Source organism: Bradyrhizobium sp. LA2.1 (assembly GCF_040547725.1).
Classification (GTDB): domain Bacteria; phylum Pseudomonadota; class Alphaproteobacteria; order Rhizobiales; family Xanthobacteraceae; genus Bradyrhizobium; species Bradyrhizobium barranii.
Map to the genome: position 1 here is coordinate 1 of NZ_JBEPQI010000004.1, position 106077 is coordinate 106077.

A 106077-nucleotide genomic window follows, 5' to 3' on the forward strand; every position below is an offset into this window, starting at 1 on the left:
CCGTGCGATCTTTCCGCGAAAGGCGGACTTCTCTTGCTTCAGGGATCATCCATATCTTGAATCACGACTCACGTTCCAAGAAAAGTGGGTACTAGGCCGCTCATTCCACACTCCAGGGATATCTGCCGAACGTTGCCTCCCTTGTGGATTGGGAATGGCTCCACCGCCTTGTCTCAGGACAAACTTCGGCTTACCAGCGTCTCAATGAACGGGCGCGAAGCCGAGGCTTGTTTTCGCTTCGGCGGACATCATGGATGGATCCCAGGCCGGCTCGAACGTCATGAGGACGTCAACCGTCTGAATCCCGGGCACCTGTGAGGCGCTGCGTGCGACACCCTCCTTCAGGAAGCCCGAGGCCGGGCAGCCCGGCGTGGTGGCGGTCATCGTGATACGCACGGCGCCATCAGCCACGGAAATATCATAGACGAAGCCGAGATCGACGATATTCGCGCCAAGCTCGGGATCGATGACGACACGCAAGGCATCCTTGATTCGTGCGACGAGATCGCAGCTCATGACGGCGCCCTCACGGTCAATTCGTAGGTCACGCCATCAGGCAGAAACCCGCCGAGCCAGTTGTAGCCTCTCTTCTCGAGTTGCGGAAAAAGGAACACCGGCTCGCGGCCGAGGAACGCCGTCAGCGTTTCACCGGGCCCGAGCTTCTCGGCCGCGGCCAAAATCTTCACCATCGGCTCCGGCGGATCGAGCTCCCTGGTGTCGAGCCGGACCTTCGATTCCTGCCACTTATCGCTGGCCTGCGCCGTCGGCGCGAGAACGGAAGGGGGCGTGTCCATCGGCGTGAACAAGATCTGCCACTCGCCGCTCCCGATTTCCGTCGTAGAATGTGCAAAGCCCTTGTTGGCCATCACGTCGAACAAGGGCACGGGCTTGAAGGGGGCGTACAGCCGGATGCCGTGACCCGGCTGCACGCTTTCCACCGCGGCCATGATCATGGAGAAGGGTTCCCCGCCGGCCCGCAGGATGGGACGGACATCGACTTCGAGGTACTCGGTCATCTCTGTTTCCCCTTTTGAGTTTCCCTAGCTTCCGGAATGCAAGAGTCGCGGCAGTTTGGCGCCCTGGGGCAATCGCACGCGCGTGGTTACATCGGCAAGCCTTCGCACGCGCAGGAGTTCCTGCACGATGCCCGCTGTCGCCACCATCATGCCAAACGCCGCGACGCGAAACGCGGAATATTCACCTGCGAGCAGCAGGGCGGTGGCGACCCAGACAGACACAAAATAGCCCACGAACCATTTCGCCGCTCGGGGCTCGACCACGAGGTCCTGAACGCGAGGGGTCGGCACGCGGCCCATCACGGGACCGTACGTTTCGAGCCAGGTCAGGAACGCCACGATCTTGTAGAGCTTGGCAAGGACGAGTCCGGACAACCAGCCGAACGCGATCAGGAAGACGAATGCACCCACATTGGCGACAATGGATTTGCTCGCGGCAAGCGCGAGTCCCAACACGACCGAAGCCGCGAGGCTGGCCAACGCATACACGGCCATGGAGGTGTTCAACTCAAGCGTTCGTCGCTTGCGCTTCCGATAGAGTTCGACGACATCCCGGCCGTACAGAGCAACGGTCGCCACGCCACAAACAGCAGTCAGCGCCAGCACCAGGTCAAGACCGGCCTGCATCACGATCGCGACGAGTCCTCCGGCAACCGCAAGACCAAGCGTCCCTGCGCCGGCGAGCATGGTCGCACGGCTTCGCCGGTCATCCACGTCCGACGACAACATGAACATCGCGAGCAGGCGATAGCTGACGCCCATCGCGGTCAGCGTGAGCCAACCGCCGAGGCCTGCGATCGCGTGCAGGGGAACGCCGGCCTGCAGGACGGCATCAAGGGGCGTGCCGCCATAGCCCGCCAGCGCCAGGGCAAAGCAAACGCCGAGCGCGGCCGTGGCACCAAGAGCAGCGAGACCGATGAGGACGAAACGTGCCGCGAAAGCCAGCGGCCGGGCGCGCCACATGGTCAGGACCAGGTTCGCGGCAAGCAGGCCGAAACCTGAGACCAGCAGGGTCGCGCCGACCGGAAGCAGCCACAACCAGGGCGGAAGCCGCCCGCCGAGCGTCAGAAAGCCCAGCACAAGCGCGGTCAGCCCGGCGGCGAGCAGGCTGAGTGCGGGCAGCGCTCCGGCTTCCGAGAAAAGTGCCTTGCCGACCAGGACCGGCACGAACTGCAGGAGCGCGCCGCAGATACACATGCTGAGCCAGCCGATCGCGACGATGTGGACGAGGACGAGGGTTTCGGGAGCCGCGATGTCGGCCGCCGGAAAGCCGAAACCGGCGACCATCAGGGCCTCGGCCGTGAACAACCAGGCGATCGCGACCGCGAAGTAGCTCATGGTCCATCTGGATACGCTGCTGCCGATCATCGCCTAGCCGGTTGCTCTCTGCCACACAGGTCCGCGCACTCCCGCCCCCCTCAACGTGAGGAACGGCGGCCGCCCATGGGTCTGTTCCTGGAATTCTTGCGCACCAGGATAAGGAAGGGGAAGGCAGAGTCTCTTTGTCCGGACGCAAACTTCAGCGAGGTGTCCGGCGTCACGTCTCGGTGACTGCTCGACGCGGCCTTTAGCTCCCCCAGCGCACAAATTGCGCTCAGGCAGAGACCGTCTGCGTACCGCTCGCGATCATTGCACGAGATACGAGAATCCGGGCGATCCATGGAGAAATCCATTGGAGAACGGGACTTTCGGATAGAGCGCGGCGAGGCGCCGGCTGCCGCCTTCGGCGTCCTCGCGGCCGTCCAGCACGTCCCGAAAGGTTTCGGCGACCGCGACCATGTCGCAATCTTGCGGCGACAGGCGCAGCGAGCCGACCTCGGCCTTACGCAGCGCGCCGATGTCGCCGAGAAGATTCATACACGTGAATGACAGGGTCTGGACGCCGTTGATGGTCAGGAAATCCTGCCGCTCCAGCGTCTTCACGGCGAGGCCATCCGCGTCCTTCTCGCAGACGAAGCGGCAATTGTCCTTGGCGAGCTTATGCACGCGCGCGTGGTAGCAGCGCGCGGAGATCGCAAGCGGCACACGGCCGAATGCGAAGACCTCGATCGCGGCGTTTGGAAGCGCGGCCGCGATCGCCGCAACCGAGGACAGCGGCAATTCCGGAGGCAGACAGATGCGCGCGGCCCCGCGCGCAGCGTGAAAGGCCGCGGCCGCCTCATTGTAGATGTTAACGAAGGGCCCGATCGCATGTGGGCGGCCGGCCAAGGCCTTGAGACACGTCAGATCGTTCACCTCGACCAGGTCGTCGTTCACTGCGGCGAGCTCCTCCGTCTCGCGCCGCTCGCGCCGCTGCGACACCAGGATCAGGGAGCCCAGGAGCACCTGTTTGCCGGCGCTTTTCAATCGCTCGATGACGGAAGGCAGATGGTCCGCGAAGAAGGGCGAGCGTTTCGAGCAGACGATCTCACCGACCGAGACGACGTCGACCGGCGCCTCGTCGGCCATCCGGAAATAGAAGTCGCGCCAGCGTTCCGGCGCCCAGTTATAGAGGATTGGGCCGAGGCCGAGTTGCATCGGAATCTTCCTTACATGCAGTCGAACTGGTCATCACCAAGTTATCGCCAGGTCTTGCGATAGGCTCCCAGCGTGCTCGCCTGGCCTTCAGTGAACGGTTTCAGGCTGGCAATGTCGGCCTCGCGCCCGCTCGCGAGCGCGTCGAGCACCGCGCGGAAATGGCGCACCACGCTTTCGACATAAGCGCGCCCGCGCTGCCGTCCCTCGATCTTGAGCGCGGTGACGCCGGCATCGCTCAAACCCTTGAGCAGGGTCGTGGCATCCAGGCTGACTGGATCTTCAAAGATGTAGCCGGTACCCTGCTCCGTCGAAAAGCGCCCCTTGCACAGCGTCGGATAGCCGGCCGGCTCGCTGGGTTCGAACCGGTTGATGGTGAAGCCGCCCAGCCGCGACGTCGTCCCCTGCAGCGTCTGCTCGTAGGCCACGTGGCTTGCGGGCGAGCAGACGCCCTGCATGTTCGGTGACTTGCCGGTGGCATAGGAGGACAGCGAGCAGCGTCCTTCCGCCATCACACAGAGGCCGCCAAACACGAAGACCTCGGTCTCGCAAGCCGCCTCGCGCGCGATCTCCGCGATCTCCGGCACGCTGAGGACGCGGGGCAGCACCACGCGGCGGGCGCCAAAGGTCTCGACATAGAAGGCGATGGCGTCCGGGTTTGCGGCTGCCGCCTGCACCGAGACATGCAGACGCTGGTTTGGATGGCGCCTCGCCGTGTAGTCCATCAGGCCGATGTCGGCGAGGATCAACGCATCGGCGTCGGCGCTCACCGCATCGTCCACAGCGCGCTGCCACAGCTCGACACTGGAAGCACGCGGAAAGGTGTTGATGGCAACCAGCACCTTCGCGTCGCTTCTATGCGCGAGCGCGATCCCCTTGCGCAGCTCGTCGCGACTGAAATTCAAGCCCGGAAAGTTACGCGCATTGGTTTCGTCGTTGAATCCGCAATAGACCGCATCAGCGCCGGCATCGATGGCCCTCTTCAACGCGGCCGGGGTACCGGCGGGGCAGATCAGCTCCATCATTTGAACGGCCTCCGCGATCCGCCGATCAGGCTGTCGCGCGCCGCCTCCAGCACGCGCTTTGCAGTGCCACCCAGAGGGCCGAGCAACGAGGACAGCTCCGCCGCGAGATCGAGCTGCGCGTCGTCGATCGCATTGCGCAACGCGAGCACCGCCTCGATATCGCCCTCGATCACGAGCTCGCGCGAGAACATCAGTGCGTCACCGTCGACCTTACCTTCGAGCAGAGCCAGCAGATTGGCGAGCGAGGCGCAGATGCGCGCATCCAGGTCGCGCGACAGGTCGCGCACCACCGTAAGCCGTGGCGGCGGCGCCTCGACGACGAAGGCGAACGGCAGGTCGGTTGGCCTGATGCCGAACCGCGCTCGCGAATGCTCGCCAAGCCGATCGAAGATCGCGGGATTGCGCCGCCAGATCCGCTGCAGGAAGCCTGAGAGGACGAGCTGCAGTGGTAGCAGCGGCAAAGGACGCATCGCGACAGCGACAAGCGGCGGGATGACCGGCAAAGGGCCGGACGGCGCAACGGACGGATCATTCATGGGACCACATCTGGACGGATTGCACGCGGATGTATTTGAGCCGGAACAATGAAGGCAAAGATCATCCCGGCTAGCTCTACCTATTCTTGAGGAGTTCGTTCACTTGCATCGTGACGTCCCGCGCTTTCGAGAATTGTCCGACTTCCTGCGCTTCATCGAGAGCAAGGGGCAGTTGCGACGTATTCGCGAGAGAGTCTCGGTGGTCCATGAGATCACCGAAATCCACCGCCGGGTGCTTGGCGAGCACGGGCATGCACTATTGTTCGAGCAGCCGATCAAGGCTGACGGCACGCCGTCCGAGATGCCGCTTCTCACCAACGTCTTCGGCTCGGTCGAACGCATCGCGTGGGGTATGGGAATTACGCCGGATCGCCTCGATGAGCTCGGCACGCTGATGGCCGAACTGCGCGCGCCGCGCCCGCCGCACGGACTGCGGGATGCCTGGGACAAGCTTCCGCTGGCGCGCGCTGCGCTCGCGACCCGGCCCCGCACGCGCGCAGCCGCGCCGGTCCACGACTGCGTCGCCATGGGCGGCGACATCGACCTCGGCAGGCTGCCGGTGCAGATCTGCTGGCCGGGCGAACCCGCGCCGCTGATCACCTGGCCGCTGGTCATCACGGTGCCACCGGAATCGGCAGCCGCCGATCAGGAAGAGAATGTCGGCGTCTACCGTATCCAGGTGCTCGGCCGCGACCGCGCCATTATCCGCTGGCTCGCTCACCGCGGCGGCGCACGCCATCTCCGCGAGTGGAAAGCACTCGGCCGCGACATGCCGGTGGCGGTCGTCATCGGCGCCGATCCCGCGACCATCCTCGCTTCCGTGCTGCCGCTGCCCGAGACGATCTCCGAGCTGCGCTTCGCCGGAATCCTGCGCGGCGAGCGGCCAGACCTGACGCCATGCCTGACCGTGCCTCTCGCGGTCCCGGCCGCAGCCGAGATCGTGATCGAGGGTTTTGTTTCGGCAACCGAAACGGCGCCCGAGGGCCCCTACGGCGATCACACCGGCTACTACAACTCGGTCGATGACTTTCCGGTCATGCGCGTCACCGCCGTGACCGGCCGGCGCCAACCGATCTATCTCTCGACCTTTACCGGCCGCCCGCCGGACGAGCCATCGCGGATCGGCGAGGCGCTGAACCGACTGTTCGTGCCGCTGATCCGGCAGCAATTTCCCGAAGTGGTCGACTGTTTTCTGCCGCCGGAGGCCTGCTCATATCGCATCGCGATTGCGGCGATCAAGAAGCGCTATCCCGGCCAGGCGCGACGGCTGATGCTCGGCCTGTGGTCGATGCTCCCGCAGTTCAGCTATACGAAGTTGCTGATCGTGGTCGACGACGATATCGACATTCGCGACTGGCGCGCGGTGATGTGGGCGGTCTCGACTCGCAGTGACAGCTCGCGCGACCTGGTGACGCTGACCGACACGCCGATCGACTATCTCGACTTTGCTTCTCCAAAATCCGGACTCGGTGGCAAGCTCGGCATCGATGCCACCACAAAAATCCCGCCGGAGACAGAACGGCTCTGGGGCGAACCGCTCGCGATGGATCCCGACGTGATCGCGCGGGTCGATGCAATGTGGTCGCGCCTCGGCCTCACGGACGTCGCACGGGAATTGGCATGAGCGAGCGGCTGGGCGTCATCGTCGGCATCAGCGGGGCCTCAGGCGCTGCAATCGGCGCACGCATTGTCGAACGGCTCGCGGAAGATCCGCGTTGCGCCCTCCACCTCGTGATCTCGCCGGCAGCGGAGCGCACGCTTGCCGAGGAGGTGCACGCCAACGCGCCGGCGCGTCTGCGCGGCCTGGCCTTTCGTTGCCATGCTCACCATGACATCGGTAGCTGCATCGCCAGCGGCTCGTTTCCGACTCGCGGGATGATCGTGGCCCCCTGCTCGATCCGTACGCTCTCCGCCATCGCCTGGGGGCAACTCGACAATCTGCTGGTACGCGCTGCCGACGTGCAGCTGAAGGAGCGGCGCCGCTTGGTGCTCCTGGCGCGTGAAAGCCCGCTGCATCTCGGCCATCTTCGCACGATGGCGCAGGTGACTGAAAGCGGTGCAATCGTCGCGCCACCGCTACCGGCGTTCTATCTCAAGCCGCGGTCTCTGGCTGAGGTGGTCGACCAGATCGCCTGCCGCGCCATCAATCTCTTGGACCTGCCCGGAGTGTCGGCGCCGGCGCAGGCATGGGCCGGCGAGACGGCCCGCGCATGACCGGCGCCGCTCCAGGGCCGCTCAGCTCAGCCGTCACCGCCCGCGCGGCCGGTACGCGCTGGGAGAAGGCCTCACACGCCCGCCTTCCGGCGGATGCTGCGCTGAAAGTTCCTATCGTGAAGAACGCGCCCCCATTGACGGCCAATCCTTCGCAGCGAGTCGAGCCGATCTCACCTCCGCGTGGCAATATCACTAGTCGATCTGTGCGGCTTGACGCTCGAGCGCCAGCGCCGCCTCGGATCGTCACTATCGAACGTACAAGATCGCAGGACATCGCAGTTTGACGCGTGAAATCCGCGGCCCTTGGAAGCGGGGGAGCGACTCGAACCCCCGACGCCATTTTTGTCTTCGCCGCAAATGGCCGCGACGACGGTAAGCCGAACAGAGATCTCGTTGGTGACAAGCATCATTAGCCCTTAAGGCTCGCTCGCTCACCACCCGCATCACTCCAAAGAGCGACCGCCCACGCTTGCTCACGAACGATTCTTCTTGATCTCCCGGCGCACACGTCGTGCACACGCGACCCTCTAACCAACTGAAAGAATTAAACTCTCGCTCCAATCCATCATTGGGAAGCTTAGGCGAGCTTCAGCCATGCAACAGCGACCAGGTCCAACCTCACTTCACCGCTTTTACTATCTCAACGAAATATGATCGTTAGCCTCTCCTGCGATTGCTCTTGCTTACTTCGAATCTAGAACCCTTCAGGTGCCCCACCATGCACCAAGCTTCTTCTACTTTCAGTGGAGCGATCACTGCGGGTCATGATTGAATGAACTACCAACTGCGCCTTCGCTTCCGCACCCACCGGCTTGGATGTCGAGAGTCCGATTTACTGAATCAGACATTAAGCGCGCTGTTAGAAGTGTCCTCGACAGTGGTGGCAAAGTCGCGCGCGTCGAGATTGGGCCTGACGGACGCATTTCTGTGTTGATACGGGAAGAAAGATCGATTCCAATAGATCCTGAGGACGATCCGGAGGTGTCCAGGAGTTGCTGTGATGAGGATGGGACGCTCGGCGCTGCCGCTGCCTCGCTACACGAGGCGCAAACGCCTTCAGAAAGGGAGCCTTGCGTATTTTTTCGACGTGCCAACGTGGGCACGCAAGAAAGGATGTCCAGTCAAGAACGAACCGCTTGGCACCGATTACGAGCTGGCCGTGCAGCGCGCCGAGAAAATCTTGCTGCCTGCGTTCGACAGCTGGCTGACGGGTGGCGATGATACGAATCCCGTGGGCATTGGAGTGGTGATCGGAACGCCGGACTGGATGTTTCACGAGTATCGTCGGACGTGGAAACAGAAGACTGCGAAGCGTTTGCAGCCTTTGAGTCCTGGTCAATGTCGCGTGCATGAAACCGGCATCAAGATGATCTGCGAATATCTGTTGCAGGACGGCAGGCGTCTAGGCACGCGGCGGGTGTCGAGCATCGACACCGCGTTTGCGGACAATCTGTTTGAGAAGCTGCTCTACAAAAACGTCGACGGCGAGCAAATAGAGCGCCGCACTACCGTAAACCACGCCATGAAAACCGCGCGCGGCGCGTGGAACACGATCTCAAGGGCGCACCCTCACATGTTTCCGCCGAGAAACCCGTTCGAGAAGATGGGCCTGCAATCGACATCGCGCGAAACGCCGCATGCGAACTTTGCCGAGCTGGCGGCGTTCCGCGCCACAGCCATCGAGATGGGCTATCCGTCGTTGGCAACCGGAGTTCTGATCGGCTGGGAATGGCTTCAGCGCAAGGCTCACATCTTCATCCGGTTCATGGCCGAACACTACCGTCCGGACAGCCGTCCAAACCACGTCTATGTCATCAACTACAAGACCAGCACGGGCTCATGGGAACCGCTGTTCGATAAGAAGGACAAGCCGCTCTATCCCCTGCTGATGGCTGAGCTGGATGCCATGAAGGCGCTGCGCCCCACGAGCGGTCTCATGCTTCGTCGTGACGGCAGTGGCCTGCCCTGGAGCGGCAAGGGCGAGATGCTGACTGAGGTCGAGCGCATTTCGAAGAAGATCATTCTGGCCGCGGGTTTGCGTCCTGAGCTGACCTTCACGTCGTTTGGCCGGCATGGCGGGACCACCGAGGCGAGCACGTCCGGCCTCACAGAAACGCAGCTGATGAAGAAGGGCCAATGGTCATCGACCAAAGCGATGGCGCACTACCTTCACCATGACGACGAGGCCAAGCAGGACGCACAGATGAAGCGCATCAAGCGGCGCAAGCAGGCGGCCAGAAAGTGAACATTTGTCGGAATGGATTCAGCCGTCTTGTCGGAATGGAAATCAAGAATTCCGATAAGTGATTGAAAAGACTGGAGCGGGTGAAGGGAATCGAACCCTCGTATTCAGCTTGGAAGGCTGCTGCTCTACCATTGAGCTACACCCGCATCACTGGCTCCCTAACACGACCGGGCGGCAGTCTCAACTGCTCCGGACCGGACTTTCCCGCCTTGCGGACAGGCTAGTTCCCGCCCCGGGGCGCCCCTTAACGGCGGCGGGATTTCGTCCTATATTCAGAGTCCCGAAACCAAACGAAAGGAGGTGATCCAGTGTCTTATCTCAAGCGCTGTCACCTCGCTGGGATCGCCCGCTAGGCTTTGACGAAAGGCCTGGCATCGGGGCGCTCTCAGCCCTGGACCAGCGAGCAAGAAATCGGGCGCGACGGGGTCTCTCCGCCGCGCCTTTTTCGTGGGTGGCGTCTGCATGGATGAGCTCCGCTCAGGCCGGCGGCTCGCCTGCAAGCACCTCGCGGATCTTCTGCGAAAGCTCCGATTTCCGGTACGGCTTCCTGAGCAGCGCCAGGCCGGGATCGAGATGTCCTTCGTGGACGATGGTGTCGTCGGTGTAGCCGGAGGTGTAGAGCACGCTCGCCCCCGGCCGGCGGAGCCGGACGGCTTCGGCCAATTCCCGTCCGTTCATGCCGCCGGGCATGATGATGTCCGTGAACAGGAGATCGAATTTGACGCCTTGGTCGACCAGCGCAAGCGCAGCTGCGCCGTCGCTAGCGGCGAGCGTGCGATAGCCGAGGGTGCCGAGCTGGGCGATGACATAGCCCTGCACCAGCGGATCGTCCTCGACCACGAGGATCGTCTCGTGCCCGCGTGCCGACGCGGGCGGCTGAACCGGCGCCGTCCTGGCCGGCGCCTCGCCCTTCGACCGCGGCAGGAACAGCCGCATCACCGTGCCGCGCCCCTCCTCGCTCTCGATGACGACGGTGCCGCCGGTCTGGCGGGCAAAGCCGTAGACCATACTCAACCCAAGCCCGGTGCCACGGCCGACGCCCTTGGTGGTGAAGAACGGCTCGAACACGCGCTCGCGGATGTCAACCGGGATACCGTGACCGGTGTCGGCCACCGCGATCATCACGAAGGCGCCGCGCATGACGTCGCCGTCGCCGGCACCGCTGGTGCCGTCGAGCTCGCGGTTCGCGGTCTCCAGCGTGAGCCGGCCGCCGCCCGGCATCGCGTCACGCGCATTGACGGCGAGATTGACGATCGCGGACGAGAGCTGCGACGGATCTGCCATGGCGGACCAGGCGTCGTCCGCGAGCCGGGTCACGATCTCGATATGCTCGCCGAGGATCGGCTTGAGCAGCTTCGCCGTTTCGACCACGAGTGCGTTGACGTCGATGTCGCAGGGCTCCAGCGGCTGGCGGCGCGCGAAGGTCAGCAGCTGCGAGGTGATCTCGGCGCCGCGCGCCGCCGCATCGTCGATCAGTTGTGCGATCGCGGCGAACTCGGGCTTGTCGGCAAGCCCTTCCTGGATGATCTCGATGGTGCCGGTGATGACCGTGAGCACGTTGTTGAAGTCGTGAGCGACGCCGCCGGTGAGCTGACCGATCGCGTCCATCTTCTGGGATTGGCGCAGCCGCTCCTCGGCCTCGTGCTGCGCCGTGAGGTCGGTGGCCGACCCGCGATAACCCATGAAGCGTCCGTCCGCGGCGAAGATCGGCTGGCCGTTGACGTTGAAATGATGCATGCGGCCGACCACGTCGCGCCCGCGATACTCGAACTTCCGGAACGGCTCGTGGCGGTCCAGCGTCGCCACGTGCGCGCGCCATTTCTCAGGCTCGGCGTCGCGGTCGGACGCGGCATCTGTGCGGTGCTTGCCGACCAGCGCCTTGTTGTCCATGCCGAAGGCGCCGGCCCGGTCGGATACGTAGGTGAACCGATGATCCGGTCCGGTCTCCCAGAACCAGTCGGACGCGGTCTCGGCATAGTCGCGGAAACGCTCTTCACTGGCACGCGCGTCCTCTTCGGCGCGCCGGCGGATATTCAGGTCGCGCTCGAGATTTGCGTTGGCCTCGCGCAGCTCGCCATAGGCGCGCCCGAGATTCGCGCACATCGCGTTGAAGGCGTCGATCACCTTGTCCAGCTCGTCGGGATCGCGGGGCGGCCGGCGCTCGAGGTGCAAAGGCGGCGGCGGCCGCGACAGGCTGTATTGGCCGACGAACTCGGCGATGGCGACCAGATGCCGCGTCACCAGCAGATGGAACATGTAGATGATGAACAGCGAGACGACAAAGGTCTTCGCGGCCTGGCTTGCCAGGATGACCAGGGCCCGGTTCAGCAATTGCTGATAGACCTCGGCCAGCGTCGCCTCGACATGGAGCACGCCGATCGGGCGTGACGTCCCCTGGACGCTGTAGTTCAGCGGATAGTCGCGTGTCACGGCTGAGCGGGTGCTCGGCTCGCCGACCGCGACACGGATCGGATTGGGACGATCGGCGACCTCGCGCACCTCAGCGGCACGGATGTCGGGCAGCCGCAGGATGCCGTCGAGCTGGAGCTTGAGCTGGTTCTGGTCGAGATTCCACAGGCTCTCGCCGAGGCTGCCGGTCGTGCTGCGGCCGATCTCGTCGAGCCGCGTCTCGATGACGCCGACCTCGCGGTCGTAGTCGAGGTAGAGTTGAAGGGCGGTCAGCATCAGCGTGACGATCGAGGAGAACAGCAGCACGGCGGCCAGCAGGCGCGGCCCGACGCCGCTGCGCGACCAGTTGAAGATCCGCGACAGCAGCGCTCCGATCATCCCTGGCGCGAATGCAGCGCCGATCCCGCTCAAATCCTGCTTCGCGGCCGCCGGGGGACCGGCGCGACTGCTGCGCTTGGAGTCCTCGTCGCCTGCGTTGGCCATGCACCACGTCCCCGGAATGGCGGCACCCTGCTCCGGACGGCGGGTCGCAGCCGCGAGCAATTCGACAGTTGAAATTCTCTCATCACGCGACCTGCGTGGCGATCCTGCCGGCCCATGGGCGGCTTGGCGGGGTCTTGTCTTGCGCCCAGCAGCAGGATTCTCGCGCAAACTATCACTTCGCGTACTGGAATGACATTGGCTAAAGTCCGCAGTCGCCTGCAAGACAAGCGAGCGGTGCGGCCGCCACGCGGGTGCCACCCAGGTGGATCGCGGCCATCCGAATCCAATGGTAGCCATGCAGGGCAAAGGAGACGCGTCATGTGGCGGATCATCGTCGCCTGCCTGTCATTGCTCGCCGCCGGTCCGTCGCACGCGCAGGAGCTGATCCGGCTGGCGCGGATCGCCGACATCCCCGATCAATATGTCGGCGGCGAGATGCTGCGGGCCGTCTACGCCAAGCTGAATATCAAGCTGGCGTTCGAGGACGTCCCCGGCAAGCGCGCGCTGGCGCTGTCGAGCGCCGGCGAGGTCGATGGCGAGATCCAGCGGATCGGAACACTCTCCAGCGACTACCCGACGCTGATTCAGGTCACGCCGGCGATCAACTACATCGAGCCGGCGGTCTTCGCGACGAAACTCCGTTTCGACGTCGCCGGCTGGAATTCGATCAGGGAGTACAGCATCGGAATCGTCCGCGGCGTCGGCTCCTCGGAGGCCGGGACGCGCGGCATGGCCCGCGTCACCGCGACCACCAGCCTCGAGAACATGATCAGGATGCTCGACGCCGACCGTTTCGAGGTGATGGTCACCGACCTCTTCAGCGGGCTCGTCGCGGTGAGGAAACTCAATCTGCAGGCCAGGATTGTCCCGCTCTCGCCACCGCTGGAGCGCATCCACATCTACCATTATTTGCACGAACGCCATCGCGATCTGGTGCCGAAGGTCGGCAAGGTGATCGCGCAGATGGAAGCGAGCGGCGAGCTGGCAACGCTGCGCGAGGCGCTGGTCAAACAGGTCCTGAGTGCGCCGTGACGGCGCCGGGTCAGCTCGCGCGAAGCCGCTCACGCAGGGCAACGGCGGCAATCAACACGCCGACGCACCAGGCCATGACCGCCCGATGAGGCTCGTCGCCGAGCACCACGGTGATGATGCTCGTCAGCAGGCACGGCGCGATTGCCTTTCGCGTCCGGCTCATCAGCGCAAGCAGGAACGGCGCCGCGATCGATATTTGCAGGAGGTCCATGTTGCAAGACAGTGTCGCCGAAGGCTTCAGAAGCCACACACATTGAGCGCGCGCGGGTGTTTTCCGCGGCGGCTTTCGACGATCCGCTCGCCGCCGTTCTCGGCCGAGCTGCCGTAATAGCGGTGGTGGCCGGACTGGTCGTGCAAATCCGCGGCTTCCGACTTTCCCGCCCGACGCGCGTCGCAGATGATCTTTATGGTCGACATGGCCGCCTCCGAAGTGTTCTTGGTGGCCATCAGTCGCCTCGGCTTTGGGCAGCGTTCACCTCCGAGGGCGGCAATCGGGTTTCAGGACGGTTTCGTCGCAACTTGCGCGACGCAATATGTTAGTCTCCGGGATTGTCGGTATCGACCGCGCTCATACATGCTTCGGACTGCGAGCTCAAAAACAAACGAGGTGATGATGCTTTACGCCATCCTGGCCTATCATGTGGAAGACGAGATTTTGTCCTGGACGCCCGAGCAGGACGCCGCGGTCGTGGCCAAAGTCATCGAGGTTCAGGCACCCTTGAGGGCAAGCGGACACCTTGGGCCGGCCGCTCGTCTGGATGAGACCCGAAAGGCGCACACCTTGCGCGGCCCCGGCGCGGGCATGGTGCTGGACGGCCCGTTTGCCGAGACCAAGGAGCAGCTTCTCGGCTTCCACCTCGTCGACTACGATACCGATGAGGAAGCGATCGCGGCGGCGCGGAAGCTGCGCGAGATCAACCCGTCGGCGGTCTACGAAATCCGTCCGGTCAAGCTTTACGTGCCGGCCGACGGGTTCGGCGCGACAAAGGGATGAGCCGCTCACGCCTCTGGTTCGGCCCGCCCGACGTAGAAGCGCTGGATCAGCAGCCCGCCAAAGGCGATGAACCACACGTAGGGCGCGACGTGCGGCGCGAAGGCCGCAACGATCGTGCCCGGAATGAACACCAGCAGCGGAAACATCGAGGCCATGATCTCGTGGCGCCAGCCGCCCAAAATCGTCCACCACAGCCAGGCATTGAGGCCGGCGATCGCGGTCAGATGCAGACCGTAGAGCACGGCCACCGCGCTGCTCATGCTGTAGTTGATGTAGAGGCCGTTGGTCACCGGCAGCAGCACGATTGACAACAGGAAGAACAGGTTGAGGATCACCATGCCGCGGCTGCCCACGGGCTGGCGCGCGAGCCGGCGGTGGTGGCTGATCCAGAACACGCCGGCGATGATGAAGCTGAGCGCGAGACCGGCGAGCTTGCCGGAATAGACATGGGCGAGATCGCTCCAGCTTGGGGCACTGGTGAACACCGCGGCCTTGGGCAGGTCGTAGGCGAGTAGCGTCATGGCGACACCAAAGATGGTGTTGCTGAGCGACTCCAGCCGCCGCATCTCGAACTGGTCGGGCTTGAGCTCGGTCATGCCGGTTGCGCGCTTCTCGGGCTGGAACTTCGGGCCGTGTTGTCCCTAGGTCTTAACATTGGTTCCGTCCAGCCGCATTGCGATTCGCGCCGGGATCGCCGACTCTCACCCTTTCACCGGGGCGATTCGTGGCGACATATCTGGACACGCTCAATGCGGAGCAGCGCCGCGCCGTGGAGCATGGCGTCGCCGACGGCGCGACCGTGGGCGCCCCCCTGCTCGTCATCGCCGGCGCGGGCTCCGGCAAGACCAATACGCTCGCCCATCGCGTCGCGCACCTGATCGTCGCAGGCGCCGATCCACGCCGCATCCTCCTGATGACGTTCTCCCGCCGCGCCGCGGCCGAGATGGCCGGCCGGGTTGAGCGCATCGCCCGAAAGGTGCTGGGCGAGAACAATGCCGCGATCATGCGCGACGCCCTCACCTGGGCCGGCACGTTCCATGGCATCGGCGCGCGCCTCCTGCGCGAATATGCCGAGCGGATCGGCGTCGATCCAGCCTTCACCATCCACGACCGCGAGGATTCCGCCGACCTGATGAATCTGGTCCGGCACGAGCGCGGCCTGTCGAAGACCGAGAGCCGCTTTCCCGCCAAGAGCACCTGCCTGTCGATCTACTCGCGCTGCGTCAATGCCGAGATGGAGATCGAAAAAGTGCTCGGCCAGCACTATCCCTGGTGCGCCGGCTGGGCCGCCGAGCTGAAGGGCCTGTTCGCGGCCTATGTCGAGGCCAAGCAGACCCAGCACGTGCTGGATTACGACGACCTCCTGCTCTACTGGTCGCAGATGATGAGCGATGCGCTGATCGCCGAAGAGATCGGCGGCCGCTTCGATCACGTGCTGGTCGACGAATATCAGGACACCAACCGGCTGCAATCCTCGATCCTGCTGGCGCTGAAGCTGGATGGACGCGGGCTAACCGTGGTCGGCGACGACGCGCAGTCGATCTATTCGTTCCGCGCCGCCACTGTTCGCAACATCCTGGATTTTCCGCAAAGCTTCTCCCCTCGCGCCGAGATGATCACGCTCGACCGCAACTATCGCTCGACGCAACCCGTGCTGGCGGCGGCCAACGGCGTCATCGGGCTTGCGCGCGAACGCTTCACCAAGAACCTGTGGACCGACCGCACCTCGTCGCAGAAGCCGCAGCTCGTCACCGTCCACGACGAGGCCGACCAGGCGCGCTACATCGTCGAGGAGGTGCTGGCCAACCGCGAGCAAGGCGCGCTGCTCAAGCACCAGGCAGTGCTGTTCCGGACGTCCTCGCATTCCGGTCCGCTGGAGATCGAGCTGACCCGCCGCAACATCCCCTTCGTCAAGTTCGGCGGACTGAAATTTCTCGATGCCGCGCATGTCAAGGACGTGCTGGCGCTGCTGCGCTTTGCCGAAAATCCGCGCGACCGCGTCGCCGGTTTCCGCATCCTGCACCTGTTGCCCGGCGTCGGCCCTGCCACCGCGCAGCGCGTGCTCGACCAGATGGCGGAGAGCACCGACCCGCTTGCCGCGCTCGGCCAGCTTGCGGTGCCGCCACGCACCGGCGCCGAGTGGACCGACTTCGTCCGCACGGTCGGAAATCTGCGTTACTCGGAATGGCCCGCCGATCTCGAGCGCGTGCGGCTCTGGTATGAGCCGCATCTCGATCGCATCCACGAGGATTCCGAGACGCGCCGCGCCGATCTCATGCAGCTCGAGCAGATCGCGAGCGGCTACGCTTCGCGCGAAAAATTCCTAACCGAGCTCACGCTCGACCCGCCGGATGCGACCAGCGACAAATCAGGTCCTCCGCTGCGCGACGAGGACTATCTGATCCTCTCCACCATCCATTCGGCCAAGGGCCAGGAATGGAAGTCGGTGTTCGTGCTCAACGTCGTCGACGGCTGCATGCCGTCGGATCTCGGCGCCGGCACCTCGGCCGAGCTCGAGGAGGAGCGCCGCCTGCTCTATGTCGCGATGACGCGCGCCAAGGACGATCTCCACCTCGTCGTGCCGCAGCGCTTCTTCGTGAACGGACAGGCCGCCAAGGGCGACCGCCACGTCTACGCCTCGCGCACCCGCTTCATCCCGGAATCCCTCGTCTATCTGTTCGAGCGCACCGCCTGGCCGAAGGCGGCTTCGGCTGCGGCCCGCGCGGCGGCGCAGGGCCCGAAGATCGATATCGGGGCGCGGATGCGGGGGATGTGGCGGTAGCGCAGGCTTGTTTAGACGTGTTTTCCTAACGCGAACCGGTATCCTCTTCGCTCGAAAACGCTTTAGGCGTTCAGCCGGTCGAACTGGACCTTGCCTGCCTTCATCACCATCGGGATGTGCTCGCCCTGGCCGAGCAGGCAGGCCACATCGCGCAGCGGGTTGCCGTCGACCACGAGCAGGTCCGCAATAGCGTCGGGCGCGATCCGACCGAGCTTGCCCTCCATGCCGAGCACTTCGGCGCCGATCAAAGTCGCGCTGGCGATGACGGAGCGCGCTCCCAGAATTTCGGCGCGAATGCGGAATTCGTCGCTCTGGAGGCGTTGAGAAGCTCCAAGCAGATCGCTGCCAAATCCCATCTTTACCCCGGCGTCGCGATAGATCGCGAGCGAACGCAGACCGGCGTCGCGGACATCGGCGATCTTGGCCACGCTCTCGGGCGGCAGGCCGTATTGGGCGCCCTCGTTGGCCAAGGCCTCGTAAGTGACGAGGGTCGGCACCACATAGGCGCCCTTTTCGGCCATCAGGCGCGCGGTCGGAGGATCGACCAGATTGCCATGCTCGATGGTGCGCACGCCGCAGCGAACCGCGCGTTCGATGGCGGCAGCGGTGTAGGCGTGGGCGAGCACGTAGGTCTGGCGCCCGCGCGCCTCCTCGACGATGGCGCGGATCTCGTCCTCGGAGTAGCCGAAGGCGCCGACCGGATCGGTCGGTGAAGCGACGCCGCCGGACGCCATGATCTTGATCTGGTCGGCGCCCATCTGGAGCTCCTCGCGTGCCGCCCTGCGCACGCCATCGACACCGTCGGCAACGCGCGCCAGCGCGCCGACCCGCACGCAGCAGGGACATGGCGCGTCGCTCGCGAGGTAATCCGAGCGGGCCCGCATGTCGCCATGGCCGCCGGTCTGGCTGAGCGCGCGGCCGGAGACGAACAGCCGTGGGCCGTCGGTCAGGCCGGTCTCGATCGCCTGCTTCAGCGCATGGCCGGCGCCGCCGGCGTCGCGGACGCTGGTAAAGCCACGCCGCAGCATGCCGCGTAGCAGCAGCGTCGAGCGCAGCGTCACCAGCACGTTCGGCATGTGCACCTGCTGCGCCAGGTTGAGCTCAACGGCGATGGCATGCACATGCAGGTCGATCAGGCCGGGCATCAGCGTCCTGCCCTTGAGATCGATGGTGCGATCGGCGGTGGCCTGGATCGGCCGGTCCGAGACCTCCTTGATCAGGCTGTCTTCGACCAGCACATCATGGCCTGCCAGCAATTCCGCCTGGAGCGGATCGAGCAGCGCGGCGTTCTTGAAGAGGATGCTGGACATCGCGGAATCCTGTCAGAAGTCGGCCGGCGCAAGCAGCGCCGGCAAGGTGAGCTGGGCAAAGGGAAGGCACGCGGCGATATCGTCCTCGCCATACCAGCCCGCCTCGTGAAGCAGATTGAGCGAGCCGAGCGTACGGCCGCGCCAGCGCACGGGCATGTTGAGCACGCTCGCGCAGCCGAGCGAGGCGATCAACTCGTGGTCGGAGAACACCTTGCGCAGATCGTCCCGCGTTCGGCCGATATAGGCCTCGCCGCGGTCGAGCACGGCCTCGGTCCACGGGCCCGGCGCGAGGCGCTTGCGTCCGCCGGTCGGATACGGACCGGGAAGATTGGAATAGACCCGCGCCGCTTCGCCGCTGTCCCCGTCGTAGGTCAGGATCGTGAACAGCTTGTGCCCGATCGCCGACTTCACGGCTTCGTCGAGTGCCGCGAATAGTGCATCCGGCTGATCCGCCCTGCTCTGCGCCGCCGCGACGGCGCAGAGCCAGGGATCAGCGGTAACTTTCGTCCGCGTCATGCAACTTCACCCGCCGCGATCTCTTCCAGCGAGCGGCCGCGCGTCGGCACGCCCATCAGCACGACGGTGACTGCCCCGAGCAGCAGCACAGTGGTGGTGACCCCGAATACGCCGGCGAAGCCGAAATTCGGATAGAGATAGCCGACCAGGATCGGCGAGACGATCGCGCCGATGCGACCGATTGCGGAGGCGAGCCCGGCACCCGTGGTCCTGACCGGCGTCGGGAATACTTCGGCGGTATAGGCATAGACGCCCGCATAGGTGCCGTTCATGAACAGGGACAGGAAGATCCCCGCCGCCATGATCTGCTGGTCGCTTTGCGCGAAGGCGAGCCCGAGTGCGCTGGCGCCGCCGAACACCATGTAGGACGCGATCGTCGCCTGCCGGCCGATGCGCTCGTTGAAATACGCGGCGCTGAAATAGCCGGGGATCTGCGCACAATAGATCGCGATCGAATAGGCGAAGCTCTTGGTGATGCTCATCCCGTTCTGGACGAGCAGGCCGGGGATCCAGACGAAGAAGGAATAATAGCTGAAGGTGATCGCCAGCCACATGATCCAGGTCATGATGGTGATGCGCGCCTGGCGGCCGGCGAGCAGCGCCGCGAAATTGGCAAGCAGCGTTCCGGTGGCTCCCGCGGGCGCCGTCGCTTCGACGACGGGCTGCGGCAGGACATGGCCCGCGCGCGCAAAGCCTGCCTCGATCCCGTCGAGGACGGCTTCGGCTTCCTTCTCCCGTCCCCGGCTTTCGAGCCAGCGCGGCGATTCCGGCAGCGCCCGGCGCCACCACAGCAGCATGACGACCGGCACCGCTGTGATCACCAGCACGATGCGCCAGCCGTTCTCGTAGGCGGGAACGATGAAGTAGCCGAGCAAGGCTGCGGCGACGAAGCCGAAGGAGAAGAAGCCGGCGAGTGCGCCGGTAAAGCTGCCGCGATAACGCCGCGCGACGAACTCCGCGAGATAGGGCGCGATGATCGCGCTCTCCGCGCCGGTCCCCATGCCGGCGACAACGCGGGCAGCAAAGAAGGACGGCCAGGTATCGACCATCGCGCTCACGATCGATGCTGCGCAGTAAAGCGCCAGCGCCGACATCATCACCGCGCGGCGCCCGATCAGGTCACCGAGCGTACCGGCGAACAACGCGCCGAACAGGAAGCCGATATAGGTGCTGCTGCCGAGCACGCCGATCTGGACGCTCGACAGATTCCACGCCGTGCGCAGCACCGGCAGGATGAAGGCCAGCACGGCAGCGTCCATCGCGTCGAATGCGTAGCCGAGCCCGCCCATCAACAGCAGATGCGTGTGGAAACGCGCGAATGGAAGGCGCTCGACGCGCGCCGAGATCATCGACATGAAAGTCCCCCTCTGTCTGGCGGCCCGGCACTCCGCTCATCCCTTGGAGGAACCATAGACAAAGAGATATTATCGTCATAATTTATAATTATGATCTAGTACATCACTGTGGTGAATGTTCTGTCGTTCCGATCGCTCGACCTCAACCTGTTGAAAGTCTTCGAGGCCCTGATGACCGAAGGCAGCGTCACGCGCGCCGCAAATGCGCTTCTGATGACGCAGCCGGCGGTCAGCAACGCGCTCGCGCGCCTGCGCGACGCGCTCGGCGATCCCCTGTTCGTCAGGTCCGGCACCGGCATCCGCCCGACCCAGCGCGCCGTGGTGCTGTGGGAGCCGATCGGCGAGGCGCTGGAACGCGTTCGCGGCGCGCTCGACGAGCAGGTGTTCGATCCGCGCCGCGCGCAGACCGAGTTCAGCCTGTCCATGTCGGACTACGTCGCCTCGCTGGTGATGCCGAACCTGCTGAACCATTTCGGCAGGTTCGCGCCCAAGGCGCGCGTCCATACCGTACCCAACACCATTCTGGAGATCGCCGACCAGCTCGAGGACAACAGGGTCGATTGCGTGCTGAGCGTCTATGTCAACGAGGCGCAACAGCCGGCCGCCATTCGCTCGCGCTCGCTGTGGACCGTCGACTACGCTTGCTTCATGCGGCGCGGCCATCCGCTCGCCGCGATGAAGCGGCTGAGCACGCGCAGCTTCCTCAATGCGGGGCACGTGGACGTGAGCCTCGCCGGCAAGACCTTGCCGTCCTACGATCTTTTCCTCGCCTCGCGCGGGCTGTCGCGCAACCTGGTCGCGACCGTCAATCATTACAGCGCCGCCTACGAGGTCGTGCGCCAGTCCGACCTGATCGCCGTGCTGCCGAGCGATCTGCGCTCGCAATCCCGGCACGCGCCGTTCCTGCACGCCATGCCGATTCCGCTCAAGGCGCCACCGCGCATCGTCAGCCTGTTCTGGCACCAGCGCAACGACACCGTACCGGCGCAACGCTGGCTGCGCGAGACCCTGGTCGAGACGTTCGCCAAGTCCGACTGAGCCGGCGGGGCGATGAAAAACCGGAAACTCAGCCTTTCCCGGAGCAGCATTGTCGAAGCGGCCTCCGCGCCCTAGCTGCACAGCAAACAATTTCCCACATGCGGGCGCCGCTCGCGCCCCCACAGAGACCTGATCGATGACCGCACCGCTCGAATTCGGACTGGATACCTTTGGCGACGTCACCAAGGACGGCACAGGCAAGACGCTCGCGCACGCGCAGGTGATCCGCAACGTCGTCGACGAAGCCGTGCTGGCCGACGAGCTCGGCCTCGACTTCATCGGCCTCGGCGAGCACCACCGTGCCGATTTTGCGATCTCCTCGCCCGAGACCGTGCTGGCCGCGATCGCGTCGCGCACCAGGCGCATCCATCTCGGCTCGGCCGTGACGGTGCTGAGCTCGGACGATCCGATCCGCGTGTTCCAGCGCTTTGCCACGCTCGATGCGCTCTCCAACGGCCGGGCCGAGGTCATCCTCGGCCGCGGCTCCTTCACCGAGTCCTTTCCGCTGTTCGGCTTCGACCTGCGCGCTTACGAGGCGCTGTTCGAGGAGAAGCTCGACCTGTTCACGGCACTCTTGTCGCAGCAGCCGGTGACCTGGGAAGGCAAGCTGCGTCCGCCGCTGAAAGATCAACTGGTCTATCCGCCGGTCGAGAGCGGCCGGCTTAAGACCTGGATCGGCGTCGGCGGCAGCCCGCAATCGGTGGTGCGCGCCGCGCATTACGACCTGCCCCTGATGCTCGCGATCATCGGCGGCGATCCCGCGCGCTTTGCGCCTTACGTCGATCTCTATCACCGCGCCTTCAAGGAGTTCGGCCGCCCCGCACAGCCGATCGGCGTGCACTCGCCCGGTTACGTCGCCGAGACGGACGAACAGGCGCGCGAAGAGCTGTGGCCCGACTACAAGGCGATGCGCGACCGGATCGGCAAGGAGCGCGGCTGGCCGCCGATGGGCCGCGACGAGTTCGTCAATGAGGCCGAGCACGGCTCGCTCTATGTCGGCTCGCCGGAAACCGTCGCGCGCAAGATCGCCAAGACCGCAAAGGCGCTTGGCATTTCGCGCTTCCAGCTGAAGTATTCGGCGGGGCCTTTGCCGCACGAGAAGCTGATGAAGAGCATCGAGCTTTACGGGGGGAAAGTGGTGCCGCTGGTCAGGGAGATGATGGGGTGAGGCGATAGTCCGTTTTCACTTTCGCTCACCAGAATCTCTTCTTTGCGAAGGCGTGGCCCGAACCCGACTTCAAATAACGTTCGAAGGCTCTCGCCTTCTCGATATCTGAGAAGGCCACATAGGTAACCAGCCTCCAAGGCATGTATTTGGAGGTCTGCGGAGACTTGCCCGCGTTATGATCCGCTAGCCGCTTTTTGAGGTTCGCCGTCAGGCCAATATAGCGCTGACCGCCGAAAGCGTCGCTCTCCAGAAGATAGACATAGTGCATGGGGCCGCCCTCCTTCGCTAAGGCTTCGGAGGGCATCCTGCTTCGCGCAGTTGAAGGCTGTAAATCCTGCGAAGCGCGTCAGCGCGAAGCAGGATGGTGGGGGAGGCAGGACTCGAACCTGCGAAGCCATGAGGCGGCTGATTTACAGTCAGCTCCCTTTGCCACTCGGGACACTCCCCCGCTCGACGGCAGCACAATCGGGCCGGACCTTGCCGGCGACCGAAGACGGCCATGGAACGTGAAGGCCGCGACAGCCCGGATGGGGGCGCGACCGGGCGCGTTTATGGGCGATGCGGTGGGGCAAAGTCAACCGAGGCGAACAGCTAAAATCGCCCCCGAAGCCACCCAAATTGCCATATTCCGGGACCCGTGACACAAGCGAGCCCATGAAGGATCGAAAATTTACCCCAAGGGGCCCCCGCGGCGGGGCTAAGCCCTTCAACAGGCCCGGAAAATCAGCCGGCCGGCCGGCTTGGCGCGACCGCGATTCGCAGTCCGACGGACCGGTCATCCTCTATGGCTGGCACACCGTGACCATGGCGCTGGCCAACCCTCAGCGGCAGATCCGCAAGCTGACGCTGACCGAGAACGCCGCAAAGCGGCTTGCGGACGAGAACATCGCGACCCGCGTCACGCCCGAGATCGTCCGGCCCCAGGAGATCGACCGCCTGCTGTCGCCCGACGCCGTGCACCAGGGCCTGCTGGCCGAGGCCGACGCCCTGCCCTCGCCCGACATCGAGACCCTAGACCAGGAAGGCATGGTGCTGGTGCTCGACCAGATCACCGATCCGCACAATGTCGGCGCCATCCTGCGCTCCGCAGCAGCGTTCGCGGTGAAGGCGATCGTCACCACGGCGCGCCACAGCCCCGAAGCAACCGGCGTGCTGGCCAAGGCCGCCTCCGGCGCTCTCGAGCTGGTGCCAATGGTGACCGTGCAGAACCTCGCCCGAGCGCTGACCGCGTTGAATGAACGCGGCTTCCAGACCGTTGGGCTGGACAGCGAAGGCAGCGAGGACCTCTCGAACGTCACGCTGCGCGAGCCGCTCGCGCTGGTGCTTGGTGCCGAAGGCAAGGGCCTGCGGCAATTGACCCGCGAGACATGCAGCGTCGTGGCGCGGCTCGACATGCCCGGCGAGATCAAGAGCCTCAACGTCTCCAACGCCGCCGTGCTCTCGCTCTATGTCGGCGCGAGCCGCCTCGGGCTGATGAAGCGCTAGAGCGTTTTCGAGCGACGTGGATACCGGTTCGCGTCAAGAAAACGCGTCAAACTAAGAATCCAAAAAACAAAACGCCCGTCCGCATCACGCGGGCGGGCGTTTCTCAATTCAACCGATCAAACGATCAGTAATAGCGGCGCAGCACGCGGTGGCCGCCGTAATAGTACGGCGCGGCGCGACGGGCGTAGCCGTAGCGGGGACCGTAGCCGTAATGCACGCGCGGCAGATAGCCGTAGCGCGGGCCATAGCCGTAGCGATACGGACGGTAGTACGGGCGCTGATAGGGATAGGCGGCCGGGGCTTCGACCGCGGCGGCACGATAGCCATAGCCGTTGCCGTAGCCATAACCACGGCCGTAGCCGTAGTTGGCGGGCGCGACGACTGCGTCCTCACGATAGGTCGGGTACGGCGCGAATGCGCCCGGTCCGGTGTAGGTCGGCCCCTGGTTGACGTAGTAATACTGCGTGGCCGGCTCGGCGAGGTGCTCAAAGCCCCATCCGCCATAACCCGGGCCATAGCCCCAGCTACCGCAACCCGTGTTGCAGCCGCTATAGACCGGCGCAACCGGTGCGCACGTGCTGAAGCCGCAAGCCGCGGCGGGCGCGGTGGCGACGAACATCACGGCAGCCGCCGCAACCAGTCCCGAAATCATCTGACGCATTACTCTCTCCTGTTGATTTTCGTATCTTGGATTTTTTCTTGAATTTTTGACGTTTCTTAAGTTGGCGGCCTTCCGGGCGCCTGTGCATGCGGCCGCGGCCGAGGACGCCGCGGACGGTCGTTGATCTCAGGCGCAAAGATCACCGGCGGCGGATTGACGGGCACGTCCATCTGCGGCGGCAGCGGCGCCGATTGCACACCCCAGCTCTGGTGATAGCTCTCGGCGGGCCTGGGCAATTTGCGGTTCGCGGGCGGCTCGACCTCGAGCCGGCCGTAGCCGGGCCGCAAGCCCATGGTCGGATAATAATGGCCGACGTCCTCGGGCTGCCGCTCGGCGATGTAGCGCCCGCCATAGATGGTCGGCTGCACCTGGACGTTCTTGCCGAGACCCCAGACACCCTCGACCACGCTGTAGGACGCGTCGATGTTGTCGATGATGATGGGCACGCCCGGGCGGCCAGGAACGACGATATCGAAGCCGCCGCCGGCAAACGCCGTCGCGGGCAATCCGATCAGAAAGGCGGCGAGCGCGAGAGCGCGCATGGAAGGATCCCGGTTTATCCGACGCTCAACCTATCCGATCGCCACGCGGAGAGGGTTAAGGCCCGCTCACCAATTTCCGGTAAGCCTAACGTGCAAGGGTCGATAGCGGCTCAAATGCCGCAAGCTGCGCTAGCGAAGCGTTAACGGGACACAAACCCGCCGCACATGCTGGATCGCACGAAGTTGCGTGACACAAACCGCACATCCTCCGCGGGCTCACGTCGATGTGACCCCACGTGCGAGAATCCGCGGAACGACTGCCGGATGGCGCGCTTAGCACAGGTCTCAACAACATGGAGCAAATGCCATGACGAGCCTGAAGCTTCTTGGCTTGGCCGCGATCGTCGCGTCCACGCTGGCAACACCGGCCTTCGCGCAAACCACAGTCGACAATTCGGGCCGCTGTACGGGGCTCTTCCAGGATCCCAATTGCCAGAATCTCGCCCCCGGCAATCCCACCACCGATCGCGCCTATCGGCGCCGGCACATGGCCCGCGGCCACCTGAATCCGGATGACGAAACTCGATCGGGCTTCTGGCCGGTCGACACCGCAGGCGCCGTTGCTGGTGCCGCCGTCGGCACCGCAGCAGCCGTTGCATCCGCGCCGTTCCGCGGCTGGGACAATTCCTACGCCTATGACACTTCCGGTGGATATGCCGGCGGCCGTAGCGAAATGGGCTGGTACGGCAATTGGGATACTTACGCAGCCCGCAACGGCATCGTTTGCCGGCCCGGGACCTGGTACAAGGGAGCGGACGGCCTCCAGCACATCTGCCAGTAACACGGCACAAGTCGGGTGAAGAGGATCAGGCGGCCCCCTACGGGCCGCCTGTTTCATAGCGGCGAAACGCACCTCTGGAAGCATGGAATGCCGAAAAGTTCACTTCGCGGATATGAGGTGACACATGAAACGACTGCCCGGCACCGCCGCCATCGGCAGCGCCGCTATCATCGGGTCGTGGAACGGCGACAAGGCTGCGATGGCCAAGTGGTGCGCTGGCGCTCCCAATACGCTGCGCATGATCGAAGAGGGTATGAAGCCATGAAGTTTGCCCTCACCTCCGTCACCCTTCGCGCTCTGCCCTGCAATGCGCAGGCGCAGACGATGGAGGAAAACGGTCGCTAATGCTTTAGCGCGGCGCGTTCGCTATCATCTTAGCGACCCTTTCCCTTCATGATCTCGTCTATCATCATGAGCGTATCTTTATACGCTTGATCCATCACCGGGCGGCAAGTGCCCTCGAACTGATCACGCAACACTTTGATGTTGTCGCACTTGCGCGACATCTCGTTTGTCATCTTGTCGTTGGCGACCGTAGCCAAGGCTCCAACCGCTTCTTTGGAAACGCCAGCCTGCGCACCTATGCGAATGCTGCGACCGTGCAACACGCCTGCTGCAGTCTTGAGTTTGCCGAGCAAAGGGTCGCTTGGGTCTTTTTGCTCACGACAGACGGCATCAATAGTCGCGTAATTCGCGCAGCTGATTGCATCGTCTAGAGGCGCCGCGCGAGCGTCGGCGGCTGCGAGCACCGCGGCGATGGCGAGAAAGCGTTTCATGTCTCGTCCTCACTCCAAAGGGACGTATTTGGTTCCGAGACCGCGCAAGGCTTTGACAGCTTTGGAGCACCATTCGTTGTGTCAGCTTTAGTCTTCCAAGAATCGGTTGACGGTTGCGTCGACGATCATCCGCTCTTTTGGTCTGACATCCTTCGCCCGTACGTCCTTGAAACGGGGCAGTCTGGTTTCACAAAGCGATTTCCGGCTCTACACATTTTCTGCCAGGCGGCGGTGCGGACAAGAGCGCAAGCCAGTCAGACTAGACCTACACCCCGACTGCGGCTATATCGACGCAAACGCTGCCCGACCGTGCACCCCAACGTGCCGAGCGGACAAGTTTCTTCTCGTTAACTGCTTATAATTGTTTGGTTTTGCCGGCTTAGCTCAGCGGTAGAGCAGCGGTTTTGTAAACCGAAGGTCGGGGGTTCAATCCCCTCAGCCGGCACCAGCGCTTAGCTTGTTTTATTTCGATGTCCCTCAACCGGGCGCGGCGCTTGTACCCTTAGTTGTTTTCATTCTCGGGGCTGGCTTTGCTCTAACCTAATTTTTTTGACCGGCGTCGATAGACTTTGGACAGGGCCGCCCCACAAAGGCGGCCCTTTCTTCTGCGGGCTTCACACCCCATCTGCAGCCTATGCGTACTGCGTTCGAATTCTGCCTGACGACTTAGGATACAGCATCTCATATCGACGCAACGTTGATGACATCCAACGTCCCGCGAAAGACCATGTCACCCGCCACATAAAGGATGACGGCTAGACCGACGTAAGCAATCCATCGATAAGTTTGCAGAAGGCGCGCAATGAACGAAGCGGCCACGCCCATCATCGCGATGGACAGCCCCAGGCCGAAAATCAAGATCATCGGATGCTCGCGTGCTGCCCCAGCCACGGCCAGAACGTTGTCGAGAGACATGGAAACGTCGGCCACGACAATCTGCCAACTCGCTTGAACGAGTGTTTTGCGAGCTTTGCCGCCTGCAATTGCTCCAGCGGCGTCCATCGCACCTGTTGGCCCTGTGGAGGATGTGCGCAACTCTCGCCACATTTTCCAGCATACCCACAACAACAGGATCCCGCCGGCGAGCAAGAGGCCGACGATCTGGAGGATTTGCGTCGCCAACCCGGCGAGTAAGACGCGCAGTATCGTCGCGGCAACAATACCGATCAAAATCGCCTTGCCTCGTTGCGCCTCAGGAAGTCCGGCTGAAGCAAGACCGATGACGATGGCGTTATCGCCAGCGAGCACCAGATCGATCAGAACGATCTGCAAGAATACGCTAAGGACATCTGTATCGTAATAATCAGGCACAGGTCATGTCCCCGCCGCAGGGGAATGGGCAGCTGCAAGCGAGATCGCATACGTCTATCGGATCGGTTGACCGATACCTGCCACCAAGAAACGGGGGTCCTAACGCCGCCGGTTATCAGGGGCTAGCGCTATCGCCTAGAGCCGCGTCCGAATGTAGTCTGACCGGTTGCTCGAAAAGAAGTGCCACTTGATCTGGTTCGCCAAGAATCGCTGCGGCACAACCCAACATGGTCAATGCCCCGGCAACATCCCATAGCGTTACATTTTCTAATGTCGCATTTCCCGACTTTGCCCAAGCCAAGACCGCAGTGATCATCGCGTCTGAGAAAAATAGAATACTGAGCGCTGGTAAGACGAGCTGGGAATCCAGCAGGAGTATCATCAAGAATGCAGGAGCTGCGACCAGTATGCTCAACACCGCGCATGTGCAAAATGCCTGCCGCCAAGAAGCATTCCTGTTTGTCCAACTTGCACGAGAAAGGATCATTTGATCCTCCTGCATAGGAGCATTTTTGAACGCCCCTCACCTGCTGAACTACTCTGGTCTAGCCGATCGTTTTCCGACGTCTCCCCATCAATGTTTTGTCCTATGCCGCTGACTCTCAATTAGCGTAAGAATGCCAGCGGTCACCACGGCAATAACGACGACGGCTGCCAGCGCCTCGACAGAGGCCAAGGTCCCGTACCACTTGTTCCAAAGCTCAATCATGTGCTGGCCTCTCGCGAGAGCGCACCCACGATCGACAGGATCTGCTCTCCAAGAAGAACGAACTGGGCGATCAAAAAAGCAATGCTACTCATCGTCGCGCGGTTTTTCACCGCGCGGCAAGGTGACTTATGTGGCAAGCCTAAGCTGAGCTTCATTGCGGAACCGGAACTAAGAACCTAGCGTTCCCACAGCTCAATATCAGCGCGCGGATAGCCACGAACCACAGCCCCACGAGCGCGAGCACGGCGCCGATGACCTAGCTCCGCATGAGTCCCTCCCTATTTGCAGTAACTATGCGCGAGCGCGATCAACAGCCGGCCATGGCCGCGGCTTCGCGCAAGCTTCTCGGCCGCAGCCTCATTGCCGCCAGCCTCGGCCAGCAGGACCCGCGCGCCGGCACAGAACGCCGGCAGATCCGCGCACTGGAAGCCGGCGCCCATGGCGACGTAACGCGCGCCGCCGAAACAGGCGTATGGATCGAGATCGGCGGCATGCGCCGGCGCGGCCGACAATGCGACCCCGAAGGCGGCCGCGAGCGTGAGCCGCTTCAACCGAGCACCACAAACAGCAGTGCCGCAGTGAACGGGAACGCACACCACATGCACAGCGCTGTGGTCAGGCTTCGTAGATCGCCTTGAAGGTCGGGGGTTCAATCCCCTCAGCCGGCACCAGCGCTTGAGGCGGAAACCTCAGCTTGCATTCTTCGGCGCACTGCTTTGCTGAAAGTGCTCCGCACCATTGATTTCGACCCAGCCATGTTTCGACTGCTCGAAAACCGATTTTAGCGGAGCCGGGAAATTCGGGTCCGCCATCGCGCCGACGGCGACGCCGATCATCCCTGGCAGATTGTCCGCCTTCCAATAGACCGTCGAACCGCAATGGGTGCAAAAATAGCTGCGGACCTTGCCGCCGCTCGCGGCCTTGCGAACGTATTCGCTTGGGGTCCCCGAGCTCGTGACGGCCTCAGCCGCGTAGAAGGCACCGACGCCGAAGGGCGCACCGGTTCGGCGCTGGCAGTCCATGCAGTGACAAGCAACGACCGCGCGGGATGGCCCCGCGAGCGACAATGCAACGGCGCCACAACTGCATCGGGCATCGATCATCGCGCCTCCGAACGTCGCGCTCACTCCGTCCCCACCTCGAACGCCAGCAGCACGTTGCCGGCGACGCCGCTCCATTGGCCGTAGCCGGAATTGGTGTAGAGCATGCCGCCGGCGATGACCGGTCCGGGACCGTCGATCGCGCCGCCATGGGCGGGGACGCCGTTGACGGCCTTGTAATCCTGCGCGGTATCGAACTCCCAGAGCAGCTTGCCGTCGCTGGCATAGGCCCGCAGGAAGCCGCTGACGCCGCCGGAGAACACGACGCCGGGGATCAGGCTCACCGCCGCCGAAAGCGCGGGGCTGCATTGGAGACGATCGCCACAGGCGACAGGAGGCACCTCCATCACGACTGTCCCGCTGGCGAGATCGAGGCCGAACAGGCCGCCGCCTTGCGTGGAGTCGAGACGTCTGGTGCCGTCACGCAGGAAACGCACGTCGGAGTTAGCGACATAGATGCGATCCTGATCGGCGGCCGAGCCCCATTCGCTGCCGCCAAGCGCACCGCCCTTCCCGATCCGCGTCTGCCACAGGATCTTGCCGCCGTCGTCGGGATCGAGCCCGTGCACGACGCCGGATTTCTGTGCGATGGCAAGAACGCGCCTGCCGTCGCGCAGGGTTACCAGGATCGGCGACTGGCCGAAATCGTGGTCGGGTCCGTGATCCTCGGGACAATTGGTCTTGTCCACGCCGTAGCATGCCACGACATAAGCGTCCTTCGGCGTGGCCTGCTGGCTCCAGAGCAGCTTTCCCGTCGCAAGATCGAAGGCGAGAATCGCGTCACTCGTCGCGGATGGCGGATTCGAATAGGAATTGCTGGTCGCGACATAGATCGCGCCGCGCTTCACATCGATCGTCGGCGCCGACCAGATCGCGGCACCGGACGGGCCGAACAGCTGCACGCCCTTCGCGTTCTTGTCGGTCGGATGCGGCACTTCGGGGATCGTATAGGCTTGCCAGACCGGCTTGCCGGTCGCGGCCTCCAGCGCCACCACGCTGCCGCGGAAGGTGCAGCATTCGTAAGAGGCTTGCGAGCCGGCGGCCTCCTCAAGCGAGGACACCGGCACGTAGAGAACGCCGGAATGCAGCACCGGCGCGCCGGTAATGCGCGCGGCCGGATGCTCCTCGACCTTCGTCTTCCAGATCAGCGCACCCGTCAGCGCGTTCACGGCATAGGCGTTGGCACGCAAATCGCCGAAGAAGATCGCGAACTGATCGGAGCCGGGAAGCGGCGCGACCGTGATCGCGGCGCGCACCGCCGCATCGATCGCGAACGTCCACAGCGTGCAGCCGGTTCGCGCGTCGAGCGCATGTACCTTGCGGTCGGTGCCGCCGATGAACAGCAGGCCGCCCATGATCGTCGGCGGCGCAAAGGACACCGAGGCGCCGGGAAACGCGTAGGCCCATTTCAGCCGCAGGCGCGGCACCTGCGCCGCGGTCAGCCCCGCCATGTCGGCCGGCTGGAAGCGGCTGTTGTTGAGATCGACGCCCCACCCGTTCCAGCGTGGACCGTCGAGCGGTTGCGGAAAGCCGCTGATCTGCTGCGTGCAGCGGCCCTGCGCGTCGGATGCGCTGTTGATTGCGGCCTTGCCGGTGACGAAAGCAGCAATCGCGCGACGCTCGTCGTCGCTACGCTCCTTCGCCATCGCGGCCATGCTGCCGGAGGTCAGCGTCCCCAGCACGTGATCGAACGACATCGCCTGCATGGCGCCGCGCGCGGGCGCGCGGTTCTGGGCATCGCCGGCATCGTGACATTGCGCGCAGTGGGTGGCGTAGAGCGCGGCGCCGTCCTGCTGCGCCAGTGCCGGCGTGGAGCACCAGATCAACAGAGCCGCTACGGCAAAACTCGGCCTCATGGCGTTCTCCGGCATCGTCGACACGCGACCCAAAGATCGCGTCACACAACCTGAAGTGTATCGCCAGTGCGGTCACGGACGCAATGGAGTTCCGCCTGCGTCCGTCACATCGCTGTGGCCGTGCGGATACGATCGGGCAGTTCATCCAGACGCCATAGGGCAAGGCTCTTGTCGCGCCAGCCGCCGCCGCCCTCCTCGCAACGCTCGTTGATCAGCGCGCGCGGCGCGGGCCAGTTGAATGGTGCCTTCTCCATGTTCAGCGCGCGCCAATCGCCATCCGCGCAATCGCGATTTGCATCCCATTCGGGAAATGTCGTGACCAGCAGGAAGCCCGCGCCGCTCTGGGCAAAGCGGGCAACGGCGCGGGCGATGTTGTCGAAGCTCAAATGAACCAGGCAGTCCCGGCACAGGATGACATCCGCGCGCGGCAGCGCGTCGCGCGTGACGTCGGCAACGAGAAACCGGCCAGACCAATCGCCGCCGGCCACACGCCGGCGATTGGTCTCGATCAGCGACGGCACGATGTCGATGCCGGTGTAGTCGAGGTCGAGCTTGATGCGGCCGATCCAGCCGGCATCGCCGCAGGGCGCATCGAGCAGCGAGCTCGCGCCGAGCCGTTGCAGCAGGGGAGGAAGCTCCTCCCGGATCGCAGCGGTCGCCGGGTCCTCCGAGCCGAGGCCCGAGACGGATGTGGCCGCGCCCCACAGGTTGGTCTGCTCGATCCGCTCGAACCGCGCGGCGAGATCGAGGCCGTCAAAGTTCTCGCGGTCCGCAACGAAGCGCTCATGGGCGAGCACGGGTGGACGATTGGTGATCATCGGGCGGGACTCGCGTCAAGATTCCGTCGCAAGCACACTATACAGCCGACGCGTCGCCTCCGAAATCTCCCTGGCGCGAGTTCGCTGATGATTACCCGACGAACGGCCATGACCGGCATCGCCGCGCTGCTGACGTCTATCCCTGCACACGGTGCACCAGGCGAACAGTTCAGCGTCACCTCCGGCAATGACAGCCTGCCCGTATCGCGTTACGCGGCGACGGTGGCCGGGAAGCGCCCTGCCGTGATCGTGCTGCACGGGTCCCGCGGCATCGAGCTTAGGCTCCGCGCCTACGAGCGATATGCCGATGCGCTGTCCGCCAAGGGCATCGACGTCTATTTTCTCCGCTATATGACACCGGCCGATACGGCCGCGCTGACGCCGAAGTCCAGCACGCATGAGAGCCGCGATGCCTATGACACGACGCGGTTCGACGATTGGGCCAACACGGTCTCCGCCACCGTGACGGCCATCCTGGGCCGGTCCGACAGTTCCGGGCGCATCGGCCTGCTCGGCTTCTCGCTGGGCGGCTACGTCGCCGCCGACACCGCCGCGCGGGACACGCGTATCACCGCGCTCGCGGTGCTCTATGGCGGCATGCCCGACGCTATGGCCGCCAAGGTCAAGCACCTGCCGCCCCTGATCGCATTGCATGGCGAGGCGGACAGGAACGTGCCGGTCGCGAAGGGACGGCAACTGGTCGAGCTCGGCAAGTCGGTCGGCGCCGAGGCCGAATTCGTGCCCTATCCAGGCAAAGCCCACGGCTTTGATTTCTCCGACACCGACCCGATGACATCCGATGCGATCGATCGCGTCACACGGTTCTTCCAGCCAAGGCTCGCCGCCTGATCGAGGCGGGTCACGAAGATGGCTCCTGACCGCAGATTGGACCGAAGTTCAACATGAGGTAGCATGCAGGCCGCATGCGCTCGACTACCAGCAAAGAGAAGGCCAAAATCGTTGCCGGCGCCGTGACGGCCGTCGTCATGACGGCCATGCTGTTGGTGTTCGCGCTCGGCCTCTTGCTTCCGCATTAGGCGCGGTGAGCGCGGCGGACGAGTGCCGCCGCACACACTTACGCCGCGCGCACGGTCCGCAAGAATTTTCCGACTTCGTCCTTCAGCCGGTTGCTGTCGGTCGCCAGCATCTTGGCGGTCGAAAGCACCTGCGAGGACGCCGAGCCGGTCTCGGCCGCGCCGCGCTGCACGTCGGTGATGTTGGTGGAGACCTGCTGGGTGCCGTGAGCGGCCTGCTGTACGTTGCGCGAGATCTCCTGGGTCGCGGCGCCCTGCTCCTCGACGGCCGCGGCAATGGTGGACGACACCTCCGACAGCCGCTCGATCGTCGCGGAGATGTCGCGGATCGCGTTGACGGATTCCTGGGTCGCGGTCTGGATGCCGGAAATCTGCTGGCTGATCTCGCCGGTCGCCTTCGCGGTCTGCTCGGCCAGCGTCTTCACCTCGGAGGCGACGACCGCGAAGCCGCGGCCAGCCTCGCCGGCACGTGCCGCCTCGATCGTGGCGTTCAGCGCGAGCAGGTTGGTCTGGCCGGCAATGGTGTTGATCAGCTCGACGACATCGCCGATCCGCGTCGCCGCGATCGAGAGCTCGCTGACCCGCTCGGTCGTGGTGCGCGCCTGGGTGACGGCCTCGCCCGCCATCCGCGCGGATTCCTGCACCTGCCGGCTGATCTCGTTGACCGAGGACGACAGCTCCTCCGTGGCGGTCGCGACCGACTGCACGTTGCCGGTGGCTTCACCCGAAGCGACCGCGACCACCGAGGTCAGCTCCTGCGCGCGCTGCGCGGTGGTGGCTAGCGTCGAGGACGACGCTTCGAGCTCGGTGGACGCCGAGCCCACCGTCTCGATGATCTCGCCGACCGCGCGTTCGAAGCCGTCGGCCAGGTTGACCATGTCACGGCGGCGCTGCTCGGCAGCCTGCTTCTCGATCTCGAGCTGCGCAGCCTTGAGACGTTCGACCTCGAGCGCGTTGGTCTTGAAGACTTCGACGGTCCTGGCCATGTCGCCGATCTCGTCGCTCCGGTCCTTCTCGGGCACCTCGGTCTTGAGATCGTTGCGGGCGAGACCCTCCATGGCGAGCTTGAGCCGGGCGATCGGCCGGGACATCGCATTGAGGCCGATGAACAGCGCGATCGCGATGCCGACGATCAGGCCGCCGGCGCTGACTCCGATCACGGTCCAGGTCGCGGACCTGGCGTCGCGGTTGATGGCTTCCTTGCGATTGCTGACCGCCTGTGCGGACTCGGTCACGAACTGGACGATGCGTGCGAGGCCCGCGTCCAGCACCGGATCGCACTCCTTGTGCGCACGTTCGGCGGCCTTGGCATTCTCCTCCACGCTGCTTGCCTGCGCGCCGGCCTGCAGTACCGGATCGCAGCTGACGAACGCGGCCTTCAGCTGGTCCCCGATGCTCTTGACCTGGCTGGCGCGCGACGGGTCGTCCTGCACGGCCGCATCGAGGTACTGACTGATTTCGGTGCGGTTCTGGTTCGCGATCTTGAGACGGCCAGCGTTGCCCGCCTCCGTCGCCTCGGTGAAGACCGCATAGAGCGCGGCATGATAGGTCTCGGCGCGGCGCTGGGCCCGCGTCAGGTTGAGCGCCGAGGATTGCGCGGCGGAGAGTTCGGCAAATCCGTCGACGGTCGCCGAAAGTTCACGCGCGGCGAAGCCGGCGACGGCAAGCATCGCGCATCCCATCACCGCCACGATCAGTGCGACCTTCCACACGATTTTCAGATTGTTCAAAAAGCTCATAACAGCCGCCCCAATGCTTCTGCCGACGCATAATCCCAGCAACGGGCATTGGAACCGGCGGACGTTAAGATTTGATGCCAAATCCCCCGAGTAGTCTTACGGAAAAATAACTATTCGGGGGGTCGACGTAAGCCTCGTGTAAGCTTCTGCCTGTTTTGGGGGCGTGATCCGGACATGACCGGCCGGAACCTGTCGACGGCGTCAGTCGTTGTCGGCCCATGCGGATCAAGGAAGAAAACCGAAACATGTTTCTGCTGGCGACGGTGACGCTGTGCTGTGTCGCGGTGGCCGGCACCGTTGCGCTGTTCGAGCTGGCACCAGGGCCGGCTCCAGCAACGCAGGTCGCCGAACGCGCGGCGATCGATGTTACGGCTCCGACGCCAGTCCGGGTGGTGGGAGCGCCGTTCGAGCCCAACATCAACCCGCGCGAGCGATAGCGCTCACGTCGGCGATGCCTCCGTGCCCGCCTCGGGCCGGCCTTGGGCTCGCGCCAACTCCTCCACGAACGCGATCACCTCCGCCCGCTTGTCGGGCGGAAGCGCCAAGAACGCACGGACGAGCCTCAGGCCCTGCGCTTCGTCCGACTGGTCCAAATTGACGTCCATTCCCCACTGTCAGGCGGGCGGGAAAAATATGCAATCCCCAGCCGAACACCTCCTTGATTCGGCCGGCCAGCTTTGCTGGAATAGCTCCAACAGAGGTGGACCATGAAGTGGATCAGCGAGCGCGACGCACTGATCGCGCAGACAATGGCCTTCGTCCAATCGGTGACCGGCAAGAAGGGTGACTTCCATCCGCCGGAGAGACCGACGGCTGCACCGGACGTGCCGGTGGAGACCGTCACCGTCGAGACCGTGGCGGTCGAGACATTGGCGGTCGAGATCAAGCCGCCGCCAGTCCCGCTCGCCCCGCCCGTCATGATCCCGCCAGCACGGACAAGCGGCGATTTCCGCTCCGAGATGCAGGCCCGCATCGCCAATTTCCGCAAGCATCAGGAGCGATTCGAGCGGGAGCGGGAGGAGTATTGCGCGGCGACCCTGACCAGGCTCCGCGCGGCCATTCGCGACCCCTCCCTCCGTCCGCCAGCCGAAAACTAAGGCCGACGGTCGATCAGACACCTACAGCCAGGACCAAACCAACCAGAGATTGGCCGCACAGGCGCTGAGCAATCCCAGCGTCAGTGGCAGCAGCATGTGCCCGCAGCAGGTCTTGAGGTCGGTCGTCATGGCCGAAAACATCTGCTGATTCCAGCAAATGAGTCCCAGGGATTCTTTTTTTTGGGATTCAGGACTCGTTAAAGACTCAGGGCCCGGCGCTTCGATCACGCCCCCGTGATCGCCCCGGAACCCCTTGCCCCGTGAAGCCGTTAACGCGCTTTCCGGGAGCGGGAAGAATGCCCTACGCCCTGTTCTGCAACGACGCCCAAATCAGCAAGGCCTATCCCAGCGAGGCCGACGTCTGGCAGCTCGCGCAGCAAAGCGGCCTCGTCGTGGATGTCAGCACCGACGACCAGCGCCACGGGCCGCGCCGGGTCCTGGACAATGATTACGAGATCAAGCCCTGCCGGGCCGCCCAGGGCGAGGACCCCGCCAGGAACAAGGCCGAGGCCGAACAGCAGTCGAGGATGGAGCTTGCGCTGAATTCCTGAGGTTAGACCCAGGGTATCTCAGGAAGGGATCTCTCAGGGGGTCGCGGTCGCCAGCGAGGCCTGCTCGCCCGCCAGCACCACGCAGGCCTTGCGACGGTGCAGCCCGCGGATCGCGCCCGTTACCTTCAGCACCTTACCGGATGGGCAGGAAGCGTCCTTGACGAAGGCCACCTCATAGGGTGCCAGCATCAGAGGCTCGGATTTGAGGATTGTCTGTGCAGCGCACGGCAGGGAGATGAAGCACGAGAGCACTACTGCCGACACAAAGATACGCATGTCCGTCGTCCCACCAGCCCGGTAATTCTCATATAACGCCTTCCGGAGCGCGAGTTCCGTAGGCGGCAAAAATTATTTTTGCTTTACGCCAGTCCCATGACGCGCGTGAGAACGCGCGCCCCAGACCATTTGCTTGCAAATGACGCGCCAGATGGTTCACGCAAAGCAAACAACAGGCAGGCAAACGGGCCTGGCAAACGAAAGGCCGGCGTGAGCCGGCCCTTGTCAGGTCGTGGTCGCTGTTGAGCGTCAGTAGCGCGAGGCTGCCGGCCCGCCCCAGCCGAAGCGGTAGTTCACACCGACCTTGACGGTATGCTCGTCCTCCCGGCCCCGGACGCCGACGACGTCGGCCGGACCGGAGGTGAAGGTCGTGCTGCCAAAGTTGTAATACTGGTACTCGGCCTTGGCCGACCAGCTCGGTGCGAACATGTATTCGAGGCCGGCACCGACAGTATAGCCGTCCTTGTTGTTGCCAGTGGCGGTGAAGGGCTGCGCCACGCCGGCGACATTGACGCCGAGGCCGCCATTACGCCAGGCGTAACCGCCCTTGGCATAGACCAGCGCCGGTCCCCAGGTGTAGCCGATGCGGCCGGTCACCGACCCGAGCTGGTCGGTGTTGGACGTCACCTGCGTCCCCAGCGGGAACGTGACACCGTTGTTGTTGGTCGGCAGCCAGGAATATTGGGCTTCGATACCCACCACCCAATTGGGCGCGAACTGGTAGTCGAAGCCGCCCTGCACGCCGCCCAGGAAACGGGCGTCGCTCGACTGGAAGCTGCTGTCACCGGCGAACGCGCCGCCGACATGGCCGCCGATGTAGAAACCGGTCCAGTTGTAGATCACCTGCGGCGGCGTATAGGCGGGCGCCTTGGTATAGGTGCGCGGCTGCATGTCGGCCGCGGCGGCCGGTGCAACCAGCGCCAGCAGAGCAACGGCGCCCAGCAGAATCGTCTTCATGATCATCCCCGTTCTTTCAAATTCGACACTCAGGAAACAACGTGGCGTGAATTAGGTTGCTTCGCGGCGATGCCGGAACGTTGATCGTCTGTCACTGTGACGGGGTGGCAACAACGCGATTTTGTTCCGTCACACCTGCTTGCCCCGACTGTTTTCGTCGTCTGCGCAAGGCGGGCTGTAACGATCTGTCGCAAGGCAAACCAGCCCCGTTCAAAGCTCGCCAAATTGTGATCCAGCGGCTCCGGCGGCCCCTGTCCTAGCACCTGCCGATGAAGGCCGGCTTTGCGCTACCGCGCCATCTTTTCCAGTTCCGGAAAGGGTGCGTAAACCGCACCGGCGCAGAGCTCGCCGGCGCGATCGACGATGCGGTCGCCCCGCCCGTTGACGAAGACGGCGGCCCGTTCGCGCATGCCCTTGTAGCTGCCGTCGGTCTCGCGTGGCGTGAAGTGCAGGCAGGCGACGTAGAACTGCCGTCCGCCGATCTCGCGCAGCACCGGATCGGCCATGGTGGCCTCGCGCACGCCGACGGGATTGTTGAGGTAAGCGCGCATCAAGGCCAGCGTGTCACTGCGAAAATTGTCGGGAAACGGCTGCGGCCCTCCCGCCTGGGTCCCCTCCATCAGGGATGGACGATCACCGTCGCTGCCGAAACATGCCGCGAGCGCCAGCGGCAAGACCAGAACCAACGCCAAGATCACCGCACGCTTCGCCAATCGCCCCACAGGCCACGCTCTCCGCTCGATCAGACTCGGAGGATGTTCTAGCTCCAAGGTTGCACGAAGGGAATTCGGTCCTGCTCGTATGCTGCGCAAATAACGCACCGCCCCGCCGCCGGCGCCTGCGCTTTCGCGCTGACGCCGAGACGACGGGCCGGGCCTGAATTCCGCACGCGGCGGCGGGCAATGCCAGGGATGCCGCCGCGCCGGATCAGTCGTTAGCTGCGCTTGTCGATGGCCGCCGGCTTGGTCACGTCAGGCTGCGCCTTCAGCGACTTCTTGGCCGACAGATGCTTGTTGTGGTGGCGATGCGTGCGCACGGCCTTGTGCTCGTCGGGCGTGACCGCGGCATTGGCGTTCATCGCCTTCGACTTGGTATCCACCTTGGCGTCCGCCTTGACGTCCGCGGCCTTGGTGTCGGCCTTGACGCCGGCCTCGGGTTTCACGGCGGTGGTCGACACCTTGGTCTGGCTCTGGTCCGCCTTGATCACCGGCGCGGTCGTGGTGGTCTTGCCGGCTTCAGCTGCGAAGGCCGGGGCTGCGATTACGGAAGCGGCGAGCAAGGCTGCGGAAATGGTCTTCAACATGGTTGGTCTCCTCTTGGAAGGATCTTGAGGCGGCGCCCTCTCGCCTACTCTTCGATCGTGGGTGGGAGCCTAGGCGGCGCGCGCTGAACCCAGTCTGAAGTCCCTTGCAGGCTTCTGTTCATCTCGATGACAAGTTTGTCATCTGCGGAGGGGCGAATAGATCGTGCGAAGCGGGAATGTTTTTGCCCGCTGGGTGTTCCGGTCTTTGGGCAATCGTGTAGGATCGCCACGTTCCATACGGGAGAAGATAGATGCGCAAACTTTCCATGCTTCTGGTACCGGGGCTTGTCTCGATGGCGTTGGCCGCCGGACCGATGCTGACCAGCGCCTACGCCGCGGGCAGCGACGAGCCCTCGCCGCCGCCGAAGTCGGACAGCTCGGCCAAGAAGGGGAAGAAGAAGAGCTCCTCCATCAGCGATCCCAAATTCCTCGCGGCCTATCGCACCGCCTACACCACGATCTACGACGGTCACGACTACACGAGCGCGATCGGCCAGCTGAAGTCGCTCGAGCGCGACGACGTCGCCGACGTCGCCAATTTGATCGGCTACTCCTATCGCAAGCTCGGCGACTACCAGTCGTCCAAGGTCTATTACGAGATCGCGCTGAAGGACGATCCGAACCACGTCCGCACCTGGCAGTATTACGGCCTCTGGCAGCTCGAGCAGGGCAACCGCGAACAGGCGCAGTACCACCTGAACAAGATCGCCTCGCTCGCCGGCACCGACAGCTCCGAGTATCGCTCGCTCGCCGCGGCGCTCGACAAGCCGACCGGCGCGACGCTCGTCTACTGAGACATCGCGTCTTTGAACTGAGCGAACGGGCACAACCTCGGGGTTGTGCCCGTTCTGCTTTCTCGGTTAGCCTCTCGCATCAAGTCCTCCCCTCGCAAATTGGTGCGCAATGGACACGTGGCTGCGATCCGCGATCGACTACATCGGCTCCTGGATCGAATTCCAACAGACGACATTCCAACAGCCCGGCGTCATCGTCGCATTTGCCCATCGCGGCGAAATCGTCGCCGAGCACGCCTTTGGTCTTGCCAATCTCGACACCGGCGAAAAACTCACCCCGCGCCACCGCTGCCGCATCGCCTCGCACTCGAAGAGCTTTACCTCCGCCGGCATCATGAAGCTGCGCGACCAGCGCAAGCTCCGGCTCGACGACACGGTCGGCCAACATGTCGGCGGCCTGCATCCGCGCGTCACCGAGACGACGATTGCGCAGGTGCTCTCGCACAGCGCGGGGCTGACGCGCGATGGCGCCGATTCCGGGCAGTTCATCGACAACCGTCCCTATCTCAACGCCAGGGAGTTGCTCGCGGAATTGAAGCTGCCGACCGCGATCGAGCCGGGGACACGCTTCAAATACTCCAACCACGGCTTTGGCCTGCTCGGCCTCGTCATTGAAGCCGTGACGAAGGAGCCCTACTCCGCCTGGATCAAGCGCGAGATCATCGAGCCCGCGGGCCTGCGCGAGACTGAGCCGGATGCGCCGCTTCCCAAGGGCGCATCATTCGCGCGCGGCCACACGCGAAAAGTGCCCTTGGGCGAGCGTTGCGTGATCCCCGGTGACAATCCGACGCACGCGATGGCGTCCGCCACGGGCTTCGCCGCCACCGCCGGCGATACGGCCCGCTTCTTCGCGCAGCTTGCGCCCAACGCCAGGAAGAGCGTGCTCTCAGTCGCAAGCCGCCGCGAAATGACCCGGCATCACTGGCGCATCCCGCAGAGTTTCGAGGCCTATTACGGCCTTGGCATCAACGCCGGCAAAACCGACGGCTGGGACTGGTTCGGCCATGGCGGCCATTTTCAGGGTTACATCTCCCGGACCTGCTCCATCCCCGCTTGCGAGCTCGCGATCAGCATCCTCAGCAACTCCATCGACGGCGCGGCGCCGTTCTGGATGGACGGCGCGATGCAGATCCTGCGCGTGTTCAGGACTCGCGGCGCACCAGACCGCCGCGTGCGCGACTGGACCGGCCGCTGGTGGACGATCTGGGGCGCAACCGATCTCGTCCCCGCGGGCAACCGCGTGCTGGTCGCCAATCCGCAGTTCATCAATCCGTTCATGGATGCCGCCGAGATCGAGGTCACCGGCCGCGACACCGGCAAGCTCGCCTGGGCTGCCGGCTATTCCAGCCACGGCGAGCCGGTGCGCCGCGTCCGCGACAAGCGCGGCAAGGTCAGCGACATCTGGATCGCCGGCGCCAATATCAAGCCGGAGCGTGTCGTGGCGCGCGAGATCGCGCGGAGATATCCGCCGCGCAAGCGGCGGCCTACTCTCGGATAAGAGCCTCGACCTCGCTCCGAAACGCCTGCCGCGAGCCGTCGCGCGAATAGAACATGTGGCCGCCGGGATAGACGACGAACTTGACCCGCTGCGTGGCGAACGCCGGAAGCTGGTCGAGCACCCGCTTCGATCCGAAATAGGGCGTGGCGAGATCGAACAGGCCGTGCGCGACCAGCACGTTCAGCTTTCCGTCGGTGGCGAGGATCTGGCGCAGCTCCGACACCGACTGGGGCGGGTTGATGCCGCGGCCGAAATCCCAATTGCCCTCGACGGCGCCGTTGAGGACTTCATAGGAGCCATCCGGCCGCCAGTTGAGCTTGCGCGTGAGAACATCGACGGCCGCACTCGTCAGCGGCGCCTGGAGCGCATCGCCCGAGGGATCGCCGAACCGGGAGCTGCTCGAATCCGGATAGGGATCATAGCCTCGCACCGAGGCGTCATAGCGCCCCGTGACCTTGCCGTTCTTGCGGTCGAACTCGCGGCGGAATTCACCGACGTCGAAACGGCCGGCGAGCCGGCGGCTCACGGCCTGGTCGATCCCGGTGAGCTCAGCAACCTTGTCGGCAAGGCGATTGGTGGCCTCCTTGTCCGCCTCGCCCTTGACGAGGTCGGCCAGGAACTCGCCCCGCGCGTAAGCCTCGACGTCGGCGAGATCGGCGCGCTTGACCGCTCCCTTGGCTTCGCGCGCCACCGCGACATAGCTCGGCAGCGTCGCGACATATTGCAGGAGGCTGGTGCCGGTGAACTCGCGGAAGTCCAGGAGCGGCGACACCAGGATCAATCCCCTGACGCCGACGCCATGCTGGAGCTGCAACTGGCGCACGACCTTCGGCCCGCGAATGCCGCCATAGCTTTCGCCGCCGACATATTTCGGCGAGGTCAGCCGGTCGTGCTTCTCCAGCCAGCGGCGGATCACGAGCGCGATCGAATTGACGTCGCCGTCGACGGAGTAGAAGGACTTGCGCGCGTCCTCGCCGCTGGCAACGAAACGGCTGTAGCCGGTGCTGACGGGATCGATGAAGACGAGATCGGTGAAGTCGAGCCACGTCTCCGCGTTCGGCTTCACCTCGGGTGAGGCGGACGGCGACAGGGCTTCGCCATCGAGCGGCAGCCGCCACGGACCCGCAGCGCCGAACTGGAGCCATGCCGAGGACGCGCCGGGACCGCCGTTGAACAGGAACGTCACGGGGCGCGTCGCGCGGTCGGCACCATCGAGCTCATAGGACGTATAGGCGATGTCGGCGAGCGGCTCACCCTTGCCGTCGAACACGCGGATCGAGCCGGCAGTCGCGGTGAAGTCGAGTGCACGGCCCGGCAGATCGAGCGTCTGCTTCGTGGTCGAATCCGACGGAAGGCGATGCGGCTCGGCGGCGGACGATGAACCCTGTGAGGCGCCTGGCGTGTTGCCGCCGCGCCCACCCTTCTGTCCCGCTGGGGCGGCCGTCTCGGCGCGCGGCTGCGGCGGATCGTCCGCGCGGGCAAATCCCGCGAGCGCGAAAGTCGACACCGCCAGTACCAGGGTCGCGCGGCGGAGCGCCGGCAAACGCATGACCATGATCGTTCTCCTTGTCGGCTGCGAGAGCCGGCGAGCATCGCAAGGCTAGCGAGAAATTGCGACGGTTTGGGGGATAGCCGGCCCGGCGGCGCCTGAAGAAGCCGGGCGAGCACAAATCGACCCGGATTTGCCCTGAATCGGGATGGACGCTGTTTGCCTTGAACAGCGGTCCTTCTCGACAATGCAGGCCCAGGTCGTATAGACGAGCCCGGCGGAACTTTCTCCAGCCAGCGGCCCTGCCCGGAAGCCATGACCAAGCCAGCGCGATACAACCGGATCGCCTTTGTCGCGAGCCCAAGCAGCGAGGCGCAAACCGCCTTCGGCCAGCTCACTCGGGACTATGGCAATTGCGACCCGAAAGACGCCGATGTCGTGGTCGCGCTTGGCGGCGACGGACTGATGCTCCAGACGCTGCACCAGAACATGCACTCGGGAAAGCCGATCTATGGCATGCACCGCGGCACCGTTGGCTTCCTGATGAACGAGTACTCGACGGTCGACCTTCGCGACCGTCTCGAGGCGGCGCAGGAATCCGAGATCAACCCGCTCCTGATGCGCGCCACCGACGTCAACGACCGCGTTCACCTGCATCACGCCATCAACGAGGTCGCCCTGTTCCGGCAGACCTTCCAGGCCGCGCGCCTCCGGATCCTGATCGACGAGCGCGAGCGCATGGCTGAGCTGATTGCCGACGGCATCATGGTGGCGACGCCCGCCGGCTCCACCGCCTACAATCTGTCCGCGCAGGGACCGATCCTGCCGATCAACGCCGCGCTGCTGGCGCTGACGCCGATCAGCGCCTTCCGCCCGCGCCGCTGGCGCGGCGCGCTCCTGCCCAATACGGCTTACGTCGTGATCGAGGTGCTGGAGGGCGACAAGCGGCCGGTGGCGGCGGTAGCCGACCATGACGAGGTGCGCGATGTCCGCCGCGTCGAGGTGCTGTCCGACAAGACCATCTCGATGCGCATGCTGTTCGATCCCGGCCATAGCCTGGAAGAGCGCATCCTGCGCGAGCAGTTCGGCTATTGAGCGCCGGCGCGGATCACTGGCCGCAAGACTGAATCGATTCCAGGCCGCCCGCCATGGCGGGATCACCGAGCAGATCGAAATCCCTGACGACGGGAACGAAGCTCTTCGTCTCCGACGTCATCAGATAGATCGTGACAGGCAGCGATCCCTGCGGCGCCGCGTTCGCGCGACAGAATTCCCTGGCTGCCACGCCGAGCCCCATCGACCCGCGTTTGCCTTGCCTCCCCTGCTCGACCATCGACGCACGTAGCGCTTCGAAGCGTGCAGCATCGCCCGGCGACAAGCGATAGGCGTAGGTCGAGGAGCCCAGCGGCGGCGCAGGCAGGCCGGCGCGATCTCGCGCGTCGCTCATCTCCATCATGGCGAAGCTCGTCTTGGTCTCGGCCTCGCCGGCCACTTTGGTGACGACGTCGAGCTTGACGCCGCCCGAACGTGGCCGCAGCGCATCAGGCAACTGCACGGCGACGCGCAGCATCGACAGGTCCGTCGTCCTGGCATCGATGCGGGTAAGCGGCGGGATCGATGTCAGCGGCACCGAGCTGCAACCGGCAAGCATCAGCGCAGCCGCGCTCGCAAGAACACGCGCCAGGCGGTTCATCGCAGGCATCTCCAATCTGGACTTGAAGGATTGGCTAGGCCGATTTCCGGCCGGCCCCGCGCGGCTCCAGCGCGTCATCCGCGCTGTCGGGGACATATTCCAGGATATCGCCGGGCTGGCAGTCGAGCACGGCGCAGATCCGCTCGAGCGTGTCGAAGCGGATGCCGCGCACCTTGCCCGACTTCAGCAGGGAGACGTTCGCCTCCGTGAGCTCGATGCGCGCGGCAAGCTCACGCGACCTGATCTTGCGCCTGGCGAGCATGACGTCGAGGTTGACGATGATCGGCATGGTCAGATGATCTCGCTGTTCTCGTGCCACATGCGAACGGCATCGGCCATCACGGTTGCGAAGGCGACGAGCGCAAGGCCGCTCAGCACCGACAGCACATGCGACTGCTCGATGCCGAACATGGCCACGAGCTGGGCCGGCTGGTTGGCCCGCGTCAGGTTGATCGTGGTGAGCATCTGCACCAGCGGCGACATCAACGCGTTGGCGATCAGCGCGAGGCCCATCCGGCGGATGCGCCAGGCGTTGTCGGTCACGAAGACCTCGCCGCGCGCGAAGCGGGAGAACAACATCGAGAGCTGCAACAAGGCGTAGAGAACAGGCGCAAGTCCGATCAGGCTGATCAGGGCGCCGGCGAGGCGCGTACTGAAATTGAGCGTGAAGGGCCGCGCCCCCAGCGGGGACTGGGTCGCGATCCAGTGCCGGAGCATCTCGTCGCTCGACCAGAGCAGCGGCACCGCAAGCACAGCGCCGGCGACGCACAGAAGCGCGCCGACGGCCACGATCCGTCCGATGCGCCGCAACCGCGGCTCGACCGGCGCAGGAAAAGGAAACGCGACGACGCTCATCGGACTAGCTCCCATTCAATTGTATATTTTTATTGTTTTACAATAAAAAATGGCAGAATTACGATATTAAAACCCTTCCCTCGTCACGTACTCCGCGAAATGCCGGCAGCAACCCTTCCTTAACCCCCGCCGCGATATGGTTAACGAAAGTTGACCGCTCCGGCCCAGGCGTCATGTTCCGCATCGATTTCAACAAGCTGCGCTTCCTCGTCTGCGACGACAATCCGCACATGCGCCGTATCCTGCGGACGCTGCTGCACTCCTTCGGCGCGCGCGAGGTTTACGAGGCCGAGGACGGCGCCACCGCGCTGGAAATGTACAGCCATTACGTGCCCGACATCGTCATCACCGACTGGGCGATGCCGATCTTCGACGGGCTCGAGCTCGCGCAGATGATCCGGCAGCCGGAATCCAAGGGCAATCCTTACGCGCCGATCATCATGCTGACCGGTCATTCCGAGAAGCGCCGCGTCACGGTCGCGCGCGATGCCGGCGTCACCGAATTCCTGGCCAAGCCGATCTCCGCCAAGGGCCTCTACCAGCGTATCCTCAACGTCGTCGCCAATCCCCGGCCCTTCATCAAGACCAAGACCTATTTCGGTCCGGACCGGCGCCGCAACACCAACTCCGCCTATATGGGCCCCGAGCGCCGCGTCGGCGAAAAGCACGAGGTGCTCCAGCAACCCTCGCTGCTCGACAAGGCTCGTTCCTCCATCTAGCGCAACGTCTCACACGATCGGGGCAGACATCATGGCGAAGAACGGCGCAAAGGACATCGAGGTCACGGCCTTCGCCACGCACCAAGTGATCACGCAGCCCAATCCGCTGCGCAAGGTTCTGCGCCGTGTCGAAGAAAAGGACCTGGACGATCCGGTCGCCCGCGCCGAGCAGGCGCTGGCGGGCCTCTCCAGTGAGTTCAAGGATTGGATGGCGACCGAGGTCAATCGTCTGTCGGCCGCTTACGTCGCTATCCGCCATGAGGGCTTCACCAAGGAGCGACGTGACGAGCTGTTCCGCGCCGCGCACGACATCAAGGGCGACGCTGCGACGTTCGGCTATCCGGCGGCGGCGGGAGTTGCGGAGAGCCTGTGCCGCGTCATCGAGCACGCGCCCGATCTCGGCAAGGTGCCGGCCGAGCTGTTCACGCACCACATCAACGCCATCCTCGCCATCGTGCATGAAAACACCAAGCTCGACAGCATCAGCGTCTCCGCCGAGCTCAGCCGCCGCCTGCGCAAGGTCGCCGACGACTATCTCGCCCACGCCAACCGCGACCGCCCCGAGCATCTCGAGGTGATTTTGGCACCGAGCATCGTGCCGGCGGAGTAGCGCCCCGGCGCTCTCCTCGCGTCATTACGAGCGCAAGTGTCGTAGGGTGGGCAAAGCGACTCGTCCGCCGTAGCTCGAAGAGCGAAGGCGGAAGCGTGCCCACCAACCAATATAAGCTGTGCGGATAAATGGTGGGCACGGCGCTACGCGCCTTTGCCCACCCTACGGCGTCTCGCTACGCCGCGATCAGATCGTCATACACGGGATCGAACGCGTCATCCGCGACGAGCTCGTCGCAGAACAGCCTTGCCTCTTCGCGCGCGGATTCCGTGGCGAAGCGGCGGAGCAGGACCATCAGCGGTTCGGTGGCGCCGCGGTCGGTCTCGCAGTGGGTGAGCACGCGCTCGACCATGCGCCGGCGCAGCCGCACCGCGCCGTCATCGGTATCGACAAAACCTTGCTCGTGGCAGGCATCGAGCGCGACCTGGAACGCCGCGAAGGTCGCCTCGGGAAGTCCGGCGCGGCGGAGCAGCGCGTGCAGGCTGTTGCCCCCACGGTCGTGCAGCAGCGCGCAGACGCGTGCCAGCGGCAGGTCGGCGAGTTCGGCGAGTGCCGCGTCGAACAGATCGAGATTGCTCGACAGCAGCGCGCGCAGGATGAGACCGGCGGTGAGCTGGCCCGTGACGCGCAGATGATGCACCAGGCCCTGCATGTCCTCGCCGCGCGACCGCGCCGCGATGTTCATGGTGGAGCGATCGCGCGCCTCGACCGTGATGCGCTCGGCGCGGTCGGCACTCAACCAGTTCCGCGCGATGACGAATTGCGCAAGGGTATCGGAGAGCTTGGCCACCAGCGCGGCGCGCGTTGCGGCCGGCAGATCCTCAAGCACCAGCATCGCCTCGCGGATCGCGGCGAGATGGCCGTGGCGCTCGACGATGCGATTCCAGGAGAACGGCGCGAGCTCGGCGTGGGGATTTTCGATCAGCTCGAGGGCTGCCGCTGCACAGCCGACTTCGGCAATGGCGGCGCAGACCGACACCGGCAACGCGATGCGGCGCGCGATCGCGCACTGCACCTCGTCATTGCCGGTCGCGACGATGTCGACGAGATCGGCGTCGATCAGCAGCGGGGAATGTTCGAGCACCGGCAGCGCGACGGTCGGCTGGTCCGCCGATAGCGCCCGCACGATCGATGCCGGCGCATCCGTGCTGCGCGCAAAGGCCTCGGCCATCGCCTGCCGCACCAGCGGCGAGGGATCGTCGAGCAGCATCAGGAGCGCGCCTTCGGCCGCGATACGGTCGTCATGGGAAAGGTCTGAGATCAGCCAGGCCCGGGCCAATGCCCGCGTCGCCTCGGCCCGCTCGCCGGCGGGCGCCGTCCTGATCCAATTGATGAACTGCCGAACAATCATGCTGCTTCCGGCTTACACAACAAACGAAAACGGTGACGGCTTGTCACCTGCAACACAAAATAAACCACGACGCTTAACAAAGCGTTCACCATAACTGGCTGGTTTTATTGACGTTTTGTTAAGGGAACAAAGCCGCCTGCCACGCGTCCGGGACACGAGAGCGGGTTATTCGCGCGACGATCAGCTCGAGAACGTACCGCTGCGATCGCTGAATAGATCGAGCGGTTGCGGCGGGCGCACGTCAGGCGTCGCCGATGCGATCGAAGCAAGCGAGGCGTTGTTGCCCCACAATTTCTGCACCGTGGTCGAAACCGGCTGCGTGGTATCGCCGGGCTGATAGATCGAGCGGAATGCGGGTGTGATCGGCGTGTTGTCCGCAGCCGTTGACGACGACGTCGCACTCACCGGCGTAACGCCGCGCGCCTCCGGAAAGGTCTGCAGATAAGCTGCGTTGTCGATGACAGGCGCGGTGGGTTGCACGCCGTTGGCACTTGCGACCTGCGTCGTGGATGGCGAGTCGCCATACATCGCCATTGCGCTGCGGGTCGTCTTCGAATTCGCCGCGCTGGCGTAGCGCGAGTCGAGCACCGAATAGACCTCGGAGACGCTGCGGGCGCGGCCGTCCCTGGCGTAGAAGATCGAGCGGTTGGCGGAGGCTGCGTTGGGAAACAGCCGCGCGCCGACCGCTTGCGGATTGTCCTCGGCATTGGCGATCAGCTTTGCGGCGCCGCCGACACCCATGAAATGCGCCATGTAGAGTTCGCTGTCGCTCGGCCTGCGGCCGAGCAGGCCGGTCAGCTTGAAACTGTTCGACTGCGTCAGCGCCGCGGCCATACTTGATGCGGCGTCCGGATCGTCGCGCAGCTTCATGATCGACCGCTTCATGGCGGGATCATCGACCGCGTAGCCGCCCGACGACGTCCTGGTGATGGCGTCGGAATAATTGCCATAGCCGAGCTGGGTGCCCGCCTCCTTCACCGTACCGAGCCAGGTCTGGTCGATGAACTGGTAGAGCCCGTGCGCGGACGACGTGGTGGCGCCCGCCGTCGGATCGAAATCCGATTCCATCTTGGCGGTGGTCAGCATGTACTGGAAGCTGACGCCCGTCCGGTTGGAGACCTGCTTGATCGCGCCGGCGACGCGTGCCCGCGACGGATCGAGACCCGTCGTCTGAGAGGCACTGGAATTGTCGACCGACATGATGGAGTGCCCGCCCCGTGCGGCGTTGAGCGACGCCGGCAATTCGGCGCCTGTCGTATCACCGTGGGACAGGTATGGTTAATGCGGGGTTAATCTGGCCCCTCCCCGTTATTGCGGCCCGAATTCGGGGTGACGGCCGGCTATTTCTTGTAGACGGCGTCCGGATCGAACAACCTGTCCGCATCAATGAAGACCAGCTTGGCGCCGCCGCCTTCGGCCTCGACCTTGCGGTAAAAGCAGGACCGGCGGCCGGTGTGGCAGGCCGCGCCGATCTGTTCGACACGGATCCAGACCGCGTCCTGGTCGCAATCGGTGCGGATCTCGACCACGCGCTGGGTCTGACCCGACGTCTCACCTTTTCGCCACAAGGCATTGCGCGATCGGCTGAAGTACCAGGCCTCGCCGGTCGCAATCGTCTTGCGCAGCGCCTCGTCGTTCATGTGCGCGACCATGAGCACGTCACCGGTGGCAACGTCGGTCGCCACGCAGGTCACGAGGCCGGCGGCGTCGAACCTGGGCAGGAAGGCGAGGCCTTCCTCGATCTCATGGGAGTGAGCGGACACGGGCGTCCTCGCTTGGAGCATGACGCGGACATAGACCTTCGCGAGGTCAGCGCGTCGTGCCTCGCACCAGGGACAGGAAACGGGCTTGCTCCGCCGGATTGTCGCGGAACATGCCAGTGAAGCGGCTGGTGAAGGTCGAGGCACCATGCTTGGCAACGCCGCGCACCGACATGCAGGTATGCTCGGCTTCGATCAGCACGGCCACGCCGCGGGGCTTGAGGATCTCGTCGATGGCCGCCGCGATCTGCGCCGTCATGTGCTCTTGGGTCTGGAGCCTGCGGGCGAAGATGTCGGTCAGGCGCGCAAGCTTCGACAGGCCGACGACGCGTTCCACCGGCGTATAGGCGATGTGCGCCTTGCCGTAGAACGGCATCATGTGATGCTCGCACTGCGAGGTGAATTCGATGTCGCGCACCAGCACGAAGTCGTCATAGCCGGCCGTCTCGCCGAAGGTGCGGTCGAGCACCTCGGCCGGGCACTGGTGGTAGCCCTGATAGAGCTCGTCAAAGGCCTCGACCACACGGCGTGGCGTGTCGAGCAAACCTTCGCGCGCGGTGTTCTCGCCGATATAGGCGAGCAGCGTCTTCACCGCCGCTTCCGCCTCTGCGCGCGCGGGGCGCGGCTGGTCGGCGCGGACGGCGGCCGCGAGGAATTCGGCAGGGTCGAGCTCAGCCGGGCGGCTCTCGGGCTGGCGGTCGGAGGGCTTGCCCGGGCGGATGGATTTGATCGTAGCGTCCATGTCTACTCCGTTCGACGGCCTAACGGCCGGAGTGTCACCGGCAGACGGGGCGGCAAGCCGCCGGACGCCTGAAGAGAACAGTTTTGACGAAAAAGGCCCTTGGGTCATCACGCTGGCAGCGCAGGTCTGGACTGTTTTTCCGCCAGTTCCGCCCCTATATAGGACCGTGGACGGCGCCCGCCAAGGCCGATCCGGTGCGGAAGTGTTGGACTCCATCACATGCTGAACGACATCTACAACAAGCGGATCATCGAACTGGCCGGGAATATTCCACGCCTCGGACGGCTGCCGGACCCCGACGCCACCGCCACCGCCCACTCCAAATTGTGCGGCTCGACCGTGAAGATCGACCTCAAGATGGAGGGCGACAAGGTCACCGACTTCGCCCATGACGTGAAGGCCTGTGCCCTCGGGCAAGCCTCTTCATCCATCATGGCAAGTCGCGTCGTCGGCTCGACCGCGAGCGAACTCCGCGAGTTACGCGAAACCGTTCGCAAGATGCTCAAGGAGAACGGCGCGCCTCCTGAAGGCAAATGGGAAGAGATCAAATTCCTCGAGCCGGTCCGCGACTACAAGGCGCGACACGCCTCGACCCTCCTGACCTTCGATGCCGTGGTCGATGCCATCGGACAGATCGAGGCGAAAGCCAAGCAGCCGGCCGCGGCGCAGGGCTGATTTGGCCGAGGTCATTCCGGCGCGCGCGCCGGCATGACGATCAGGGAAATCCTACTTCTGCGAGCCCGCGCTTTGCGCCGCACCGGTCGGCACCACGGCTTCCGCCGTCTTGGTCGACTTGACGGGCTGCGGTTCCGCTTCCGCGCCGAACCTCGCCTGGGTCTTCGGTGCAAGTTCCGCCACCGCGGGCGCAGCGACGTCCACGTGCGGCAGCACGTCGGCCACCAGATTGGTGGTGACGAGATTGGTGAGCTTCAGTTCGCCAGTATCCAGTTCGTGCAGATCTTCCCACGGCGGCACGCTGAGCGCGAGCGAGAGCAGGTCGCCGGCGCCGCCCATATCGAACGTGTATTTGGCGAGCCGGCCGATGTCGCGCTCCACGATCATCAAGTCCTGCGCGCTGTAGCTCGCCGCCTTGGCATCGTCGGCACGATCGCCCATCCAGATCTGGTGGACCCGGACGTGAGCTGCTTCCGGCACGTAGCGCTTCTTGCCGGCCAGCAGCAGGAACACGCACATGGATTCGCAATAGGCTTCGGGCGCAACCGCCGGACGGGCCGACTGCCCGCTGCGGTTCTGAATGCTGATGCCGACGGTGGTCGAAAGTCCGAGATTGCGGAAGCGCCGGCCGAGCGTGATCGCGTCGTTGACGGAACCGCCGCTGGAGTCGAGCACCACGGTCGCGCCGCCAAGTTGGCGCCCGCGCGAAAACTCCTCGAAATCCCTCGGCGTATCGGCGGTGATGATGCCGACCGCGCTGACCCAGCCGCGGCAGTTCGGGTCGCAGGCGACCCAGTTGAACTTCATCGGCAGCTTGCGCTCTTCAAGGGCGGCACCGGCATGAGCCGTTGTGCCGGTCGTGGCCACAGCTCCGAAGAGCGCGGCGCCAAGTGCGGCTGCCCCAAGCAACAACCAGCCGCGACGGTCGAGGGAGTTCAGAAGTCTCAATCTGGTTCCTTCCCCAAGCCCCAAAGGTTCCCCAACAGTCCTCGGTAGCGCCCTCTGAGTCCATCATACGGGCGTATGTTTCTACACACGGTCGTCATAAAAATGGTATCCGGGGGAATACAGATCGTCCACAGGTACTTGCTGCACTGCTCCCAAAAAGCACGGGAAATATGGCGCAGAAACAACAACTTGCGGTTCCCTGCGCCGGAACCGCGCAATACCTCGCTCACGATCGCAGCACAGCGCCCATGAAGCATTCAACCTGCGAGCACTGTTCCACTCCCATCGAGGGTGCGCTCCGGCTCCCGCGCCGATTCGGCCGCGCACTGATCTGGCTCTACCGCCACACGCTCTCGCCGCTGGTCGGCTACAATTGCCGGCACCTGCCGACCTGCTCCGTCTATGGCGACGAGGCGATCGAACGGTTCGGGCTCTGGGCCGGCGGCTGGATGACGCTCGCGCGACTGCTTCGCTGCAATCCTTTCGGCACATCGGGAATCGACAACGTGCCCCTCACCGCACCGCAAGCGGCGCGCTGGTATCTGCCCTGGCGCTATGGCAGGTGGCGCGGCGTCAACGCGTCCTGAATATCACCAGGAACGCCGCGGCGCTTCGCGCATCGCTGCCTTGAATGGAACCGGAACTTCCCCCTCGCGTTGTTGTGATGCTCCCACGGGAGGAAACAAGAATGCGCTGGAAAATCAGCCCTCACTTTCACTTCAGGCTTGGTCCACATCCTGGTTCCAGAGGGCATCACGACCCAAGAACCCTCGACATGATTGCCATCATTGCGCTGCTGGCGCTCGTCGTCGGCTCCGGCTGGTATCTGGCAACGAGCATTGCCACGGCGCCGAGCACCACGGCCTTCATCGTGCCGAGCCAGAGCGTGCACTGGTAGGCTGGACGTTAGAGATCGAGCACCAGCCGATCTGGACCGGGTTTGGCGACATATCATCAGATGGCGTTCGCGTTCGTACGGCTGGTTGTCATCGCCCTGAGCCGGTGGCACCCGCCTCAACAGGCAACCTAACGAAACCAGAAAAACCGGCCGGGCGCTGGTGGGATCGACTCGGGCGGACGCAGCCGCTTCGGACGCGGCGGCTTTGGCGACGGCTCGGCGGACGAGGTGGTCTCCGCAGCCGGCGCCGTCTCGCTTCCCGGCACCCTCACCGACAGCAGCAAGTTCGATTCATGCGTCCGCCAGCGATAGCCGACGCCGAAATCGATCGGCTGGGCGCGCGTGAACAGTTCGGCGTAGCGCTCCTGGTAGCGGCCGGGGAATTCGTCGATCGGTCCGAGATAGCGGCCGAACGGGAAGAACCGCCACTGTTGCGCATTGTAGTTCGCAAGCGGAATGCCGGAATCGTCCTGGATGATGGTCGCGCTGTTGGCCAGCAGCCAGTTGCGAGCGACGGAGAAGTCGCCCTTGTGCAGGAGATAGGACGCGCTCTTGAGCAGGCTGTTGCCGGGCCCGAGCGTCTCGCAGAATTTCAGAAATCCCGTGTTGCGCGCGCTGGCATTGGAGAGATCGGTCGAGAAATAGTACAGCGTGCGCGCCTCGCCGTCGCTTCCGGCAAAGGTGATGCGGACACCGCGCGTCGCGTTCCGTCCCGGATTGTCGCCTCCCGTATGCACCCCGCCCTTGTCGTCGAGCGCGATCATCTCGACATTGCGGATGGTCTTGCCGGAGCGCGCGAGGAAGACATAGAGGATCGGCAACGTGCCGTTGACCTGGTTGGCGTGCAGGTCGACCTTCATGTGCTTGGTGATGAAGAAGGAGAAGCTCAGGATCGAGCCGAGCGAACGCTCGACATTGTAGAGCGCGGCACCGACCGAGCCGCGCGGCAGCCGCGTCAGGTCAGGCACCGCGCCGACCGGCTCCAGCGCGCCGAGCACGTAGGTGCTGGCCTTGGAGTAGAACGCATCGGCGTAGAGGAAGTCGGGGCCGCTGAACAAGTAGAACATGGTCGGCCGGGGCGCGGCCAGATTGACGTCGGCCCAATTGCGGATCTTCGAGAGCTGCCGCTGCTCGAGCTGGGCGAAGGCGCCGTCGAAGAATTTTGCGTGGCGCTGCCAGCCCGGGTCTTTGGTGAGCGGCACCAGCGGCGAGTCCGGCGAAGGCTGCATGCCCGCGAGAAAGCGCGCGGTATCATCGAAGGTGACGTCGGCGGCACGTGCAGACGAGACGGCCGCGGCCAGCAGGGCAAGAGCGACGGCCGCAATTCTCATGGGTCGAAACATGTCTATTCGCGATGTGATGACGTACCAGCGGCGACCGGCCGCCTGCGGAAAACAGCATAGATCAACAGGCCCGAGAGCATGAGCAGCATCCCCGCCAGCGACTGCACCGGCCGCTCGGTCAACAGGTAGTACATCATGAACGCGGTCACGAGCAGGAAAACGAGCGGCGTGAACGGGTATCCCCAGGCGCGATAGGGCCGCGGCAGGTCGGGATCGGTGATGCGCAGCTTGACGACGCCGGCGACCGTGAAGAACGAGCAGAACAACAGCGCGAACTGGATGAAGTCGAGCACCGCCTCGAAGCTGCGCGTGAACAGCAGCAGATTGGCGACGGCAAGCTGAAACAGGATGGCATAGGCCGGCGCGCCGCTCACCGATCGCTTCGAGAACACGCGCAGGGCCGGAATGTCCTCGCCCATCGTCATCATCACGCGCGGGCCGATCCACATCATCGCGCTGATCGAGGAGATCAGGCCGACGCAGATCATCGCACCGACGATCCGGCCGCCGAGGTTGCCGAAGATCGCACTGCCGGCGACGCTGGCAACATCGAGCTGGCCGGCCAGCGCACCGACCGGCGTCGAGTAGAGAAACACCGCGTTCAGCGCGACGTACAGGACCAGCACGATCAGCGTGCCCGCGAGCAGCGCGCGCGGCAGATCGCGCTGCGGCATGTTCATCTCGCCGGTGATGTAGGTCGCGGCATTCCAGCCCGAGAACGAGTACATCACGAAGACGAGCCCGATCGCGAAGGGCGCGCTGACGATATGCGCGAGATCACCCGGCTGTGGCGTGAAGACAATCGGCTGCGGCGTGCCGATCACGAAGCCGGCGAGCAGGAAGGCGACGATCAGCACGACCTTGAGGATGGTCGAGATCAGCTGGAAGGTCGAGGAGTGCCTGACGCCGGTCAATTGCACGATCGAGACCAGCCACACCACGCCGATGGCAAGCGGGATCGGCGGCAGATCGGGGACGACCGATTTCGCGTATTCGCCGAACGCCATCGCCGCAAGCGCGACGGGCGCTGCGAAGCCAACTGTCGCCGAGACCCAGCCGGCGAGAAAGCCGAAGGCGGGATGATAGGCGCGGCCGAGGAAATTGTACTCACCGCTCGAGCGCGGAAACATGGCGCCGAGCTCGCTGTAGGAGAACACCCCGCACAGCGCGACGATGCCGCCGATGGTCCATAGCAACAGGATCGAGAAGCCGGACGGGATGTCCTTGACCTGGAAGCCGAGGCTGGTGAAGACGCCGACCCCGATCATGTCGGCAACGACGATGGCGGTTGCGACCAGAACGGAGACCCCCGGCCCGCTCCCCGTCAGCCGGCCAGTCCAGGGCGCGGGTCCCGCATCTGATGCCGTCATCGGGGTCCTCAACCTCAGGCGGCACGTGTCGTGGAGAGCATCGTGCAGTCTGGTCCAGTCAATTCAAGCAGGGTTAACAAGGGTTAAATGAGGCGAATGGAATCGGTATTGCGGCACCTTTTGTGCACGATCCTGGGCAACAAAGCCCCGCAAACACCTGAGAATCCCGTTTCGCACCCCCACAATCAGGACACGATTGCATGGTCCCTTTGAGCATTCCGGATTTGGGGAAGTTTATCCGGACACTTAACGTCGCCTAAACGCCAGTCGGCTCAATTAGCTTGAATATTGCCGCTGGGCTTGTGGACATGACTTGGGGTCATGGGTGGATGGTCGGGGCCGCTCCGAAATTGAGAGCTGACATTCGTGCTGATCGGACGCTGTCCGGCGCGCGCAGTGGTGCGCGCCGGATCGCGCTGGTCTCAGCCTTGGTGCCGCTGTCGCTCACGCTGGTTCAATGCGGCAGGGCCCCCAACCCGGCGGCGCTCGCGGCGAACTCGCAGGCCAACGTCCAAATCGTCGCGAAGACCAATCCTCAGGTCGCAAGCAGCGACACGTTCGAGGATCGCTTCCCCGCCCCGCAATTCAAGGAGCGCTTCCCGTCGGCGAGCGAGAGTCTTCTGCAACGGCAGATGTCGGACTTCTCGCCCAAACGCGCCGTCCAGCAGCAGCCTCAGCCGGAGCAGGCGCCGTACAAGGTCGCCTCACTCGCACCGCAAATCCCCTACCAGCGTCCGGCACGTGAAGACCTGACGACACTCGTCAGCATGAAATCGTCGGCCTTCCCCTATTTCGGCAACAACCCCGCCTCCGACGCGCCGTTCCTCAACATCTCCAAGGGCGATCGCCGCGGCCACCGCAGCTATTCCGGGCGCGTCTACTGGCAGGACGAGACCTACAGCGACAGCCGCGTGCTGATGCACGTGCCCGAGCATTTCGACGTGCGCAAGCCCGGCGTGATCGTGGTGTTCTTCCACGGCAACGGCGCAACGCTGGAGCGCGACGTGCGCGACCGCCAACTCGTACCGCAGCAGGTCACCGATTCCGGCGCCAACGCCATCCTGCTGGCGCCGCAGATGGCGGTCGATGCCGCCGATTCCAGCGCCGGCAAGTTCTGGCAGGCGGGCGGCCTCAAGCGCTTCATGGAAGAGTCGGCGGCCCATCTGGCCCGGCTCACCGGCGATCCCAACAACGCCCGCGCCTTCGCCAACATGCCGATCGTGATCGTCGGCTATAGCGGCGGCTTCCTGCCGACGGCCTGGAGCCTCGAGGTCGGCGGCATCAGCGACCGCGTCCGCGGCGTCGTCCTGCTCGATGCCGTCTACGGCGAAATGGACAAGTTCGCCTCCTGGATCGAGAGCCACCGCTCCGGCTTCTTCGTCAGCTCCTACACCCGCTACACCGCGCGGCGCGACCGCGAGCTGATGAGCATGTTGCGGCAAAAGGGCATCAGCGTCTCCGAGGACATGGACGGGCCACTCCGTCCCGGCAGCGTGGTGTTCGTCGAAACCGGCGACGGGATCACGCATCGTGATTATGTGACGCGCGCCTGGACCCGGGACCCGCTCAAGGACGTGCTCGTGAAGATGTCGGCGACGCCGTCGTTGGCGCTGACGCGCGTTGCGTCCACCAATCCGGCCGCATCGAGCCGCTAGCCGATATTGCGCGCGTCGGCATTCGGCCGCGCTGCTCGCAATTGTCGCAGGCTTTGATCAAAATGTGATGTTGATGGCCGACATCCCCGGGAGCCACCGGATTGCTTCCGCTGGCAACGATCATAATTTGCCGGCCAAATTTTAGCTTGAATTCTGCGGGGACAGACGGTGCGTCAGGGACTGTATAAGGTCGACTTCCACACGGTTCATGGAACCGGCTGCGGCGTCGTCTATGTGACGGATGGCAAGATGCGCGGCGGCAATTCCGCCTTCGCTTTCATCGGGACCTACATGGGCGAAGGCGACAGCATCAAGGTCAAGATTTCGACCCAGCGCTACAACGACGATCCGTCCTTCAAGCCGCTGTTCGGGCACGACAGGATCACGCTGACGCTGGCCGGCCGTGAGGACGGCGACACGGCGGAATTCGAAGGCACCGCGCTGCAGGTGCCGGGCGTTGCCTTCAGGGCCGTGCTCAGCCGGATCAGCGACTAGCCGTCCGGCTTCCAGACCTCGGCTCTTGATCTTCAGGTATTGATGGTCAGGTCTTGATGTTCAGGTCTTGGGCAGCTTCGGAATGCTCTCGGCGAAGCCGTTGAAGCAGGCCAGCCGCTCGTCCTCTTCCTTGAAGAAGCGGCAATCGGCGTAACCCTTGGCCTTCGCCGGTTTCGGCTTCGGCTGCGGCGCGATCACGGCGTCGTAGCAGTTGAGGCGGTCCTTGGTGCCGTCATCGAGGTCGAGGCAGGCCTGGAGCCGTGCCGCGATCGACTGCGGTTTGCCCTTCGGCGCCGCGGCTGGCTTGGCCGCGGCCTCTTTGGTCCCCTTGGGCGTGACCTGCACCAGCGGCTTGTCCCCCACCATGGGTGGCTTGTCGGTTTGTGCAAACGCGGAGGCTGAATAGAGCACCGCGGCAACCGCCAGAATCATCCTCATGTCAGTCAACTCTCTTTGGTCCCCATGCCTCGCCTTCTAGCGCTCCCGCGCGTGGTTTGCCAAGCACCTTGCGCATAGGAAAACGCACCCTTCAGGCCGTGGTGGCAGCAGCCGGCCGGGGTCGGGTCAGAACCACGAGGATCAGCGCCACGACGACGAAGCCGACCGCGACGAAACCAAGCGGATGCAGCAGTTCGCGGGCGAACAGCAGCCCGCCGATGGCGGAGCCGACAGCCTGGCCGACATAGAGGACGGAGGTGTTGAGCGCGACGGTCGCCGATGCGAGCGGCGGCGCAGCCGCGACCAGCCGCACTTGCTGCATCGAATTGGTTGAGGCAAAGCCGAGGCCCCAGATCGCGACCGCGAACGCCATGATCACCAGGCTCCCCGCACCGAGCGCCCAGCCGGTGATGCCCGCAAACAGCAGGCAGGTGAACAGCAGCGACGTCCGATAAGGCCCCCAGGTGTCGACGATGCGGGTCGCGATGACGACGCCGAGGAAACCGCAAACGCCGTAGATGCCGAACACCATGCCGATTGCATCCGGGCTCGCCTCGGTCAGCTTCTTGAGCAGCGGACCCATGAAGGTGAACACCACAAACTGACCGGACATTTGCAGCATCGTGATCGCAAGCAGCAGCAGGATCGTCCTGCTGCGGCCGACCGCGCTCCAGGTCTTCAGGTCAACAGGCGTGCCCTTCAGGCCCGCCGGCAGGCGCAGCAGCAACAACAGGAAGCTGATGCAACCGAGCGCGCCGATCCCGCCATAGGCCGCGCGCCAGCCATAGCGGCTGGCGATGAAAGTAATCAGCGGGAGACCGACGGCCGCAGCTAACGACCAGCCGAGAAAGATGTAGGCGATGGTGCTGCCCCGCCGCTTCACCGGCACGATCAGCGCCGCCGTGCCCGCAGCCTGCGGCGTGTAGAGCGCGCCGACCGCCAGCATCAGCAGGCGAATGATGAGGAGACTTGTGTAGTCGGGGGCAAATGCCGAGCCGAGATTGCCGAGGGCCAGCACCGCAAGCGTGGTCGCAAGCAGCGTCCGGCGCTCGATGCGACCCGTGAGCCAGGCCGTCAGCGGCGAGCCAATGCACAGCGTGATCGCGCCGAACGTAATCAGGAGGCCGGCCGCATGGATGCTGACGTCGAGCCCCGTTGCCAATTCCGGCAGCATGCCCGCCGGCGCCAGCACCGAGCAGCCGGTGACGAGATTGCCGAGCATCAGGGCGGTTGGCGTGAAACGGCCGGCGGCAGGCGAATTTTCCATGCAAATGCATGTAGAGCGGGCCTGCGGCCATTGAAAGGGTATCGCACGAAATAGTTGGTTCACGGCCCCGGCTTTTGCGCGCCACTTTCTTTGAAATGCCGGATTGCACAGGCCGAATCGCCTGATATATCGCTCGTTCCCGCTTACCTGCGCTCGTTCGCAGGAGTGAGCCTCAGGAGAAAAGCATGACCGACCAGCCCAAATCCGAATCCGGCTTTCAATACAGCCTCAGCAATCTGAGACCCGTGACCCCGCCCGAAAAGATCACCCTCACCTTCCCCGACGGCGCCCGGCGCGAATACGCCAAGAGCATCACCGGCCTCGAGATCGCCAAGGGCATTTCGCCGTCGCTGGCCAAGCGCACGGTTGCGATGGCGCTCGACGGCGTGGTCGCCGACCTCGACGATCCCATCGAAGCCGATGCCAAGATCGAGCTGATCAACCGCGACGATCCGCGCGCGCTCGAGCTGATCCGCCACGACTGTGCCCACGTGCTCGCCGAAGCCGTGCAGACGCTGTGGCCCGGCACGCAAGTCACCATCGGTCCCGTGATCGAGAACGGCTTCTACTACGACTTCTTCCGCAACGAGCCGTTCACGCCGGAAGACTTTGCCGCGATCGAGAAGAAGATGCGCGAGATCATCGCGCGCGACAAACCTTTCACCAAGGAAGTCTGGGATCGCGAGAAGACCAAGCAGGTGTTCCGCGACAAGGGCGAGGCCTTCAAGGTCGAGCTGGTCGACGCCATTCCCGGCAACGAACCGATCAAGATCTACTACCAGGGCGACTGGTTCGATCTCTGCCGCGGCCCGCACATGACCTCGACCGGCAAGGTCGGCAGCGCCTTCAAGCTGATGAAGGTGGCCGGCGCCTATTGGCGCGGCGACAGCAACAACCCGATGCTGACCCGCATCTACGGCACGGCGTTCGCGAAGCAGGAGGACCTCGACGCTTATCTGAAGCAGATCGAGGAAGCCGAAAAGCGCGACCATCGCAAGCTCGGGCGCGAGCTCGACCTCTTCCACTTCCAGGAAGAAGGTCCGGGCGTCGTGTTCTGGCACGCCAAGGGCTGGACCATCTTCCAGCAGCTGATCGCCTATATGCGCCGGCGCCTCGCCGGCGACTACAGCGAGGTCAATGCGCCGCAGATCCTCGACAAGTCCTTGTGGGAGACCTCGGGCCATTGGGGCTGGTATCGCGAGAACATGTTCGCGGCGCAGTCCGCCGGTGACGAGGCCGAGGACAAGCGCTGGTTTGCGCTGAAGCCGATGAACTGCCCCGGCCACGTGCAGATCTTCAAGCACGGCCTGAAGAGCTACCGCGACCTGCCGTTGCGCCTCGCCGAGTTCGGCGTGGTGCATCGCTATGAGCCGTCCGGCGCCATGCATGGCCTGATGCGTGTGCGCGGCTTCACCCAGGACGACGCGCACGTCTTCTGCATGGAAGACCAGCTCGCCGACGAGTGCCTCAAGATCAACGATCTCATTCTATCGACCTATGCCGATTTCGGTTTCACCGGCGATCTCACGGTGAAGCTCTCGACCCGGCCCGAGAAGCGCGTCGGCACCGATGCGATGTGGGATCACGCCGAGCGCGTGATGGCGACGGTGCTGCGCGAGATCCAGTCGCAGAACAATCACATCAAGACCGAGATCAATCCGGGCGAAGGCGCCTTCTACGGGCCGAAGTTCGAATATGTGCTGCGCGACGCCATCGGCCGCGACTGGCAGTGCGGCACCACGCAAGTCGACTTCAACCTGCCGGAGCGGTTCGGTGCGTTCTACATCGACCATGACAGCGGCAAGAAGGCGCCGGTGATGGTGCACCGCGCGATCTGCGGCTCGATGGAGCGCTTCATCGGCATCCTGATCGAGCACTATGCCGGCAACTTCCCGCTCTGGCTGTCCCCGGTGCAGGTGGTGGTCACCACCATCACCTCGGAGGCCGACGAGTATGCCAAGCAGGTGCTGGAACAGGTCCGGCGCGCGGGGCTTCGGGCCGAGATCGACCTGCGCAACGAGAAGATCAACTACAAGGTCCGCGAGCACTCGCTGGCCAAGATTCCGGCGCTGCTCGTGTGCGGCAAGAAGGAGGCCGAGACGCAGTCGGTCTCCGTCCGCCGGCTCGGCAGCGACGGCCAGAAGGTGATGACGACTGTGGAGGCGCTCGCCGCCCTCGTCGACGAGGCCACCCCACCGGACGTCCGGCGGGCGCGCGAGGCGGCCTGAGTCCTGAAATCGATCTAAATTCGCTTCCGGTTGCGGGCGTGCATGCTTATCTCGGCATGGCACGCCCGACGACCAGCCGAAGAGGACATCGCAGTGCCCGACGCCATCGAACTCCTGAAAACCCGCCGCTCGGTCAAGCCGCGCGAGATGACCGGGCCCGGCCCCTCCCCCGCCGAGCTCGAAACCATCCTCACCATCGGTGCGCGCGTGCCCGACCACGGCAAGCTCGCGCCCTGGCGCTTCATCATTTTCGAGGGTGACGCCCGCGAGCGGGCCGGCGAGGTCATTGCGACGGTCTTTGCCCGCAAGAATCCGGACGCGCCGGCGGCGAACATCGAGACCGAGCGCAAACGCCTCACCGACGCGCCGCTGGTGATCGGTATCGTCAGCTTCACCAAGCCGCATCCGAAGGTGCCGGCGTTCGAGCAGGAATTGTCGGCCGGCGCCAGCGTCATGAACATTGTCACGGCCGCGACCGCGCTCGGCTACGGCGCCTGCTGGCTGACCGGCTGGTTCGCCTTCGACCGCGACGTGCTGGACGGCCTCGGCCTCAAGCCGGACGAAAAGCTCGCCGGCCTCGTCCATATCGGCACGCCGACCAAGCCCAGCGAAGACCGTCCGCGACCGTTCCTTTCGGAAATCGTGACGCGTTTTTAATCGATGTATTGTTGACGCCTCCAGCGTCTTGCGGCTTTGATCCCGGCGAGGGAGGAAGCCCGGATGAAGCGTCGTGAATTTCTGGTCGGGGCCGCGCTGCTGGCCGGCACGATGGGGCGCAGCCGCGCCGCCGACATCCCTGCCCCGTCGGCCGACGGACTTGAGCGCATCACCGCGTATTTTGACAACGAGGTGGGAAGCGGCCGGCTGCCGGGCGCCGTGATCCTGGTCCAGCAGCACGGCAAGCCGGTGTATCTGAAGAACTTCGGCGTGCGCGACACCAGGACCGGCCTCGCCATGACGCCGGACACGATCTTCGCCATCCACTCGATGACCAAGCCGATCACGTGCCTGGGCGCGATGATGCTGATCGACGAGGGCAAGCTCGCGCTCACCGACCCCGTGTCGAAATACGTCCCGCTCTTCGCCCACACCAAGGTGGGCGTGGAGCCGGAGGGCGCCTCGAAGGTCGAACTCGAGCCGCCGATCCGCCCTGTCAACATCGAGGATCTGCTGCGGCAAACCTCGGGCATCAGCTACGACTATATCGGCGCCCCATGGGTGATGCAGGTTTACCAGGCCGCCAATATTTTCGAGGGGCCCTTCAACAACAGGCAATTCGCCGACCGCATCGCCAAGCTGCCGCTCACGCGCCAGCCCGGAACGCTGTGGCGCTACGGCCATTCCACCGACGTGCTCGGCGCCGTCATCGAGATCATCTCGGGCCAGACGCTGTATGAATTCCTCAAGCAGCGCATTCTCGATCCGCTCGGAATGAACAGCACCAAATTCGTGCTGAAAACGCCGGAGGAGCGCGCCCGGATGGCGCGGCCGCTGCCGAGCGACCCGGTCCTGCTCGCCGGCGAGCGCGACCGCCTCGACCATCCCGAATGGGAATCTGGCGGCGGCGGGCTGCTCTCCACCATCACCGACTATCAACGCTTCTCCCAAATGCTGCTCAATGGCGGCGAGTTCGAGGGCAAGCGTTACCTCAGCCCCGCCGTGTTCAAGGCCATGACGACCGATCACGTCGGGCCCGGCTCCGGCGTGGGACGCGACTATTTCTATTTCCCGGGCGACGGCTTTGGCTATGGCTACGGCATCGGTGTGCGCACCGATCCCGGTAACGCGAAGCCGCCGCCGGCCGGATCGATCGGCGAATTGAAATGGGACTCAGGCAGCGGCACCTATTTCGGCGTCGATCCCAAGCTCGACATGGTCTACCTCTTGATGCAGCAGACCCAGAACGAGCGCAGTCGCATCACGCCCGCCTTCAAGGAACTGGTCTACGGCTGCTATCCCGAAGGGTTACGCCGCCCGTGAGGCGCGCTGGCCGAAATCGGCCAGCAGCTTTGCGATCTCGGCGGCGGGCCGCGCCGCGCTGAACAGAAACCCTTGCACCTCGTTGCAGCCTTCGGCGCGCAGCCAGTCGAGCTGATCCTCGGTCTCGACGCCTTCAGCCGTCGTGGTGATGTTGAGGCTGCGGCCAAGCCCCGAAATGGCGCGCACGATCGCGACGCAATCGGGCCGCTGCGCCAGATCCTTCACAAACGAACGATCGATCTTGATCTTGTCGAACGGGAAGCTACGGAGATAGCTGAGGCTCGAATAGCCGGTGCCGAAATCATCCATGGAGATGCTGACGCCGAGCTCGCGCAATTGATGCAGGATCGCAAGATTGGCATCGGTCTCCGCCAGGAAGATCGACTCGGTGATCTCGAGCTCGAGCCGCTTCGGCGACAGGCCGGACTGCGCAAGCGCGGAAATCACGACCTGGACCAGGTTGCGGCTGCGGAATTGCGCCGGCGACAGATTGACTGCGACCTTGACGTCGACAGGCCATTTCACCGCCTCTGCGCAGGCCTCGCGCAGCACCCACTCGCCGAGCTGGGTGATGAGTCCGATGTCCTCGGCGACCGGAATGAATTCCGCCGGCGAGATCATGCCCTTGTCGGGATGACGCCAGCGCAACAGCGATTCAAAGCCGGAGATGCGGTCGGACGCGATCGACACCAGCGGCTGGTAATGCAGCTCGAACTCGCCATTGGCGAAGGCGCGACGCAGATCGAGCTCCATGTCGCGGCGCTTCTGCGCCTGGAGGTCCATCTCGCGCTCGAAGAAATGGTGCACGCCGCCGCCGTCGGACTTCGCCCGGTACAGCGCCATGTCGGCATTGCGCATCAACTCCTCCGACGTCGTGCCGTCGCCGGGCGACAGCGCGATGCCGATGCTGGCGCCGATCACCATCTCCTGGCCGTCGAGGTCGTAAGGCGCCTTCAGCATGTCGATCAGCAAGGTCGCACAGGCGCTGGCTTCGTTCGGCGAGACGTCGGCTGCCAGGATCACGGCGAACTCGTCGCCGCCAAGCCGGGCCGCGAGATTGCCGCCGCGGACCGCGGTGGTGAGGCGTTCGGCAACTTGCTTCAGCAGGCGATCCCCCACCGGATGCCCGAAGGAATCGTTGATGTTCTTGAACAGGTCGAGATCGATATAGAGCACGCCGACCCGTTTTCCGCCGGCCTGGTCGAGCGCCTGCTTCAAGCACTGCTGGAAATGTTCGCGGTTCGGCAGATCGGTGAGCCCATCATGGTGCGCCATGTGGGCGATCCGCGCCTCGGCCTTGCGCCGCTCCGTGATGTCGACCACCGCGACCAGATAGCCGTCGCGATCGTCGAAGGCGACACGGCGGCCGAAAGTGAGCACCTCGATCTCGCTGCCGTCGGCACACAAATGGCGCCAGTTGCGCGAGGAATGATAGGTGTCGCCGATGCGTTCGAGCGCCTCGGCGTGGCTGTCCCACTCGTCCTCGGGCCAGATCTCGTGCAGCTTCATCCGCAGGAAGGTGGCGCGGCTGTAGCCGTAGTGCTGGACCGCGGCATCGTTGACGCTGAGGAATTCCTTGGTCTGTGCCTCGAACACCCACATCGGCATCGGGTTGTTGTCGAACAGCAGGCGAAACGATGCGTCGCGCCGCTTCAACGCGGTGACGTCGGAGATCGTCAGCGAGACCAGATCGGCGAAGGCGGTGGCACTGAGCCGAAGGTAACGTCCGTCGTCTTCGATCTCGAGCTGCTCGCCGCGGCCGCCGGAGACGACCTTGAGCAGGAAGTCCATGATTTCGGGCGCGGCCAATAGCGTGTTCCCCTCGCCGATCCGCCGCCACAACAGGCCCGCGCTCGCGACCTTCAGCAGCGCACCGGCGCTCTTGTTGTGATGCACGATCTGGAGATCGAACGGCTTGCCTGCGGCATCGCGCAGCGTCGCTAGCGAAACCACGGCGTCATCGGTCGACGAGAAGATCGCGTCCAAGAGATTGTATTGCGCGCCGCGCTCGTTGATGTAGGCGCCAACCAGCGTGGCGCCCCAGCGGGAGGCGGTCGGCAGCGCCAGCACATCGTAGGTCCGGACCATGCCGTCGCGCACGCAATGCGCGCTGGCCTGGTGCGGACGTCCGTTCTCGAGCGCGCTCGCCACAGCTTCCGACAGCGCAGTGGCGCAATCGGGCGAGAGCTCGGCGACCGGGATATCCCAGCGCTCCTCGCCGAGCCATTTCTGCACGTAACGCCCGCTGCGCGACAATTCGAGCGCGCCATCGTTCTTCAGCAGCGCGATGTGGTCGGCGAGCCGTCCGAGGCTCCCAAGCATCACGTCCTCATAGCGCGGCAGCCGTTCGCCCGGCTTCAACGCGGCACGCCATTTGCGTTGAAGCACCGGGATGTCGTCAAACATTTCGGCGGCCGGTTTTCCCGGCATCTTCTTCGCGGCAGTCATTGCAGTCCCCAACGCACTTTCCCCGCGCATCCAATGCAGCCGCGCTTAATGCCGTGTAAAAAGGACGCAGCCGCGGGTTCCATTCGGCGATTATGACAGTTTTAAGTCAGGTGTTGGTTAGTGCGCGTTAGAGACTATGACGGTTGCCTAAAATGCGATGCGTGCGCGTGAGAGTGAAGTTATGCTGCACAGCTGCTTCATCCTCGTCATTGCGAGCGCAGCGAAGCAATCCAGACTGCCGCCGCGGAAAGATTCTGGATTGCTTCGCTGCGCTCGCAATGACGGAGTGCGCAGGAGCCGCGCCCGCCTCTCTCGAGTCCCGGACGCGACGCAGCGCGTAGCGGTGCGGCGCAGAGCCGGGACCCAGCAGATGACACAACACACTGACGCATGGGCCCCGGCTCTGCAGCGCATCACTTCGTGCTGCGCAGCGTCCGGGGCACGAGAACGTCGTTGAGTGACTGACATGGGCTCGCATCCTCGCTGCGCATTTCGCCCGAGCTTTGCCTGATCGCCTCACCCTCAAATGAAAGAGGGCGCAGGGAAGACCGGGAGCCCGCTGGCACCCGAGGTCCACTGTGCGGAGTTGTAGTGAGAAGTCTGCACAGCGGCATACAGGTGTAGCCAGGACATCCCGGCCTTCCCTGCGCAGTGGTTGGAACGGCGTATGTCGTGCTCTCCCCGGGGAGCGATGCACTATTGCCCCCGTCGCCTTGCGGATGGCTGATGCGCGCGCCCGGTTGGGCAACACGCACCACCACAAGACTTGGCGCACAGACCCCGGGCGCCAGGACGACACGATTTGGTGTAGCGCGCAATTTCAAATGTCACCTCGCGCAGGTTCAAATGTCACCCCCTCGGAACCGGCCTGAAGCCGTCCTGGGACCGGGCTCCTTGAAGCCCCCTTAAAGGCCCCAGTCCGCCGCCCAGAGCAGCGGCTATCCCGAGCGCCGCCTTGTGGGGGGCATGATGCACCACCCGGCTTAGGCATCCCTGCCGCGTAGATCGACCCAACCGAACGTGTTGATGTAAACTGTGGTTGTTGCGACGTTTGCTCGCTTTCGCACTTGGGCCGATGTGTTCGTTCTAACAAGCTGCGAATAACCGCTGTTGGCGCCTCCGACTGCAACAATACCACTGAAAGGCCCGCTAGTGGATGGAGCCGTGTCGGCTTGATCAGGTGAAGAGATCATCCAAACCGTGCTCTGCGCGGTATTTACACCAAGACCATAAATCTCAGCTTCAACCTTAACACCGGTCGGGACATTCAGCGTAACAAGCGCCGAAGTAGTTCCGACTGCCGTAATGTCATCCAAGGTAGGCACCGCCCAAAGAAACTTGTTGCCTTGTTGAATAAACAACCGCCACTGCCCCGTGCCATCTGTCCTCATGGCGCCAATGCGCCTGTAATAGTTGTAGTTCGCGGGCAGTGCGGGACCGGCTGGGTTCAATGAGGTGATGAAATCAACGTATTGAGTATCGACGCGCTTGATGAAAAAGAGATGATACCAAGTGTTCGGAGCAATGGTGCCGGTATCGAGCGAACCTTGCCCTGAAAAGCCAGCAACCCACGCTTGGTTTGTTTTCGTGTAGGTGCCGGGGTTGGTCAGAACATCTGCTGATGTGCTATCAGTTGCGACACCGGGGCCGACATTGAACGAAATAGAGCTTCCGGCTGTCGATATGATCAGTCCATCGATATAGCCGCGAAGACAGAGCGGCACCCCGATGTTCTGCTGCGCTTGTGTTTTGTTAGTCGCCGTCAGCGACTGCGCGCCAGCATAAGAAACCACACCGACATTGTTTGCAGCCGTCACAACGTTAGGCAACCCGGAAAGATTGTCCGTTTTGAGCATGTCGCCTACACCGGGCGCACCGGTCGGCGAGATATTCCAGTCTCCAAAGGTGCCGGAGCCGCCAGTTTTGGTGACGTTGACCGTCAGGGTGCCGGCCGAATTTGCAGTAACATTCCCTTCCATATAGTTGGCCGCGTTCGCGTTGGATTTGGCGCGAACATAATCTCCGATCTGATACGCGTTGTTGGTCGCGACACCGGTGAACGCTTTCGACGCGATCGCAATGGCCAGGGATGCAGTCGAGGTGACATTGTAGATCGGCGCGGCTTGAGCAACCAAGATCCATTTGCCGGCGGCAAGATCAGTCGCGAAGGTGCCCGAGGTGTGCGAGACGATGCAGACATAGGTGCTGCCGTTTACGACGACCACGCTCGAAGGTGCAGTCGCAGTATATGCGGTCGCAGTAACCCAAACTGATGGAAGCGTCCAAGCCGCTGCTCCTGTCGCTCCGACAGAGGCCAGCAATTGCCAATAGGTCACGTTCGGTGGCGCGTGCCCGGAGCCTGGCGTCGCGTTGATCCAGACGTAGGACGAGCCCGCCGAACTGACATAGTCGCCGACTGAGTAAGTCGCCGCATTGTCGTAAGCGCCGCGAGGGTTGAAACCCTTGTAAATCCCGAGATAGTGCCAGACGCCGCCGGTCATGACCCACATCTTGCCGGTCGTCGGCTGGAGCGCGGTCTGGTTCTCTTCACCGAGCGACGGATCTGGCGCGGTCAAGGTCGGCGGGACGACAACCACGTATCCATTGGCATTGAGTGCAGCGACAATCCTGTCGACGTCTGCCCAAACGTCCGAAGCGGACCGTGGTAGCTTCCAGATATTGTAAGCCGCTCCGCTCACGGTCGCGCCGGGCCACGGCAGAATACTCAGATGCGTGTGATCTGCTACGTCGGTGATGAACACACCAAAGTGCCCGACCTGGAGAAAGTCACCCGGCTTGGCGTTGCCGGCCGACAGCCACAGCGTGCTCGTCCCCGTCACCGTGATCCCGTCAGCAGCAACCGCGATGGTGCCGGTCGAATAGCTAGGAAGCGCGGTCATGAAGGATTCTCCGAGTTGAGCTTTGCGCGCAGCCATTCGACCGCGTCAGTGCCATCTGGTCGTTTCGGTATTGCGGCCACAACATCGGCGGCGGAGTTCCTCCCCTTCGATGCGTCTCTAAGCGCCTTGCGGTAGACGACCCACGCTGCGCGTTCGGTCTCGGAAATCGGGAAGTCCGGCAAAACATATTTATCTGTGTCGGATAGCTCGCGATGCACAGCGCCCCTTACCTCGAACATCTGGAACGGGTCGGGGTCCGGAGTCTCCTTGTCGACGACCTTCCACGTGGCGACGTCAAACCTCTGCGTCCTGGCATCGATCGGCTGATCTGGAATGATCGCAACTTTGCAGCCGGGGAAATGACTGTCTTCAAACCCATCGCCGTGATCTGCACCATGACCATAGGACATGATTTGTCCGGTCGTGACGTTGTAATGAATGTTCATCGCTTCGCCGCCACTGCAAAGAGGGTTGCACCTGCCAACATCGCATTCGAACTGGTAGATCCGAATTGAGCCGCAATCGAAACAGATACAATGCCGCCAGTACCTGTAATGCTGATAGCACCGGACAGTGGTGTCGGGGCGCTCGCGCCGGTTGGCAGCGTCACTTGGTAATAATTGACTTGTGAGCCGTTGAGCAAAAAGCGGAATTGTCCCGTCTCTGTAGCGGGGGAGCCACTAGCCCACATCGAGTTCACGCTCACGTAAATCACGATAGGCTTGTTCGACAAACCCGTGGTGTCTATGGACATGTTGAAACTGAAAAACGACACCCAGTTACCAAAGCCGGCGCCAAATACAGCGGCTCCTGTCGTCTGTGCGACCGGCACCGTGACCGCATTGTCTGCGATGCTCAGACTACCCACGCCGAGAGCCTTGATCACGCCCGACGCGGAGTCGATCGAGTTCGCCTTGAGATAGATGACGTCGATCGAACCGGCCGCGATGGCCTTCACGTTGAAGGTGCCGTCGAGATTGAGGTTGCCCCTGATGCCGACTGCTGCGACACCATTGATGGTTCCGATTGCGAAGACGTCTTGAGGCAGGCCACCGTTGTAGCCAGGAAACTGAAACTGAAACTTGTCGGCCTGGACGGCGAAAGAAGACAGACCCGGACCGCCGTTGATCAGCTTCGTCCCGATGACGTAGCCGTCCACGCTCAATGCCACGCCATATGAGGCCGCGGCGTAGCCGTCGAGCGTCGCGATCGCGTTGGCGGACACCTGGACGAAAGCGGTGAGAGAACCCCATGTCGCAGTCACCAGCGCGGTGTAACTTGCGAAGGCCTCCGAGGCATCGACGGCGACAATCCGGACGTCCTCGATCGAGGCCGCCGCGACATCGGCGCGCGCGTTGTATTGCGTTCGCACCTCTGTCTTGTCATTCCATCCTCGCGCCGAGAGGTTCGCAAGCCGCGATGCGAAGTCCTGCTCGATCCGATCGACCTTGTCAGTCAGCTGATTGAAGATCGTCGTGACCTGCGCTCTCACGGCCGCGTCGAACTCGGTCAGCGAGAGACGGACGTCGGGCGTCGTCACCGTGATCCAGCTCGACCACAGCATGTCGCGCGGCGAAGACGGAATGTACTGCCCGCGCACCTGGTAAGTCACAGCAGGCAGGATCGACTGCGTGATGATGAGATTGCCGGCACTGACGCGATCGGTGCGTCCGCGCGTCACGCTGGACGAGTCCGATGCCAGCCGTACCTCGAACTGTACGGCGCTGATGCCGGGCTGTGAGCCGTCCCAGGAGATCAGGATCGCTGGCCGGCGCACGATGCCGCTATCGTCGACAAGCGAATAGGGCTGCGCGTCGAAGCTGGCAATGCCCTGCGCCGGCGGCGGGTTCGACACCGTCGCGCCTGAAACGACCGGCTTGAGGTCGGTGTCGCGATCCCAATCGTAGTCGTTGGGATCGACCTCGGTGAGCGTCAGCGGAACGTCGAGGTTGGCCTTGTCCGCGCCGGCGTCGACCCGGAACTGCTTCGCACTATAGCCGTTGCGCGCGGACGTCCATCGGCCGACGTCACCAGGTTCGACGGTCCAGAAGGCCGGCGGCAGAACGATGTTGTGGCCGCGCGCGCGCTGGCCTTCCTCGATCGCCGACTTCTGAAGCCGCTGCACCTGTTCGGGATAAGGCACCGCGTCGAATTGCGGGCTCGCCATCAAGCGGCGGTTGCCGTCCTTGATTTCCAGGTCGGTGCGGTAATAGGCCGGCGCGGTCGCGATGTTCCAGCCCTGCGACGGGTCGGGATACTTGGCCTGGATGCCGTTGACGCTGTCCGAGATCGAGAAGAACGGCCGCAAGCTCTGAGGTTCAGTCGAGAGGATATCACCGTCGGTGAAGCTGAAGCTCGGGCTGTCGGGCGCACCGAGACGACATTTGTAGAAGCCACCGATCTCCGAGATCTTGCCTTGGCACCCCGTCATCAGGGCTTCGAGCGCATTCACCGGCTGCGTATCGACGTTGACCTGCATGCCGGTGCGGTAGGTCGGCTCAAGGCCGGCAGCGCCAACGACGGTGACGCGGCACTTTTCGATCTGGGTAATCCAGTTCGTCACTGGCAGCCGCGCCGCCACCATGTTCTGAAGGCCGTAAAGCCAGACACCTTGATAGGAGATGCCACGCAGCACGGCATGGGCCTGCACGGCCGGATATTGATCGCCATCACCGCCCCAGGTGGCGGGATCGTTGAAGCGGTGCGTGCCGCTGCCGCCCACCGTGGAATCCCTCGACGGATCGTACAGCGCAATGCCCGACAGCTCGAACTTGAAGGTTGGAAAGCCGGTCCAGAGGTTCTCGTCGTTGAACGCGATTACGACAGCGTAGGAGACGCCCTTGCCGACACGCGTGCTCTGGTAGGGACGCGCGGACGCCGCCATTGCCGAGACCAGGAAGGCATCGGCGGCCGTCTGGCTGCCATCGTAGAACTTGACCCAGAGATGAGCTGTTGGCGCGCCTTCGCCATTGTGCGGCCGGATGTATTCGGGGACCTCGTAACCGAGGTTGCCGGAGCCGACCGTCTGGTAGTCAGCGGCGCCGGCGGGCAACGTGATCTTCTGGCCATTCACCCACACCCCGACCAGCTTCTCCGGCAGATCCGAGAGCGAGATGACCCAGCACTGAAGCGCGTTCGGGGTGTCATAGCCGCTGCCGAAGAAGTTCGCGTAGACCAGCGAGCCCGCCGTGGCGTGATAGCCGAAGCCGAACGAGCGCGGCACATCACCGCCGCCGGCGAGCTTGCCCTGCACGCCGAAGCTGTCGGTGCTTTGCGCCGGCTTTCCCGATAACGCCTTGACCGCGTATGACAGCGCCATGGAGGCAGTCAGGCTGAGGCCGACTGTGATGACACTCGCGGCGATGGCACTCCCAGCGAAGAAGGTCGCGGCGACTGCGGTGCCGATGGCGGTGAAAATCGCCATTTCAAACCGCCTTCAAGAAATGGGTCTCGGCGCGCCGATAACCCCGCCGCTCGTAGAGCCGCGCAATGACCGGATCGTCGCCCATGCCCGCCATGCCGACAAAACTGCACCGCTTCCCTCGCGCCCAGGCCTCATAGGCGTCGAGCATTGCGATTGCCGATCGACCGCGGTGGCACGGATCGATCCACCACACTGTTTCGCTGGCGAGCCAAACTGGCCCGAACGGATGCTCGATGGCGACCGCCAACAGGATGCCTTGGGCGATGTCGTCGACATCGTGAACGATTGCACAGCCGTTCATCATCTCTAGATGCTGAACGAACAGCCGCTCGGCATAGGCAGCCGTGAAGGGCACGGCGAACCCGCTTGCACCCGTTCCGTCGAAGCCGGCCGCGAGATGGGAATCGCGGAGCAGCTCGATCGCGCGGCCGGTGTCGGACATGGTTGCACCGCGGATCATTTGTTGAACAGCCCAGAAGCCTTGGCGATGCCGACGAGGTCGATCGGCCCACTTTGCTTGCCCCAATATTGCTGCCACTCGGAAACGGTCGCCGTGTCCTGGTAGAAGTTGTCGGTGGCGCTGCGCAGCCGCTGCGAGGCGTCGGAGCGCGTGTCGGGATTGGAGCGCGTCAGCTCGGCGGTGTGGCCCGTGCACGAGAGCGAGACATCGCCCGTCTCGCCTTCCTTCGGCGTGGTGACGGGCGCAGTGTCGATGGTCCCGACGAAGCGCGGAAACGCCGGCGCCACCATGACGTTGGTCGAGATGTCAAACAGGCCGCGGAAGATCTGCACCTTGCCCTGTTTGCAGTCGTAGCCGCGAACTAGGTCGTTCACCCGGTCCGCGACCTGCGCCAACTTGATCGTGATCTTCTGCACCGTGAGGTTCGACACGCGCGGGATGTCCGAGATGGAGATCAGACCGCGGGCGCCGCCAAAGGTGCGAGTGACGGTCGAGCCGGTGTCTGGGTCGATCACTTGCGCGTCGATCGAGCCGATGTCCGACCAATAGCCGTCAGTAACGGGATTGCCCGTGGTGCGGTCGCGCACGACAAACCAGATGAAATCGCGCGGCTTCAGCCGGCGCGCCTGGAGCGCCGCGAAATTCGGAGCGGAGAGCGAACCGGTCATGCGAGATACTGCTCGATCTGAAACGCGATCCGCCCGGACTTGCCGCGCGTCTGCGTCGGCGCCACCGACTTCGGCGTGAGGGTAAAGAGCCCGCGCGGCGCCTTCACATTCACGGCCGCCGACAATGCCCATCCCGCGCGCAGATGCGGACGCACCTCGAATTGCGGCGTGACGCCGCTGCCGTTCGCCGTGACGGTCTCCATCACCTGGTGCAGCGCCCGGCCGCCGGTGTAGTTGAACGACAGGTAGTCGCCGCGCGAGACGACCTGGGCGGCATTTACTCCGGAGAGCGAGACCGCCTTGTTGTTGGCGTTCACCGATGCCAGCAGGCCGTTCGATGCAGATCCGTCCTTGTGGGCACGCGGCCACGGCCGCCGGATGTCCCAGGCCTCGAACGGATTGATGACGCCGTCGAGCGAGTTCAGCACGGCCTGATAGTCGACCAGCACGTCGTTGTAGAGCTCGTCTGTGGTGTAGGTGCCGAACCACAGCGCCGGACCGAGATCCTTGCCGATCGACGTGCCATCCGCGAGCCGGCTGGTTTCCTGCTGTGGCGTGAGATCGAAGTTGAACGGCGGCGCGAAGCCGACCAGCGTCAGGACGTCGGTGCGCGGGAAACTGATGCTCATCCGAACTTCCGCTCAGTTTGGGCCTGCGTCGCGGCAGCTCCGACGTGATCGACGAATTGCGGACTCGACACGTAGCCGCTCACCGTCTCGTTGGCCGACTGCATCGAGACGTTCTTCACGAAGGCCTGAAGATTGCCGTTGTTGTCGACGGAGACGGCGACATCGACCTTGACGCCCGACGATTGCCCGGCGCCCCAGCTTCCACCCGATGAACTGCCGACAAAACCACCGTCCGCGTAGCCGCGCAGGCTGCGGTGCAGGCCCGACAGGAAGCCGACGCCAGCGCGGCCGACAGAGGTTTGGTCGAACACGTACTCGCCCTTGTGAACGACGCCGGCGGGCTCCAGGCGTCCGCCGCGGCCCGTGAAGCCGCCGCCGTCGAACATCGGAAACGAGATGCCTCCAGTGCCGGCACCGAGCCCCGTCGCGTTGGCGACCTGGCCGTAACTGCCGACCGATCCGCCACCGAGGCCGAGCAGTCCCATCAGCCCGCCGCCACCTGATCCGCCGAACGCCGCGCCCAAAAGATTCTGCCCGGCGATGTCGATCAGCTTGTTCGAGATCGCCGTAAGCGCGCTCACGCCGGACTTTTTGAGCGCGTCCCACCAAGTCGAATTGTTGGCGATCGCAGATGTGAACGTTTGCATCGGTCCTTGCACGAGACCGGTGTAAGCCGACCTCAACAGATCCGCGTTGGCGGTCGCTTCTCCCAGCGCCGCGGCTTCGCGCTGGATCTGGCTGATGTTCTCGGGCGTCAGCTCGCGGCCGGAGCGCCGCGCCTCGTTGATCGCGTTCTGCGCGGCGGCGTACTCGGCCGCCTTGCCGGCCGACATGCCGACCGTCGCAGCCTCGACGTTCTGCGCGTCGGTGCTCGCCCTGATCTGGGTGACGCCGATGGTCTGATCAGCGGCGAGCTGCTTGAGGAGTGCGGAGCGCCGGCTGTCGATCGTGATGCCTTGTAGGCTGGCTGCTTGCAGGTTCAATTCAACTGATCGCTGCGCTTCGGCAGCCGTCGTCGTCTGACCGTACAGGGCAAGCCGAGTTTGCGCCTGCTGGATGATGGTTGCTTCACCGCCCTCTGCCTGCTTGCCACGCAGGGTAGCGAGCGTCCTCGCTTCCTCAGCGGATGCTCCCTGCTTAATCGCCTCGTTGTAGGCCAGCTGATATTCAACGCGCTGGCGCATCGCCGGCGATTGATCCGACAGCAACCTGCTCTGGAGCGTCAGGCTGTCGATCTGCGACTGGATCGGATCGGCCAGCCGCGGGTTGAGCGCCAGCGTCGCGGCCTGGTTTTGCAGACGGGCAAACGCCAGCGGCAACTGTTCGCCCACCTTCTGGCGAAACGTCTCGAACGCCGGGTCATTCATGACCTTGGTCAGTAGCTCGAGGTTGGCCGTTACGTTCCTGATGATCGCCGGTGCCGGCGCCAGCGCATCGACGATGGGAGACGCTTGCAAGGTCGTCTGGGCCGCATCGACGCCAAGTGCCGCCTTGCGGCTCTGCTGAATCTTGATCAGCGCATCGTTGACGGCATTGAGCTGCTCCCGCATCTGCGAGACATCAAATTCCGGCAGTCCCGCCTTCGCCGTGGTTTGGATTAGTGCTTCAAGATCCTTGCGCTGCTTTTCGAGCGCACTCTCGGATTGACCCGCGAGCCCGTTGACGCCGAGCTGGCTGATGAACTTGCCTGTCGAGTCATACGCACGACTTGCGCTGTCCGTGATGACATTCAGCGACTTCGCCCAGAAACCCGTCTGATCCGTGGCTTTGGCGATCGACGGTGCGATGGCATCCGACAGGACCTTGATCGCCTCCTGCCGGTTGCCCTGCGCTTCGAGCGTGGCCACGTACTTCACCGTCGCGGCGTCGATGCCGCCGATGCGCTGGGCAAGTTCCTTGGCACCTTCGCCCGGCGAGGCAAACACCTTGGCGACATACTGGCCGGCAGTCGGGATGTCGGTGCCCAGCACGTTCGCAAAGCTCTTGGCCTGCGATGTCAGAAGCTCGATGTTTTCTACGCCGATCTTGCCGGTCGCGGCGAGCGTAGTCGCGAACTCTCGGGCACTCGACGTGGACACCGTGCCGAACGATCTGCTCGCCTCGGCGATCCTATTGATGTCGCCGACGGTCGCACCTGATGCGCGGCCGATGCCTTGCAGGCCGACCTGGATCGTCTTCTGCGAGTCCTGCCAGCTGACGGTTGCTGTCGCCGCCGTAAGAGCGAGCGCAGCCACCGAGCCGACGGCCAGGCGCGCCGGCGTGAGGATCTTGCCGAGGCCGGACGTGACCTGGCCGAAGAACTCGCCGACCGTGCCTTTCGATGTCGCAAAGATGTCGGCGACCTGCGTGCCCTGTTGCGCCAGCACCATGAACGGCGACTGCCCGGAGACCAGCGACACGCCGACGTCCTGGAGCTGGCGCGATAGGTTGATCATCTCGTGCCGGGCGAGGCCTGCACTCTTGGCGACGTTGTCGTTTGCCGAGTTCGTGGCGGCGTTGGCCTTCGCCGCGGACGCGCCGATGTCGCTGACGGCCGTGCTCGCGTCCTGCGCCGCTTTCTTGGCGCCGGTCGCATCACCGTCGATGACGAGCGAGACTCTCAACTCAGATCCTCATTCAACGCGTTGCAGGCTGCCGTCTCCATGACGCGCAGCCCGCGCCACAACGCCGGAGTTACCTCGATCGATTCAGCATCGAGCCCGACCTTCACGGCGGTGTAGTCGAGGCCGATTGCGACCGAGACGGTCGGTGCGATCCCGCCGCCGGCCGGCGAGATCAGTCCGCCTGCGCTCGATGGTGCCACCCGCCACTGCGTGCAGACGGCCAGGAAGGCTTCCACGATGGCGACGTTCTCCGGCCAGATGCCCTCGAACTCGTCGCCGGCATCCGGCCCGGCGGTGTCGGCGTCGAGCGCTTCCCGCAAGACCGCGAGCGACGCCGCATCCATGCCTGCTTCCGCCATGCCCTCGACGATCGCATCGTCGGAAGTGGTGCTTTCGTCCGGGGCTGCCGATCGCGCCGCTCTCGCCCAGCGCCTGGCAGCCCATTTCAGTTTCCCTGCGGGACTTTGCGGATGGCCGAGGTGTAGTGAGTGATCAGCGCCTGCTGGACGTTGGAGTTGCGCAGGATCGCGGCGCGCAGCTCGGCCGTGCAAGCGACCGGATTTTTGCCGTCGTCGACCAGGTCATGGAAGGTGTTGACGACGGCCTGAAGAAACGCGTCGTCAGTCTGTGCGACCTGCTGCATCTCGTCGCTCGGAATGTAGTTGAAGGTGGTTTTCAGCACTTCGTCGCTGAATCCGCCGTCGACGGGCATCGAGACCTTCACGTCATGGGTGAAGGTACGCTTTGCAGTGACGTTGAACATGCTTGAAAGTCTCCTGACAGTGGACGTTGGTGAGGTGGATCAGGTCGCCGCGAGCGACCACTGGTCGTTGCCGGCGGTCGGCAGCGGCAGCATCTTCAACCCGCGCTCGGCGATGCCCTGGTTGTTCGAGTAGCCGCTCGGGCGCTGGAACTGTGCGGTCGGCGCGCTCAAGGTGATGATGTTGCCGGCGGTGACGCCGTGGGTCAGCGAGACCGGAACCGTCGCGGCAGTCGTAGCGAGGCCGTGGAGATCGAGGCTTCCAGCGCCGGACACGGGCACGGCCTCCGAGGTGAACTCGATCTGCTCCTTGTGGTCGGTCAGCTGAATGCTCTCGCTGTTGATCAGCAGCCGCGGCTCGACCGGGTTGGCCAGGTCGAGCGAGAAGCTACGCGTCACCAGGGCAACGCTGTTCACCGTGAACTGGGTGTTGGCCTTGTTGACGATCACCGGCTTCTTCCACGCGGTGAAGACGGGCGTTGCCGCGGCCACCTCGCTCGGCGGCGTATAGAGGCCCCAGAACTTCCAATGCACGAAGGGAATGCCCTGCGCGTTGATGTTGAGCTTGCCGGTGCCGCGCGAGCCCTTGATCGCGTGTAACGTCGAGCCCATCCAGAACTTGTGATAGGCGCTCTCGATGGAATCGGTGATCGGCGAATAGGTCACCGATGTCGTCGGCACGATCACCTCCGCGCAGCCAGCGGCGCGGAACAGCGGCCCCCACGCCGGGGCGGTGCCGGCGGTGCCGGAGCCGGCCAGCTCGGTGTCGAACTCGATCGTGATGTGCGTGTCGGCCGGAAGGGTCGGCTGGTTGCCGAAGTTTGGCTGCACGAGATCGCGCGAGACGTCGTTGCCTTCCATGTCGGAGATCGAGACGTTCTTCGCCAGGATCGCGTTCGCTGCACCCGTCAGGGTTGGGTCAGTCGCGTAGGCCGTCTCGATCTTGGAGAGCAGCACCATCTTGCGGAAATAGATCGGCATGGCTCAGAACTCCTAGCTTTTCTTCGACGTCGACGGCGGCTTGCTTTCCTTCACCGCCGGCTTCTCTTCATTGCGCGCCAACGAACCGTCGGGCTGCCGGATGAAGCTGCCGCCAGCGGACGGCTGCTCATGCTTGATGTCGTCGCTCATGTGATCCTCAGTTGGTCGGTCAGCGAAAAATCGATCTGGTAGAGCACCAGCCCATTGTCGGCGGACAGCAGCCGGCCACGGCGCACATAGAAAACGTCGGCGCTATTGTCCGACCCCCAACCGGCGACCGCGTTGACAACGTTTTTCTTCAGCTCGCCGATCGACGGCAGCGCCTTCTTGGCCTTGGCGTCGCCGCGCGCCTTCACACCGAGAATGACGCCCACGGCGTCTTCGATCATCTGCGTGTGCACGCCGGTCGCGGACTCGCCGCCGCGATCGTCGAAACCGAGCGGGACGACGAAGGCAAAGACGTCGTGTTGAGGCAACGCGCCCGCGGCGATCAGCGCCGCCAGCTCGGCGATGTCCTCGATCCGGCCGGCGAGCGCGGGGACCTGGTCGGCGATCCGTTCGGCGACGCTCTGCTCCAGCGTGCTCATTGCAGCGCACCTCCGGCCGAGAGGAAGTTTTCGAAGATCGTGGTGATGGTGCGCGGATCGTCCTGGTCGAGGCCGAGGAAGGGCCGCGCCGGCAGTGTCACGGTGTGGGCGCCAATCCGCCGCTTCTGCGCAAGGGTCGCCTTCTTGGTCGCCCTGGCGAAGCGCCAGGTGCCGGTTTTCTTGTTCACCTTGAAGTGCAGCACCGCATCGCGCGCCGCTTTGTCGACGCTGCCGCCGAACTGATGGATCGCGGCATAGACGACGTTGGTGCCGATCTCGACGCCGGTGCGTGAGGCGTTGGCGGTGACCGATCGATAGAGCCGGGCCGACAGCTTCAGCGTCTTGCCGCCGTACTTCTTGACGCGCAGGCTCTTCGGCCAGGGCGAGCCGTCTGGCGCGACGCCTCGATCCCAGCGATCATGCGTCGAGGTGATCAGCGCCTGGCCGACATCTTCGAAAGCCAGCGTCGGATCATCCAGGCGCGCGATCAGGCCGCCGAGATCCGCGAGTGCTTCCTCGGCATCCTTTAACCCGACCTGGAGCAGTGCGCCGGTCATCAGATGAAGCCCTTCATATTGTCGGGCGTGAAGTCGCGCGGACGGTCGGTGACCTTGACGCCGGTCGCGCCGGACGATGCCGGCTCGACGCCAGCGACGTTGAGGCGGATGGTGCCCGCGGCGACCTTATCCAGGGTCTTCAATGCGTCCTGATAGTCAGTTCGGATCTTCTCGGCGACGCTGTCGCCGTGCAGTTTGTAGATCGCAATCGACTTGGCGAGATCCTTGAGCAATGCCGGCGTCGTGGCGAGTGGCAGCTGGTACCGGCCGAGCAGATAGCCATCGATCATTGCGTCGGTGTCGGTCAGCGCGTCGGCGACGACGGCCGCGTCGATCGCACCCGCCGGCGGCGTGGCCCGGTCGGTCAGGTCGATCAGCGCGGGCTCGCCGAAGCGCTCAATCATTTCGGCTTGCGTGGTGTAGGTCATGCGGCCTCCGGCACAAGAGGCGCGCGCCATGCGAGCTTGCGGATGACGTCGCCGGCGCGACGGCCGCGCACCTTCGCCCAGTCGATCGCATCGACGTCCTGCAACAGCGAGACCGTGCCATCGCCATGATCGACTACGACTTCACGCGGCCAACGCTGTCCCAGGGTGGAGTTCATTCAAACCGCCTTTGAAGGCGGGTTGATGCCGCGCAGATGATCGAGCAGCGCATCGACGAAGCCGATCGAGCTGGACAACACCTTGTCTTCGTCGAAGCTGCCGGCGCCGATCGAGGACTGCACTTGCATGACGATCGAGCGGATGGATGCGCCGGACGCGAAGGCCGCTCGGCCTTCCTGATAGCTGGGCTCGTCAATCGAGAAATCGGCCTTCGGCATGTGATGCGCCCTTGGTGAAACTGTTCCCTCGGTCCCGCCGCTCAGGCATTCGCGCCCTAGGAAAGGACCGAGGGATGATCCGTGAGCCGCTGTCTGTCAGGACCCAATCAGCTGCGGGTGATTGGCACGGCGCACGAATTCCGAACTGGTTGCGGGGGCAGGAATTGAACCCGCCGAAGGCTATCGACTTTCGACGCCCACTCGACTTGCCCGCGGAAAGGACCGGACGTCAGTCCGGGATCAGCGTCGGTTTGATCTCAAGCAGCTGCAACGTGAAGTCGCCGTTGCTCATGAGATGGCCTTGCGCCTTGACCGCAATGATCTGCTGATTGAAGTCGGGCGGTTTCGGCATGCTCTTGAGCGCGACGCCAATGAAGTCGACTACGACGGCCGGAAGGCTCGCCTTGCGGGTTTCGAGGAGCTGGAGCGCATGGGTGCGCGAGCGACCGGTGAATTCGACGTAGAACGACATCAGGCCTCCTGATCATCCGGCCAGTCGCCGTCGACGACGGTGGCTGCCTTGAGGGCGAGAAACTGCTTGCGCGTGAGCGCGACGGAGGTGCCGACCTCGCACTCTTCGCCGTCATGGTTGAGCGGACGCAGCACGTTAAAATCGCGCCTCTCAGTTGATTTCTGTTGGGACGGTTTGGCCTTGCTCGGCGTGGTCGTCGCGGCTCCCGGCGCTTCGCCGGCAGATCCGGGCGTAGCGGAAGACGAAGACGCTCCGGCCGGGTCCGCTGACGAATTATCTGGGGCTTGTCGCTGTTGGCCCGAGGCCTCCTCGGCTTCTGCGGCCGAATGGGTGGCGGGCTCCTCGTCGGAGCCCGCCGGTGCGTCCGGCGCAGTCTCGCTGGACGCTTCGCTTGCCGCCTCAGCCGGCGGCTTGGAATCCTTGGCCTTGCGCTCGGCCGCGGCTTTCGCGGCAGCGGCCTTCTCTGCTTTCGTTACCATGGTGATCCTCAGGCAACCGCGTTCTGGATGAAGTAGCCGACGTCCTGGGCGACCACGACCTCCTTGAGCCGCTCACCCGTGCGGATGCGAATGCCGCCGGTCAGGCCGACATCCTGGTCTTCGATGCGGCCGGCGATCTTGTTGCCGTAAGTCGCGGTGAGACCGAAGGTGATGCCGCCGGCTTCGGGCTGCGCGATGGGGTTGATGTAAAGCAGCGCAATATGCTTGCCCCAGGCACGGGCCAGCGTCGCGGCCTGGCCGGGCTTCGCCGTGTTGTAGAAGGCGTCACCGACGAGCACCTCATTGATGCCCTGGTCGGCGAACAGCTCGGCAACCTGCTGGCGCGTCACGATGCCGGCGTTGGTGACGTTGCCCTTCACGGCGTTGACGATCTTTGGATGGCTCGACAGCTTCGACCAGGCCGCGCGGCCCATCACCATCTTGTTCGGGGGATAGACCAGCGTGGATTCGGTGCCCGTCTTGATCACGCCGATCGGATCGGAGTTGGTGTAGTCGGAAAACTGCGAGGTACCGGACAGCGTGACCTGGCGCGCGCCGTTGTAGTTCGCGGCGTTCTGCACGATGCCGGCGACGCGTACTTCGCGGATGTTGTTGATAGTGTCGGTCAACGTCTGGGCCGCGTGAGCCTCAGGGTCCCACATTGACAGACCCAGCGTGCGCGCGTTTGCAGCGGCGTCGATATCCGAGTTCGGGATCGGCGCGTCGAGACCGTAATCGTCAACGGCGTCGTTCTGCGTCGTCCCGTTGAACTCGAGCTGCTGGACGCGGCCGCGGCGGCCGACGCGCGCGTCTGGGACGTTGAAGGCCTGCGCGAGATCGTACAACGTCCACTTGAACTTCTCGCCACCGACTGGCACGCGCGGCAGCACCGCATCGGCGATGAGCGACTGCGCCGGGTTGCGATAGCCGATCGCGATGGCGGTAAGGACGGGATCGACGACGAAGGGACGATTGGGAGCCATGATATTCTCGTGAGCTGGTGATGCAGGATTGGCGGGAGACGGTTACGGCAGCTGCAAGAGGCCGGGCTGCACGTCGAAGTCGATGACGTCGCCGGCGACGCCGGGCTCCTCGGCGAAGCCGACCAAGCGTTTGATCGTAGTCGCGGCGCCGACAAGCTTGATCGCGTTGCCGCTGGCATCCGAGGTAAGCGGATCGCCCGCCGCGACGATGCCGCCGAGCGTCACCTGGCCGAGACCGCGACGGATCACGTCGACGGTGTTGCCGTTCGAGCCGCCCTGTGCGTCGGAAACGCCCATGATCGGATCGGTGGCCGCGCTCGCGGTCGCGACCTTCTTCGAGGCGGCAACGTCGGAGAACTTGACGATCTTGAACGGCGCGACGTCGGCCGTGCAGATGTGGGACCGGATGAAGGTGGGGATCATGTGCCTAGAGGCTCCAGTTACTTCGGCGGGTTGGCGGCGACGAAGGTGACAGCGGTTGCGTAGTCGATGGTCTGGCCTTGCTCTGCGAGCTTCTTCTGATGCGCGGTCGCAGCGGCAGCGAGCGCGACCGGATCGCTCGCCAGTTCCTTCTTGTCGGCGGACGGCGTCACGGTGAGCAGCGCGCCGGGCTGCACGATCGGAAACGCCTTGATCTCGGTCTCGACCACGGCGGCGGATTCGGGGCTCACGGAGTGGCGCGCGATGTAGTGATCGCGCAGCGCTTTGACGCCCATGCGCCCGCGCGCGATCTCACCATCGACGAAGACCTCAGCCCGCTCCTTGGCGGACGTGGCGATCGCGGTGTTGAGACGGGTGGTCACGGTCGACAGTTCGGACTGAAGTGCTTTGACTTGGTCAGGTACGCCGGTCGCGAGCTTCTCGACCGCCGAGACGACAGCCGCGGGATCGCTTGCATTCTGCAGACCGGCTGCCTTGGCGACCGAGGCGAGCGCATCAGCCGCCTTCTTGACGGTGCTCAGGACGGTCTCACCGCTGGCATCCTTGGCGAGACCGAAGGCGGTCGAGATGGACTGCATCGCCGTGCCGCCGGCATTGAGGGCCTTGATCGTGGTGATCACGGCGGTTTCGTCGGCGGTGTCGCCGAGGCCGAGCGCCTGGCGAATTTGGGCGAGCAAGTCCATGTCGGAAGTCTCCTGTGTGTTGAGTGCGGCCATGCCGATGAGGTTCGGCGTGTTGGTGAGCGAAGCCCGCAACACCCGCATGATGTTGCCGGCCTTGTCGTGGGCGAATACGGGCGAGATGAAGCGATAGGCCTTGTCGGCCATCAGCGCCTTGCCGGCCGCATTCCAGTCGACGCGCGCATAGATGCCGTCGGCGCGCGCCTGGAGATCGGTGAACCAGCCGCGCGCCGGGGCCGGACGGCCTTCAGTGGCAGCGAGGTCTGTCGCGTGGGTTTCGTCGAGCACGAACTGGCCGCCCGGCGCCGCCTTCATGCTCTCGGCGGCGAGATGCGCCGCGTCCTGCATGCGGTACGGGCCGCGACCATCAACGGTCTCGATCACACCGCCTTTGCCGGCGGGCACGATCATGATCCATTCGGGCACGGCGCCTTGCGCGCTGAAGGCGATCTCGACGCCGACGCCGCGAACCGTGTTGAGCGCTGTGCTTGTGTTTTTCCCCGACATGCGACCACAATGGCCGGGACAGCGCCTGCTTCGTAACCCTGACACGTGTCAGGGTGCGGAATTCAAGGTCGACAGCTTAACTGTAGCGCATCGCTCGCCTTCAACGCTGGAGCATCGCGCAGTGTCAGATCATTTCAAGTTTCACAAGTTTTGCAACGTCGCTTTCGACGTGACGGTTCCTCTCTGCTTGGCGAAGGTGATCTGAGATGCCCAGCGAGATCCTGGCGATCGGTACTACCGCGCAAAACTCCGCGGACCAGGTCGTGGTAGCCGGCACACCTCTCACGGTCTGCCTGAAGGATGCCGCTGGCCCCGACGTCGGCGGCTACGCCTGTGTCGATATCTTTCTGAAGGCCGACACCGGCGAATATTTCCTGATCGACAGCCTCACGACAGCGAAGCCCGCGCTGATGATCGTCGCTCCTGGCACGTATCGCTTCAGCCGCCGCGCCGGCACGTCTTGCGGCGTCTTCAGTGGTTAAAGCTACACATGGACTGACGCGGTCGCTGACGCATCCGCTTGCGGTTGCGCCGTCGCTGTTGACTGACCTTGGCGCGGTGCTGCCGCCGAACTACATGCCGTTCTCTGAAGACCCTACGAAATTCAACTGGCTTGTTGGAGGTACAGGCGCCGCCATCCCGCACATCTGGAGCGCTGGTTCGACGCTTACGTTGGGCACCAAGACGATTGTCTGCGACATCCCCGGCGGCGAAGCGACAAAGGGCTACACCTGCACCGGGATGGATGTCGATCCGGACAATAGCAACAATCTGTGGCTCGGAAATCTTGGTCCGACGCGCAACGGTTATCCTGGCACCGGCGGCAACCTGACCGCGACGTCGATCGTCCAGATGACAAAGGCGGGCGCATTCGTTTCGCAGGTCTTCGTGAACGAGAGCGCGCAGGGCTCCATTCAAGGCGTCACGGTGGTGCGCGAAGCCAGCGGCGCCAAGTATCTCGCCTACGCGTCCGGCAATGCGAGCGAGCCGTATATCTTCTTCATCGCGCGCGACGGATCTCCGGTGCGGACGAAGCTGGCGCTGCCGTTCGTACCGAACGCTCTCGACTGGGACAATGCGCGACAGGCGCTGGTGATTGGCGACAGCAGCAACGGCGATTTGTGGTGGGTCACACTCGGTGGCGTTTTCTTGCGGTACGCCGACTTCAAGGGCTGGCCGGGCGGCTTCGATCAGATCTCCATCGATCTCACACGCGGCACCGGCGGCTATGTGTGGGGCACAGCGGGCGCGAACGGGTCGACAGCCGATCTCGTCGCCTACGACATCGACCTGGACAAGATCGTAAATCGGTGGGTGCTCGGATCGGCCTTCGCGAACGAAGGGCTTCTGGTCGATGCCACCACGATCTATTCGGCGAACGATGGGTTTTTCCATCAGTACGGCAGTGCGCCCAATAGCTCTGCGCCGAACAACGAAAACTCGCTGCAGACCTATGCCGTGCCGAGCGTGACGCAATGGGACTACGCGCGGGTCTACAAGTCGAGCGAACTCACCGGCCCGTACGGGCGGCAGCCGTATCACCTGATCCTCAACCGCGGGCCGGGCAACACCAGCGCCGACTATTGCATCATCACCCGCGATGCGGACGCTTCGATCAACGGGCAGACGGCGATCTTGTCGTGGTCAGGGAAGAGCTTCGACCCGGCAGGAACAGCAAACCTCGGCATGCGTCTGCTGAGTGGCGGGTCGATGACCAACAAGGTCTTTGGTGCGAGCTATTCGAGACCCACGCTATCGAACACATTCGCCAGCGGCGCCAACAACACGCAGCTCGGAACGCGGGGCACGCAGACTCCGGACAACGTCGTCAACATGGTGGGGACGGCGCTCGCGGTCAATCTTGGGGCGGTCTCGCTCCCTTACAAAGCGAGAGTGGGCGCCTAGCCACTCGCCAGCTCAGTCATCGCTATTCCCCCACGCATTGCAGACGGCCAACGGTGAACTAGAGAAACGGAGAAAGCGCCTTCAACGCGGCGTCAACTGCGGTTGCTCTCGTCCGATTGAACTCCGCGACGAAGGGCGCTAATCGACCAGGCATGAAGATCAAGGAGCGGTCTTCTGGCGTTCCTGGATGCTGCTGGCCACCAGCCAGGATGAGATCTGTCAGATAGGCCTCATTCAGGACGTAGGCGTCCATAACCTTGCGAACTGCGTCTGTTCCGAGCAAGCCAATCTTTGAGGTCGCGTCATCGAGCAGTCGCGCCGAGGGCGCAGGGACCACGAAACCTTGCTTTGGATCAGGCGGGTTGCTCTCTAGGTGCTCGGCGTTCTCAATGAGTGTTCGTCGCATCCCAGTGAGTTCGGCGTGCAGCACCGTGGCCACGGCCGTGCGGTCGTGCCTGCGCAACCGATCGTCGCGGCGACGATTTAGCGATGCATTTACGAGCGCTCCGGTCAAAAGCGCGATCAACCCGAGGCTTGAACCAGTAAGCGTACCGACGAAGCTTGCGCTGCTCTGTGGCAGCTTACCCAGCCAATCCCAAAAGTGCTCCCACATAGATTGCTCCAATTAGTCAGCGAATGAGATTGATCTTGCGTGCCGTTCGCTTCAAGTCCGGCATCGGCTTTCCCTGATTAAGCGCCCGCATCATTCCGATCCGTGCCAGCATCGTCGGGCCGCCATTATCGGCGACCAGGAGCAATGCCTCGATCGCCGCCTTCCACTCCGGCCGGTCGTGGATGTCAGGCGGTAGTGCGGCGATGTAGCTGCCGGCATCGAGCAACGTCGTCAACTCGCCGCCGTCCGGCAACAGAATCGGATCGTCGAAGCGCGCGGACCAAGCCATCAGGTCGCTAGCAGATTCTCACCCGCCGGCTTCAGCCGCACGTAAGTCCCGCTCTTGTGCAGCTCCAACCAACCGCGCTCGACCGCGAACGTGATGCCGGCGCCGAACTCGCTGCCCTTGGCCTTGTGCGTGAACAGGAACGGCGCGATGATCTTCTCGATATGGATGCGTCCGTCCTGTACGGCTTCGACGCTCGCCGCGATCTCGACCAGCTTGCGGGCTGCGGCTTCAGGATCTTCGAACGGGCGGGCGGCAGCGTACTTCATCGTTTCTTGTCCTCAACCTTTCATCAACAGCTAGACCAGGCCCGCCGGATTAAGGAAAATCTCCAACTCGCGAATGCCGGTGGCGCCGTCATATGTGAACCTCGTCGCCTGCAGGAATTTGCGGCCGAGGATCACCCGCCAGGGCGAGTTCCTTCCGCTCAGGTTGATGCCCCCGGCGCCGGTCTCGTGCATCATGTTACCAGCTCCGGAATAGAGCATCATCCAAATGCGATGGCTCGTCATCATCGCAGATCCGGCGACACCTTGGTTGATCAGTCGGTCGAGCACCGGAGGATTGTGAGCCCTGATCAGCTCTTCATCGATCAGATTCCACTGCGACCCGGTGTCGATCAGCGCCTTCACCCTGGTAATGCCATTCAACACCGCCCCGCCGGGCACTTGCGTCGGTGGTTGAAAGCTCACGCCCAGCTCGATGCATGGCTGACCATCGAAAGGGTGATCCGTTTTCCGGCCGTCGTGAAGCAGCCACTCAACTTCCACTCTGATCGATTCCGGCGGTGCGCTCATCGGCTTTTCCTGTTGTGAAGGTATCCCGTCTCCCAGCTCAGCCAGTACGCAGGATAGGTGACGAACTGTCTCGAATATCTCTCGCTGCTCATAGTTCCAGCCCCGGCAACCTTTCCTTCAGGTACTGCTTGCCATATGCCTTCGCGAGGTCGAGCAGTAGATCGAAACCGAAGTTGCCGGCCTTTTTTGCTCCGGCGACGGTCTTGGCCCAGACGTCCTTGTCGCGGACTGCTTCGAGAAATTCGTGCCCTCGCCAGGTCAGGACGGCGCCTTCCCACATGCGCCCCACTTCATCATCGTCCACATCATTCGACATGTACGGGATTTCCTGCCCCTTAATGAGACCGACCTCGTCGATCAACATCGCCAAATGATACCAAAGCTTGCGCTTCGCCTCGCGGGAGGCATCGGGGGATTCAAGTTCGTCTGTATCCTCAATTGGGTCTGGCGATGCTTCGATCTTCAGCAAGAGTTCTCGCACATAATCCATATCCCGCTTCATCGACGCAGCTCCTCGGCGGCACCATAAGTGGCGTACTTCATCGTTGGGCCTTCTCCGTCGTGTCGCCGTCCGGCCTGGCAAATGTCAGCCGCAGAATATGGGCGCGCTGCCGCCGGCCTCGCACGTCCGAGCACGGCTCGCAATAAAGCGCCGGCTCCAGCTTCCAGATCGGCGTGTAGGCCGGCCGCTTGATCGTGCGCAGCGACACCAGCGAGATCCGCCGGCATCGGTTGCACTTGGCCTCGACCAGGTCGTAGCCGGCATTGAGCGCCTTGGCGATCGTCGGGTTCGCCTGGGCTTCGCCAGGCGATGGCATCGCCGGGCCGCCAGCCCACATGATCGCATTCCACGCGTCGCACTCCAGCCGGTCGGCGTCGCGCAGCTTGGCCTCGGCGGCTTCCCGGATCAGTACGGACTCCCGGAAATAGCTCGCGTGCAGGCCGTGCGCCTGGCGGATGCCTTTGGCCTGGGCCTTGCGGTCGCCGCCCGAGAGCGGGATCTGGATGATGCGTGGGGACACCGCCCATGATGGCGCCGAATCTGCCCAGAGAGAAGCCGCTAGGGCTGGTGCGCCGGCCTCGGCCGGCAACAGCGGCTTGGTCAACGGAATGATGGGCCGTGAAACACCGGTTTCCCGTGAAACGATGCCCTGAAGGCCCCCGATCGGGATGGCGACCGAGGGGATGAGGCGGAATAGGCCCGCGCCGGGGCTCAGGGGCTTCAATTCTATCTTCAAAGACTTCCTGACGGATTTGTGCGCGCCGACGCCCAAACGCATGGGCGGGCTTCTAATCGGGTCGCCAGTTCCGAGCCGGGTCAGGGCGTCCATTTCTCCCGGGTTCGAACGCAAGGAATCGCGTTCATCGCCTTGTCGACCCCGGTCAGGTCAAAATCGAAGAACAATGTCGGAGATCGAGCGGGAGACAATTCGACCCTGATCCGCTTCGCCCCCTCTAACTCTTCCGGCTGAGCCCAGCTCGACATGCCGTTGCCGTTCGAATTTACAGGCATCAAGCGCGGTACGACTTCGCGCTGATCCACCCTGTAGCTCAATCCCATGCGCCCACGCGAAAACCTCGAACCGGTCTCGATCGATAGAACGAGACCACCGACAACCGGGCTTTCAAGGCAATTAATCACAAGACGCGCGAAGACACCGTGATCCCGTTCCTTCGCCGGTAAGGTGGCGACTTTGACGTCTCGATCGGACAAGCGATCCTTGTAGGACGTGATTGACCAATCGGCAGCAACTGGCGAGCACGCAAGCAAAGTCGTCAGTACGACCACAATCGCCCGCCTCATTTCGCGATTCCCCGCTGCGACCGAGCGGCGGCCTTCGTAGATTTTTGTCGGGCGACGTTACGCACCTGCCTCTTCGGAACGATTGCGACGATCTCGCTAGCCCAAGAAAGCCTCACATCCACGATCGGTCGAGCATTGAAGCTCTCCAGATTGTAGAGGTGCGCCTTCGAGCCAGGTTTAAGGACCTTCAGATACCGATGCCCTTCCGCGGTCACGACTGCCGCTTCCTCACCCAACAAGCTTGAGATGGCGCGCTCCGGGTCCCTAAACACGACCACCACGGTCCCATCCGAATACTTCGGCAGCATGGAGTCGCCTGCCACTTCGAAGCCAATGACATCGCCCGCTATGATGATTGGCAGTTCGACTTGGTCGAGACCATCGGGAGGAGCCTGCTCATAGTCGGGCTCGATCTGAGCGCCTCCGCCAATGCGTCCCATAATAGGGACAACCGTGCGTCGCTCATCCAGAGAAGCCTCGGCCGGCGCAGCCTCCTCCTCATCACCGAACATGATCTGACGGGCGCTGGTCTTGGCGCCCGATCGATTGAACCGGCGCGCATAGCGCTCGGCGTCATTCATTCCGATCGTTCGAGTGCCAGCCTCGTGCGTCCGGTAGCTGCTCTCTTTCCAGCCGTTCTCAAGTGCAGCTTCCCTTGCCGAGCGATAGCCGGCCGCCTTCCTAGCCGCCGTCAACCGCTCGCCTTGCGCCTTGCGTAGTGCCGATTCGTCCATGTTACATCTTGTAACTACGAGATCGTTACGTGCCGTCTTGACTTTAATCGCTACATTTTGTAGCGATTTGGGATGCGCACATTCCGAGACGTAATCGAATACTTCGGCGGACCAGCCAAATTCGGTGCCGCCGCCGACATCGACGACGGCCACGTCCGCGTCATGAAGCACCGAAACAAAATCGATTCGGCCTATTGGCCGCGGATCATCGCCGCCGCCGCCAAACTCGGAAAACCCGAGGTCACGCTCGAGCTCCTCGCGAAATGCGCGACCGTTAAACCGCGTAAAAACGCTTCGCGGCGACGGAGGGCGGCATGATTCCCGCACCATCAATGCCGCCGCGCGTCGCGGCCATGTCCAGCGCCGCCCCGCATCTCCTGCATGACATTGGGCAGCGCGCTTCGCGGCAGCACGATGCTGCGCACCTTGCATCGGGCGCCGCTGCCGTTGGCCGGGACGTCCACCCACCACACCAGGCGCAGCCAGTCCTCGTGATCCTGCACGTCACAGCCGGAGGCGAAGTCGTCTCCGACATGATGCGGGTCGAGGATCGGGCGGCGGTGCTCGTGTCGGCGCGGTGCCATCGGGTACTCCTGACTGAACTCTCCGGCAGCCGTAGTTCTACCGGGCGCGGCGCGGCGGTCGATTCAGAACTGCACGGCGAATCTGAACTCGGACGGGGGCGCGCATGACTTCGCACCATTCACCGTTCGACCCAGATACCAGCGTCCAGGTCGATGTCGATCTCGTCAGGGTCGACCGATTCGGCCTCGTCGTGCGTGACCGCGCCGACGGGCGCGAGCACGCGCTCGGCTATGACGGCATAGCGATCGGCTCCAACGATAAGGGCACCGCTTACACGCTGATCATTCCGCGCGCGCTCGCTCAGATGCAGGGATTCTGCGAATGAGCGCGCGCACAACCCTTGCCATCCGCAGCCTGATCGCGGTCGCGGTGCTCACCGTCGCCGGCCTCGTGCTAGTCGCCGGCAGCGCGCATGATCAGCAACGCGCCGGGATCATTCGCGTGCAGCACGCCGTCTCGATCGCGACGGTGCGGCCGTGACGCAGCGATGCATCGCCCGCATGGACGGACGCCGGCAACGGTTCTTCGTCGGCCGCTATCGCAACACGGGGACTTATCCCGCGCCCGCGACAACAGGGCGCCATGACAAGGCGCGCGCCTATGACGACGAAGCGGTCGCAGCTCTTGTGTGCGCCGTACTCAATCTCGGTGCTTATGCCGTGACGCGCAGCAAGCCCTGGGCCGTCATCCCGCTGCCGGAGGCGCGGAAGTGACACGGCCGCGCACGCCAGACGAACAGCTGCCTCCGGTCGCGCGCCGCTTCTCGCAGGAGCGCGTTCGCGCCGATCGCGTCTCCGTCCGCATAGCCCGCGCGGTGGCCGAGGCGATCAAGGAATCCGGCCGTTCGCGCGAAGAGATCGCCGAGGAGATGTCGAACTACCTCGGCGAGAAGGTCACCGCCGACGTGCTGTACCAGTATTCCTCGCCGGCCAACGAGCGCAGCAACATCCCTGCGCATCGGTTGATCGCACTCCTCGCCGTGACCGGCGACGACCGCCTGATCAACGCCGCGGTCCAGGACACGCCATTCATCGCCATCAGCAACCGCTTCGAGCCGCTGATCCAGCGCGAGATCGCGCGCGAAGAAATCGCGCGCCTGAAGAGCCTCGAAGAAGAGGCAGACGCAAAATGGAGGGCCAGCAAGTGACGACGATTCTTCTAAACAGATCGCAGGCGAGCGCGCTTTGGTACGCGATCCAGGGTGATGGCCGCGGCGGACTCAAGAGACGTGGCCAGCGCTGGGAGTTCACGTTCAACGGCCTCTGGTTCAAGCCGAGCACGGTCGAAAGCCTACTCACGATCGGACTGCTGCGCCGTGTGGGCTCGCAGTTGGTCCGCATTACTGATGCAGGGCGTGCGGCCTTCGAGGAGAATGGCCGGCGTCGGCAGGGCTGCAAGCTGCCCCACGACGCGAAGACACTGAAGCAGATCGCCGCCGAAGCTGATGAAGCCGTCCCGGAGATCACGTGTAACGCTGACGGCTCGATCGAATTCAAATGCGCCGGCTGCGGCGAGCAAGTCTTCATGGCCGTCGATGACGGCTATGGCTTTCCGGCGTGCTTCGAGTGCCGCTGGTTCGGCGAGCATCCGCACCTCGCGAGGCCGGAGGCGCGCCCGTGAGCAAGCTCGAAATCATCATCACGCTGCTCGCCGTTCTCTATCTGCCGGTGCTGATCGGCGCTTGCTGGATCAGCTTCCGCATCGGCGTCACCTGCGGCAAGTCGCGCGGCCATGACGAAGCCAGCCAGCTCTGGCCGCAGCACTCGGATTACGACGACCGCTCGCGCTGAACGCGCGGCGGACGGGCTCGCCCAGAATTGGGCACGGGGGAAGTTTGGACGTGAAGATGTTCTTGTCAGCCGCAGAGATCGCCGCAGAGAAGCTGCCAGGTTTGCCTGCCTCGCAGCGCGGCATCCAGTTCGCGGCTGAACGCGAACGCTGGCAGACACGCGCACGGCAAGGGCGCGGCGGCGGTGTGGAATATGCGCTGGAATCGCTGCCGGCGCAGGCACGCGCCGCCTATGTCGGCAAGCATATTGAAGCTGTCGAGATTCCGGCAGCAATGGCCCGCGAAGCTGCTAGCGAGCCCGAAGCCGTCAACGTCACCGCCGGTGCCGCTAACGCGCGCGATGCCCGCCTTGCGCTGCTCGGCCAGGCCGATCGCATCGCGCGTGACGCCAATGTCGGCCACAAGCGCGCCGATCGCCAGCTCTGCGACCTCTACAACACCGGCCAGCTTGATATCGCGCCGTGGATCAGGAGCGAGGTGAAGAGCCTCAACCCGCGCACGCTGGCGCGCTGGCGCGCCGCCGCCAAGGCCGGGCACAAGTCGAAACTCGGCGTCGATCGCGCCGCCGCCCGCCGCGGCACCGGCGTGCTCGATCGCGCCAATGATGGCCAGGTGCGGACGCACATCCTCGCCCTGGTCGCCAAGCAGCCGCAGCTCACCGCCTATCATATCCGCTCGCTGGTCGCAGACAGCTTCCCGGAGCTGAAGGTCGGCGACCAGGTTGTCGAGCTGCCGCCGATCCGCACCTTTCAAGCCGCGTTGAAGGGCTGGCGAACAACCTTCCGCGTCGCGCTCGAATCGATCCGCAACCCCGACAACTTCAAGAGCACGATGCGGTTCGCCGCGCGCGTGGCGCAGCCGGCTGCGCGCTTCAACGAGATCTGGCAGATCGACGCATCGCCCGCCGACGTGATGACCACCGAGGGTCGCCGCCAGGCGATCTATGTCTGCGAAGACATCTACTCGCGGCGCCTGGTCGCGCTCGTCACCGAGACCCCGCGCGCTGCCGCGGTCGGGCTGCTGATCCGCAAGGCCATCCTTGCCTGGGGCGTGCCGGAGCGGATCAAGACAGACAACGGCTCGGACTTCATCGCGCACGCGACGCGCCGCCTGTTTGCGGCACTTGGCATCGACCACGAAAAGTCGGCCCCCTTCAGCCCGGAGCAGAAGGGCCATGTCGAGCGCGCGATCGGCACCATGCAGCGCGGCCTGATGCGCACGCTTGAAGGTTTCATCGGCCACAGCGTCGCGGACCGCAAGGTGATCGAGAACCGCAAGGCATTCTCGGCCCGGCTCGGCGACGCTCCGGAGGACACCTTCCAGGTCGCGCTGTCCGCGGCCGAGCTGCAAACTCACCTCGACGCCTGGTGCCGTGATGTCTACGGCACCAAGCCGCATGCCAGCCTCGGCGGCCGGACACCATTCGAGGCGGCAGCGATGGCGGCCGGCAGCATCCGCAAGATCGAGGACGTGCGCGCACTCGACATGCTCCTCGCGCCGGTCGCCGGCAAGGATGGCCTGCGTACCGTCACCAAGACAGGCCTGCGCATCGACGGCGCGCATTACATCGGCGGCTTCCTCGACGTCGGCGAGACCGTGTTCATCCGCATGGACCCGGCCGACATGGGCCGCGCCTATGTCTACACCGAGGACGGCGAGACCTATCTCGGCGAAGCCATCGCGCCGGAGCTTGCCGGCATCGATCCGGCCAAGGCCATTGCCGCCGCACGTGCCGAGCAGAAGCGCTTGATCAACGACAGCATGGACGCGGTGAAGAAGACCGCGCGCAAGATCAGGGCGAAGGATTTCGCGCCGGCCATCCACCGCCAGGCACAGCTCGCCGCCAGCAACGGCAAGCTGATTGAATTCCCCAAGCCGGTCGAGACCCACGACACGCCCGCACTCGCGGCCGCGCGCGTCGCGCACACGCCGGTCGAGGCGACACACGCGCCGGAGATCGCAGCGCTGGCCGAACAGCTCCGCGCCGAGCAGCTCATGCCGGCGAACGTCCAGTCGCTGCGCCCGGTCGAGACCGATCACCAGCTCTGGAATCGCGCACGCGCGCTTGAGGCGCGCATCGCAGCGAAGGAATTCGTCGAACCGGACGAGCTGCTTTGGCTCGGCAGCTTCCGCGAAGGCTCTGTGTACCGCGGCTTCCTCGCCGTCTACGGCGAGATCGCATCAACCGACGAGGCTGCCTCGTCTTCATAAACCACCAATGGAAGGTCAGGACTCCATGACGAACACACCCGCACAAGGCCCGGTCGCCCTCAAGAACGTCGCGTCCTTCATGGCGATGACGGTCAAGCTGATCGAGCGCGCGCCGCATCTCCCAGGCTTCGGCGTCTGCCACGGCCCGTCCGGCCTCGGCAAGAGCTGGGCCTCGATGTACGTGCAGATGAAAGTGAAGGCCCGCCGCATCGAGGTCGGCGAGACCTGGACGCGCCGCGCGCTGCTCCGTCACATCCTGAAGGAGTGCGGCGAGACCGTGCGCAAGAGCTGGAGCGCCTCCGATCTCGCCGAGCTGGCGAAAGCCGCGCTCGGAGCCGATGCCTCGCGGCCGCTGATCGTCGACGAAGCCGACAAGCTGGTCGACAAGAACATGATCGAGGTGATCCGCGAACTTCAGCAGGAGTCCGGCGTGCCGATCATCCTGATCGGCGAGGAGAAACTTCCGGCCAAGCTGCTTACCGTCGAGCGCATGCACAACCGCGTGCTGGACTGGTTTCCGGCGCAGCCTTGCGATCTCGACGACGCGCGTGTGCTCGCCAAGGCATTCGTGCCGGCGGTCAGGATCGATGACGATCTGCTCGATACCATTCGCCAGCGTTCCGGTGGCCGGGCGAGGCGCATCGTCGTCAACCTCGAAAGGGTGGCCGACTACGCGCGCAACCGTAGCCACAAGGCGCTCGATCTCAAGGTCTGGGGCAACCAGGACTTCTACACCGGCGAGCCGCCGGCGCAGCGCGACATCGAGCAGTTTCCGCGCCGGATCGTGAGGGCCGCCTGATGCACAAGGAGCACTTTGACAGTGCGAGCCTTCCGGTCCGCGTGCCGCGCGGCTTCGAAGGCTTCTGGGAAATCATGGTCAGGCTCGACAAGGAGCAAGGCTGTTTCACCGTCGCCGACGTCGATGGGATGAGCAACGTGTCGGTCAAGTGCATCTCGAAGTATCTGACGGCACTGGTCGCCGCCGGCTTCGTCGAGCGCATCGCGACCCGGCACCACGCCATCAAGGGCAAATATCCGACACCGCTTTACAAGCTCTTGAAGCACCCTCTAAAGGCACCGCGACTGCGTCCCGATGGCAGCCCTGTGCCGACCACCACCGCGCATGAACAGCTCTGGATCGCGATGCGCAACCTGACGACGGGCTTCAGCCTGGACGAGTTGGTGTTCGCCGCGACCACCGAGGACCTGAAGCCGAACAAGCAGACGGCGGGCTGCTTCGTGCGCCGGCTGCACAAGGCCGGCTATCTCGCCGTCACCAAGACGACGCGGCGTGGCGGCGTCAAAGGGCAAGGCGGCGCCTCGGCCTGGCGTCTCAAGCCGGGCATGAGCACCGGGCCGATGCCGCCGAGCCTCAAGCACATCAACGGCAAGTCGGTCTGGGACCCGAACCTGAAGAAGTTCATGGGCGCCGCGCCGATCGCGAGAGAGGTGAAGTCGTGAGGTACGAGAAACAGACCTTCGTCCAGAAGGCGCTAGCGGCGTGGGGCAATCCCGCGCCGGACTGGATACAAGCGTTGGCCGAGGAAGCCGACCGCATCACCGCCACTCGCGCGGCGAAGAACATCGGCTACTCGCCCGCCGTCCTCTCGCACGTGTTCGCCAACAAATATCCAGGCGACATGGGCGCCGTCGAGCAGAAGGTGCGCGGCGCGCTGCTCGGCGCGAAAGTCATGTGCCCCGTCTATGCTGAGATCGGGCGGGATCAGTGCCTGGACTTGCAGAAGGTCACACCGCCGTTTTCCTCGGAGGCGAGCGGCCGTTGCTATCGCTCCTGCCACGGCATGGGTGCGCCGAGGTGTCCGAACTCGCGTCTGCCGGAGGTGCCGCGATGATGGGCACCACCCGGAAGCTGCAAGAACTCTACGCGCGCTTCGACGCGATGATCACCGGTCGCGCGCCGATGACGACCTATGAAGCCGCCGAATTCAAGCGCGACCTGCGCGCTGTCATGGCCCAGGTCGGGCTTATGGAGCTTGGTGTCGCCAACGACACGTTCGACGCGGCGCTGCGCGCAGAGCTGCCGGAACAGAACGTCGTGCCGATCGACCTCACAGGCGGGCGCGATCCGAAGGTCGTCTCGCTCACCAAGGTGCGGCTCGACAAGATCATCGCCGGCATGCTGTCGCGTTCGACGACGGACGGAGGCGCATCGTGAGCACATCCGCCGAACTCATCGAAAGCAAGCTTGCCGCGCAGATCTCCGCCGTCGATCCGGAAGCCGTCGCCGCGGCGATCGTCAACCACTCGACGCACCAGGCCAAGCAGCGCTTCGCGATGAATGCCTCGATCGTGGAGATCATCGCCATGGCGGCTTTCCTGCTGCGGCTCCGCGACATCGCCGAAAGCACTTACGACATGTTCAACACCGCGAACCTCATGGACGACCAGCCGAAGGGCAGCACCGCCCGCGCCGATCTGCTCCGCGAGACCCGCGAAAAGATTGCCATCGCCGGCGCTTCGCTCGAAGCGCTCGGCTTCGGCCGTTCCCCCGCAACCGTCCCATCACCACCGGAGAAAGTCTGATGTCCCCTAGCAAGACCAATGCAATCAGCGTTCCGCAGGATCGCGAAAGTGCCGTGGCGCTTCTCGCCGAGTACGGCGCTGCGCTGCGCGAGCTGGACCGGCTCGAACTCGACATGAATGAGAAGATCGCCGGCATCAAGTTTGCCGCTGCGGTCGGGGCCGAGCCGACGCGCGCGAAGGTCGAGCAGTTGGAGCTCGCGCTTCAGGTCTATTGCGAGGCCAACCGCAAGCAGTTGACCAACGACGGGCGGACCAAGACCGCGGATCTCGACGTCGGCAAGGCCTCGTGGCGTTGGACGCCGGCGAAGGTGACCATCAAGGGCAAAGAAGAGACCGTCCTCGAATTGCTCAAGCGCTCTGAAAATCCGGAGCTGAAGAAGTTCTTGCGTCCGGCCGTCGAGATCGACCGCGTCGAAATGCTGCGCAATCCCAAGCTCGCAGAGACTGTCGACGGCGTCGAGATCACCAAGGGTGTCGAGACTTTCGAGATCAAGCCGGACACCGCGAAAGTGCCGGAGACGTCGGAGCCGGCAACATGAGCAACCCAGCCATTCGCATAGGCCTCACCACGACCCAGCGCGAATTCCTGGAAGGGATCGAGCGCCACATCGAACAGCATCGTCAACCGCCCAGCTACAGGGAGATCGCAAAAATGTTCGGATTCAAATCGACCGGCCGCGTCACCGAGGTTCTGCGTGGATTGCAGGAGCGCGGTTGGATCACGTTCCTGCCAGGTCGCGCACGCTCCATCACCGTGCTGGACAAGGCGAGCCCGCGCACGGGCGGCTACGAGTTGCCGCTCGCGCTCGACGCGCAGCTGCGCCGCTACTGCACGGACATGGGCGAGAAGCCCGACGATGTGGTCGCAGATGCGGTCGCACTGCTGCTGGACGCAGCCGAAGGCCAGGTCGCGGCGTAACCAGTCACCAAAAAGCGCTCAACAGGAGAAAGTACCCATGCCTTTGTCTGCCCATCTCGCCACAACGTTGATGATCTCCACCATCCACGTGCTCAAGGCCAAAGCGAAGTTTGACGATGATACCTATCGGGACTTCCTCGCACAGCGGGCCGGCGGAAAGCGTTCGGCCAAGGAGCTGACGACCAGTGAGGCCGGGCGCGTGATCGAAGATCTGCGCAGCGTCGCCGGTGAGGCCAACATCCGCGGCGCTATCGCCGGCCTCGATAGCGCGCTCGGCGGCAAGCTCCGTGCACTTTGGATCGCCGGCTACAATCTCGGCATCGTCCGCGAGCGCACCGACCGCGCCATGCTGGCATTCCTTCAGCGGCAGACTGGCGTTTCCCATGTGCGCTTCTTGAAGGATGCGAAAGCGGCATCCAGCGCGATCGAAGGCCTGAAGTCATGGCTTGAGCGCGACGGCGGCGTCGAGTGGCCGAACCGGGATGATATCGAGGACCTGACCGAAGGCGACCGCGTCATTGCCAGTAAGCGCGCCATTCTCAACGCGCAATGGCGAAAGCTGATCGAAATCGGAGAGGTCAAGACGATCGGCCAAGCCGTCGACCCGATGGAAGATCTCCAGTTCTACGCCGGCCGCATCGCCCGCAAGAACCGATGGGATGCTTTCTCGACGCGCGACCATGACGATGTCCAGAAGGCGCTCGGCAACAAGCTGCGCGGCGCGCTGGCGCGACAGGAATAGGAGCGCCCATCATGACGATGCATCACCCAAAGCTCCACCAGGCGCAAGCGGAAGCCGGCCGCGGCTGGACTGAGACACGCGTCACGGTAGCGACTGCGCTCTACAACAGCGGCCTCTCGGCCGCGCGCGTTGCCGGCTTGATCGGAGGTGTCAGCCGGAACGCGGTGATCGGCAAGATGCACCGCGGCGAGCTGGCCGACCCGAAGCGCAAGCTACCGCGCGGCTCGACGGACCAGGCCAAGGGCGTCCGCCAGCCGCGGCAACGACGGGTCCGCACACGCGGACCCGTCGTGCGCGTCAACGATCCCGCGAATGAACGGCCAATACCGCCAAGCGTGGTCGATGCGCAGATTCCGATCGAGCAGCGCCGGACGCTTGCCCAGCTCGACGACGCCTGCTGTCACTGGCCGGTCGGAGATCCGCGAGAGGCAGAATTCTTCTTCTGCGGCGCTCCGAAGGTCAGCGACGCCGACGTGCCTTATTGCGCCTCGCATCTGTTCCGGTCGCATCGTCTCAACTCGAAGCCCATAAAGGCGAGCGGCGCGTCCTTCGTCAACGCCGGCCCGAACGCGCCCTGGCGCGCACGCGCGAGGTGAACCATGCCGCGGCCACTGCGCGTCTGCGATCATGCTCTGCTTCGCTTCCTCGAGCGCGTCGGCGGCCTCGATGTCGAAGCTCTGCGTCGACAACTTGCCGAGTCCCTCGACCGCGCCGCCAGCGTCGCCGGGCAGCTCGGTCAACGAGAGATGACGATCGCGGCGGATGGCAACCACTACATCATCGTCAACGGCATCGTCGTCACCGTGCTTTCCCCCCCGATGAAGCCGAGGCGGATAAAGGCTCGACGGCAATGACCGAGAAGCTGCCCGGCGTGTTGGCGGAGATCGCGGAGGTGGCGGGCGAAACTGCAGCTCTCGCTATTGCCGCGCGGCACGGCGGGCGGCGCGTCTACTTTCCGGCGCAGAGCAAATTGCTCGACGGATACGAGAGCTATTGGCTGGTCGAATGCGTCGGCATCGAATTGGCCCGCAAGATCTGCGCTCACTTCGAGGTCGACGGTCGCGGTCAGCGCATTGACATTCCGCTGCATGTCGGCGGAACCTATAAGCAGTTCGTCCGTTCGGTTGCCGAGCGCGTCCACAAGCTCGATCGAGAAGGCAAATCCTCGACCGAGATCTCCAAACAACTGGGCCTGACACAGCGCACCGTGCATCGGCATCGCGCCAAGCACGGGAAGAAGAAAAACGACAAGCAGGGCAACCTGTTTTGACTTCCGCGCGCCCTGTGCGAGAGTAGCGCACCGGATCATCACCGGCCTGACACCTGTCAGGGTCGGGATTTTCGAGTAATTCCGGGATTGTGGCCTCCTCAGCCGGGGGCCAGCTTGCTTCAACCTTCATTCAAACGATCTTTGAAACGGGCATGCGTGGCCCTCGCGCTGTTGTCTGTCGGCGCGCCCGCCCATGCCGAGATCTACGCCGGCGTCGCGACCTGGTACGGCGACGAGAGCGGCCGTTACACGGCCAACGGCGAGACCTATGACGCCGACGATCTCACCTGTGCCCACCGGACCTATCCCTTCGACACGCTCGTGCGGGTCCACTGGCGCGGCCGGAGCGTCATCTGTCGCGTCAACGACCGCGGCCCTGCCAAATCCACTGGCGTCGACATCGACCTCTCACGGGGCTCCGCTCGCATTCTGCGCATGATCGACGCCGGGCGCGTGCACGTCATCATCGAGAAACTCGGAAAGATGCTCGAATGAGGACCGACTTCCCCAAGTGCATGCCGGTTATCCTTCGTTACGAAGGCGGCTGGTCGAACCATCCCCGCGATCCCGGCGGCGTTACGCTGGAAGGCATCATTCAACGTGTCTATGACGGCTTCCGGGATCGCAGCGGCAAGCCGCGCCGGGCCTTGACGCCAGATATGCGCGGCACCGCCGATTGGAAGCGCGAGCGCGACCAGATCTATCGTGCGCAGTACTGGAACGCGATCCGCGGCGACGACCTGCCGGCCGGCGTCGATATCGTCATGTTCGACTCGGCGGTGAACTCCGGCCCGTTCCAGGCGGTGAAGTGGCTCCAGCGAGCGCTGCGCATGAACGATTGCGACGGCCATCTGGGCGAAGCAACGCTTGCCGCGCTCAATGCGCATCCCGACCACGACAAACTCGTTGCCGATATCTGCGCCCTGCGGCTGGGGATGCTCCAGCATCTCTCGACCTGGTCGACCTTCGGCTCCGGGTGGAGCAAGCGCGTCGCCAACGTCAAGCAGATCGGCCAGGCCTGGGCGACTGGCTCAGTCGGACCGAAGCCGATCGAGGCGCACCTCGACCAGGGCGATGCGAAAGCCTACGCCAGCGACGTCGCGCAGCCCGCGATCGATGCCGGCGACGCGGTCAAGGGCGGTGTCGGCTCCGGCACGGTCGGCACCATGCTCCAGGGCGTGAAAGACCAGGTCGAACCGATCGCCGGTTCGTCCGACTGGCTGATGAAGATCTACACGGCCATCGTGATCCTTTGCGTGCTCGCCGGCGTCGGCGCGCTCCTCTATTCGCTCTGGTCGAGCATGAAAGCCAAGAAGGCGCGGCAGGCAATTGACGGCGAGATCCGGGCAGACGTGCCGGAGGGCCAGCCGGCATGATCGCACTCTTCTTGTCATTCGGCATGCCGCAATGGCCGCTCGACGTTCTCGACGCAATCAATCGCTTCAGCGCCGAGATGTTCCGGTCAATCGCGACGTCGCCAGCAGCGCTGTTGACCATCACCGCGCTGGCCGCCGCCAGCTTTGCCATCGCGCATCTGCCGTTCGTCGCGCTGATCGTCCCGCGCGTGAAGCCGTACATGCAAGCGGCCAGCCTCGTGAGTGTGCTGTCGTTCGCGGTGCTGTGCTTCCTGATCGGCGTCAAATCCGAACGGACGCGCGGCGAGCTGGAACGAGCGAAGAGTGATCTCGCCTTCAAGGAGTTTCAGCTCGGCAATCAGGTCAAGGCGGCTGCCGATGCCGCGGACCTCAAAGCAGACGCGGACGCGCAGGCACAGGAAGCAAGGGGTAAACTCAGTGTGTACCAGGAGAAGTTTGGCAGCGATCCTAACGCTGCCCGTTGCGCTCCTCGTGCTGGCGTCATCGACTGGCTGCACGACCTCCAACGTCGAAAGCAAGCTGCCGGCGCCGTCACGACCAAACCAAAGCGTGGCCTTGTCGCGCGCCTGCGAAGATCTGGCACGGAACGTCGATGATCCCGTCGTCACCGAACAGAGCGATCCGTGGCAGAAGATCGGCGAATACGCCGTCGCGCTCGGCGAAGCCAACGCTAACACCGACGCCACGCGTGAATGCCAGAAGCGGCAACGCGAGCGGCTTGCAAAGGGGAAGTGAGACGTGAACTTTATTGATTGGGCGCCGTGGGTGTCGATCGCCATAGCGCTCGCTGCGTTTCTCTACCCGATCCTCAACGGTCGCGCGAAGAAGATCGACGCGCGGCTGGATTCGATCGAGAAGACACAGAAGGATGATCGCGAAGCCGCGATCGTGCGCACGTCCGTGGTCAAGGCTGAGAGCGACATGGTCAAGGACCGTGTCGTCAAGCTCGAAGCCGACATGGCGCATTTGCCCGACAAGGATGTCACGCATCGGCTGGAGATGGCGTTGGCGGGCATGCAGACCGAGGTCGGCAAATTGACCGAGCGGATGAAGCCGATCGCCGCGATGGCCGATCGCATCCAGGAAGCCATGGTCGAGAAGGTGATGAGCTGATGGGACGGGACATCATTCGAGAGCACGCGCGGCTGATCATCCTGCGTTGGCTGCATCAACAGTCGAACTATTCGTCGAGCGACAGCATGCTTCAAGAGGTGCTGGAGTCGTTTGCGATCGCCAAATCGCGCGACTGGATTCGCGAGGAGCTGAACTGGCTCGTCGACATGGGCGCGGTGACGAAGGTCAGCGCTGGCACGGCCGTGATTGTCACGCTTGCGCCGAAGGGCATCGAGCACGTCGAGCGACGCCTTCTGATCGAAGGCATCAAGCGTCCCAGCCTGCCGGAGGGCTAGCGCCCGATGGCACAGCACGCAAAGGCCCGCCGCGGCCGGCTGTCGGAGATCGACAAGCTCCCGGAATGGGCGGATGAAGCCAAGGTCTGGGCCTTTGAGCAGCTCAAGGAGCGGAAGCGCAGCCAGCTCGAAATTCTGGACGAGTTCAACGCCCGTTTAAGGGCGGCTTCGCTCGCCAACGATGCCAGCGCACCCTTGCCGGAGAAAATCTCGCGCTCGGCTTTCAACCGCACCGCCATGCGGGTCGCGTTGCTCGGACGGCGCTTGGAAGAAACCCGCGAGATCGCTGCGATCATCGCGCCGAAGCTGGACGAGGCCGGTGACAACTCGCTGACCCTGATGGTCGCGGAAACGATCAAGACGCTCATCTCGGAGATGCTCGGCAACGCCGGCGAGCTCGGCGCCGATGGCGACACCGCCGAAATGCTGATGATGACGTCGCGCGCGCTCAAGCACGCCGAGGAAGCCAAGCGCATCAGCGCAGACGGACGCCGCAAAATCGCGGCCGAGCTGAAGGAAAACGCGATCAAGGCCGTCGAGACCGTGGCGAAGACGAAGGGGCTCACGGCCGAGACGGTCGACGCGATCAAGAGCCAGATTCTCGGCATCGAGAAGAAGGCCTCATGAGTTCACGGGGGCACCTCGACGAGCGCGACACGCGGCTGAGGGCCGAGCGCCGAAACAAGGCGCTGTCGGCGCTGTGTCTCGTTGTCTGGATCATCTTCGCCGGAATCGGCGTGGCGGCGTCGATCCATTTCGTCATCACCAAGGTCTTTCAGTCAGGAGGAAGATGCGACATGAGCCACGAGTGTCCGATCGAGGGCTGCAAGACGAACGTCCGCAGCAATTTCTTCATGTGCCCGCGTCACTGGCGCATGGTGCCGAGGCCGCTGCAAGCGGCCGTCTACGAGAGCTACCGAACCAGCGGCCGCATCAGCGACAACCATCGCGAGGCGGTTCGTGTGGTCGAGAAGGCCGAACAGGGGCTCAAGGCGCTCGATCTGCCGGCCGGGACGAAGGCGCTGACCGTCTATCAGCCGTGGGCAACGCTGATCATCCTCGGCGCCAAGCCGCACGAATTCCGCGACTGGATGTTCACCGACAAGCCGCATCTGGCAAAGCTCGTTGGCAAACGCATCGTCATCCACGCGAGCGCGCGCAGGCCACCCGTCCGGGAGCTTGAAGATCTGCTCGATCGCATCGATGGCGGCGAGAGTGCGCTCAATGCTGAAATCGCTGGACCGGTCGTGAACCAGATGCTCGCCGCAGTGAAGGCGCACGGCAAGAACGCCAACTTGCACATGGCGCCGCTCAGTGTCGCGCTCGGCTCGGCCGTCATCGGGGAGCCCCGCAGCGTGCTCGACATCTTCAAGGGAACGCCCATCGCGGACAGCGACCGCATCGACCACAGCCTCTACGGCTGGCCGCTTACGGACGTCAAGCGGTTCGACACACCGATTCCGTCCGCCGGTGCGCAAGGCTTCTGGAACTGGTCTTAAGGGAGACTACTCATGGCGAGACTCAATCTCCTTCCGTATCGCGCCGGCGATCTGCTCGACAATCATAAGGGCAGTTTGCTTTCCCGTTGCCTCGTCGGCTGCCGGAAAGCCATTGGCCGTTGCGTTCTTGATCTCGCGGAGTGCCTCCTTGGCGAGAAATTCGAGCCGGCTGTTCGGAGTTGGAGCATCGATCTTCATCCGGTCCGGCCAGACGGCGTACTTGAGGACCGCCTGAAGCGCCATCATGAGTGAGCCGCCTGTTGCGATTTGCGCATTGAGAGATTGGGAAATGTTGATCTTCCGCTCTTCGGGCTGCGGTTCGTTACCCGGTCCACCTTGCGTCATCTTCTCTCCTCCTGGTTGCAAGGAGCCAATCACAATGTGGTGCTGCTGAAAACATGAACGAAATGAGATTCCTTCGGCTATGACCGAGTCCTCCCGCACCATCTCCGATGCCGAATGGGCAGAGACGCGCCGCGCCGGCCTGGCTGTCGGCGCGCAGCTCGCGCGCGACGCGGGCGGCATCGAAGGTGTGTTGCTGGGCTATCAAAAGCGGCTGCTGAATTCGACGGCGAGCCATAATGTCACGATCTGCGAGAAGTCACGCCGTATCGGTGCGACCTGGGGCGTCGCGTCCGATGCCGCGCTCACCGCCGCGGCCGTCAAGTCGGCCGGTGGCATGGACGTATTCTACATCGGCTACAACAAGGAGATGGCGCGGGAGTTCATCGACGTCTGCGGCATGTGGGCG

The 106077-nt window shown here is 64.0% G+C and carries 130 protein-coding genes and 3 tRNA genes (1 of these 133 only partly in view); 57 read left to right on the plus strand and 76 right to left on the minus strand.

All coding sequences use genetic code 11. From position 1 onward, the window contains the following. Nucleotides 1-201: 201 nt before the first annotated feature. The 6 genes from ABIB95_RS07720 to ubiT form a co-directional block, all read right to left on the minus strand. Complete coding sequence (locus ABIB95_RS07720; RefSeq protein WP_354238482.1) at nt 202-516, minus strand: metal-sulfur cluster assembly factor; 315 nt, start codon at nt 514-516, stop codon at nt 202-204. Beyond that, a complete protein-coding gene (locus ABIB95_RS07725) occupies nt 513-1016 on the minus strand; it encodes a DUF2249 domain-containing protein (protein ID WP_354238484.1) in 504 nt (167 codons plus the stop codon). The genes ABIB95_RS07720 and ABIB95_RS07725 overlap by 4 nt, the downstream gene beginning before the upstream one ends. A 24-nt stretch (nt 1017-1040) precedes the next feature. Then, nucleotides 1041-2354 carry a hypothetical protein gene (locus tag ABIB95_RS07730; RefSeq protein WP_354238486.1) on the minus strand — a complete coding sequence of 438 codons (1314 nt, stop codon included), beginning with the start codon at nt 2352-2354 and terminating at the stop codon, nt 1041-1043. 288 nt (nt 2355-2642) lie between these two features. Next, the gene (ubiV, locus tag ABIB95_RS07735; RefSeq protein ID WP_354238488.1) at nt 2643-3533 is read right to left on the minus strand and encodes a ubiquinone anaerobic biosynthesis protein UbiV; all 891 of its coding nucleotides are present in this window, start codon (nt 3531-3533) and stop codon (nt 2643-2645) included. A gap of 41 nt (nt 3534-3574) precedes the next feature. After that, nucleotides 3575-4552 (minus strand): ubiquinone anaerobic biosynthesis protein UbiU, encoded by a 978-nt coding sequence (ubiU, locus tag ABIB95_RS07740; RefSeq protein WP_354239083.1) that lies wholly within the window; start codon nt 4550-4552, stop codon nt 3575-3577. Next, on the minus strand, nt 4552-5091 hold the full coding sequence (gene ubiT / locus ABIB95_RS07745; protein WP_354238490.1) for a ubiquinone anaerobic biosynthesis accessory factor UbiT: 540 nt from the start codon (nt 5089-5091) through the stop codon (nt 4552-4554). Before ubiT ends, ubiU begins: the two co-directional genes overlap by 1 nt. Nucleotides 5092-5194: 103 nt before the next feature. Here ubiT and ABIB95_RS07750 point away from each other — a divergent pair, with 103 nt between their 5' ends. The 3 genes from ABIB95_RS07750 to ABIB95_RS07760 all read left to right on the plus strand — a co-directional run bounded on the left by ABIB95_RS07750 (nt 5195) and on the right by ABIB95_RS07760 (nt 9550). Next, nucleotides 5195-6715 (plus strand): UbiD family decarboxylase, encoded by a 1521-nt coding sequence (locus tag ABIB95_RS07750; protein WP_354238492.1) that lies wholly within the window; start codon nt 5195-5197, stop codon nt 6713-6715. Beyond that, a complete protein-coding gene (locus tag ABIB95_RS07755) occupies nt 6712-7305 on the plus strand; it encodes a UbiX family flavin prenyltransferase (RefSeq protein WP_354238494.1) in 594 nt (197 codons plus the stop codon). Before ABIB95_RS07750 ends, ABIB95_RS07755 begins: the two co-directional genes overlap by 4 nt. 1000 nt (nt 7306-8305) lie before the next feature. Further along, a complete protein-coding gene (locus tag ABIB95_RS07760; RefSeq protein ID WP_354238496.1) occupies nt 8306-9550 on the plus strand; it encodes a hypothetical protein in 1245 nt (414 codons plus the stop codon). A 72-nt stretch (nt 9551-9622) separates the two neighbouring features. Here ABIB95_RS07760 and ABIB95_RS07765 read toward each other — a convergent pair. Both ABIB95_RS07765 and ABIB95_RS07770 read right to left on the minus strand, forming a co-directional pair. Beyond that, nucleotides 9623-9696: transfer RNA gene (locus tag ABIB95_RS07765), tRNA-Gly, on the minus strand. Nucleotides 9697-10027: 331 nt separating this feature from the next. Beyond that, nucleotides 10028-12442 (minus strand): ATP-binding protein, encoded by a 2415-nt coding sequence (locus tag ABIB95_RS07770; protein WP_354238498.1) that lies wholly within the window; start codon nt 12440-12442, stop codon nt 10028-10030. 318 nt (nt 12443-12760) lie between these two features. Here ABIB95_RS07770 and ABIB95_RS07775 point away from each other — a divergent pair, with 318 nt between their 5' ends. Beyond that, complete coding sequence (locus ABIB95_RS07775) at nt 12761-13474, plus strand: substrate-binding periplasmic protein (RefSeq protein ID WP_354238500.1); 714 nt, start codon at nt 12761-12763, stop codon at nt 13472-13474. 10 nt (nt 13475-13484) lie between these two features. Here the strand turns inward: ABIB95_RS07775 and ABIB95_RS07780 are convergent, their stop codons facing one another. Then, the gene (locus tag ABIB95_RS07780) at nt 13485-13685 is read right to left on the minus strand and encodes a hypothetical protein (protein WP_354238502.1); all 201 of its coding nucleotides are present in this window, start codon (nt 13683-13685) and stop codon (nt 13485-13487) included. A 26-nt stretch (nt 13686-13711) separates the two neighbouring features. Further along, nucleotides 13712-13921: a hypothetical protein gene (locus ABIB95_RS07785; RefSeq protein ID WP_354238504.1), complete on the minus strand. Its 210-nt coding sequence runs from the start codon at nt 13919-13921 to the stop codon at nt 13712-13714. Nucleotides 13922-14087: 166 nt separating this feature from the next. On the opposite strand from ABIB95_RS07785, the gene ABIB95_RS07790 reads away from it, so the two are divergent. Next, on the plus strand, nt 14088-14468 hold the full coding sequence (locus ABIB95_RS07790; protein WP_208087461.1) for a YciI family protein: 381 nt from the start codon (nt 14088-14090) through the stop codon (nt 14466-14468). Between the two features lie 5 nt (nt 14469-14473). Here the strand turns inward: ABIB95_RS07790 and ABIB95_RS07795 are convergent, their stop codons facing one another. Continuing rightward, on the minus strand, nt 14474-15064 hold the full coding sequence (locus tag ABIB95_RS07795; RefSeq protein ID WP_354238507.1) for a TMEM175 family protein: 591 nt from the start codon (nt 15062-15064) through the stop codon (nt 14474-14476). A 128-nt stretch (nt 15065-15192) separates the two neighbouring features. On the opposite strand from ABIB95_RS07795, the gene ABIB95_RS07800 reads away from it, so the two are divergent. After that, nucleotides 15193-17250 carry an ATP-dependent helicase gene (locus ABIB95_RS07800; protein WP_354238509.1) on the plus strand — a complete coding sequence of 686 codons (2058 nt, stop codon included), beginning with the start codon at nt 15193-15195 and terminating at the stop codon, nt 17248-17250. 62 nt (nt 17251-17312) lie between these two features. On the opposite strand, the gene ABIB95_RS07805 is transcribed toward ABIB95_RS07800, so the two are convergent. Genes ABIB95_RS07805 through ABIB95_RS07815 form a run of 3 tightly spaced genes read right to left on the minus strand, consistent with a single transcriptional unit; the run spans nt 17313 to nt 20431 of the window. Further along, on the minus strand, nt 17313-18560 hold the full coding sequence (locus tag ABIB95_RS07805; protein WP_354238511.1) for a metal-dependent hydrolase family protein: 1248 nt from the start codon (nt 18558-18560) through the stop codon (nt 17313-17315). A 12-nt stretch (nt 18561-18572) separates the two neighbouring features. Next, nucleotides 18573-19076 carry a GAF domain-containing protein gene (locus ABIB95_RS07810; RefSeq protein WP_071912729.1) on the minus strand — a complete coding sequence of 168 codons (504 nt, stop codon included), beginning with the start codon at nt 19074-19076 and terminating at the stop codon, nt 18573-18575. Next, nucleotides 19073-20431, minus strand: a complete 1359-nt coding sequence (locus ABIB95_RS07815) for an MFS transporter (protein WP_354238513.1) — start codon at nt 20429-20431, stop codon at nt 19073-19075. The genes ABIB95_RS07810 and ABIB95_RS07815 overlap by 4 nt, the downstream gene beginning before the upstream one ends. A gap of 108 nt (nt 20432-20539) precedes the next feature. Here ABIB95_RS07815 and ABIB95_RS07820 point away from each other — a divergent pair, with 108 nt between their 5' ends. Beyond that, the gene (locus ABIB95_RS07820) at nt 20540-21469 is read left to right on the plus strand and encodes a LysR family transcriptional regulator (protein WP_354238515.1); all 930 of its coding nucleotides are present in this window, start codon (nt 20540-20542) and stop codon (nt 21467-21469) included. A 136-nt stretch (nt 21470-21605) separates the two neighbouring features. Further along, nucleotides 21606-22637 carry an LLM class flavin-dependent oxidoreductase gene (locus ABIB95_RS07825; protein ID WP_354238517.1) on the plus strand — a complete coding sequence of 344 codons (1032 nt, stop codon included), beginning with the start codon at nt 21606-21608 and terminating at the stop codon, nt 22635-22637. Between the two features lie 25 nt (nt 22638-22662). Here the strand turns inward: ABIB95_RS07825 and ABIB95_RS07830 are convergent, their stop codons facing one another. Further along, entirely contained in the window at nt 22663-22905 is a 243-nt protein-coding gene (locus ABIB95_RS07830) for a GIY-YIG nuclease family protein (protein WP_354238519.1), read from the minus strand. Between the two features lie 94 nt (nt 22906-22999). Continuing rightward, a tRNA-Tyr gene (locus tag ABIB95_RS07835) sits at nt 23000-23085 on the minus strand. A gap of 206 nt (nt 23086-23291) precedes the next feature. Here ABIB95_RS07835 and rlmB point away from each other — a divergent pair. Further along, the gene (rlmB, locus tag ABIB95_RS07840) at nt 23292-24122 is read left to right on the plus strand and encodes a 23S rRNA (guanosine(2251)-2'-O)-methyltransferase RlmB (protein WP_063982538.1); all 831 of its coding nucleotides are present in this window, start codon (nt 23292-23294) and stop codon (nt 24120-24122) included. A gap of 124 nt (nt 24123-24246) precedes the next feature. Here the strand turns inward: rlmB and ABIB95_RS07845 are convergent, their stop codons facing one another. Together ABIB95_RS07845 and ABIB95_RS07850 are read right to left on the minus strand one after the other, a co-directional pair. Next, the gene (locus ABIB95_RS07845; RefSeq protein WP_071912721.1) at nt 24247-24783 is read right to left on the minus strand and encodes a hypothetical protein; all 537 of its coding nucleotides are present in this window, start codon (nt 24781-24783) and stop codon (nt 24247-24249) included. A gap of 56 nt (nt 24784-24839) precedes the next feature. Continuing rightward, nucleotides 24840-25325 (minus strand): hypothetical protein, encoded by a 486-nt coding sequence (locus tag ABIB95_RS07850; RefSeq protein WP_071912719.1) that lies wholly within the window; start codon nt 25323-25325, stop codon nt 24840-24842. Nucleotides 25326-25632: 307 nt separating this feature from the next. On the opposite strand from ABIB95_RS07850, the gene ABIB95_RS07855 reads away from it, so the two are divergent. Then, on the plus strand, nt 25633-26106 hold the full coding sequence (locus ABIB95_RS07855; protein WP_354238521.1) for a hypothetical protein: 474 nt from the start codon (nt 25633-25635) through the stop codon (nt 26104-26106). Between the two features lie 124 nt (nt 26107-26230). Beyond that, nucleotides 26231-26371, plus strand: coding sequence for a hypothetical protein (locus tag ABIB95_RS07860; RefSeq protein WP_354238523.1), 141 nt, complete (start codon nt 26231-26233; stop codon nt 26369-26371). A gap of 109 nt (nt 26372-26480) precedes the next feature. On the opposite strand, the gene ABIB95_RS07865 is transcribed toward ABIB95_RS07860, so the two are convergent. Beyond that, entirely contained in the window at nt 26481-26882 is a 402-nt protein-coding gene (locus tag ABIB95_RS07865) for a hypothetical protein (RefSeq protein WP_166342337.1), read from the minus strand. 373 nt (nt 26883-27255) lie between these two features. Here ABIB95_RS07865 and ABIB95_RS07870 point away from each other — a divergent pair. Further along, a tRNA-Thr gene (locus ABIB95_RS07870) sits at nt 27256-27330 on the plus strand. 233 nt (nt 27331-27563) lie between these two features. On the opposite strand, the gene ABIB95_RS07875 is transcribed toward ABIB95_RS07870, so the two are convergent. From ABIB95_RS07875 to ABIB95_RS07900, 6 genes are all read right to left on the minus strand, one after another. Next, complete coding sequence (locus ABIB95_RS07875; protein WP_283016899.1) at nt 27564-28193, minus strand: TerC family protein; 630 nt, start codon at nt 28191-28193, stop codon at nt 27564-27566. A gap of 115 nt (nt 28194-28308) precedes the next feature. After that, nucleotides 28309-28680 carry a hypothetical protein gene (locus ABIB95_RS07880; protein ID WP_081369447.1) on the minus strand — a complete coding sequence of 124 codons (372 nt, stop codon included), beginning with the start codon at nt 28678-28680 and terminating at the stop codon, nt 28309-28311. Between the two features lie 500 nt (nt 28681-29180). After that, nucleotides 29181-29453: a hypothetical protein gene (locus ABIB95_RS07885; RefSeq protein ID WP_354175147.1), complete on the minus strand. Its 273-nt coding sequence runs from the start codon at nt 29451-29453 to the stop codon at nt 29181-29183. A gap of 138 nt (nt 29454-29591) precedes the next feature. Then, entirely contained in the window at nt 29592-30005 is a 414-nt protein-coding gene (locus ABIB95_RS07890; RefSeq protein ID WP_354239085.1) for a GFA family protein, read from the minus strand. A 20-nt stretch (nt 30006-30025) separates the two neighbouring features. Beyond that, complete coding sequence (locus ABIB95_RS07895; RefSeq protein ID WP_085405566.1) at nt 30026-31858, minus strand: outer membrane protein assembly factor BamB family protein; 1833 nt, start codon at nt 31856-31858, stop codon at nt 30026-30028. Between the two features lie 104 nt (nt 31859-31962). Beyond that, nucleotides 31963-32676 carry a class I SAM-dependent methyltransferase gene (locus ABIB95_RS07900; RefSeq protein WP_085405358.1) on the minus strand — a complete coding sequence of 238 codons (714 nt, stop codon included), beginning with the start codon at nt 32674-32676 and terminating at the stop codon, nt 31963-31965. 87 nt (nt 32677-32763) lie between these two features. Here ABIB95_RS07900 and ABIB95_RS07905 point away from each other — a divergent pair, with 87 nt between their 5' ends. Beyond that, a complete protein-coding gene (locus tag ABIB95_RS07905) occupies nt 32764-33525 on the plus strand; it encodes a dienelactone hydrolase family protein (protein ID WP_354238526.1) in 762 nt (253 codons plus the stop codon). A 226-nt stretch (nt 33526-33751) separates the two neighbouring features. On the opposite strand, the gene ABIB95_RS07910 is transcribed toward ABIB95_RS07905, so the two are convergent. Then, nucleotides 33752-35449: a methyl-accepting chemotaxis protein gene (locus ABIB95_RS07910; protein WP_354238528.1), complete on the minus strand. Its 1698-nt coding sequence runs from the start codon at nt 35447-35449 to the stop codon at nt 33752-33754. 245 nt (nt 35450-35694) lie between these two features. Between ABIB95_RS07910 and ABIB95_RS07915 the strand changes: the two genes are divergently transcribed. Beyond that, a complete protein-coding gene (locus ABIB95_RS07915; RefSeq protein ID WP_028154790.1) occupies nt 35695-35886 on the plus strand; it encodes a hypothetical protein in 192 nt (63 codons plus the stop codon). Between the two features lie 3 nt (nt 35887-35889). Here the strand turns inward: ABIB95_RS07915 and ABIB95_RS07920 are convergent, their stop codons facing one another. Beyond that, on the minus strand, nt 35890-36054 hold the full coding sequence (locus tag ABIB95_RS07920; RefSeq protein ID WP_354125850.1) for a hypothetical protein: 165 nt from the start codon (nt 36052-36054) through the stop codon (nt 35890-35892). Between the two features lie 102 nt (nt 36055-36156). On the opposite strand from ABIB95_RS07920, the gene ABIB95_RS07925 reads away from it, so the two are divergent. Then, the gene (locus ABIB95_RS07925) at nt 36157-36546 is read left to right on the plus strand and encodes a hypothetical protein (RefSeq protein ID WP_354238531.1); all 390 of its coding nucleotides are present in this window, start codon (nt 36157-36159) and stop codon (nt 36544-36546) included. Nucleotides 36547-36842: 296 nt separating this feature from the next. Then, entirely contained in the window at nt 36843-37097 is a 255-nt protein-coding gene (locus ABIB95_RS07930; RefSeq protein ID WP_014494365.1) for a hypothetical protein, read from the plus strand. A 33-nt stretch (nt 37098-37130) separates the two neighbouring features. Here the strand turns inward: ABIB95_RS07930 and ABIB95_RS07935 are convergent, their stop codons facing one another. From ABIB95_RS07935 to ABIB95_RS07950, 4 genes are all read right to left on the minus strand, one after another. Next, a complete protein-coding gene (locus tag ABIB95_RS07935) occupies nt 37131-37373 on the minus strand; it encodes a DUF6719 family protein (RefSeq protein WP_038935984.1) in 243 nt (80 codons plus the stop codon). 249 nt (nt 37374-37622) lie between these two features. Next, the gene (locus ABIB95_RS07940; RefSeq protein WP_166092332.1) at nt 37623-38330 is read right to left on the minus strand and encodes an outer membrane protein; all 708 of its coding nucleotides are present in this window, start codon (nt 38328-38330) and stop codon (nt 37623-37625) included. A gap of 287 nt (nt 38331-38617) precedes the next feature. Then, nucleotides 38618-39052 (minus strand): hypothetical protein, encoded by a 435-nt coding sequence (locus ABIB95_RS07945; protein ID WP_187388016.1) that lies wholly within the window; start codon nt 39050-39052, stop codon nt 38618-38620. Between the two features lie 212 nt (nt 39053-39264). Next, a complete protein-coding gene (locus ABIB95_RS07950) occupies nt 39265-39633 on the minus strand; it encodes a His-rich protein BRANT (RefSeq protein ID WP_135216507.1) in 369 nt (122 codons plus the stop codon). A 251-nt stretch (nt 39634-39884) separates the two neighbouring features. Between ABIB95_RS07950 and ABIB95_RS07955 the strand changes: the two genes are divergently transcribed. Together ABIB95_RS07955 and ABIB95_RS07960 are read left to right on the plus strand one after the other, a co-directional pair. After that, nucleotides 39885-40427 carry a tetratricopeptide repeat protein gene (locus ABIB95_RS07955; RefSeq protein WP_028150223.1) on the plus strand — a complete coding sequence of 181 codons (543 nt, stop codon included), beginning with the start codon at nt 39885-39887 and terminating at the stop codon, nt 40425-40427. 109 nt (nt 40428-40536) lie between these two features. Beyond that, nucleotides 40537-41925: a serine hydrolase domain-containing protein gene (locus ABIB95_RS07960; protein WP_354238534.1), complete on the plus strand. Its 1389-nt coding sequence runs from the start codon at nt 40537-40539 to the stop codon at nt 41923-41925. On the opposite strand, the gene ABIB95_RS07965 is transcribed toward ABIB95_RS07960, so the two are convergent. Continuing rightward, the gene (locus tag ABIB95_RS07965; protein WP_354238536.1) at nt 41912-43480 is read right to left on the minus strand and encodes a S10 family peptidase; all 1569 of its coding nucleotides are present in this window, start codon (nt 43478-43480) and stop codon (nt 41912-41914) included. The two genes, ABIB95_RS07960 and ABIB95_RS07965, sit on opposite strands and share 14 nt — an antisense overlap. Nucleotides 43481-43729: 249 nt before the next feature. Here ABIB95_RS07965 and ABIB95_RS07970 point away from each other — a divergent pair, with 249 nt between their 5' ends. Then, on the plus strand, nt 43730-44509 hold the full coding sequence (locus ABIB95_RS07970) for an NAD kinase (protein ID WP_354238538.1): 780 nt from the start codon (nt 43730-43732) through the stop codon (nt 44507-44509). 13 nt (nt 44510-44522) lie between these two features. Here the strand turns inward: ABIB95_RS07970 and ABIB95_RS07975 are convergent, their stop codons facing one another. Genes ABIB95_RS07975 through ABIB95_RS07985 form a run of 3 tightly spaced genes read right to left on the minus strand, consistent with a single transcriptional unit; the run spans nt 44523 to nt 45962 of the window. Then, nucleotides 44523-45107 carry a hypothetical protein gene (locus tag ABIB95_RS07975; protein ID WP_354238540.1) on the minus strand — a complete coding sequence of 195 codons (585 nt, stop codon included), beginning with the start codon at nt 45105-45107 and terminating at the stop codon, nt 44523-44525. Between the two features lie 34 nt (nt 45108-45141). Then, a complete protein-coding gene (locus ABIB95_RS07980) occupies nt 45142-45396 on the minus strand; it encodes a helix-turn-helix domain-containing protein (RefSeq protein ID WP_049807677.1) in 255 nt (84 codons plus the stop codon). A 2-nt stretch (nt 45397-45398) separates the two neighbouring features. Continuing rightward, nucleotides 45399-45962, minus strand: coding sequence for a DUF2975 domain-containing protein (locus ABIB95_RS07985; protein ID WP_354238542.1), 564 nt, complete (start codon nt 45960-45962; stop codon nt 45399-45401). A 173-nt stretch (nt 45963-46135) separates the two neighbouring features. On the opposite strand from ABIB95_RS07985, the gene ABIB95_RS07990 reads away from it, so the two are divergent. Both ABIB95_RS07990 and ABIB95_RS07995 read left to right on the plus strand, forming a co-directional pair. Next, entirely contained in the window at nt 46136-46681 is a 546-nt protein-coding gene (locus tag ABIB95_RS07990) for a response regulator (RefSeq protein WP_008549760.1), read from the plus strand. A gap of 31 nt (nt 46682-46712) precedes the next feature. Further along, a complete protein-coding gene (locus tag ABIB95_RS07995; RefSeq protein ID WP_354238544.1) occupies nt 46713-47291 on the plus strand; it encodes an Hpt domain-containing protein in 579 nt (192 codons plus the stop codon). 175 nt (nt 47292-47466) lie between these two features. Here the strand turns inward: ABIB95_RS07995 and ABIB95_RS08000 are convergent, their stop codons facing one another. From ABIB95_RS08000 to folE, 4 genes are all read right to left on the minus strand, one after another. Next, nucleotides 47467-48642 (minus strand): DUF2336 domain-containing protein, encoded by a 1176-nt coding sequence (locus ABIB95_RS08000; protein WP_354238546.1) that lies wholly within the window; start codon nt 48640-48642, stop codon nt 47467-47469. A 180-nt stretch (nt 48643-48822) separates the two neighbouring features. Next, entirely contained in the window at nt 48823-49842 is a 1020-nt protein-coding gene (locus ABIB95_RS08005; RefSeq protein ID WP_354238548.1) for a lytic transglycosylase domain-containing protein, read from the minus strand. 140 nt (nt 49843-49982) lie between these two features. Then, on the minus strand, nt 49983-50405 hold the full coding sequence (hisI, locus tag ABIB95_RS08010) for a phosphoribosyl-AMP cyclohydrolase (RefSeq protein ID WP_354238550.1): 423 nt from the start codon (nt 50403-50405) through the stop codon (nt 49983-49985). A gap of 46 nt (nt 50406-50451) precedes the next feature. Beyond that, nucleotides 50452-51144: a GTP cyclohydrolase I FolE gene (folE, locus tag ABIB95_RS08015; RefSeq protein ID WP_063982517.1), complete on the minus strand. Its 693-nt coding sequence runs from the start codon at nt 51142-51144 to the stop codon at nt 50452-50454. Between the two features lie 219 nt (nt 51145-51363). Here folE and ABIB95_RS08020 point away from each other — a divergent pair, with 219 nt between their 5' ends. After that, complete coding sequence (locus ABIB95_RS08020; RefSeq protein WP_014494348.1) at nt 51364-51819, plus strand: iron-sulfur cluster assembly scaffold protein; 456 nt, start codon at nt 51364-51366, stop codon at nt 51817-51819. A gap of 51 nt (nt 51820-51870) precedes the next feature. Here the strand turns inward: ABIB95_RS08020 and ABIB95_RS08025 are convergent, their stop codons facing one another. Then, nucleotides 51871-52767, minus strand: a complete 897-nt coding sequence (locus tag ABIB95_RS08025) for a COG3904 family protein (RefSeq protein ID WP_354238552.1) — start codon at nt 52765-52767, stop codon at nt 51871-51873. A 248-nt stretch (nt 52768-53015) separates the two neighbouring features. Here ABIB95_RS08025 and yidD point away from each other — a divergent pair, with 248 nt between their 5' ends. Both yidD and ABIB95_RS08035 read left to right on the plus strand, forming a co-directional pair. Continuing rightward, the gene (gene yidD, locus ABIB95_RS08030) at nt 53016-53354 is read left to right on the plus strand and encodes a membrane protein insertion efficiency factor YidD (RefSeq protein WP_354238554.1); all 339 of its coding nucleotides are present in this window, start codon (nt 53016-53018) and stop codon (nt 53352-53354) included. Nucleotides 53355-53455: 101 nt separating this feature from the next. Continuing rightward, on the plus strand, nt 53456-53665 hold the full coding sequence (locus ABIB95_RS08035) for a hypothetical protein (protein WP_354238556.1): 210 nt from the start codon (nt 53456-53458) through the stop codon (nt 53663-53665). A 128-nt stretch (nt 53666-53793) separates the two neighbouring features. Here the strand turns inward: ABIB95_RS08035 and ABIB95_RS08040 are convergent, their stop codons facing one another. Then, complete coding sequence (locus ABIB95_RS08040; RefSeq protein WP_354238558.1) at nt 53794-55008, minus strand: hypothetical protein; 1215 nt, start codon at nt 55006-55008, stop codon at nt 53794-53796. A 2-nt stretch (nt 55009-55010) separates the two neighbouring features. Then, on the minus strand, nt 55011-56378 hold the full coding sequence (locus tag ABIB95_RS08045; RefSeq protein WP_354238560.1) for an APC family permease: 1368 nt from the start codon (nt 56376-56378) through the stop codon (nt 55011-55013). A gap of 329 nt (nt 56379-56707) precedes the next feature. Between ABIB95_RS08045 and ABIB95_RS08050 the strand changes: the two genes are divergently transcribed. Together ABIB95_RS08050 and ABIB95_RS08055 are read left to right on the plus strand one after the other, a co-directional pair. Next, nucleotides 56708-58033 carry an alpha/beta hydrolase gene (locus ABIB95_RS08050; protein ID WP_071912671.1) on the plus strand — a complete coding sequence of 442 codons (1326 nt, stop codon included), beginning with the start codon at nt 56708-56710 and terminating at the stop codon, nt 58031-58033. Between the two features lie 168 nt (nt 58034-58201). Further along, the gene (locus ABIB95_RS08055) at nt 58202-58528 is read left to right on the plus strand and encodes a GrlR family regulatory protein (protein WP_354238562.1); all 327 of its coding nucleotides are present in this window, start codon (nt 58202-58204) and stop codon (nt 58526-58528) included. Nucleotides 58529-58588: 60 nt separating this feature from the next. Here ABIB95_RS08055 and ABIB95_RS08060 read toward each other — a convergent pair whose 3' ends face one another. Next, nucleotides 58589-58966, minus strand: coding sequence for a hypothetical protein (locus ABIB95_RS08060; protein ID WP_028150242.1), 378 nt, complete (start codon nt 58964-58966; stop codon nt 58589-58591). A gap of 91 nt (nt 58967-59057) precedes the next feature. Further along, on the minus strand, nt 59058-60233 hold the full coding sequence (locus ABIB95_RS08065; RefSeq protein WP_354238564.1) for an MFS transporter: 1176 nt from the start codon (nt 60231-60233) through the stop codon (nt 59058-59060). A gap of 185 nt (nt 60234-60418) precedes the next feature. Here ABIB95_RS08065 and thrS point away from each other — a divergent pair, with 185 nt between their 5' ends. The 3 genes from thrS to ABIB95_RS08080 all read left to right on the plus strand — a co-directional run bounded on the left by thrS (nt 60419) and on the right by ABIB95_RS08080 (nt 64441). Further along, nucleotides 60419-62461: a threonine--tRNA ligase gene (gene thrS / locus ABIB95_RS08070; RefSeq protein WP_354175115.1), complete on the plus strand. Its 2043-nt coding sequence runs from the start codon at nt 60419-60421 to the stop codon at nt 62459-62461. Nucleotides 62462-62554: 93 nt separating this feature from the next. Next, on the plus strand, nt 62555-63118 hold the full coding sequence (locus ABIB95_RS08075) for a nitroreductase family protein (protein ID WP_028154760.1): 564 nt from the start codon (nt 62555-62557) through the stop codon (nt 63116-63118). 63 nt (nt 63119-63181) lie between these two features. Further along, the gene (locus tag ABIB95_RS08080; RefSeq protein ID WP_354238566.1) at nt 63182-64441 is read left to right on the plus strand and encodes a serine hydrolase domain-containing protein; all 1260 of its coding nucleotides are present in this window, start codon (nt 63182-63184) and stop codon (nt 64439-64441) included. Here the strand turns inward: ABIB95_RS08080 and ABIB95_RS08085 are convergent. The 22 genes from ABIB95_RS08085 to ABIB95_RS08190 form a co-directional block, all read right to left on the minus strand. Next, nucleotides 64427-66889 carry a putative bifunctional diguanylate cyclase/phosphodiesterase gene (locus ABIB95_RS08085; protein ID WP_354124975.1) on the minus strand — a complete coding sequence of 821 codons (2463 nt, stop codon included), beginning with the start codon at nt 66887-66889 and terminating at the stop codon, nt 64427-64429. The two genes, ABIB95_RS08080 and ABIB95_RS08085, sit on opposite strands and share 15 nt — an antisense overlap. Nucleotides 66890-67872: 983 nt before the next feature. Then, nucleotides 67873-69789 (minus strand): hypothetical protein, encoded by a 1917-nt coding sequence (locus ABIB95_RS08090; RefSeq protein ID WP_354238568.1) that lies wholly within the window; start codon nt 69787-69789, stop codon nt 67873-67875. After that, complete coding sequence (locus ABIB95_RS08095; protein ID WP_354238570.1) at nt 69786-70235, minus strand: phage tail assembly chaperone; 450 nt, start codon at nt 70233-70235, stop codon at nt 69786-69788. Before ABIB95_RS08095 ends, ABIB95_RS08090 begins: the two co-directional genes overlap by 4 nt. Next, complete coding sequence (locus ABIB95_RS08100) at nt 70232-73213, minus strand: phage tail protein (protein WP_354238572.1); 2982 nt, start codon at nt 73211-73213, stop codon at nt 70232-70234. The genes ABIB95_RS08095 and ABIB95_RS08100 overlap by 4 nt, the downstream gene beginning before the upstream one ends. 1 nt (nt 73214) lies before the next feature. Continuing rightward, nucleotides 73215-73673, minus strand: coding sequence for a GNAT family N-acetyltransferase (locus ABIB95_RS08105; protein WP_354238574.1), 459 nt, complete (start codon nt 73671-73673; stop codon nt 73215-73217). Beyond that, nucleotides 73670-74341, minus strand: coding sequence for a hypothetical protein (locus tag ABIB95_RS08110; RefSeq protein WP_354238576.1), 672 nt, complete (start codon nt 74339-74341; stop codon nt 73670-73672). The genes ABIB95_RS08105 and ABIB95_RS08110 overlap by 4 nt, the downstream gene beginning before the upstream one ends. Next, entirely contained in the window at nt 74338-74970 is a 633-nt protein-coding gene (locus ABIB95_RS08115; protein ID WP_354238578.1) for a hypothetical protein, read from the minus strand. The genes ABIB95_RS08110 and ABIB95_RS08115 overlap by 4 nt, the downstream gene beginning before the upstream one ends. After that, complete coding sequence (locus tag ABIB95_RS08120; RefSeq protein WP_354238580.1) at nt 74967-77573, minus strand: phage tail length tape measure family protein; 2607 nt, start codon at nt 77571-77573, stop codon at nt 74967-74969. Before ABIB95_RS08120 ends, ABIB95_RS08115 begins: the two co-directional genes overlap by 4 nt. Continuing rightward, nucleotides 77570-77917, minus strand: a complete 348-nt coding sequence (locus ABIB95_RS08125; RefSeq protein WP_354238582.1) for a DUF1799 domain-containing protein — start codon at nt 77915-77917, stop codon at nt 77570-77572. The genes ABIB95_RS08120 and ABIB95_RS08125 overlap by 4 nt, the downstream gene beginning before the upstream one ends. A gap of 101 nt (nt 77918-78018) precedes the next feature. Continuing rightward, nucleotides 78019-78336: a hypothetical protein gene (locus tag ABIB95_RS08130; protein ID WP_354238583.1), complete on the minus strand. Its 318-nt coding sequence runs from the start codon at nt 78334-78336 to the stop codon at nt 78019-78021. Nucleotides 78337-78375: 39 nt separating this feature from the next. Continuing rightward, nucleotides 78376-79314 (minus strand): phage tail tube protein, encoded by a 939-nt coding sequence (locus ABIB95_RS08135; RefSeq protein ID WP_354238585.1) that lies wholly within the window; start codon nt 79312-79314, stop codon nt 78376-78378. 12 nt (nt 79315-79326) lie between these two features. Next, on the minus strand, nt 79327-79464 hold the full coding sequence (locus ABIB95_RS08140) for a hypothetical protein (protein ID WP_354238587.1): 138 nt from the start codon (nt 79462-79464) through the stop codon (nt 79327-79329). Next, entirely contained in the window at nt 79461-79901 is a 441-nt protein-coding gene (locus ABIB95_RS08145) for a phage tail terminator protein (RefSeq protein ID WP_354238589.1), read from the minus strand. Before ABIB95_RS08145 ends, ABIB95_RS08140 begins: the two co-directional genes overlap by 4 nt. Continuing rightward, the gene (locus ABIB95_RS08150) at nt 79898-80458 is read right to left on the minus strand and encodes a phage virion morphogenesis protein (protein WP_354238591.1); all 561 of its coding nucleotides are present in this window, start codon (nt 80456-80458) and stop codon (nt 79898-79900) included. The genes ABIB95_RS08145 and ABIB95_RS08150 overlap by 4 nt, the downstream gene beginning before the upstream one ends. Continuing rightward, a complete protein-coding gene (locus ABIB95_RS08155; protein ID WP_354238593.1) occupies nt 80458-80886 on the minus strand; it encodes a gp436 family protein in 429 nt (142 codons plus the stop codon). The genes ABIB95_RS08150 and ABIB95_RS08155 overlap by 1 nt, the downstream gene beginning before the upstream one ends. Continuing rightward, complete coding sequence (locus ABIB95_RS08160) at nt 80883-81062, minus strand: hypothetical protein (RefSeq protein WP_354238595.1); 180 nt, start codon at nt 81060-81062, stop codon at nt 80883-80885. Before ABIB95_RS08160 ends, ABIB95_RS08155 begins: the two co-directional genes overlap by 4 nt. Further along, nucleotides 81063-81281 carry a hypothetical protein gene (locus tag ABIB95_RS08165; RefSeq protein ID WP_354238597.1) on the minus strand — a complete coding sequence of 73 codons (219 nt, stop codon included), beginning with the start codon at nt 81279-81281 and terminating at the stop codon, nt 81063-81065. A gap of 229 nt (nt 81282-81510) precedes the next feature. Continuing rightward, the gene (locus ABIB95_RS08170; RefSeq protein WP_354238599.1) at nt 81511-81753 is read right to left on the minus strand and encodes a hypothetical protein; all 243 of its coding nucleotides are present in this window, start codon (nt 81751-81753) and stop codon (nt 81511-81513) included. Beyond that, nucleotides 81753-82232, minus strand: a complete 480-nt coding sequence (locus ABIB95_RS08175; RefSeq protein ID WP_354238600.1) for a hypothetical protein — start codon at nt 82230-82232, stop codon at nt 81753-81755. Before ABIB95_RS08175 ends, ABIB95_RS08170 begins: the two co-directional genes overlap by 1 nt. Nucleotides 82233-82240: 8 nt before the next feature. Then, nucleotides 82241-83215 carry a capsid protein gene (locus ABIB95_RS08180; protein ID WP_354238601.1) on the minus strand — a complete coding sequence of 325 codons (975 nt, stop codon included), beginning with the start codon at nt 83213-83215 and terminating at the stop codon, nt 82241-82243. Nucleotides 83216-83257: 42 nt separating this feature from the next. After that, complete coding sequence (locus tag ABIB95_RS08185) at nt 83258-83638, minus strand: hypothetical protein (RefSeq protein ID WP_354238603.1); 381 nt, start codon at nt 83636-83638, stop codon at nt 83258-83260. A 17-nt stretch (nt 83639-83655) separates the two neighbouring features. Then, nucleotides 83656-84843, minus strand: a complete 1188-nt coding sequence (locus ABIB95_RS08190; protein WP_354238605.1) for a phage protease — start codon at nt 84841-84843, stop codon at nt 83656-83658. Nucleotides 84844-85049: 206 nt separating this feature from the next. Here ABIB95_RS08190 and ABIB95_RS08195 point away from each other — a divergent pair, with 206 nt between their 5' ends. Next, nucleotides 85050-85325 carry a hypothetical protein gene (locus ABIB95_RS08195; protein WP_354238607.1) on the plus strand — a complete coding sequence of 92 codons (276 nt, stop codon included), beginning with the start codon at nt 85050-85052 and terminating at the stop codon, nt 85323-85325. After that, on the plus strand, nt 85318-86748 hold the full coding sequence (locus ABIB95_RS08200; RefSeq protein WP_354238609.1) for a hypothetical protein: 1431 nt from the start codon (nt 85318-85320) through the stop codon (nt 86746-86748). Before ABIB95_RS08195 ends, ABIB95_RS08200 begins: the two co-directional genes overlap by 8 nt. 58 nt (nt 86749-86806) lie before the next feature. Here ABIB95_RS08200 and ABIB95_RS08205 read toward each other — a convergent pair whose 3' ends face one another. The 9 genes from ABIB95_RS08205 to ABIB95_RS08245 form a co-directional block, all read right to left on the minus strand. Then, nucleotides 86807-87361, minus strand: a complete 555-nt coding sequence (locus ABIB95_RS08205) for a hypothetical protein (protein WP_354238611.1) — start codon at nt 87359-87361, stop codon at nt 86807-86809. Between the two features lie 16 nt (nt 87362-87377). Beyond that, nucleotides 87378-87650 (minus strand): hypothetical protein, encoded by a 273-nt coding sequence (locus tag ABIB95_RS08210; RefSeq protein ID WP_354238613.1) that lies wholly within the window; start codon nt 87648-87650, stop codon nt 87378-87380. Continuing rightward, on the minus strand, nt 87650-87916 hold the full coding sequence (locus ABIB95_RS08215) for a hypothetical protein (protein WP_354238615.1): 267 nt from the start codon (nt 87914-87916) through the stop codon (nt 87650-87652). Before ABIB95_RS08215 ends, ABIB95_RS08210 begins: the two co-directional genes overlap by 1 nt. A 30-nt stretch (nt 87917-87946) precedes the next feature. Next, nucleotides 87947-88444, minus strand: a complete 498-nt coding sequence (locus ABIB95_RS08220) for a hypothetical protein (protein WP_354238617.1) — start codon at nt 88442-88444, stop codon at nt 87947-87949. Nucleotides 88445-88532: 88 nt separating this feature from the next. Next, nucleotides 88533-88946, minus strand: coding sequence for a DUF2513 domain-containing protein (locus ABIB95_RS08225; protein ID WP_354238619.1), 414 nt, complete (start codon nt 88944-88946; stop codon nt 88533-88535). A gap of 37 nt (nt 88947-88983) precedes the next feature. After that, nucleotides 88984-89775 (minus strand): hypothetical protein, encoded by a 792-nt coding sequence (locus ABIB95_RS08230; protein ID WP_354238621.1) that lies wholly within the window; start codon nt 89773-89775, stop codon nt 88984-88986. Continuing rightward, nucleotides 89763-90248 carry a hypothetical protein gene (locus ABIB95_RS08235; RefSeq protein ID WP_354238623.1) on the minus strand — a complete coding sequence of 162 codons (486 nt, stop codon included), beginning with the start codon at nt 90246-90248 and terminating at the stop codon, nt 89763-89765. Before ABIB95_RS08235 ends, ABIB95_RS08230 begins: the two co-directional genes overlap by 13 nt. Further along, nucleotides 90245-91312: a LexA family transcriptional regulator gene (locus tag ABIB95_RS08240; RefSeq protein ID WP_354238625.1), complete on the minus strand. Its 1068-nt coding sequence runs from the start codon at nt 91310-91312 to the stop codon at nt 90245-90247. The genes ABIB95_RS08235 and ABIB95_RS08240 overlap by 4 nt, the downstream gene beginning before the upstream one ends. Then, on the minus strand, nt 91312-91566 hold the full coding sequence (locus tag ABIB95_RS08245; protein ID WP_354238627.1) for a hypothetical protein: 255 nt from the start codon (nt 91564-91566) through the stop codon (nt 91312-91314). Before ABIB95_RS08245 ends, ABIB95_RS08240 begins: the two co-directional genes overlap by 1 nt. 104 nt (nt 91567-91670) lie before the next feature. Here ABIB95_RS08245 and ABIB95_RS08250 point away from each other — a divergent pair, with 104 nt between their 5' ends. The 25 genes from ABIB95_RS08250 (at nt 91671) to ABIB95_RS08370 (ending at nt 105326) form a co-directional block, all read left to right on the plus strand. Then, on the plus strand, nt 91671-91892 hold the full coding sequence (locus tag ABIB95_RS08250) for a hypothetical protein (protein ID WP_354238629.1): 222 nt from the start codon (nt 91671-91673) through the stop codon (nt 91890-91892). Then, nucleotides 91889-92047 carry a hypothetical protein gene (locus ABIB95_RS08255; protein WP_354238631.1) on the plus strand — a complete coding sequence of 53 codons (159 nt, stop codon included), beginning with the start codon at nt 91889-91891 and terminating at the stop codon, nt 92045-92047. Before ABIB95_RS08250 ends, ABIB95_RS08255 begins: the two co-directional genes overlap by 4 nt. Next, nucleotides 92044-92280, plus strand: a complete 237-nt coding sequence (locus tag ABIB95_RS08260; protein WP_354238633.1) for a hypothetical protein — start codon at nt 92044-92046, stop codon at nt 92278-92280. Before ABIB95_RS08255 ends, ABIB95_RS08260 begins: the two co-directional genes overlap by 4 nt. Next, nucleotides 92277-92714: a hypothetical protein gene (locus tag ABIB95_RS08265; RefSeq protein WP_354238635.1), complete on the plus strand. Its 438-nt coding sequence runs from the start codon at nt 92277-92279 to the stop codon at nt 92712-92714. The genes ABIB95_RS08260 and ABIB95_RS08265 overlap by 4 nt, the downstream gene beginning before the upstream one ends. Further along, nucleotides 92711-93187 carry a hypothetical protein gene (locus ABIB95_RS08270; protein ID WP_354238637.1) on the plus strand — a complete coding sequence of 159 codons (477 nt, stop codon included), beginning with the start codon at nt 92711-92713 and terminating at the stop codon, nt 93185-93187. Before ABIB95_RS08265 ends, ABIB95_RS08270 begins: the two co-directional genes overlap by 4 nt. Next, on the plus strand, nt 93184-93357 hold the full coding sequence (locus ABIB95_RS08275; RefSeq protein WP_354238639.1) for a hypothetical protein: 174 nt from the start codon (nt 93184-93186) through the stop codon (nt 93355-93357). Before ABIB95_RS08270 ends, ABIB95_RS08275 begins: the two co-directional genes overlap by 4 nt. Before the next feature lie 56 nt (nt 93358-93413). Continuing rightward, the gene (locus ABIB95_RS08280; protein WP_354239087.1) at nt 93414-95567 is read left to right on the plus strand and encodes a TnsB C-terminal domain-containing protein; all 2154 of its coding nucleotides are present in this window, start codon (nt 93414-93416) and stop codon (nt 95565-95567) included. 25 nt (nt 95568-95592) lie between these two features. Next, on the plus strand, nt 95593-96366 hold the full coding sequence (locus tag ABIB95_RS08285; protein ID WP_354238641.1) for an AAA family ATPase: 774 nt from the start codon (nt 95593-95595) through the stop codon (nt 96364-96366). Then, nucleotides 96366-97028 (plus strand): hypothetical protein, encoded by a 663-nt coding sequence (locus tag ABIB95_RS08290; RefSeq protein WP_354238643.1) that lies wholly within the window; start codon nt 96366-96368, stop codon nt 97026-97028. The genes ABIB95_RS08285 and ABIB95_RS08290 overlap by 1 nt, the downstream gene beginning before the upstream one ends. Then, nucleotides 97025-97420, plus strand: a complete 396-nt coding sequence (locus ABIB95_RS08295; RefSeq protein ID WP_354238645.1) for a transcriptional regulator — start codon at nt 97025-97027, stop codon at nt 97418-97420. Before ABIB95_RS08290 ends, ABIB95_RS08295 begins: the two co-directional genes overlap by 4 nt. Next, a complete protein-coding gene (locus tag ABIB95_RS08300) occupies nt 97417-97743 on the plus strand; it encodes a hypothetical protein (RefSeq protein WP_354238647.1) in 327 nt (108 codons plus the stop codon). Before ABIB95_RS08295 ends, ABIB95_RS08300 begins: the two co-directional genes overlap by 4 nt. Next, a complete protein-coding gene (locus ABIB95_RS08305) occupies nt 97740-98111 on the plus strand; it encodes a hypothetical protein (RefSeq protein WP_354238649.1) in 372 nt (123 codons plus the stop codon). Before ABIB95_RS08300 ends, ABIB95_RS08305 begins: the two co-directional genes overlap by 4 nt. After that, nucleotides 98111-98650: a host-nuclease inhibitor Gam family protein gene (locus ABIB95_RS08310; RefSeq protein ID WP_354238651.1), complete on the plus strand. Its 540-nt coding sequence runs from the start codon at nt 98111-98113 to the stop codon at nt 98648-98650. The genes ABIB95_RS08305 and ABIB95_RS08310 overlap by 1 nt, the downstream gene beginning before the upstream one ends. Then, nucleotides 98647-99030 carry a LexA family protein gene (locus ABIB95_RS08315; protein ID WP_354238653.1) on the plus strand — a complete coding sequence of 128 codons (384 nt, stop codon included), beginning with the start codon at nt 98647-98649 and terminating at the stop codon, nt 99028-99030. The genes ABIB95_RS08310 and ABIB95_RS08315 overlap by 4 nt, the downstream gene beginning before the upstream one ends. A 37-nt stretch (nt 99031-99067) precedes the next feature. Further along, entirely contained in the window at nt 99068-99772 is a 705-nt protein-coding gene (locus ABIB95_RS08320) for a regulatory protein GemA (RefSeq protein WP_354238655.1), read from the plus strand. A gap of 11 nt (nt 99773-99783) precedes the next feature. Then, complete coding sequence (locus tag ABIB95_RS08325) at nt 99784-100368, plus strand: GcrA family cell cycle regulator (RefSeq protein WP_354238657.1); 585 nt, start codon at nt 99784-99786, stop codon at nt 100366-100368. Between the two features lie 3 nt (nt 100369-100371). Continuing rightward, complete coding sequence (locus ABIB95_RS08330; RefSeq protein ID WP_354238659.1) at nt 100372-100626, plus strand: hypothetical protein; 255 nt, start codon at nt 100372-100374, stop codon at nt 100624-100626. Continuing rightward, nucleotides 100623-101042 carry a helix-turn-helix domain-containing protein gene (locus tag ABIB95_RS08335; RefSeq protein ID WP_354238661.1) on the plus strand — a complete coding sequence of 140 codons (420 nt, stop codon included), beginning with the start codon at nt 100623-100625 and terminating at the stop codon, nt 101040-101042. The genes ABIB95_RS08330 and ABIB95_RS08335 overlap by 4 nt, the downstream gene beginning before the upstream one ends. A gap of 156 nt (nt 101043-101198) precedes the next feature. After that, nucleotides 101199-101537 carry a septal ring lytic transglycosylase RlpA family protein gene (locus tag ABIB95_RS08340; RefSeq protein WP_354238663.1) on the plus strand — a complete coding sequence of 113 codons (339 nt, stop codon included), beginning with the start codon at nt 101199-101201 and terminating at the stop codon, nt 101535-101537. Next, the gene (locus ABIB95_RS08345) at nt 101534-102418 is read left to right on the plus strand and encodes a glycoside hydrolase family 108 protein (RefSeq protein ID WP_354238665.1); all 885 of its coding nucleotides are present in this window, start codon (nt 101534-101536) and stop codon (nt 102416-102418) included. Before ABIB95_RS08340 ends, ABIB95_RS08345 begins: the two co-directional genes overlap by 4 nt. A 23-nt stretch (nt 102419-102441) precedes the next feature. After that, entirely contained in the window at nt 102442-103014 is a 573-nt protein-coding gene (locus ABIB95_RS08350; RefSeq protein ID WP_354238667.1) for a hypothetical protein, read from the plus strand. Between the two features lie 142 nt (nt 103015-103156). Further along, the gene (locus ABIB95_RS08355; RefSeq protein ID WP_354117883.1) at nt 103157-103531 is read left to right on the plus strand and encodes a DUF2730 family protein; all 375 of its coding nucleotides are present in this window, start codon (nt 103157-103159) and stop codon (nt 103529-103531) included. Continuing rightward, a complete protein-coding gene (locus ABIB95_RS08360; protein ID WP_354122662.1) occupies nt 103531-103827 on the plus strand; it encodes a VpaChn25_0724 family phage protein in 297 nt (98 codons plus the stop codon). The genes ABIB95_RS08355 and ABIB95_RS08360 overlap by 1 nt, the downstream gene beginning before the upstream one ends. A 6-nt stretch (nt 103828-103833) precedes the next feature. Beyond that, a complete protein-coding gene (locus tag ABIB95_RS08365) occupies nt 103834-104454 on the plus strand; it encodes a DUF3486 family protein (protein WP_354238670.1) in 621 nt (206 codons plus the stop codon). Further along, the gene (locus tag ABIB95_RS08370; protein ID WP_354238672.1) at nt 104451-105326 is read left to right on the plus strand and encodes an ASCH domain-containing protein; all 876 of its coding nucleotides are present in this window, start codon (nt 104451-104453) and stop codon (nt 105324-105326) included. The genes ABIB95_RS08365 and ABIB95_RS08370 overlap by 4 nt, the downstream gene beginning before the upstream one ends. Before the next feature lie 6 nt (nt 105327-105332). On the opposite strand, the gene ABIB95_RS08375 is transcribed toward ABIB95_RS08370, so the two are convergent. Beyond that, the gene (locus ABIB95_RS08375) at nt 105333-105671 is read right to left on the minus strand and encodes a hypothetical protein (RefSeq protein WP_354238674.1); all 339 of its coding nucleotides are present in this window, start codon (nt 105669-105671) and stop codon (nt 105333-105335) included. A 79-nt stretch (nt 105672-105750) separates the two neighbouring features. Here ABIB95_RS08375 and ABIB95_RS08380 point away from each other — a divergent pair, with 79 nt between their 5' ends. Continuing rightward, nucleotides 105751-106077: the beginning of a terminase large subunit domain-containing protein gene (locus ABIB95_RS08380; protein ID WP_354238676.1), read on the plus strand. Its footprint extends 1308 nt past the window's final position; the window shows 327 of its 1635 coding nt (coding positions 1-327); it begins with the start codon at nt 105751-105753; the stop codon falls past the right edge of the window.

Bases quoted from the DNA above. Each gene is read 5' to 3' on its own strand.
- ABIB95_RS07720 (WP_354238482.1), bottom strand. From the start codon at position 516: ATGAGCTGCGATCTCGTCGCACGAATCAAGGATGCCTTGCGTGTCGTC.
- ABIB95_RS07725 (WP_354238484.1), bottom strand. From the start codon at position 1,016: ATGACCGAGTACCTCGAAGTCGATGTCCGTCCCATCCTGCGGGCCGGC.
- ABIB95_RS07730 (WP_354238486.1), bottom strand. From the start codon at position 2,354: ATGAGCTACTTCGCGGTCGCGATCGCCTGGTTGTTCACGGCCGAGGCC.
- ubiV (WP_354238488.1), bottom strand. From the start codon at position 3,533: ATGCAACTCGGCCTCGGCCCAATCCTCTATAACTGGGCGCCGGAACGC.
- ubiU (WP_354239083.1), bottom strand. From the start codon at position 4,552: ATGGAGCTGATCTGCCCCGCCGGTACCCCGGCCGCGTTGAAGAGGGCC.
- ubiT (WP_354238490.1), bottom strand. From the start codon at position 5,091: ATGAATGATCCGTCCGTTGCGCCGTCCGGCCCTTTGCCGGTCATCCCG.
- ABIB95_RS07755 (WP_354238494.1), top strand. From the start codon at position 6,712: ATGAGCGAGCGGCTGGGCGTCATCGTCGGCATCAGCGGGGCCTCAGGC.
- ABIB95_RS07760 (WP_354238496.1), top strand. From the start codon at position 8,306: ATGAGGATGGGACGCTCGGCGCTGCCGCTGCCTCGCTACACGAGGCGC.
- ABIB95_RS07770 (WP_354238498.1), bottom strand. From the start codon at position 12,442: ATGGCCAACGCAGGCGACGAGGACTCCAAGCGCAGCAGTCGCGCCGGT.
- ABIB95_RS07775 (WP_354238500.1), top strand. From the start codon at position 12,761: ATGTGGCGGATCATCGTCGCCTGCCTGTCATTGCTCGCCGCCGGTCCG.
- ABIB95_RS07780 (WP_354238502.1), bottom strand. From the start codon at position 13,685: ATGGACCTCCTGCAAATATCGATCGCGGCGCCGTTCCTGCTTGCGCTG.
- ABIB95_RS07785 (WP_354238504.1), bottom strand. From the start codon at position 13,921: ATGGCCACCAAGAACACTTCGGAGGCGGCCATGTCGACCATAAAGATC.
- ABIB95_RS07790 (WP_208087461.1), top strand. From the start codon at position 14,088: ATGCTTTACGCCATCCTGGCCTATCATGTGGAAGACGAGATTTTGTCC.
- ABIB95_RS07795 (WP_354238507.1), bottom strand. From the start codon at position 15,064: ATGACCGAGCTCAAGCCCGACCAGTTCGAGATGCGGCGGCTGGAGTCG.
- ABIB95_RS07805 (WP_354238511.1), bottom strand. From the start codon at position 18,560: ATGTCCAGCATCCTCTTCAAGAACGCCGCGCTGCTCGATCCGCTCCAG.
- ABIB95_RS07810 (WP_071912729.1), bottom strand. From the start codon at position 19,076: ATGACGCGGACGAAAGTTACCGCTGATCCCTGGCTCTGCGCCGTCGCG.
- ABIB95_RS07815 (WP_354238513.1), bottom strand. From the start codon at position 20,431: ATGTCGATGATCTCGGCGCGCGTCGAGCGCCTTCCATTCGCGCGTTTC.
- ABIB95_RS07825 (WP_354238517.1), top strand. From the start codon at position 21,606: ATGACCGCACCGCTCGAATTCGGACTGGATACCTTTGGCGACGTCACC.
- ABIB95_RS07830 (WP_354238519.1), bottom strand. From the start codon at position 22,905: ATGCACTATGTCTATCTTCTGGAGAGCGACGCTTTCGGCGGTCAGCGC.
- rlmB (WP_063982538.1), top strand. From the start codon at position 23,292: ATGAAGGATCGAAAATTTACCCCAAGGGGCCCCCGCGGCGGGGCTAAG.
- ABIB95_RS07845 (WP_071912721.1), bottom strand. From the start codon at position 24,783: ATGCGTCAGATGATTTCGGGACTGGTTGCGGCGGCTGCCGTGATGTTC.
- ABIB95_RS07850 (WP_071912719.1), bottom strand. From the start codon at position 25,325: ATGCGCGCTCTCGCGCTCGCCGCCTTTCTGATCGGATTGCCCGCGACG.
- ABIB95_RS07855 (WP_354238521.1), top strand. From the start codon at position 25,633: ATGACGAGCCTGAAGCTTCTTGGCTTGGCCGCGATCGTCGCGTCCACG.
- ABIB95_RS07860 (WP_354238523.1), top strand. From the start codon at position 26,231: ATGAAACGACTGCCCGGCACCGCCGCCATCGGCAGCGCCGCTATCATC.
- ABIB95_RS07865 (WP_166342337.1), bottom strand. From the start codon at position 26,882: ATGAAACGCTTTCTCGCCATCGCCGCGGTGCTCGCAGCCGCCGACGCT.
- ABIB95_RS07880 (WP_081369447.1), bottom strand. From the start codon at position 28,680: ATGATCCTTTCTCGTGCAAGTTGGACAAACAGGAATGCTTCTTGGCGG.
- ABIB95_RS07890 (WP_354239085.1), bottom strand. From the start codon at position 30,005: ATGATCGATGCCCGATGCAGTTGTGGCGCCGTTGCATTGTCGCTCGCG.
- ABIB95_RS07895 (WP_085405566.1), bottom strand. From the start codon at position 31,858: ATGAGGCCGAGTTTTGCCGTAGCGGCTCTGTTGATCTGGTGCTCCACG.
- ABIB95_RS07900 (WP_085405358.1), bottom strand. From the start codon at position 32,676: ATGATCACCAATCGTCCACCCGTGCTCGCCCATGAGCGCTTCGTTGCG.
- ABIB95_RS07905 (WP_354238526.1), top strand. From the start codon at position 32,764: ATGATTACCCGACGAACGGCCATGACCGGCATCGCCGCGCTGCTGACG.
- ABIB95_RS07910 (WP_354238528.1), bottom strand. From the start codon at position 35,449: ATGAGCTTTTTGAACAATCTGAAAATCGTGTGGAAGGTCGCACTGATC.
- ABIB95_RS07915 (WP_028154790.1), top strand. From the start codon at position 35,695: ATGTTTCTGCTGGCGACGGTGACGCTGTGCTGTGTCGCGGTGGCCGGC.
- ABIB95_RS07920 (WP_354125850.1), bottom strand. From the start codon at position 36,054: ATGGACGTCAATTTGGACCAGTCGGACGAAGCGCAGGGCCTGAGGCTC.
- ABIB95_RS07925 (WP_354238531.1), top strand. From the start codon at position 36,157: ATGAAGTGGATCAGCGAGCGCGACGCACTGATCGCGCAGACAATGGCC.
- ABIB95_RS07930 (WP_014494365.1), top strand. From the start codon at position 36,843: ATGCCCTACGCCCTGTTCTGCAACGACGCCCAAATCAGCAAGGCCTAT.
- ABIB95_RS07935 (WP_038935984.1), bottom strand. From the start codon at position 37,373: ATGCGTATCTTTGTGTCGGCAGTAGTGCTCTCGTGCTTCATCTCCCTG.
- ABIB95_RS07940 (WP_166092332.1), bottom strand. From the start codon at position 38,330: ATGAAGACGATTCTGCTGGGCGCCGTTGCTCTGCTGGCGCTGGTTGCA.
- ABIB95_RS07950 (WP_135216507.1), bottom strand. From the start codon at position 39,633: ATGTTGAAGACCATTTCCGCAGCCTTGCTCGCCGCTTCCGTAATCGCA.
- ABIB95_RS07955 (WP_028150223.1), top strand. From the start codon at position 39,885: ATGCGCAAACTTTCCATGCTTCTGGTACCGGGGCTTGTCTCGATGGCG.
- ABIB95_RS07960 (WP_354238534.1), top strand. From the start codon at position 40,537: ATGGACACGTGGCTGCGATCCGCGATCGACTACATCGGCTCCTGGATC.
- ABIB95_RS07965 (WP_354238536.1), bottom strand. From the start codon at position 43,480: ATGGTCATGCGTTTGCCGGCGCTCCGCCGCGCGACCCTGGTACTGGCG.
- ABIB95_RS07970 (WP_354238538.1), top strand. From the start codon at position 43,730: ATGACCAAGCCAGCGCGATACAACCGGATCGCCTTTGTCGCGAGCCCA.
- ABIB95_RS07975 (WP_354238540.1), bottom strand. From the start codon at position 45,107: ATGAACCGCCTGGCGCGTGTTCTTGCGAGCGCGGCTGCGCTGATGCTT.
- ABIB95_RS07980 (WP_049807677.1), bottom strand. From the start codon at position 45,396: ATGCCGATCATCGTCAACCTCGACGTCATGCTCGCCAGGCGCAAGATC.
- ABIB95_RS07985 (WP_354238542.1), bottom strand. From the start codon at position 45,962: ATGAGCGTCGTCGCGTTTCCTTTTCCTGCGCCGGTCGAGCCGCGGTTG.
- ABIB95_RS07990 (WP_008549760.1), top strand. From the start codon at position 46,136: ATGTTCCGCATCGATTTCAACAAGCTGCGCTTCCTCGTCTGCGACGAC.
- ABIB95_RS07995 (WP_354238544.1), top strand. From the start codon at position 46,713: ATGGCGAAGAACGGCGCAAAGGACATCGAGGTCACGGCCTTCGCCACG.
- ABIB95_RS08000 (WP_354238546.1), bottom strand. From the start codon at position 48,642: ATGATTGTTCGGCAGTTCATCAATTGGATCAGGACGGCGCCCGCCGGC.
- ABIB95_RS08005 (WP_354238548.1), bottom strand. From the start codon at position 49,842: ATGTCGGTCGACAATTCCAGTGCCTCTCAGACGACGGGTCTCGATCCG.
- folE (WP_063982517.1), bottom strand. From the start codon at position 51,144: ATGGACGCTACGATCAAATCCATCCGCCCGGGCAAGCCCTCCGACCGC.
- ABIB95_RS08020 (WP_014494348.1), top strand. From the start codon at position 51,364: ATGCTGAACGACATCTACAACAAGCGGATCATCGAACTGGCCGGGAAT.
- yidD (WP_354238554.1), top strand. From the start codon at position 53,016: ATGAAGCATTCAACCTGCGAGCACTGTTCCACTCCCATCGAGGGTGCG.
- ABIB95_RS08035 (WP_354238556.1), top strand. From the start codon at position 53,456: ATGCGCTGGAAAATCAGCCCTCACTTTCACTTCAGGCTTGGTCCACAT.
- ABIB95_RS08040 (WP_354238558.1), bottom strand. From the start codon at position 55,008: ATGTTTCGACCCATGAGAATTGCGGCCGTCGCTCTTGCCCTGCTGGCC.
- ABIB95_RS08045 (WP_354238560.1), bottom strand. From the start codon at position 56,378: ATGACGGCATCAGATGCGGGACCCGCGCCCTGGACTGGCCGGCTGACG.
- ABIB95_RS08050 (WP_071912671.1), top strand. From the start codon at position 56,708: ATGGTCGGGGCCGCTCCGAAATTGAGAGCTGACATTCGTGCTGATCGG.
- ABIB95_RS08060 (WP_028150242.1), bottom strand. From the start codon at position 58,966: ATGAGGATGATTCTGGCGGTTGCCGCGGTGCTCTATTCAGCCTCCGCG.
- ABIB95_RS08065 (WP_354238564.1), bottom strand. From the start codon at position 60,233: ATGGAAAATTCGCCTGCCGCCGGCCGTTTCACGCCAACCGCCCTGATG.
- thrS (WP_354175115.1), top strand. From the start codon at position 60,419: ATGACCGACCAGCCCAAATCCGAATCCGGCTTTCAATACAGCCTCAGC.
- ABIB95_RS08080 (WP_354238566.1), top strand. From the start codon at position 63,182: ATGAAGCGTCGTGAATTTCTGGTCGGGGCCGCGCTGCTGGCCGGCACG.
- ABIB95_RS08085 (WP_354124975.1), bottom strand. From the start codon at position 66,889: ATGACTGCCGCGAAGAAGATGCCGGGAAAACCGGCCGCCGAAATGTTT.
- ABIB95_RS08090 (WP_354238568.1), bottom strand. From the start codon at position 69,789: ATGACCGCGCTTCCTAGCTATTCGACCGGCACCATCGCGGTTGCTGCT.
- ABIB95_RS08095 (WP_354238570.1), bottom strand. From the start codon at position 70,235: ATGAACATTCATTACAACGTCACGACCGGACAAATCATGTCCTATGGT.
- ABIB95_RS08100 (WP_354238572.1), bottom strand. From the start codon at position 73,213: ATGGCGATTTTCACCGCCATCGGCACCGCAGTCGCCGCGACCTTCTTC.
- ABIB95_RS08105 (WP_354238574.1), bottom strand. From the start codon at position 73,673: ATGATCCGCGGTGCAACCATGTCCGACACCGGCCGCGCGATCGAGCTG.
- ABIB95_RS08110 (WP_354238576.1), bottom strand. From the start codon at position 74,341: ATGACCGGTTCGCTCTCCGCTCCGAATTTCGCGGCGCTCCAGGCGCGC.
- ABIB95_RS08115 (WP_354238578.1), bottom strand. From the start codon at position 74,970: ATGAGCATCAGTTTCCCGCGCACCGACGTCCTGACGCTGGTCGGCTTC.
- ABIB95_RS08125 (WP_354238582.1), bottom strand. From the start codon at position 77,917: ATGGATGCGGCGTCGCTCGCGGTCTTGCGGGAAGCGCTCGACGCCGAC.
- ABIB95_RS08130 (WP_354238583.1), bottom strand. From the start codon at position 78,336: ATGTTCAACGTCACTGCAAAGCGTACCTTCACCCATGACGTGAAGGTC.
- ABIB95_RS08135 (WP_354238585.1), bottom strand. From the start codon at position 79,314: ATGCCGATCTATTTCCGCAAGATGGTGCTGCTCTCCAAGATCGAGACG.
- ABIB95_RS08140 (WP_354238587.1), bottom strand. From the start codon at position 79,464: ATGAGCGACGACATCAAGCATGAGCAGCCGTCCGCTGGCGGCAGCTTC.
- ABIB95_RS08145 (WP_354238589.1), bottom strand. From the start codon at position 79,901: ATGAGCACGCTGGAGCAGAGCGTCGCCGAACGGATCGCCGACCAGGTC.
- ABIB95_RS08150 (WP_354238591.1), bottom strand. From the start codon at position 80,458: ATGACCGGCGCACTGCTCCAGGTCGGGTTAAAGGATGCCGAGGAAGCA.
- ABIB95_RS08155 (WP_354238593.1), bottom strand. From the start codon at position 80,886: ATGACCTACACCACGCAAGCCGAAATGATTGAGCGCTTCGGCGAGCCC.
- ABIB95_RS08160 (WP_354238595.1), bottom strand. From the start codon at position 81,062: ATGAACTCCACCCTGGGACAGCGTTGGCCGCGTGAAGTCGTAGTCGAT.
- ABIB95_RS08165 (WP_354238597.1), bottom strand. From the start codon at position 81,281: ATGCCGAAGGCCGATTTCTCGATTGACGAGCCCAGCTATCAGGAAGGC.
- ABIB95_RS08170 (WP_354238599.1), bottom strand. From the start codon at position 81,753: ATGTCGTTCTACGTCGAATTCACCGGTCGCTCGCGCACCCATGCGCTC.
- ABIB95_RS08175 (WP_354238600.1), bottom strand. From the start codon at position 82,232: ATGGTAACGAAAGCAGAGAAGGCCGCTGCCGCGAAAGCCGCGGCCGAG.
- ABIB95_RS08180 (WP_354238601.1), bottom strand. From the start codon at position 83,215: ATGGCTCCCAATCGTCCCTTCGTCGTCGATCCCGTCCTTACCGCCATC.
- ABIB95_RS08185 (WP_354238603.1), bottom strand. From the start codon at position 83,638: ATGATCCCCACCTTCATCCGGTCCCACATCTGCACGGCCGACGTCGCG.
- ABIB95_RS08190 (WP_354238605.1), bottom strand. From the start codon at position 84,843: ATGTCGGGGAAAAACACAAGCACAGCGCTCAACACGGTTCGCGGCGTC.
- ABIB95_RS08195 (WP_354238607.1), top strand. From the start codon at position 85,050: ATGCCCAGCGAGATCCTGGCGATCGGTACTACCGCGCAAAACTCCGCG.
- ABIB95_RS08205 (WP_354238611.1), bottom strand. From the start codon at position 87,361: ATGTGGGAGCACTTTTGGGATTGGCTGGGTAAGCTGCCACAGAGCAGC.
- ABIB95_RS08210 (WP_354238613.1), bottom strand. From the start codon at position 87,650: ATGGCTTGGTCCGCGCGCTTCGACGATCCGATTCTGTTGCCGGACGGC.
- ABIB95_RS08215 (WP_354238615.1), bottom strand. From the start codon at position 87,916: ATGAAGTACGCTGCCGCCCGCCCGTTCGAAGATCCTGAAGCCGCAGCC.
- ABIB95_RS08220 (WP_354238617.1), bottom strand. From the start codon at position 88,444: ATGAGCGCACCGCCGGAATCGATCAGAGTGGAAGTTGAGTGGCTGCTT.
- ABIB95_RS08225 (WP_354238619.1), bottom strand. From the start codon at position 88,946: ATGAAGCGGGATATGGATTATGTGCGAGAACTCTTGCTGAAGATCGAA.
- ABIB95_RS08230 (WP_354238621.1), bottom strand. From the start codon at position 89,775: ATGGACGCCCTGACCCGGCTCGGAACTGGCGACCCGATTAGAAGCCCG.
- ABIB95_RS08235 (WP_354238623.1), bottom strand. From the start codon at position 90,248: ATGAGGCGGGCGATTGTGGTCGTACTGACGACTTTGCTTGCGTGCTCG.
- ABIB95_RS08240 (WP_354238625.1), bottom strand. From the start codon at position 91,312: ATGGTGCGGGAATCATGCCGCCCTCCGTCGCCGCGAAGCGTTTTTACG.
- ABIB95_RS08245 (WP_354238627.1), bottom strand. From the start codon at position 91,566: ATGGCACCGCGCCGACACGAGCACCGCCGCCCGATCCTCGACCCGCAT.
- ABIB95_RS08250 (WP_354238629.1), top strand. From the start codon at position 91,671: ATGACTTCGCACCATTCACCGTTCGACCCAGATACCAGCGTCCAGGTC.
- ABIB95_RS08255 (WP_354238631.1), top strand. From the start codon at position 91,889: ATGAGCGCGCGCACAACCCTTGCCATCCGCAGCCTGATCGCGGTCGCG.
- ABIB95_RS08280 (WP_354239087.1), top strand. From the start codon at position 93,414: ATGTTCTTGTCAGCCGCAGAGATCGCCGCAGAGAAGCTGCCAGGTTTG.
- ABIB95_RS08285 (WP_354238641.1), top strand. From the start codon at position 95,593: ATGACGAACACACCCGCACAAGGCCCGGTCGCCCTCAAGAACGTCGCG.
- ABIB95_RS08290 (WP_354238643.1), top strand. From the start codon at position 96,366: ATGCACAAGGAGCACTTTGACAGTGCGAGCCTTCCGGTCCGCGTGCCG.
- ABIB95_RS08300 (WP_354238647.1), top strand. From the start codon at position 97,417: ATGATGGGCACCACCCGGAAGCTGCAAGAACTCTACGCGCGCTTCGAC.
- ABIB95_RS08310 (WP_354238651.1), top strand. From the start codon at position 98,111: ATGTCCCCTAGCAAGACCAATGCAATCAGCGTTCCGCAGGATCGCGAA.
- ABIB95_RS08315 (WP_354238653.1), top strand. From the start codon at position 98,647: ATGAGCAACCCAGCCATTCGCATAGGCCTCACCACGACCCAGCGCGAA.
- ABIB95_RS08320 (WP_354238655.1), top strand. From the start codon at position 99,068: ATGCCTTTGTCTGCCCATCTCGCCACAACGTTGATGATCTCCACCATC.
- ABIB95_RS08325 (WP_354238657.1), top strand. From the start codon at position 99,784: ATGACGATGCATCACCCAAAGCTCCACCAGGCGCAAGCGGAAGCCGGC.
- ABIB95_RS08330 (WP_354238659.1), top strand. From the start codon at position 100,372: ATGCCGCGGCCACTGCGCGTCTGCGATCATGCTCTGCTTCGCTTCCTC.
- ABIB95_RS08335 (WP_354238661.1), top strand. From the start codon at position 100,623: ATGACCGAGAAGCTGCCCGGCGTGTTGGCGGAGATCGCGGAGGTGGCG.
- ABIB95_RS08345 (WP_354238665.1), top strand. From the start codon at position 101,534: ATGAGGACCGACTTCCCCAAGTGCATGCCGGTTATCCTTCGTTACGAA.
- ABIB95_RS08350 (WP_354238667.1), top strand. From the start codon at position 102,442: ATGCCGCAATGGCCGCTCGACGTTCTCGACGCAATCAATCGCTTCAGC.
- ABIB95_RS08360 (WP_354122662.1), top strand. From the start codon at position 103,531: ATGGGACGGGACATCATTCGAGAGCACGCGCGGCTGATCATCCTGCGT.
- ABIB95_RS08365 (WP_354238670.1), top strand. From the start codon at position 103,834: ATGGCACAGCACGCAAAGGCCCGCCGCGGCCGGCTGTCGGAGATCGAC.
- ABIB95_RS08370 (WP_354238672.1), top strand. From the start codon at position 104,451: ATGAGTTCACGGGGGCACCTCGACGAGCGCGACACGCGGCTGAGGGCC.
- ABIB95_RS08375 (WP_354238674.1), bottom strand. From the start codon at position 105,671: ATGACGCAAGGTGGACCGGGTAACGAACCGCAGCCCGAAGAGCGGAAG.